The organism is Nonomuraea sp. NPDC050310, from assembly GCF_040655795.1.
Taxonomy (GTDB): domain Bacteria; phylum Actinomycetota; class Actinomycetes; order Streptosporangiales; family Streptosporangiaceae; genus Nonomuraea.
Genome location: NZ_JBFAKP010000006.1, coordinates 1 through 112425 on the forward strand (window position 1 = coordinate 1; position 112425 = coordinate 112425).

The window sequence follows — 112425 nt, forward strand, 5'->3', positions numbered from 1 at the left end:
CGCCCCGCCTACTCTTTGCCTTCCCCAACGTCCGCCCACACCGTCCCCCGCCCGCGGGCCCGCCGGTCCGGTCTCCGCCTCCGCGGCCTGCCTCGCCGTCCCTCCGCGTGTCCCCGGCCCAGGTCTCCACCCCCCCGGCCCATGCCTTCGTCTCCGGCCTCCGTCCCGGTCGCGGGCTTCCGGTCCCGGTCCCGCCCTCTGTCTCGGGCTGGCCCGCAGCCTTGGCCGTCGTCCCTGGTCGTGGGCTACCTAGCGACCTCCGCCCTACCGGACGTTCCCGTCCCGCCTACTCTTCGGCCTGCCGGCCCGACTCCGCTGCCCTCGACTTCCTCCGTCTCCTGAGTCAGCCCGGTATCGGCCTCAGCCCCGATTCCGGCCTCGGGTTCGTCTACGGCCCCAGCTTCGGTTTCGCTCTCAGCCCCGGCTCTGGGTCAGTCCAATTCCGGCCCAGCACGATCGCGGCCTGATCCCTAGCTTTCAGCTCCGCTGCTCTCGGCTGCCGACATCCCGCCCAGGCTGCGCTCCTCGCCTCCGCCCGTACTGCCCGCCGCTCCGGCTCCGCCTCCTGCGGCATCTCTAAGTGGCCGCCCGACCGATGAGGCGACTCATGAGACGCATACCTGCTCCACTCCTGCTGCCGGGAGGCGACCGAAGCCGGGCCGGCGAGGAGGCGATGGGAACCCGCGCAGAGAGCGGAACTGGGCGTTGACGGGATCGCGGATGGGATGTGACAGTAAAGCCAGTCAATCGATTGATTGGGAGTTGGAGTGTCGAATCTCGACCGAGTACGGCAGGCAGCGGTACGGCTGTTTGCGGAGCGGGGGTTCGCGGCGACGGGGATCCGAGACATCGGCAAGGCGGTGGGGCTGAACTCGGGGACGCTGTACCACTACGCGAGCGGCAAAGAGGAACTGCTGGTCGGCATCATGCGGGCCGGAATGGAGGAGCTGCTCAGGGTGGGACGGGAGGCGGTCGGCCTGAGTACAGAGCCGACGGTTCAGCTTGGGCGGCTGGTGGTGGCGCACGTGACGATGGAGGCGGTCAATCCGCTGACCTCGACGGTGAACGACCGGGAGATCCGGTCGCTGACCGCGGGCAATCTCGTCGCGATGGTCGAGATGCGGGACGAGTACGAGGCCCTGTTCCAGGGGGTGCTGGAGGAGGGCGTCAGGCGAGGGGATTTTCGCATCACCGATGTCGGGGTGACGCGGTTGGCGTTGGTCGAGATGTGCAACGGGGTGGCTCACTGGTTCCGGCCTGGTGGGCGGTTGTCGATCTCGCAGGTGCAGGATCTCTACCTTGAGCTGGCCTGTCGGTTGGTCGGGGCTCGGGCGGTGGTTCGGGCGGAGTGCGGGCCGGAGGTTCGGGTCTCGATGCTGGGGTCTGAGCCTCGAGACACAGCAGCGGAAGGGCCTGGGGAGGGCGCGGGAGCTCCGGCAGTTGTGGGAGGCGGTGGAGCTGAGAGGCCGTAGGGAGTAGGTGGTGGCGACGGTTGCGGTGGTGGCGGTGGTCGGGGCGGCAATCGGCGGATCACGGCGGCATCGGCGGGTCGCGGAGATGACGGATGGGGACCGCGGTTGTGGCGGCGCGTGGGGGCGACCTCTGCTGGAGCGCGGCTGCGGCGGTGGATGGCGGAGATCCCCGAGGGCCTGAGTGGTGACGGTGGATCGCGGTGAGATCCGGTTGGCCGCGGCGGTGACGGTGCATCGTGGCGAGATTCGGTTAGCCGGCTGGTGTGGCCGTGGCGGCCACCGGTGCACCGGGGGTGGTGGCGGTCGAGATCGCGGCTACGACGGCTGGATCACAGTAGCGGCGGTGATCGGTGGACAGGCGGTGACCGGTGGAGGGGCGATGACCGGTGGAGTGGGCGGTGAACGGTGGAGGAGCGGCAAACGGTGGAGTGGGCCGTGAACGGTGGAGGGGCGGCGAACGGTGGAGGGGCGGCGAACGGTGGACGGGGCGGTGAACGGTGGGGTGGGGCGGTGAGCGCTGGTCGGCAGCGGTGATTGCTGGACTGCGGCAGGTGGCCGGGGACCGCGGTGGTGTCGAGGGCGGTCTCTGGGGTGGGTGGGTGCGGGCTGGTGGGTGAGTGGTCGTTGTCGGTGGAGGGCTCGTAGTGGAGGTGGCGTGTGGTGGTGGGCATGGGTGGTTCGCGGGTGGGGCTGATGGGGGACGGGGTGGCTCCGCCGTACGGCTCGGTTTCGGAGTTGGTGCGGGCGGCGGCGGTGCGGTTCGGGGAGGCGGAGTTTCTGCGGTTTGCGGAGGGAGCGCTGAGTTTTCGGGAGGTTGATGCGCGGAGTGAGCGGCTGGCTCACGTGCTGGCGGTTCAGGGGGTGAGCTCGGGGGATCGCGTGGCGATCATGATGGGGAACACGCTCGGGTGGCCGCTGAGTTGGTTCGCGGTTCTGAAGGCCGGGGCGATTGCGGTGCCGGTGAATCCGCGGTTACGGGAGGCGGATCTCGGCTTTGTGTTGCGGGATTCGGGCGCCTGTTTCGTGTTGACGGAAGAGGAGCATCTCGCGGTCGTCGAGGGGGTGGTGGGGCGGCTGGAGCGGGCTCCGGTGGTTCAGACGTTGGCGGGGTTGGAGGCGGCGGTTCGGCGGGCGCCGGAGACTCCGCTGGTGGTTACGCCGGATTGTGGGGGGATGGGGGCAGGCACCACGGGCTACTGGGCGCAGGCTGGGGAGTCTCCGGGTGGAGCGGGGGTCTGGCCGTGGGGCGAGGGGTCAGAGGGTGGAGCGGGGGTCGGGCCGCGCGGCAAGGGGGCAGAGAGTGGGGTGGGTGTCCGGCCTGGTAGCTGGGTGAACGACTGGCCGGGGGGCTGGTCGGGGAGTGGGCTGGCTACGGGCGGGAGGTCGGCGGGCGGGGGGTCCTCGGCTGGGAGTGCGGCCGCGAAGGGTGGCATCGCCGCTTCGGAAAGAGCGCTCGGGGACGGCGGGGGGATTGCCAACTTTCAGTACACGTCCGGGACGACGGGGTTTCCCAAGGCGTGCATGCTCACGCACGACTACTGGTTGAGGACCGCCTGGCTGGTGGCGCGGCAGGTGGGGGTGCGGGAGGACGACGTGGTGCTGATGACGCAGCCGTTCTCGTACATGGATGACCAGTGGATGGCGGTGCTGTGCCTGTATGCGGGGATTCCGCTGGTGGTGCTGCCCAGGTTCTCGGCGTCGGGGTTCTGGCCGGCGGTGCGGGAGCATCGGGCGACGCTGACCTACGTGCTGGGGACGATGCCGCTGCTGATGCACAAGCAGCCGCCCAGCCCGCTGGATCGGGTGAACGACATGCGGGTGGTGCTGTGCTCGGGGATCGCGCCGCATCTGCACGAGGTCTTCGAGGAGCGGTGGGGGGTGCCGTGGCGGGAGATCTACGGGTCGACGGAGAGCGGGCTGGATCTGCTGGTCGCGCCCCAGGAGGACGAGACGGTGGGGACGGGGGCGATGGGGTACGCGCCGCCGGGCAAGGAGGTGCGCGTCGCGGGCCCGGACGGGCGGGAGGTGGCCGCGGGGGCGGTCGGGGAGATCGTGGTGCGGGGGCTGCCCATGATGCTGGGCTACTGGAACCAGCCGGAGGCCACCGCGGAGGTGTTCGCGGGGGGTTGGTATCACACGGGTGACCTGGGGTTCCGCGATCCGGAGGGGCGGATTCATCACGCGGGGCGGTTGACGGACAGCGTGCGGCGGGGTGGGGAGAACATCTCGTGCGCGGAGGTGGAGAGCGTGCTGGCGCAGCACCCGGCGGTGGCGGCGGTGGCGCTGGTGGCGATTCCGGATGAGTTGTTCGGGGAGTTGCCGAAGGCGTTCGTGCAGGTCAAGACGGGGTGCACGGTGGGGGCGCGGGAGTTGATCGAGTACGCGCGGGCGTCGCTGGCGCCCTTCAAGGTTCCGGCCTATCTGGAGTTCGTCGAGGGGTTCGAGATGACGCCGTCGGAGCGGATTCGGAAGCGGGCATTGCTGGAGCCGGAGCGGGATCAGCGGGCGGGTGCGTACGAGGCGGCGACGGATACGTGGCGAGGGTCGGGGGCTGCGGGCTCCTGGCAGGAGGAGGAAGGGGAACGATGATGGCTGGGAAGGACGCGGCGCCGTACACGGAGGAGAGCGGCCACTTAGCGGTTGCGGTGGTCAGGGACGTGGCGGTGGTGACGTTGCGGCGGCCGGAGAAGCTGAACGCGCTGACCGGCGTGATGCGGCGTGAGCTGGCCGCGGTGATCAGGCGGTTCGGGACCGGGGAGGCGGTCCGCGGGATCGTCGTGACCGGGGAAGGGCGGGCGTTCTCGGCGGGGGAGGACCTGCGGGAGGCGGCCGGGCTGCCGGAAGGGTCGTTGACCGCGGAGGCGGAGCTGTTCAACGACATCACCCGGGCGGTGCTGGAGACGCGGGTGCCGGTGGTCGCGGCGCTCAACGGCATCGCGGTCGGGGGCGCGGCGGAGATGACGTTCTGCTTCGACGCGCGGGTCGCGGCTCCTGAGGCTGAGATCTTTCTGCCGGAGAACACGATCGGGCTGGCCATCTCCAACGCCGCGAGTGTGCTGTTGCCGAGGCTGGTGGGTGGCCGGGCGATGCGGCTGGTGATGGGGTCGGCGCGGGTCGGTGCCGAGCGGGCGGTGGAGCTGGGGCTCGTGGATGAGGTGGTTCCGCGGGATCGGCTGGTGGAGCACTGCGTGGAGCTGGTTCATCGGTGGACGCCGGTGGGTGGGGCGGCTGAGGTGCATCTGCGGTTGTTGCGGCCGGATCCAGAGGTGGTGGCTGCGGCGATGGAGCGGGAGGCTTTGGCGGCTGCCGAGGTGGATGCCGCTGGAGTGGCTCGTACGGGGATCGTGCGGTTTGTCCAGCGGGGGAGGGCGTCGGCGGCTTCGGGTCAGCAGGAGCAGGAACGGGAGGAGAGGGAGGGCGAGCACGAGGTGGGGCCGTGAAGGGCGCAGCCACCGGCGCGAGCCGGCGTGGTGAGGGTCCGCAGCAGGTGGAGGAGGGGCCGCAGCGGGCCGGTGCCGGGGTGGAGCGGTGGGGAGCGTGAATGGGGACGAGGTGGCGTGGTGAGCAGCGAGCGCGGGATGGCGGGCGGGGGGTGGGCGGGTGAAGGCTGTCGTGTATCGCCGTTATGGGGGCTCGGAGGTCTTGGAGCTGGCTGAGGTGGCTGAGCCGAAGGTGGGGCCGGAGTCGGTGCTCATCGAGGTGAAGGCGGTCTCGGTGAACCCGGTCGACTGGCAGACGGCGGCCGGGCTGCTGGACAGCCGGTTCGACGTGCACTTCCCGGTGATCCCGGGCTGGGATGTGGCCGGGGTGGTGAGCCGGGTCGGGCCCACGGTGAGGGAGTTCGGGCCGGGGGACGAGGTGTTCGCCTACGTGCGGCGGGATGAGATCGGGGCGGGGACGTTCGCTGAGCGGGTGGCCGCGCCCGTGCGTACGGTGGCCCGCAAGCCCGCCGGGCTGAGCTGGGAGCAGGCGGCGGCGGTGCCGGTGGCGGGGCTGACCGCGTACCAGGCCCTGGACGGGGTGTCCGGAGGTGACACCGTGCTGGTCCAGGCGGCGGCCGGTGGGGTGGGGGGCTTCGCCGTACAGCTTGCGCGGTTGCGCGGGGCGCGGGTCATCGGGACGGCTTCGTCTCGGAACCATCCTTACCTGCGGGGGCTCGGGGCCGAGCCGGTGGTCTACGGGCCTGGGCTGGAGGGGCGGGTGCGGGAGCTCGCGCCTGAGGGGGTCAGCGTGGTGCTCGACATGTACGGCGGAGCCGACCTGCGGGAGGCGGTGCGGCTGCTGACGCCGCAGGGGTGGGCGGTCTCGCTGGCTGACGACGGCATCCGGGAGCTGGGCGGCAGGTTCGTCTTCGCCCGGCCCAGTGCGGACGACCTTGAGGAGCTGGGGCGGCTGCTCGGGGAGGGGCTGCTCGTTCCGGAGGTCGCCTGGGTGTTGCCGCTCGACCAGGCGGCTGAGGCGTTCGAGCTGAGCAGGGCGGGCCACGTCCGGGGCAAGATCGTTCTGACCACAGGCTGACAGGCCAACAGGGCGGCAGAACGAACAGGCGGGACAAAGAGGCGGGATAAGGGCGGGACAGAGAGGCGGGACAAAAGGCGACGAGCTGACGAGGCTAAGCCTGGCGGAGGGTGGTGGCGGCGGCGCGGAGGGAGGTGGTGATGGCCAGGGCGGCCCGCACCACGGTGAGGCCGAGGTCGGCCAGCCGCCCGTCCCCGGCGGGCAACGCCACCCCCACGGCCATGCACACCCGCCCGTCCGCCCCGAAAACGGGCGCCGCCGCACACGAGACGCCGCCGGTGAACTCCTCGACCGAGTAGGCCACCCGCCGCCGCTGCACCCCGGCAAGCTCCTGCTCCAGCGGGGAGAGCCGGGTGACGGTCCGGCGGGTGAAGCGGTCGAGCGCCCCGTGGGTGAAGAAGGCCCGCCGCAGCTCGGCGTCGAAGGCGAGCAGCACCTTGCCGGCCGCCGTGCAGTGCAGGGGCGCCCGGTCGAGCCCGTCGGAGAGGGACCGCACCCGGTCGCCCCCGTAGAGCCGTTCGACGTAGGCGAGTTCGAGCCCCCGCGTGATGGCGAGGTTGACCGTCTGCCGGGTGCTCTCGTACAGGTGGAGCAGGTGCGGCAGGACGAGCCGCCGGTCGCCGGGCAGCCGCCCGCCGCCGGTCAGTTCGGCCATGCGGCTGTCGAGGGCGTAGCCCGTGCCGACGCGACGGGCCAGCCGTTGCGTGCACAGCACGCCGAGCAGCCGGTGCACGGTCGACTTGGGCAGCCCGATCTGGCGGGAGAGCTGGGCGAGCCCGACCGGGTGGGGGTGGCCCGCCAGCGCGCGAAGGATCTCGACGCCCTTCTCCAGGCTGGTGGGGGTGTGCAGGGTGGTGTCCTCATGAGCGGAGAGGGCCCGCGCCATCGGTAGATCGAACCTCTCTGTGGCCCCGGGGGAATGATCGGTGGTTGACGAACCGATGACTACCCTGAGTGCCGAACCGTCACACCTGGTGCTCCAAGAGCTCGCGCCGGACGGAGCGGGAGATGCCGGGGCCGGTCAGTCCGGCGGCGGTGAGGAGCTCGTCGCGGGTGCCGTGCTCGACGAAGGCCCGGGGCAGCCCGAGCGTCCGGACCAGGGTTGCCGGCGAACAGGCCTGCGCGACGGCGGCGCCGACGCCGCCGGAGACCACGCCGTCCTCGACGGTGACGACCAGGCGGTGCCCGGCGGCGAGGTGGACCAGGTCGGGCGAGACGGGCATCGCCCAGCGGGGGTCGGCGACGGTGACGCCCAGGCCGCCGGCGTCCAGCCGGTCGGCGGCGTCCAGGCAGGCCTCGGCCATGGCGCCGACCGCGACCAGCAGGACGTCCGGCGAGCCGCTGCGGTAGAGAACGTCGACGGTTCCGGAACGTTCCAGAGCCGGCAGTTCCGGCCCGGCCGACCCCTTGGGGAAGCGCACGGCGGCCGGGCCGGGCAGCGCGACGGCCTCGCGCAGCAGCTCGCGAAGCCGGCGGGCGTCACGCGGCGCGGCGACGCCGAGCCCGGGGACGGCCGACAGCAGGGCGAGGTCCCACATCCCGTGGTGGCTCGGCCCGTCGGGCCCGGTGAGGCCGGCCCGGTCGAGGACGAGGGTGACCGGCAGCCGGTGCAGGGCCACGTCGAGCAGCACCTGGTCGAAGGCGCGGTTCAGGAAGCTGGCGTAGACCGCGACCACCGGCCGCAGCCCGCCCAGGGCGAGCCCGGCGGCGGAGGCGACCGCGTGCTGCTCGGCGATGCCGACGTCGAACATCCGCCCGGGGAAGCGCGCGCCGAAGGCGGACAGGCCGGTGGGCCCGGGCATGGCCGCGGTGACGCAGACCAGCTCGGGGTGGAGCTCGCCCAGCTCGCAGAGCTCGTCGGCGAAGACCCTCGTCAGGGTGCCCGCGCCGGGAGCGGGCACGGCGTGCAGGTGGTCTTCGAGGTCCTGCTCGGCCGGGCGGTAGCCGGCGCCCTTGCGGGTGACGCAGTGCACCACGACCGGGCCGGGCAGTTCGCGTGCCGTACGCAGGCAGCCTTCCAGGGCGGCGACGTCGTGGCCGTGCACCGGTCCGAGGTAGCGGAAGCCGAGGTTCTCGAAGAGCGTCATCGTGAGCCGGTTGCCGCGCAGCGTGGCCAGGTGGTCGGCGAGCGCGCCGTGGGTGGGGGCGTAGGAGCGGCCGTTGTCGTTGAGCACGACGATCACCGGCCGGTCCTTGGCCGTGCCCAGGTTGTTGAGCGCCTCCCAGGCCAGGCCGCCGGTCAGCGCGCCGTCGCCCACCACCGCGACGACCGCGCGGTCCCGCTCGCCGGCGAGGGCGCGGGCCTTGGCCAGGCCGTCGGCGTAGCTGAGCGCGGTCGAGGCGTGCGAGTTGGCGATCAGGTCGTGCTCGGACTCGGCGGGTTCGGGGTAGCCGCTGAGCCCGCCGCGTTTGCGCAGCCGGTCGAAGCCGGGCCGGCGGCCGGTGAGCAGCTTGTGCACGTAGGCCTGGTGGCCGGTGTCGAACAGGATCGTGTCGGCGGGGGAGCGGAAGACCCGGTGCAGCGCGATGGTCAGCTCGACGACGCCGAGATTCGACCCGAGATGCCCGCCGCCGGCGGTGACCTTCCGGACCAGGAAGGTGCGGATCTCGGCGGCCAGGGCGGGGAGCTCGTCCGGCGGCAGCGCGCGGAGCTCCTCCGGGGAGGAGACGCGGGCCAGCAGCCGGCTCAGAGTCGTCGACATGTGGTCGAGTGTGGGCGGATCGGGCGGCCTCGGGAACCAGTTGTTCCACTCTCCGGGATGCCGCATTTACTTCGCGTGACAGATAGATGACCTTGCGTATGCACGCACTGGGGGAACGAAGGGGCTGCAGTGGCTGCCGAGACCGTGGAGATGGTTGTGGCCGGACGGACGGGGTGGATCCGCGGACGGGTCGACCGGCGCCTGGCCGCCTTCTTCGACGAGCACCCCTCGCCGGTGCCCGATCCGGAGGTGAGCGCGGCCTACGAGCTGCTGCGCGAGTTCGTGCTCGACGGCGGCAAACGGATCCGGCCGGTGCTGTGCTACTGGGGCTGGCGCGGCGCGGGCGGCGCGGCCGAGGAGCCGCGCCCGATCGTGGACGCCGCCGCGGCTCTCGAACTGTGCCACGCCGGCCTGCTCATCCACGACGACATCATGGACGCCAGCGCGACCCGCCGCGGCCGCCCCACGCTGCACCGGGCGCTCGGCGAGTCGCCCGCGATCCTGCTCGGCGTGCTCGCCATGACCTGGGGCGACGAGCTGCTGGCCACCTGCGGCGCCGATCCGGTACGGCTGCGCGCCGCCCGGGTCCGCTACGACGCGATGCGCACCGAGGTGATCACCGGCCAGTACCTCGACCTGCTCGCGCCCACCCGAACCGGCGTCACCGTCGACCAGACGCTGACCACGATCCGCTACAAGACCGCCAAGTACACCGTAGAACGCCCGCTCCAGATCGGCGGCGAGCTGGCCGGCGCCGAACCCGCGCTGCTCGCCGCCTACTCCCGCCTCGGCCTGCCGCTCGGCGAGGCCTTCCAGCTCCGTGACGACATCCTGGGCATGTTCGGCGACCCCGCCCAGACCGGCAAGTCCTGCCTCGACGACCTGCGCGAGGGCAAGCACACCGTGATGATCGCGCACGCCCGGGCGCACGCCTCCGGGCCCGCCGCCGCCCACCTGCGCCAGTGGTACGGCAACGCCGTACTCGACGAGCGGCAGGCGGCCGGGATCCGCGAGATCGTCGCCGGCACCGGTTCCCTAGCCCACGTCGAGTCCATGATCACCCAGCGCGTCGGCGAGGCGCTGGAGACCCTCACCACCGCACCGATCGCCACCGAGGCCAGGGAGGCCCTCACCGCCCTGGCCGACCGAATCGCCCACCGCAAGCAGTGAGCGGTGAGCACAGCAGTGCGCAAGAGCAATGAGCAAAGCGATGAAGGGTTGTGCTGAATGACGGAAACTCCGGTGAACGGCCACGACGAGAGCCAGCTCAGCCTCGGTACCGCGGCTGCGCGAAATCTCGCGACGACCACCAAGACGGCCCCGCAGATGCAGGAGATCACCTCCCGCCATCTGCTCAAGGTGCTGCCCTGGATCGAGGTCGTCGGTGGCGCCTACCGGGTCAACAGGCGCCTGAGTTACGCCGTCGGCGACGGCCGGGTGACCTTCACCACCACCGGCGCCGCCGTCCGCGTCATCCCGGCGGAGCTGTGCGAGCTGGCGCCGCTGCGCGGGTTCGACGACACCGACGTGCTGACCGAGCTGGCCGGGCGCTTCGTGCAACGGGAGTACGAGGCCGGCCAGGTCATCGCCGAGTCGGGCGGCCCCTCCGACGAGGTGCTGCTGCTGGCGCACGGCAAGGTGCGCAAGCTGGGCGAGGGCGCCTACGGCAACCAGGCGCAGCTCGGCGTGCTGGCCGACGGCGACCATCTGGGCGAGCAGGTGCTGACCGGCGACCGGGAGCCGTGGGGGTTCACCGTCCAGGCGGTGACCGCCTGCACCGTGCTGGCGCTGCCGCGCCCGGCGCTGGAGGAGCTGCTGGAACGCGAGCCGAGCCTGCGCGAGCACCTGCGGGAACGCGCCGAGGGCGGTTCACGCGGCCAGAACGCCCACGGCGAGGCGGAGATCGCGCTCACCGCCGGCCACACCGGCGAGCCCCGGCTGCCCGGCACCTTCGTCGACTACGACCTGTCCCCCCGCGAGTACGAGCTGAGCGTCGCGCAGACGATCCTGCGGGTGCACACCCGCGTCGCCGACCTCTACAACGAGCCCATGAACCAGACGCAGCAGCAGTTGCGCCTCACCATCGAGGCGCTGCGCGAGCGTCAGGAGTCGGAGCTGGTCAACAACCGCGAGTTCGGCCTGCTGCACAACGCCGACCTCAAGCAGCGCATCCACACCCGCACCGGCCCGCCCACCCCCGACGACCTGGACGACCTGCTGGCCACGGTGTGGAAGGAGCCCAGCGTCATCCTGGCCCACCCACGCGGCATCGCCGCCTTCGCCCGCCAGTGCAACAGCCGTGGCCTCTACCCCGACGCCGTCGAGATCAACGGCCAGAAGGCGCCCGCCTGGCGTGGCGTGCCGATCCTGCCGTGCAACAAGATCCCGGTCACCGACAAGGGCATCAGCTCGATCATGGTGATGCGCACCGGCCAGCAGAACCAGGGCGTCGTCGGCCTGTGGCGCACCGGCCTGCCCGACGAGTACGAGCCCGGCCTGTCGGTGCGCTTCATGGGCATCAACGACCAGGCCGTCACCAGCTACCTGGTGACCACCTACTACTCGGCCGCCGTCCTGGTGCCCGACGCGCTGGGCCTCCTGGAGAGCGTCGAGGTCGGCTAGTGACCTACCGGCTGCCCGAGTTCTACCTTCCGTACCCGGCCCGCCTCAATCCGCACATGGAGCGGGCCCGGGCCCACACCAAGCAGTGGGCCTGCGCGATGGACATGATCGACGAGGTGGTCTGGACCGAGGCCGGGTTCGACGGGATGGACTACGGCCTGATGTGCGCCTACACCCACCCCGACTGCCCGGCCGAGGAGCTCGACCTGGTCACCGACTGGTACGTCTGGGTCTTCTACTTCGACGATCATTTCCTGGAGACCTTCAAGCGCACCCGCGACATCGCCGGCGGCCAGGCCTACCTCGACCGGCTGGAGGCCTTCATGGCCGACGAGCCCGGCCTGGAGCCGCAGAACCCGTGCGAGAAGGGCCTGGCCGACCTGTGGGCGCGCACCGTGCCGCACCGCAGCGAGGGCTGGCGCGAGCGCTTCGTCGAGGTCACCCGCGACCTGATGCAGGAGTCGATGTGGGAGCTGTTCCACATCGACACCGGCCAGGTCTCCAACCCCATCGAGTACATCGAGGAGCGCCGCAAGGTCGGCGGCGCCCCCTGGTCGGCGTGCCTGGTCGAGCACGTCTCCGGGGCGGAGCTGCCGACCCGGATCGCCCGCACCCGGCCGGTGCGCGTGCTGATGGAGACCTTCTCCGACGCCGTGCACCTGCGCAACGACCTGTTCTCCTACGAGCGCGAGGTGCAGCGGGAGGGCGAGCTGTCCAACTGCGTGCTGGTCTGCGAGCGCTTCTTCGGCTGCGACACCGGGCGCGCGGTCGAGATCACCAACGACCTGCTCACCTCGCGGCTGCACCAGTTCGAGAACACCGTGCTGACCGAGCTGCCGCAGTTGTTCGCCGACCACGCGTTGCTGCCGCACGAGCAGGCGGCGGTGCTGGCCTACGTCAAGGGCCTGCAGGACTGGCAGGCCGGCGGGCACGAGTGGCACATGCGGTCCAACCGCTACACCAAGGGGGAGTCGTCCGGCGGGCTGACCGTGCACCACCTGACCGGGCCCGGCGGGCTGCGCAACCTGGCGGCCGTGCCGTTCCGGCAGGTGGGGCCGCTGGAGTGCCGGGTCGTCCTGCCGTACCCGTGCGGGGAGAGCCCGCACCGGCAGGCCGCGCTCGCGGCCGAGCTGGAGTGGACCCACCGGATGGGCATGTGCGACAACGTGGTCTGGGACGAGCGCAAGATCGCCGGGCACGACTTCGCGCTGGCCTCCTCCGGCATGGATCCCGACGCCTCCGAGGCCGAGCTGATCCTGTCCGCGCACTGGCTGACCTGGGGGACCTACGGCGACGACTACTACCCGCTGATCTTCGGCCAGGCCCGGGACCTGGCCGGGGCCAAGGCGCAGAACGCGCGCTTCGCCCAGTTCATGCCGCTCGATCTGGTGCAGACCGTCGTGCCGGTCAACGCCCTGGAGCGCGGCCTCGCCGACCTCTGGGTCCGTACGGCGGAGCCGTTCGGCCCGGCCGAGCGCGCCGAGTTCCGCCGCTACGTGGAGGCCATGACCGACAGCTGGATCTGGGAGCTGGCCAACCACATCCAGCACCGCGTGCCCGACCCGATCGACTACCTGGAGATGCGCCGCAAGACCTTCGGCGCCGACATGACCATCGGCCTCGCTCGGCTGACCCCCGGCAAGAACCTGCCGCCGGAGCTGTACCGCGCGCGGCCGATCTGGTCGATGACCAACGCGGCCATGGACTTCATGGCCATGGCCAACGACGTCGTCTCCTACCAGAAGGAGATCCAGTTCGAGGGGGAGCTGCACAACGCCGTCCTGGTCATGGAGACCTTCTTCGGCGTCGGGACGCAGGAGGCGCTGGACATCGTGCACGCGCTGATGGAGTCGCGGGTGCGGCAGTTCGGCCACGTCGAGACCAACGACCTGCCGGTCTGGCTCGACGACATCGCGGCCGGCGAGGCGGTCCGCGAGCGGGTGGCGGGCTACGTCCAGGAGCTCAAGGACTGGATGGCCGGCGTGCTGCGCTGGCATCTCGAAACCGGGCGCTACCGCGCCTACGCGCAGTGGAAGCCCGGTCCGAGCGGCCTCGGGACCGCCTCGACCCGGATCGCGAACCTGATCGGGGGCCAGCGTTGACGTTTTCCGCACGGTTGGGGGCCGGGGGATGACCGAACAGCACCAGTTGAGTCTCAGCACGGCGGCGGCGCGCAAGCTCGCCTCCATCACCAAGACGCCGCCGCAGATGCGCGAGATCACCCCTCGCCACCTGCTGCGCGTCCTGCCCTGGGTGGAGGTGCCCGGCGGCGCCTTCCGGGTCAACCGGCGGCTCACCCTCACCGTGGGCGACGGCCGGCTGTCCTTCGTCAACGAGGGCACCCGGGTGTGGCTCGTCCCGGAGGAACTGCGCGAGCTGCCCGCCTTCCGTGACTTCGACGGCGACCAGGCGTGCCTGCACGCGCTGGCCGCCCGTTTCGTCCAGCACGACCTCGACCCCGGGCAGCCGGTGCCCGGTGGCGAGATCGTCCTCGTCGCGCACGGCAAGGTCGCCGTCTTCGGTCCCGGAGCGTACGGCAAGCGCACCCAGCTAGGCGTGCTGGCCGGCGGCGACCACCTGCCCTCCTCGGCCTCGGGCGAGGCGCTCACCGGCTGCACCGTCCTCGTCCTGTCGCGCGAGGCGCTCGACGAGACGCTCTCGCGCAACCCCGACCTGCGCGACCACCTGTCCCGCCCGCCCGGCGCCCCGCCCAGCAACCGGCACGGCGAGGCCGCCATCGACCTGGCGGCGGGCCACTCCGGCGAGCCCGTCCTGCCCGGCACCTACGTCGACTACGACCTCGCGCCCCGCGAGTACGAGCTGAGCGTCGCGCAGACCATGCTGCGGGTGCACAGCCGCGTGGCCGACCTCTACAACGAGCCCATGGACCAGACCGCGCAGCAGATCCGGCTGACCGTGGAGGCGCTGCGCGAGGCGCAGGAGTCGGAGCTGGTCAACAACCCCGACTTCGGCCTGCTGCACAACGCCGACCTGAAACAGCGCATCCACACCCGCACCGGGCCGCCGACCCCGGACGACCTCGACGAGCTGCTGTGCCGGCGGCGCAGCTCGCACTACTTCTTCGCCCACCCGCTGGCCATCGCCGCCTTCTCCCGCCAGTGCAACCGGCTCCGGGTCAATCCCGGGGTGTCCGACCTGCCCGGCGTGCTGTCCTGGCGGGGAGTGCCGATCCTGCCCTGCGACAAGATCCCGATCTCCGAGCGGGGGCTCACCTCGATCATCGTCATGCGGACCGGCGAGGAGAAACAGGGCGTGATCGGGCTGCGCCGGACCGGGCTGGCCGACGAGTGGGAGCCCGGCCTGTCGGTGCGGTTCATGGGGGTGAACGACCAGGCCGTGCTGCACTACCTGGTGACGACCTACCACTCCGTGGCCCCGCTGGTGCCGGACGCGCTGGGGGTGCTGGAGAACGTGGAGATCTGAGCGGCCGGAAAACCGGTTGAGGGCGTCTCCCGCGCTCGCGTACGTTGCGACTCCGGGAGACGCCCTTTCCGCGGCGTCGCCCGCCGTACCCCGTGAAGACAGAGGACTCCACCGCGTGACGCCGCCCGCTCGCCTGACCTGACACGTCCTACCGCTCATTCCCAGCCGGCCGCCCAGCCGCCGGCTCCGCCGGGCTGCCCTCGCGCACCCGGTCGTTCCGCGTTTGAGGTCGCGCGCAATCGGCCTCGTGTCAGGTCTTGAGAGATCATGTCTTCACAACCCCATATCGCGCTGCCCTGGATCGTCCGCCGGACCAGGCTGCCGCTGCTGTCGCTGCGCTGCGTGGACTGCCCGGCGGAGACGGCCACCACCGGCGAGGGCCGCTTCCGGGTCAACGCCAACGGCAAGCTGCTGGACGTGTGGCTGCTCGTGCACTGCGTGTCCTGCGACCGGACCCGCAAGCTCGCCGTGCACGAGCGCGTGCCGGTCCGGACGCTCGATCCGGCCGTCCTCGACGGCTACCACGCCAACGACCCGGCCCTGGTGGCCGCCCTGCTGCTCGACCCGCTGTTCGCCCGGCGCAACCGCTTCGCCCTCGACTGGACCGGCGCCTGGCGGCTCCTGGTCCCTGTGCCCTGGGTGGAGGCCGGCTGGCCGGTCCAGGTGGAGGTCGTGCTGGAGGACCCCGTGCCGATCCGCCCGGACCGGCTCATCGCCCAGACACTCGGCCTCAGCCGGAACGAGGTGGCTCGCCGGGTCAAGTCCGAGACCTCGCTCCGCCGGCCGGCCACCACCGGGTTCACCTTCACGGTGCTGCCCGCGGACTGAACAGCCGCAGGTCAGGGTGCGGGGGAGGCGTTCGATCGGCGGGTGGCGGGTAAGGCTTCCACTCGTGGCCGTTACACCGGGTAGCCGGGCCACCTCGATCGTTGAGGAGCTGTTCCATGCGGGCGCTGGTCCTGAACTGCACGTTGAAAGCCTCCCCTGCGCCGTCCAACACCGAACAGCTCGCCCAGGTCGTCGTCGACGCCCTGGGCGAGCGCGGGGTGGAGGTGGCCTCGGTACGGCTGGCCGACCTGGTCATCCCGCCCGGCGTCGTCACCGACCTCGGCGACGGCGCCGACCAGTGGCCTGCCGTGCACGAGAAGCTGCTGGCCTCGGAGATCCTCGTCGTGGCCACGCCCACCTGGGTCGGGCACCCGTCCTCGCTGGCGCAGCGGATGCTGGAGCGGATGGACGCGATGATCTCCGAGACCGACGACGCCGGCCGGCCGGTGGCCTACAACCGGGTCGCCGGCGTGGTGGTCACCGGCAACGAGGACGGCGCCCACCACGTCATCTCCGAGATCGCCGGCGGGCTCATGGACATCGGCTACACCATCCCCGGCCAGGCCTGGACGTACTGGAACCGCGGCCCGGGCCCGGGCCCCAGCTACAGCGAGACCGGCGAGGGGCACGAGTGGTCGGCCAAGACCGGCCGGGCCATGGCCGCCAACCTGCACGCCGCCGCCAAGGCCCTGGCCGCCAACCCGATCGGCCCGCCTCCGTCCTGAACCCCTGGGGGCCTAGGAGTAGAGGGCCTCGATCTGGGGGGCGAAGTCGCGCAGGACGAGGTTGCGCTTGATCTTGAGGGTGGGCGTGAGGTGCCCCGACTCCTCGGTGAGGTCGATGTCGAGGATGGTGAACTTCTTGATCTGCTCCGCCCGCGACACCGTCAGGTTGGCCGCGTCGATCGCCGACTGCACGGCGGCGTGGATCTCCACGTCGCTGAGCGGGGTCTGCGCCAGGGCGTCGGGGTCGAGGGTGACCAGGGCGCCGACGAAGGGCCGGTTCTCGCCCACGACCATGGCCTGGGAGATCAGCGGGTGCGCCCGGATGACGTCCTCCAGCGGCGCCGGCGCGACGTTCTTGCCGGCGGCGGTGACCAGGATCTCCTTCTTGCGCCCGGTGATCCGCAGGTAGCCGTCGGAGTCGAGCTCGCCGACGTCGCCGGTGTGGTACCAGCCCTCGGCGTCGACGGCCTCGGCGGTGGCGGCCGGGTTGTTCCAGTAGCCGTCGAAGATGTGCCGGCCCTTGGCCAGCACCTCGCCGTCCTCGGCGATGCGCAGCGTGACGCCGGGGAAGGGCTTGCCGACGGTGCCGACCTTGTTGCCGCCGGGCATGTTGACCGAGCAGGGCGCGGTGGTCTCGGTGAGGCCGTAGCCCTCGTAGACCTCGATGCCGACGCCGCGGAAGAAGTGCCCCAGGCGCTCGCCGAGCGCGGAGCCGCCGCACACGGCCGCGGTGAGCCGGCCGCCGGTGGCGGCGCGCAGCTTGCCGTACACCAGCTTGTCGAAGACCCAGTGCAGGAAGCGGTGGCTGCCGTCGCGGCTGTGCGCGATGGCCACCTCGGCGGCCTTGGCGAAGATCTTGCCCTTGCCGTCGGCGGTGGCCTTCTGCTCGGCGCCGTTGTAGACCTTCTCGAAGACGCGCGGCACGCCCAGCAGGAACGACGGCTGGAAGGAGGCCAGGTCGGGCGCGACGTTCTTCATGTTCGGGGTGTGCGCCAGCACGGCGCCGGTCTCGACGAAGACGACCTGGATGACGCGGGCGAAGATGTGCGCGAGCGGCAGGAAGAGCAGCGCGGAGGCGGAGCGGTCGTTGAAGAGCGGGTCGAGCGGGCCGAACGCGACGTTGCGCGCGGTGAAGAGCAGGTTGTCGTGCGTGATGCGGCAGCCCTTGGGCCGGCCGGTGGTCCCCGAGGTGTAGACGATGGTCGCCAGGTCCGCCCCGACCGGCGCGCTGCGGCGGGCCTCCAGCTCGCTGTCCGGGACGTCCGCCTCGGCGAGCGGCAGGTCGGTCACCTGCCACAGGTGCTTGAGCTCGGGCATGGCCTCGCGGATGGTCTCGACGTGCCCGTCGAGCTCGGCGAAGGCGGCCTTGGCCCCGCTGTCGGTGAGGATCCAGCGCACCTGCTCGACCGAGGAGGTCTCGTAGATCGGCACGGTGACCGCACCGGCCGCCCAGACCGCGTAGTCGATGAGCGTCCACTCGTAGCGGGTGCGCGACATCAGCGCCACGCGGTCGCCCGGCTCGACGCCGGCCGCGATGAGGCCCTTGGCGAGGGCGGCGACCTGGTCGCGGAAGTCACGGGCGGTCACGGGGGCCCACGAGTCACCGTCCTGGCGCCGGATGACCACGAGGTCGGGCTGCTGCTCGGCGCGGCTGAAGACGGTGTCGGCCAGATTCGCCGATTCGGGCACATCCACCAGCACAGGGATGCTGAACTCACGCACGGAAAGACTCCTCAGAAGGGACGATACTCACGCTAGCAGCAGCTCCGTAGGATGACGCCCATGCGGGTTCATGTCGTCAGCGACGTTCACGGTCACTCCGAGGCGCTGGCCAGGGCGGGTGACGGCGCGGACGCGCTGGTCTGCCTGGGCGACCTGATCCTGTTCATCGACTACGAGGACCCGGCGCAGGGCATCTTCGGCGACCTGTTCGGGGCCGAGCGGGCGGCGGAGTTCATCGCGCTGCGCACGGCCAAGCGGTTCGACGAGGCGCGGGCGATGTCGCAGCGGCTGTGGCGGACGCTGCCGGGGGATCCGCGCGAGCACATCGAGCGCAACGTCCGGCAGCAGTACGAGACGTTGTTCACGGCGATGCCCACGCCCGCCTACCTGACCTACGGCAACGTCGATCTGCCGAACCTGTGGGCCGACCACCTCAGGCCGGGACAGACCGTGCTCGACGGGCAGACGGTCGAGCTCGGCGGGCTGGTCTTCGGGTTCGTCGGCGGCGGGCTGAAGACGCCCTACCGCACGCCGTACGAGCTGGACGAGGAGAGCTTCGCCGCCAAGGTCGAGGCGCTCGGCGAGGTGGACGTGCTGTGCACGCACATCCCTCCGGCCGTGCCGCAACTGCTGTACGACACCGTCGCGCGGCGCTTCGAGCGCGGCAGCGAGGCGATCCTGCGGCTGATCGAGCGGGTCCAGCCGCGCTACGCGCTCTTCGGGCACGTGCACCAGCCGTTGTGCGCCCGCACGCGGATCGGGCGCACCGAGTGCGTCAATGTCGGTCACTTCCGCGGAAAGGGCGTTCCGTACATCCTCGAGTGGTGACCTGACCGGTACGGTGGTCGCATGGCCGATCGCACCACTTCGAGCATCACCGTCGACGCCGATCCCGCCAGTGTGATGGCGGTCATCTCGGACTTCCCCGCCTATCCCGACTGGGCCGGCCAGGTGAAGAAGGCCGAGGTGCTGAGCACCTACGACGACGGCCGGGCGGCCACCGTGCGCTTCGTGCTGGACGCCGGGGTCATCAGCGACGCCTACACGCTGCGCTACCACTGGAACGACACCGGCGTGAGCTGGGACACCGCCGAGTCCGGCACCATGGTCTCCAGCCTGACCGGGAGTTACCTGCTGACCGGGACGGGCAGTGGCACCCAGGTGACCTACGAACTCGCGGTGGACCTGAAGGTCCCGATGATCGGCATGATCAAGCGCAAGGCGGAGAAGGTGATCGTCGACACCGCGCTCAAGGGCCTGAAGAAGCGCGTTGAGGCCCGATGAGGATCCTGCTGTTCACCGGCAAGGGCGGCGTCGGCAAGACGACCGCCGCCGCCGCGACCGCCACGCTGGCCGCGGGCCGTGGCCTGAAGACGCTGGTGGTCTCGACCGACACCGCGCACTCGCTGGCCGACGCCCTCGGCGTCGAGCCAGGGCCCGAGCCGGTCGAGGTGATGCCCGGCCTGCACCTGCACCAGGTCGACACCCAGGCCTCCATGGAGGCGCACTGGGGCGAGCTGCAGGGCTACCTGCGCGACCTGCTCGGCGAGCTGGGCCTCGACGTGATGACCTCCGAGGAGATCACCGTCCTGCCCGGCGCCGAAGAGGTCATCGCCCTGCTGGAGCTGCGCCAGCAGGCCCAGGCCGGCCGCTGGGACCTCATCGTCGTGGACTGCGCGCCCACCGCCGAGACGCTGCGCCTGCTGGCCCTGCCCGAGGCGCTCGACTGGCACGTGACCAGGCTGCTGCCGGTCGGCCGCCGGATCATGAAGGTCGCCGGCCCGTTCGTGAAGAGCATGGCCCGGGTCAGCGCGCCCGGCGACGACGTGCTCAACGCCGGGGAGCGGCTGCACCGCGCGCTCAAGGAGGTGCGCGAGCTGCTGACCGGGCCCGGCGCCTCCGTCCGGCTGGTGTTCACCCCCGAGTCGGTCGTGCTGGCCGAGGCCCGCCGCACGCTCACCTCGCTCAACCTGTACGGCTACCGCGTCGACGCGGCCGTCGCCAACCGCGTCTTCCCGGCCGAGGGCGCCGACGACTGGCGGGCCCAGTGGGTGGCCGCGCAGACCAGGCTCCTGGCCGAGGCCGAGGAGTCCTTCGCCCCGCTGCCCATCCACGTCGTGCCCTACCTGCCCGCCGAGCCGGTCGGCCCGGAGACGCTGGCCGAGGTGGGCGAGGCGCTCTACGCCGGGGTGGCCGACCCGTTCGCGCCGCCCGGGGTCGAGCCGCCGCTCACCGTCGAGGGGCACATGCTGCGCCTCAGCCTGCCCGGCGCCAGCAAGGAGGACGTCGACCTGGCGCGCAAGGGCGAGGAACTGATCGTGACGGCCGGGCCGTACCGCAGGATTCTCGCCCTGCCCGCCGGGCTGGCCCGGCGGCGGATCGCCGCCGCCGCGCTCCAGGACGGCGTCCTGGAGGTACGGTTCGAGCATGAGTGAGAGCAGCAACGAGCGGGACCCCATCGGGACCGTCACCGACGAGGCGCGCAAGCTCTTCGAGGCCATCCAGGGGCGGGCCACCCGCCAGGTCGGCAAGACCGTCCTCAACTCCTTCAAGCCGGGGCGCCAGGAGCGCGACGTCTGGAGCGAGGCGGTCAGCGACCACGACGAGTACGTCTGCCGCGCCTGTCCCTTCTGCCGGGCGATCGCGGCCCAGCGCGAGTCCGGTTCCGACGTGGCCGGCCATCTGGCCGCGGCCGGCGGGGAGCTGTTCGCCGCCTTCCGGCAGGCCCTCGACAGCCTGAGCAGGCCCGCGCCGCGCACACGGCCCGCCGACGACACCGGGGCCGACGGGACCAGGCAGAATGTGGAGCACATTGACCTGGGGTGAAAGGGATCGCGGGATGCTCACGATCGGTGTGGACATCGGTGGCACGAAGGTGGCCGCCGGCGTGGTCGACGAGGAGGGCAAGGTCCTCGCGAGCGCGTTGCGGCCCACCCCGGCCGACCGGCCGGATCTGGTCGCCGAGACCGTCGCCGACGTGGTGAGCGAGCTCGCCGCGGGCCGTGAGATCGAGGCGGTCGGCGTCGGCGCGGCCGGTTTCGTCGACGAGACGCGCTCGATCGTGCGGTTCGCGCCCAACCTCGCCTGGCGCGAGGAGCCCCTGCAGAAGAAGATCGCCGGCCTGGTGGGCCTGCCGGTGGTCGTGGAGAACGACGCCAACGCCATGGCGTGGGCGGAGAGCCGCTTCGGCGCCGGCCGCGACGAGGCCTTCGTCGTGGCGATCACCGTCGGCACCGGCATCGGCGGCGGGCTGGTCCTCGACGGCCGGCTCTTCCGCGGCCGGTGGGGGATGGGCGCCGAGCTCGGCCACATGCAGGTCGTGCCCGAGGGCAGGCTCTGCGGCTGCGGCAACCTCGGCTGCTGGGAGCAGTACGCCAGCGGCAACGCCCTGGTCGCCACCGCCCGCGAGATCGCCGCGGCCCAGCCCGAGCGCGCCCGCGTGCTGCTGGAGCTGGCCGGCGGCACCATCGAGGGCGAGGAGGTCACCGAGGCGGCCCGCCGCGGCGACGACGCCTGCCTGGCCGCCTTCGCCGAGCTCGCCGACTGGCTGGGGCAGGGCATGGCCGACCTGGCCGCCATCCTCGACCCCGGCTGCTTCATCGTCGGCGGCGGCGTCTCCCGCGCCGCCGACCTCTTCCTCGACCGGGCGCGCGACACCTTCCACCGCACGCTGACCGGCCGCGGCCACCGCCCCTTCGCCGAGGTACGGCTGGCCGAGCTGGGCGCCTCGGCGGGCCTCGTCGGCGCGGCCGACCTGGCGCGGCGGCGGTAGCGGCGGCGCCGCCCCCAGGCCCCACAATGGGCGGGTGAGGATCGGCACCTACAACATCCGGGGGATGTCCGACGACGTCCCCGCGCTCGTGCGCGTCATCCACGCGATGGCGCCGGACATCCTCTGCGTGCAGGAGGCTCCCCGGTTCCTGTGGTGGCGCCGCCGCCGCGCCGAACTGGGCGAGCTGACCGGCCTGCGGATCGCGGCCGGGCGGCGCCTGGGCGGGCTGGCGGTCTACGTCCGCCCCGGCGTGCGCGTCCTGCACGAGGAGACGCACGTCCTGAAGATCTTCCTGCCGCGCGAGATCCGCGGCCTGGCGCTGGCCGTGGTCGAGCTCGACGGCGTACGGCTGGCCGTCGCCTCGATCCACCTCGACCTGGTCCCGGCCCAGCGGCTCTACCACGCCACCGAGATCGTCACGCTGGTGGAGCGGGCCGCGGCCCGGTTCGGCGCGATCCCGGTGGTGTGCGGCGACATCAACGAGAAGGAGCACGAGCCGACCTGGCGCTACCTGGCCGCCCGGTTCGCCGACTGCTACCCGCTGGCCCCCAGCGGCGACGGCCACACCTTCACCGCGCGCAACCCCGCCTCGCGCATCGACGCGATCTTCGCCGGGCCCGGCCTGACCGTGCGCTCGTGCGGCGGCGTCGCGGCCACGCGCGAGGACCTGGCCGCCGCCACCGACCACCTGCCGGTCGTGGCGGAGCTCACGGCCGCCGGTACTCCATGATCCAGTTGGTCTCCCAGGTCAGCCCGTCGTCCTCGCTGACCGCCTGTTCCCAGCGCACGGACCCCGGACCGGCGAGCTCCCAGCGGAAGCGCAGCCCCGGCGCGTGGAACTCGCCCCTGCCGCCCTCGAACCGGCCCACCACCGGGGTGAAGTCGGGCGAGACCCGGCTGTCCAGCCAGGCGTGGTGCCACAGGTCGGTGGCCGGGTCGTAGGCGATCACGGCCAGCCCCTTGACCAGGAGGCCGCCGGGGAAGACCGCCTCGAAGTCCTCCAGCATCACCCACCCGTCCAACCGGGGCTCGGCGCGCACGCGCGCGGTGAACTCGTGCCAGCTCCCGTCGGCCGACCTCTTGCGGTTGGCGACGGTCCAGGAGCCCTCCAGGAAGGCGAAATCGTTCATGGCCCCAGGGTCGGGCGGCGGTCCTTGACCGGGCCACCATTCGGCCGTGGCCTAATCGAGAGCGTCCGTCGCCTCGATCCGGGGGACGGGAGGTGTATGCGCCCGAGTACGATCTGGGTCATGACCCGTCGTCGATTCCGACGGCGTGCGACGGCAACCTGCGCGGCCGCTCTGGCCGCCGCCCTGTTCTCGGGGCCGGCCGCGCACGGCGATCCAAAACCGGGCACCGTGGAAGCGTGGGAGCGCTCGACCAGCGTCAGCCTCGACGCCGACGGTGCGCTCTCCGACGTCCAGGCGCTGCCGGACGGCCAGGTGTGGGCGGTCGGCCAGCAGCAGCTCTGGGACGTCTGGAACAACCGCGGCGCGGTGCGCCTGTGGAACGGCACCGCGTGGAGCGACGTGCCGGTGCGTGACACCATGGGCCCGAGCGTGCTGCGGGCGCTGTCGGTGGCCGCGGCCGGCGAGGTCTGGGCGGTCGGCGACGGCAACGACGGCCTGCCGTACCTCACCAGAGGCGGTCCCGGCGGTTTCGACCGGATCAAGGTGCCGGGCCTGGGCAACCAGGACCGGCTGGCCGGGATCGACGCGCGGCCGGGCAAGATGGTGGCGGTCGGCAGCCGCCGCGGCCACCCGCTGATCGTCAGCGGGCGCAGCGAGTGGCGGGTCGAGGAGAGCAAGATCCGCGGCTCGCTCTACTCGGTCTCCGGGGCGTTCGCGGTCGGCGACACCGGGCACTCGCCGCTGGTGATGCGCTACTCGGGCGGGTCGTGGAAGCCGATGGAGCTGCCGGAGGTCCCCGGCGGCTACCTGCGCGACGTGCGGGCCGACGGCACCAAGCGGGCGCTGGCCGTGGGCGGCGTCTACCACCCTTCCGGGCGGATCGACCCGCTGGTGCTCTCCTGGAACGGCAAGCGCTGGAAGCGGGAGAAGCTGCCGCACACCGCCGCGCGGCTGTACGGCGTGACCGGTGACGGGCACGGGCGTTTCTGGGTCTCCGGGTTCGACCCCGACCGGCCCGGCGAGCCGTTCCTGCTGCGGCACGCCAAGGGCGAGACCACGATCATCCGCGGCGGCACCGTCGCCGGGCGCTCCAGCGTGCGCCTGCAGTCGGTGGCCTACCTGCCGGGCAAGGGCCTGGTGTGGGCGGTCGGGCACGCCGTGGACACCGCCGACCGCTACTCCGGCGTGGTCGAGACCTTCGGGCCGAAGGACCCGAAGATCTCCTGACGCCTGTGATCCCGACCTGACCCCGGCTGATTCCGGCGGGGTCAGACGACCGCGCCGTCGTCCCAGCCGGAGTCGTTGGGCGGGCCGTCGCCCATGCGCACCACCAGCGTGACGAACCCGCCGATGAAGGCGGCCACCGCGGTGAACAGGACCAGGCCGTGCATCTCCCAGCCGAGCATGGCCGCCAGCAGCAGGTAGGCCGGCCCGCCGAACAGGGCCACCCACGCCACCTTGGTCACCACGTCCACCCGCGGCAGCGGGGGAGGCGGCGGCGGGGTGTAGTGGTCCTCGTCGGCCGGGTCGTGCGGCGGCTCGGGCTCCTCGTCGGGATCCGGTTCCGCCACCACCTCGGGGGCCTTGACGACCCGGCGTTCCGGCTCGGGCTCGGGCGGCACGTTCTCGCTGTCCGGCCACGGTTGGTCCGCCGAGTCGCGCTCGGCCGTGTCGTTGAAGGACGCGACGATCTGACGCCAGACCTCGTCCTCGTCACTCTGGGGCGTCACTACGCGCCTTCCCCCTTGACGCACGATGTGCGTTCAGTCCCTCTGCAAGGGTACCGAGGCATGTGTCCGGATGAAGTCGAGGCTCCCGGCAAAGATCTTGTCCGCATCGTGGTCCAGGGTCGCAACATGGTAGCTATCCGACAGTTCCTCTACGGTCGCGGTGGGCAGGGCCTTCTTGATGACCGCGACGCTCGTGGGCTTGACCACGTGGTCGTCGGTGCTGTGGTAGACGAGCAGGGGCTGGGTGACCTTGTGCAGATCGGCCTGGACCAGCGACCACAGGCGGGGCAGCGAGGCCGCCGCGCTCACCGGGGTGCGCGTGTACGCCAGCTCGGTCACCCCCTCCTTCTTGATGTCGTTGGCCACGCCGGGCACCGACCTGACGAAGAGTCTCAGCACCGGCGCCAGCTTGAGCAGAGGCACGTCGTTGGCTATCGAAGGATTGACCACGACCAGCCCTCTGACCGCCTCGCCGTGCACCTCCGCCAGCCGCAGCGCCATGCACCCGCCCAGCGACAGGCCCGCCACGAAGACCTCGGCGCAGCGCCCGCGCAGCACCTCGAAGGCCTTCTCCAGCTCGGCGTACCAGTCCTCCCAGCGGGTCCGGCTCATCTCCTGCCACGTCGTCCCGTGCCCGGGCTGGCGCGGCAGCGACACGGTCAGCCCCTGCGCGGCCAGGTACTCGCCCCACGGCCGGAGCGACTGCGGGGTGCCGGTGAAGCCGTGGCACAGCAGCACCCCCACCGGTCCGCCCTCGTGCCCGTACGGCTCAGCACCTGCCATGAGCGGCATAACAAGCTCCTCGATGGGAAATCATCCCGAATTTCCCGATCGTTGCACGCTTGGGGGCGGTTGTGCGAGAGCTGGTGTAGGAGCACACGCCAAGTGATGCGAAGATGACTCAGCACCCCGACAAGGTGCGCGCACAACATGGGAGGTGGCCCGGGTGTTCTACTGGGTGGCAAAGGCGATCCTCGCGCCGATTCTCCATCTGGTCTTCCGCCCCTGGTTCGAAGGGACGGAGAACGTCCCGCAGGAGGGTCCCGCCATCCTGGCCGGCAATCACCTGTCCTTCGCCGACCACTTCTTCGGGCCGCTCCAGCTCAAGCGCAAGGTCATCTCGCTCGGCAAGTCCGACTACTTCACCGGCAAGGGCATCAAGGGCTTCTTCACCCGGCTGTTCTTCAGCGGCGTCGGCACCGTCCCGATCGACCGCTCGGGCGGCAAGGCCAGCGAGGCCGCGCTCCGCACCGGGCTGCGCATCCTGCGCGAGGGCAACGTCCTGGGCATCTACCCCGAGGGCACCCGCTCGCCCGACGGCCGCCTGTACAAGGGCAAGACCGGCGTGGCCCGGCTGGCGCTGGAGTCGCGCGCCCCGGTCATCCCGTGGGCCATGGTCAACACCTTCGAGATGATGCCGCCCGGGCACCCGCTGCCCAAGCTCGGCATCCGGCCGGGGGTGCGCTTCGGCAAGCCGCTCGACTTCTCCCGCTACTACGGCATGGAGGACGACCGGCTGGTGCTGCGCGCGGTGACCGACGAGATCATGTACGCGCTGATGGAGCTGTCCGGGCAGGAGTACGTCGACAAGTACGCCGCCAGCGCCCGGGTGGAGATGGAGCGGGCCGCCCGCGCCGAGGCGGCCGCCGCCCGGAAGTGACTCAGTCCGCCAGGTGCTCGCGGATCTGGCGGATGTGCTCGGGGGTGGTGCGGCAGCAGCCGCCGATCAGCTCGGCCGGCCAGCTCGCGGCGGCCTCGCCGTACTCCACGGGGTCGGCCAGGCCCAGCCAGCGGCGGTCGGCCGCGTCCCACGTCTCGCCCGAGTTGGGGTAGACGACGACCGGCTTGCCGCCGCGCAGGCGTTCGACCAGGCCCGGGATGTGCCGCGGCGCGGTGCAGTTGACGCCGACCGCCATGACGTGCGGGATGTCGGCGAAGACCGCGGCGGCCTCCTCGATCGGGGTGCCGTCGTTGAGGTGGCCCTCGTCCCGGCAGGAGTAGGCGACCCACGCCTCGACGTCGGGCGTCTCGCGCAGCAGCCGGGCCAGCGCGCGGCCCTCGGCGACGGAGGGGATGGTCTCGATCGCCAGCAGGTCGGCGCCGGACGTGGCGAGGATCTCCCAGCGGGGGCGGTGCCACTCCAGCAGGCCGTCCTCGTCGAGGTCGTAGGCGCCGGTGTACTCCGCGCCGTTGGCCAGGTAGGCGCCGTAGGGGCCGACCGAGGCGGCGACCAGGCCGGCGCCGTGCTCGTCGCGGGCCTCGGCGGCCAGCCGGACCGAGGAGCGCATGAGCCGCTCGGCCTCGGCGGCGGACAGGCCGCGGGCGGCGAAACCGGGCAGCGAGGCCTGGTAGCTGGCGGTGGTGGCGACGCCGGCGCCGGCGGCGAAGTAGTCGGCGTGGACCCGGCGGATGAGCGCCGGGTCTTCGAGCAGCAGCCGGGCCGACCACAGCTCGTCGCTCAGGTCGGCGCCGAGCGCTTCGAGATGGGTGGCCAGGCCGCCGTCGAGGATGAGGGAACGCATCTCCCCAGGTTAGCCGGGCCGGTCAGGCGTAGCGCAGGCCGAGCTCCCTGACCAGCTCGACCCAGTTGGCCCCGGCGTCGGGCGCGTAGGCGCCCGGGGTGTAGCGCACCTCGCGCAGGCGGCCGGTGAAGCGGTTGGCGCCGTGCTCCCACGACACGGGGGAGCAGCGGTCGATGCCGACGTCGATGCCCTCCATCGGGCAGAAGCCGGCCAGCATCGGCAGGCCGGTCAAGGTGCCGCGCGGCTCGCCGTCCACGCTGAGCGTGACGTCCCAGCGCCAGCCGCCGGGCGCGTGCACCTCGGCGCGGACGTGCTCGCCGAGCGGGCCGGCCCGCAGGGTGCGCAGCTCGCCGAAGCCGTTGTGGGTGAAGCAGACCTCGCCGCGCTCCACGTGCAGGACGTAGCCGCCGCCCTGGCCGCCGTGCGCGACCAGCACGCCGTCACCGGGGGCCTCGATCGCGGCCTCGACGGTGAAGGAACGCCACTGGATCAGTTGCAGGGCGGTCCAGCGCTCCAGGGTGTGCAGGTCCGGCGTCAGCCGTACTGGGCCGGGTTCGCGGTGCCAGGGCGGGCGCAGCAGGTAGCGCAGGCGGGAGCCCTCGTCCAGGGGGTAGACGCGGTTGGCGCGGGCGGCCTGCTCCCAGGCGGCGGCCAGCTCGGCGACCAGGTCCGGGTGCTCGGCGGCCAGGTCGTGCGCCTGGGTGCGGTCGGCGCGGTGGTAGAGCTCCCACTCGTGCTCGCCGAACGGGGTCAGCGGCGCGTGCCGGGTGACGATCTCCCAGCCGTCGCGCACGTACCCGCGATGGCCCTGCAGCTCGGTGTACTGCTCGCGGTGGGCGTGCCCGGCCTGCGCGTCGCGCAGCACCGGCACCAGCGAGACGCCGGAGACCGGGGGCGCGTCGAGCCCCGCCAGCTCCAGCAGCGTCGGCAGCACGTCGGTGACGTAGGCCCACTGGTCGCGCCGCTCGCCCCGGGCCGCCAGCCCGGCCGGCCACGACAGCAGGAACGGCACGCTGTGCCCGCCGGCGTGGGCGTTGCACTTGTAGAGCCGGAACGGGGTGTTGGAGGCCATGGCCCAGCCGCGCGGGTAGTGCGCCAGCACCCGGGGCCCGCCGACCAGGTCGAGGCGGGCGAGGTCGGCCTCCGGGTCCTCGCGGTCGTGCCGGCTGTTCTTCGACAGCAGGGTCCGCAGGTACTGGGTGGTGCCGTGCTCCTCGCCCTCGCGCGAGGCGCCGTTGTCGGAGAGGAAGACGAAGACGGTGTCGTCCAGCGCGCCGAGGTCGGCCAGGGCGCGGCGCAGCTCGCCGACGCTGCGGTCGAGGCCGGCGACCATGGCGGCGTAGACCTCCATGTAGCGGGCGAACAGCCGTCGCCGCTCGGGGGAGAGGGAGTCCCAGGCCGCCACCTCGTCGCCCTCCTCGGCGTTGCGCGGCGGCAGGTCCAGGCCGGGCGGGAGCACGCCGGTGGCCTGCTGGCGGGCGAAGCGCTCGCGGCGGATCTCGTCCCAGCCGGCGTCGTAGCGGCCACGGAAGCGGGCGATGTCCGCCTCGGGGGCCTGGAGCGGGGCGTGGGCCGCGCCGTGGGCGAGGTAGAGCAGGAACGGGCGCTCGGGGGCGGCGGCCTTGGCCTGGCGGACCAGGCGCACGGCGGCGGCGGTGAGGTCGTCGGTCAGGTAGTAGCCCTCGGGGTGGGCGTCCACCTCGACCGGGGAGTTGTCGCTGATCAGGCGGTGCGGCTGGTGGGCGTTGGTGAAGGCGTCGAGGAAGCCGTAGAAGCGGTCGAAGCCGCGTTGCAGCGGCCAGGCGTGCCGGGGGCCGGCCTCCGACATGTCGGAGTCCTTGGTGAGGTGCCACTTGCCCACGGCCAGGGTGCTCCAGCCGGCCTCGCGCAGCAGCTCGGCCAGGGTCGGCACGTCCGGCGCGATCTCGCCCGCGTAGCCGGGGAAGCCGGGGTCGGAGTTGGCGATGTGCCCGACTCCGGCCAGGTGCGGGTTGAGCCCGGTGAGCAGGGCGGCGCGGGTCGGCGAGCACATCGGGGTGGTGTGGAAGTCGGTCCACTGCACGCCCTGGGCGGCCAGCTCGTCCAGGTGCGGGGTGGGGATCTCCGAGCCGTAGCAGCCCAGGTCGGCGAAGCCGACGTCGTCGGCGAGCACGATCACCACGTTCGGCGCGCCGGGCGGCGGGGCGGGGCGCGGCGGCCACCAGGACTCCGACCCGGCGAAGGTGCGTCCCACCCGGCCCTCGAAGCCGTCATAGGTGATCATTTCTGGAGTGTACGGCGGCGCGGACCGGCAGAACAGAACGAAGTTCCACCGATCCGCGCCCGCCCGCGGGTCAGCCGCGCTTCCAGAACGGGCGGCGGGGCTTGCCCGCCTCGGAGCCGCCGGGCTCGCCCGTAAGCGCGGTCAGGACGTCGATGGCCCGCTGCCGCAGCCCGGCGACGTCGGCCCCGGGCCGTTCGGCGCGCTCCAGCGCCTCGGCCAGCTCGGCCAGCTCGGTGACGAGCTCGTCGGCCAGGCCGTGCCCGCGCAGGTAGGTCGCCAGCGCGGCCAGCCTGCTGCCCAGGTCGGCCAGGTAGGCCGGATCGGCCGCCGGCACCGCCCGCAGCCGCGCCAGCTCGGCGGCGAGCTGCTCGCGGCCCTGCTCCCGGTCCTGGTCCACCCCGCGGCCGGGGGCGGGCGCGGGCATCCGCTTGGCGAACCCGCGCGGCGGTCCCGCCGCGGCCTGGAACTGCGGCTGCGCCGACTCCAGGAACGAGGCCCGCGGCGCGGCGGCCGGCGCGGCCATCATCATCATGGGCGCCGCCGCGACCGGCGGCTCCCAGCCGCTGGGCAGCTCGACCGGCTGGATGACGTGGTGCTCCGGCGCCCCGTCGGCGCTGACCCGGGTGTCCACCGCGACATAGGCCGTGAACCTGCACAGCACGCCGCCCGCCAGCGACAGCTCCACGATCCTGGCCTCCAGCGCGTGCTCGCCCATGGCGTAGCGGTCCTCCAGCTCGCGCAGCCGGGCGCGGGTCCACAGCGCCTTGAGGGCGCTGTGGCCGGTGACCATCGGCTCGACCACCTGCTCCCACGGCGCCCCGGCGGCCACTCCGCGCACGGTCACCGGCCCGGCCGCCCGGTAGCGGCCGAACACCTGCAGCGGCACGCCCGGGAAGAGCGAGCCGAGGTGGGTGACCTCCTCGGTGTCGAGCCCGTCGAGGGACAGGTCGGTGACCAGCGGCGCGCCGATCCGGCGGTGGATCTGCTCCATGGCCGCGTCGAGCCGGTCCTCCGACTCCACCAGCTCGCACCGGCCCGCGCCCAGCCCGGCCAGGCGGCCGAGGAAGCCCGCGTTCACCGCCCGGTCGATGCCGACGACGTGCACGCGCATGGCCGACAGGGCCCTGCCGACCTGCTCCAGGATCTGGTCCTCGTTGCCGACCTGGCCGTCGGTGACCAGGACGACCACGCGCTCGCGCCCGCTCTCGCCGAGCAGGCCGACCGCCTGGCGCAGCGGTTCGAGCAGCTCGGTGCCGCCCCTGGCCTCCAGCCGGGCCAGGTGCTCGACGGCGCGGAAGCGCTCGCGGTCGCTCGCCTCGCGCAGCCCGTCGAAGGCCGGCTCGACCACGCTGTCGAAGGCCAGGACGGCGAAGCGGTCGGCCGAGGTGAGGGTGTCGACGATGCGGGCCGCCGCCCGCCGGGCCGCGACCATCTTCCAGCCGCCCATGCTGCCCGAGCGGTCGAGCAGGAGCACGACGTCGCGGGGCAGCCGGGTCTCGGGCACGTCCGGGGGCATCACGGTGAGCGCGAAGGTGCCCTCGCCGTCGAGCTGGAGCGCGGTCGAGGCGTCGAAGGCCAGCCGGAGCACGAAGTCGCGGTCGAGCCGCTCGCCGGGGCGCAGGCTGACCGTGCCGCCCTCCTGCTCCACCACGTGCAGGCTGGAGGCGACCTCGCGCAGGTCGAGGCCGGCCGGGTCGACGGTGGCGGTCAGCGACAGCCGTACCGGGTTGGGGAAGCCGGGCAGCAGGACCGGCGGGGTGATCCGGGAGGCGTCGGGCGTGGCGTCGGTGTCGGGCACCGTGCCCGCGCCGGCCTGCGGGCCGTCGAGGGGAGCGCCCGGGATGTAGCGCGGCGCGACGACCAGGGGGAAGCGGAAGGTGGCCGCGCCGTCCTCGTAGGGCAGCGGCTGGCTCAGCGTCAGCCGGACGCTCACCCGCTCGCCGGGGGCGAGGTTGCCGACCCGGATGGTGAAGACGTCCGGGCGTTCCTCCTCGGCGATCGCCGCGCGGCGGCCCTCGGCCATGGCCTGGTCGTAGTCGGCGCGGGCCTGGCCGCGCTCCTTGAGCACGCCTTCGATGACCCGGTCGGCCGCTTCCATCCGGAAGGCGGTCACCGCGGCGCGGTCGGGCAGCGGGAAGACGTAGGTCGCCTCCAGCGTGACGTCGAACGGGTTGCGGAAGCCCTGGGCGACCTCGACCCCGGCCACCAGGCCGGACAGCCGCGCGTCCACGTCGAGGCTCTCCAGCGGGAGGTTGCCGCGCTCGGTCTCCAGCGCGCCGAACCCGGCCTCCTCGACCGGCCGGCTGCGGCTCGGGTCCAGCGAAGTGATCTTCATGCGAGTCTCCGTTCCTCGAGCACCTCGACCAGGGGTCCGGCCGCGGACATGACTGCTTGCAGGTCCTCTTCCGAGGGGGTACGGCTCGCGCCGTCGAGCACCAGCACCACGCCCGGCGCCAGCCGTACGCCGTGGACCGCGTGGCCGGAGGCCGCCTGAGCCGGGCCCGCGCCGTTGGGCGAGGCGGCGGGGGCGGGCGGCGCGGGGGCGGGCCGCGGGCTGGGACTGGGAGTGGCGGTGGGACGGGGGGCCGGGCGTTCGGCCCAGAAGCGCGGGCGGCTCACCGCGGCGACCCGTTCGAGGGTGGCGTCGGTGGCGCCGGCCAGGGCGACCTGGATCTCGGCGATCGAGCGGCCCTCGGCCTGCAGCCGCTTGACCGCGACGAGCTGGAGCAGGTGCCGCCGGCCGTACTGGGCGACCCGGCCGCGCCGGGTGAGCGGCGGGTCGACCAGGCCGATGGTGGTGTACCAGCGGATCAGGCGCTCGCCGGGCACGTCGCGCACCCGGCCGCTGCCGGTGGGCGAGGCGGCTTGCAACGCCTCGGCCGCCCGCTGCGCCAGTTCGCCGATGGTCCAGGTCTCGCTCATGCCCCCACAGTGACACTGTCATTGTTGCACTGTCAATGTGCGGAAGATCCGGACGGCCGAATGCGTTGGAAAAGGTGTAGTTGCAACGCCGAACGACGGAGGTACGAACTCATGGCTCAGATCACCGGTCCGCTGTCCGGCGCCGCGCGCGACACCGTCGCCGAAGCCCTCCAGGGCGCGCTCGTCGACCTCATCGACCTGTCGCTGGTGGCCAAGCAGGCCCACTGGAACGTCGTCGGACCGCACTTCCGCCCGCTGCACCTGCAGCTCGACGAGCTGACCGCGGTGGTCAGGGAGCACGCCGACACCATCGCCGAGCGCGCGGTGGCGCTGGGCGTCAACCCGGACGGGCGGTCGGCGACGGTGGCCGAGTCCACCCGCATCCGCCAGCCGGAGCACGGCTGGCTGGAGGACGGCAAGGTCGTGGTGACCATCACCGAGATCCTGGAAGGCGTCTCGCAGCGCATGCGCGAGCGCATCGAGGCCACCGACGAGCCGGACCCGGTCAGCCAGGACCTGCTCATCGCGGTCGCCCAGGAGATCGACAAGCAGCACTGGATGTTCCAGGCCCAGCGCTGACGCGCTGCGACGACGAGCCGGGGTCGTGAGCCCCGGCTTTCGCGCGTCTACAGCAGTTCGGCCGCCAGCCGGGCGATCAGCGGCCGGGTGGCCAGGAACTGCCGCAGCTCCTCCTCGCCCTGGAGCCCGGCCTCCAGCAGCGCGCGCACCCAGGTGTCGCCGTCGCCCCGCTGGGCCGCCGCCTCCAGCCGGTCGAGCAGCGTCGCGCCGGGATGGGACTCGCGGGTCAGCGTCGACAGCAGGTGCGGCCAGCGGATGGTGAGCGCCGCCAGCTTGGCGACCTCGGCGTCGCTCGCCCGGGGCCGCCCCGACTGCGCCCGGCGGTAGGTGACGAAGGAGTAGAACCGGAAGACGTTGAGGTAGCGCTTGACCTCGCGTGGATTGCGCAGGCCCAGCGCGGGCAGCGCCGCCTCGATCGCCCGGCAGGCGTTCTCGTCGCGGTAGAGGTCGGCGAAGACGCGGTCGGCGGCCACCCGGGCCGGCTCGGTCAGCCGCCCGTTGCGCCCGGCGAAGCCGAGCGAGGCCTGGGCGCGCTCGGCCGCCTCGTCCAGGCCGTCGACCGAGGGCCGCTGCTCGCGGATCAGCCGCTCCAGCTCCTCCACGATGCCCGGGTCGGCGACGGTCCGGCCCGCGGCGAGCTTGCCGCGCGCGACCTGCGCCGGCACGGCCGCCCGTGGCGGGGGCGCGAGCGCTGGGGCGTCCAGGGGCTCCTCCGGGACGCCGAGCAGGGCGCGCACGTACGCCGGCAGCCGCTCCTCGTCGTCCAGCAGGGGCACGCTCAGCGGAAGCTGGACGATCTTCTCCAGGAAGCGCCAGCCGATGCTCTCGGTCAGGAGCTGCCGGTAGGCCACCTGGACGTGCGCGGCGACCATCTCCGGCTCCATGGCCAGCACGAAGACGCAGTTGGGGAACTCGCCGGCCAGGAACAGGTTGATCGCCTCGATGACCTGGGCGACGGTGCTGGAGGAGCAGCGGTCCAGGTCGTCCACGAAGACCACCAGGGGCCGTTCCTCGGTCGCCACCAGCCCGAGCACCCGGCGCATGTCGGTCTGCACCAGGTGCAGGAAGCCGGCCTTGTCGCCGTAGGCGTGCTCGGGCAGCACGCCGCTCTGCAGGAAGGGGTCGGGCTGGTTGACCAGGGTGCCGAACGCCCCGCCCGCGCCCTCGGCGAAGAAGCGGCCCAGCCGTACGGTCCCCGCCGCGAGCGAGGCCAGGCAGCCCGCCGAGGCGATGGCCGCGGCGGCGTCCGACAGCCAGGGCAGCATCGAGGAGGCCGCCCAGGCGGCCCCGGCCAGCACGAGGGTGAAGACCAGGCCGAGCGCGACCGGCAGGAGCCGGGTGAAGGCCAGCCGGTACAGCCGCCGCCGCACCGCCTCCCGGTCGATGCGCGACAGGTTGAGCTCCAGCCAGAAGCGCTCGCGGTCGGTGCGCGACATCCGGCCGGTGATCTGGCTGATCAGCTCGTGCGCCAGCCCGGCCCAGACCTGCTCGCCGTTCTGGTACATCCAGGGGTTGAACCACACCGTCGGCCGCCAGCCCGAGCCGGCCACCGCCTCGGCCCGCTCGTACGGCACGCCGCCCTCGCGCAACCGCCCCAGCACCTCGGCGTTGGTCACCTCGGTGGCGGCCGCGGCCAGCTTGAGCGTGGCGGCCGAGCCGGGGTCGAGCAGCTCGCGCACCATCCGCATCAGCGAGGTCTTGCCCGCCCCCCACGGCCCCTTGATGCCGATGGTCAGCGGCGGCGCGGTGTCCGGGTGGCGGATGAAGGCGGCGATGGCCTCGGCGTAGACCCGGTGGCCGAGCCGGTCGTCGAGGGTCCACCGGTCGGGCGTGAGCCGGGTGCGCGGCGGGGCCGGCCGGGCGTGCGCCTTCTGCCGCCGCAGCAGGCCGGAGACCAGGGCGGCCTCGGCGGCGTCGAGCAGGGCGAGGCCCGCCTCGCGCACCGCCGGGTGCGCCGGGCCGGTCAGCCCCCACGCCTCCAGCTCGGCGTAGCCGCCCGGGCAGCCGAGCAGGGCGGCGGCCTCGCGGGTGAGCTCGCCCGGCAGCAGCCCGGCCCGGCGCAGCAGGCACTGCGCCTCCGAGCCGAGGTGCAGGTCGTAGAGCCGGGCCACGATCTCGCCAGCGGTGCCGGGCACCTCCTCGCCCGCCTCGGCCAGCTTCCGCGCCGCCGTGTCGAGGCTCGCGCCGGCGCGGCCGGGGTCGCTGCGGCCGTCGCGCACCTCGACCTCCTCGATGTCGCCGTGGCTGAACAACATCGGCGACAGGTCGGAGCCGAGCCGCTCGAAGTGCCGCCGGGCCAGGCCGTACAGCTCCTGGACGGTGAGCGGCCCGCCGGCGGCGAGCAGGCCGTCGGCGAGGACGCCGGTCAGCGAGGGGGCCGCGCCGGGCGGTTGCGGCCCGCCGGGCGCGGCCGACAGCGAGGCGGTCAGGGCCGCGGCGGCGACCGGCGGGTCGCCGGGCACGTTGAGCCGGGCCGCGCCGCCGGGGTCGGCGGGGTCGCTGCGCACGATCCACCCGAAGTCGACCACGAGCAGCAGCGCGGTGGCCCCGGAGGCGGCCACCTCCCGGCCGAAGTCCATGATCAGCTTGGTGAACGCGGTCGGTCCCCAGCCGGCCCCGGACGGCCAGCGGATCAGCAGCAGCTCGCCCGGTTCCGCGGCGGCCAGGAAGCGGTCGAGCACGGGCCGGGGGTCCTCGCCCGGGTCGATGGTCACCTCGAAACCGGACACGCGCAGGGCGTGGGCGAACCGGGCCGCCTCGCCGTCGAGGAACACCAGCGCCCGGCGCGAGGCGATCCGGGGGGCCAGCTTCACAGCCGCAGTCATGAGCGAGGAATGTGCCGAATCGCAGCGGGCAGCGGCGTAGCGTTTGCAGAGAGTTTGACGTCGCCCGGCAGCTTCATTCATCTCGTTCAGGTCGGATGGTCCCCATGTTGCGCAGAACTCTCCTCCGCAATGGTGCCCTCGCCGCGCTCACCGGCTCCCTCTGGCGGTGCGAGGCGGCCGGCCGGCCCCTGACGCCCGCCGAAGGACCGGGGCGGCCCCTGGTCTCCGCCGCCCCGGCCACCTACGGCCCGCTCCAGGCGCCGAACGCCGACGGGCTGGCGCTGCCGGCGGGCTTCACCGGCCGGGTGATCGCGCGCACCGGACGCCGGGTGGCGGGCCTGGCCTGGCACCCCGCGCCCGACGGCGGCGCGTGCTTCCCCGACGGCGAGGGCTGGATCTACGTCTCCAACTCCGAGGTGCCCCTCGTGGGCGGCGCCTCGGCGCTGCGCTTCGCCGCCGACGGCACCGTCCGCGACGCCTACCGGATCCTGTCCGGCTCCACGCTCAACTGCGCCGGCGGCGCGACGCCCTGGAACACCTGGCTGTCGTGCGAGGAGACGCCCCGCGGCCGGGTCTTCGAGTGCGACCCCTTCGGCGAGCGCTCGGCCCGTCCCCGGCTGGCGATGGGCCGCTTCCAGCACGAGGCCGCCGCCTGCGACCCGGAGAACGAGGTCGTCTACCTCACCGAGGACGAGCCGGACGGCTGCTTCTACCGGTTCCGCCCGACCGACTGGGGCGACCTGACCGAGGGCCGGCTGGAGGTGCTCTGCGGCACCGGCGACCGGGTGACCTGGAAGCGGGTGCCGCAACCGGCCGCCCTGATCAAGGCCACCCGCCACCAGGTCCCCGAGGCCACCCGCTTCGCCGGGGGAGAGGGCTGCCACTACGCCGCCGGGGTGTGCTACTTCACCACCAAGCACGACAACAAGGTGTGGGCCTACGACGCCCGCGCCGGCGCCCTGCGCGTGCTGTACGACGCCAAGGCCCCGCTCAGCGGCGTGGACAACCTCACCGGCGCGGCCACCGGCGACCTGTACGTCGCCGAGGACGGCGGCAACATGGAGATCAACCTGATCACCCCGCAGCGCACCGTCGAGCCGTTCCTGCGCCTGGACGGCCACGCGCGCTCCGAGATCACCGGGCCGGCCTTCTCGCCGGACGGGCGGCGGCTGTACTTCTCCTCCCAGCGGGGCCGCACCGGCGCGCGGGCCGGGACCGACGGCCACACCTTCGAGGTGACCGGCCCGTTCCGCTAGCGCTTCAGTTCCATGCTCCAGAACTGCTCGACCACCGGGACGCCGTTCTCCACGCCCTGGTTCTGCGACTCCAGCTCGAACCCGGCCGCCTGGTAGATGCGGCGGGCGCCGGCCAGGCAGTCGCGCGTCCACAGCATCACCCGCCGGTAGCCGCGCTCGCGGGTGTGCCGCAGGCACTCCTCGACCAGCCGCCCGCCCAGGCCCAGCCCGCGCGCCGACGGCTCCACCAGCAGCATGCGCAGTTGCGCGGTGTCGGGGTCGCGGTGGTAGCAGAACACGCAGCCGACCCGCCGCCCGCCGGCCTCGGCGATCCACCCGGCGTCCTCGTCCGGGTCGAACTCCGCGCAGATGCCCGCCACGGTCTTCTCGAAGGCCATGCCCCAGCCCTGCTCGGCCGCGTACAGCTCGCCGTGCCGCTGCACCACCCAGCCCAGGTCGCCCGTCCTCGGCGCCCTGATCACGTACGGCTCGCGCCGCCCGCCGGGCTCCAGCGCCCCGCGGATCGCCGCCATGCCCTCGACCAGGCGGTCCTGGCCGTCCGGCGGCAGGCTCGCGAGCATCTCGGCGACCTGCTGCGCCGAGCGGCGGTCGAGCTCGCCGAAGTAGTCGGACCCGGCGGGGGTCAGCCGCAGCACGTGCTTGCGCGCGTCGGCGGCCGAACGTTCCTTGGTCACCAGGCCGGCCGTCTCGAACCGGGTCAGGATGCGGCTGAGGTAGCCCGCGTCCAGCCCGAGCAGCCGGCGCAGCTCACCGGTCTCCAGCTCGCCCGCCGCGGCCACCTCGAACAGCACCCTGACCTCGGTCAGCGAGTAGGGCGAGTCGAGCAGGCCGCTCTGCAGCAGCCCGCTGATCCGGGTGTAGAAGCGGTTGAACGCCCGGACCTCGCCAACCCTTGCTTCTGTCAACGAATCCATTGCCATAGTCAAGCATGAGAGGATGCGGTTTGTGAAGCACCTCTACCTAGGCGGGTACGGCCCCGCGATCCGCACGCTGAGCGAGACGCCGGCCCCGCTGGCCGAGGCCGCCGCCCCCGCCTCCTCGTTCCTGGCCCTCCACCCCGGCCTCGGCGTGCTCTACGCCGTCGGCGAGCAGGAGCAGGGGGTGCTGCGCGCCTTCACCCGCGACGGCGCCCGGCTCAGCCCCCTGGACGAGCGGCCCACCGAGGGCTCCCACCCCTGCCACCTCGCCGTCCACCCCGGCGGGCGGGTGCTGGCCGTGGCCAACTACGGCGACGGCACGGTCAGCCTGCACCACCTCGCCGCCGACGGCCGCTTCACCGGCGACCCGATCGTGCTCACCCACCGGGGCCGCGGGCCGGTCGCCGACCGGCAGGAGGGCTCGCACGCGCACCAGACCGTCTTCCACGACGACGTGCTGTACGTCAGCGACCTGGGCACCGACGAGATCCGCCGCTACACCCCGGCCGGGGAGAGCCTCGACCCGGTACGGCTCGCGCCCGGGACCGGCCCGCGGCACCTGTTCTTCGCCGGCGGCGTGTGCTTCCTCGCCGGTGAGCTCGACGCCCGCGTGCACGCCTACGACGCGGCCACCTGGGAGCTGCTCGGCTCCGTGCCGGCCAGCGGGCACGACGGGGTCAACTACCCCTCCCACCTGGAGGTCGCCGGGGACCTGGTGTACGTGGCCAACCGGGGGCCCAACACCGTGTCGGTCTTCACGCGCTCGCTCGAACCGGTCGCCGAGGTGCCGGCCGAAGGGGACTGGCCGCGGCACTTCGCCCTCGACGGGGACCGGATCTTCGTCGCCAACCAGAACTCCGGGACGCTGGCCGTACTGACGCTCAAGGACGGGATCCCCGCGTCGGCCGGGCAGTCGCTCGCGGCCGAGGGCGTGGCCTGCGTCCTGATCGGCTGACCGGCTGACCGGCTGATTGGCTGATTGGCTCGGCCGCGTGCGCCGGCACAGGTAAGGCCATGGCCCGGGCAGGGTCGTGCCAAGGCGGCGGCCCGCGGCCAGGACGCGCGTGAGGATGCGGGCGTGCGTCCCGCCCTGCTACTGTCCCTGGTGTTGCTCGCCGCCCTGCCCGCCGCGGGCTGCTCGGCCGTCGTCCCCACCGCCCCGGTCGCGCCGGACCGGCCCCGCCCGCCGGTGCGCGAGGCGGCGCCGCCGGAGGTCGTCGCCGAGTCCGCCTGGCGGCTGACCCGGCCGGGCGGCATCGAAGGCTACGCCGACCACGTCAGCGTCCTGCCCGGCGAGCGCTTCGCCCTGCGGGTCTCCACCCGCGCGCCGAGCTTCACCGCGACCGCCTTCCGCATGGGCGGCCGGGTGACCCGGGTCTGGCGCTCCGGCCCGGTGCCCGCGGTACGGCAGGCGCCCGCCCGGCTGAGCGGCGGCATGGTGAGCGCGGCCCACTGGAAGCCGTCGCTCACCGTGGACACCACCGGCTGGCCCGAGGGCGCCTACCTGGTCCGGCTGGAGTCGGCCAAGGGCCAGTCGTTCGTGCCGATCACCGTGCGCTCGGCCGTCACGCGCGGCCGGGTCGTGATGATCAACGCGGTGACCACCTGGCAGGCCTACAACCTGTGGGGCGGCCGGAGCCTGTACAAGGGGCCCGGCGGGTTCGGGGACCGCTCCCCGGCCGTCACCTTCGACCGGCCCTACGACCGCTCCGGCGCCCGGCTCTTCCTCGACTTCGAGCGGGACGCCATCGCCCTGGCCGAGGCCGAAGGCGTGCCCGTGGCCTACCTGACCGACCTCGACCTGGTCCCCGGCAGTCTGGACGGCGCCACCGCGGTCGTCTCGCTCGGCCACGACGAGTACTGGTCGCCGGTCATGCGCTCCACCGTCACCAAGGCCCGTGACCGCGGCACCCACCTGGCCTTCCTCGGCGCCAACGCGGTCTACTGGCGGATCGCGGTGCGGGGGCGGGTGGTGGAGTGCGACAAGGCCGTCCGGTGCCGGCTGTGGCGCTCGGTCAAGCCGGAGAGCTCGCTGGTGGGGCAGATGTACGACTGCTTCCCGGCCGAGGCGGCCTACGTCGTCAAGCGGCCCCGGCACTGGCTCTTCGAGGGCACCAAGGGCACCCGTTTCCCCGGCCTGGCCGGGGTCGAGACCGACAAGGTGTCCCCCGGCTCGCCGCCGGGGGTGGAGATCCTCGCCGAGTCGCCGGTCAACTGCGGCGGCCGTAGGACGGTCGCGCACTCCACCCTCTACACCGCGCCCAGCGGGGCCATGGTCTTCGCCTCGGGGACGATGCGCTGGGTCTGCGGGCTGCGCGGCGCGGCCTGCGGCCACGGGGTGACCGCCGCCGCGGCCGCCTTCACCCGCCGCGCCACCGTCAACCTGCTGCGCCGCTTCACCGATCCCGCGTGAGAGCGGGAACGGGGATCAGGAGGGGTCGCTGAGCCGGCGGATGACCTCGGCCAGCTCCCGCTGGATCTCCTTCTCCGCGGCCGCTCGGGTCACGCCGAGCTCCTCCAGCGCCACGACGCCGGGCACCCCGTCACCGAGGTGCAGCACCCCGAGCAGCAGGTGCTCGGTCCCGATGTAGTTGTGCCCGAGGCGCAGCGCGTGCCGCATGGACAGCTCCAGCGCCTTCTTGCTCTGCGCCGCGAACGGCAGCTGCGCCGACAGCCCCTCGGCCGTCCCCGGCCGCAGGCAGTTGGTGACGACCTGCCGTACCAGCTCGTCCGGCGCGCCCAGCGTGGCCATCACCCGGGCGGCGATCCCCTCCGGCTCGGCCAGCAGGCCCAGGATGAGGTGCTCGGGCTCGATGTGCCCGTGCCCCGAGGCCCGCGCCTCCTCCTGGGCCTGCACGACCACGTGCCGGGCCCGGTCGGTGAAGCGCGAGTAGGTCTGCAGCTCGTCGGCGAGCGAGGCGCCCTCCTTGGGCACGAACCGCTTCTGCGCCGCCTGCTTGGTCACGCCCATGCTGCGCCCGATGTCGGTCCAGGACGCGCCCGCGTGCCGGGCCTGGTCGACGAAGTGCCCGATCAGGTGATCGGCCACCTCGCCGAGGTGTTCCCCGAGGGACACGGCGTCGGACAACTGGCTGAGGGGGTCGGTTCCACGCCTTTTGATCGCCTGGATGAGGTCGTCCAGTTTCACGTTGGCTTCCATGCGTCAACCATAGGTTGACGATCGCTGGATCGTCAACCGCGAGTTGACGCTGGACGGCGGCGCGGACGGCCAGGATGATGCGGGGGTGGATGGACGACGGGTGGCGATCCTGGCGACCGCAGGAGTGGTGGCCGTGCTCGCGGTCGTGCTCACCGTGCTGCGCTGGGACGACGCGGACAAGATCGCGACCGGGCTGTCCGCGCTGGCCGGCGTGGCGGCGGTGGGGGTCGCGGTGTGGGCGGGGCTGCCCCGGCGCGACCAGGCCGCGACGCGCGGCAAGGCCGTGCACGTTCGCAAGACGGGCAACGCGACCGCCACCGGCCCCGGGGCCTTGGCGAACACCGGGCTGACCGCGTCCGGGACCGCGCTGCCGGACGATATCCGGGTGACGGACACCGGAGACGCCGAGGCCTCCGACGGCGGGGAAGCCGGCACCGGCGCCCGGCTGGACTGAGTGAGGACGCACCCGAGGAGGGGAACGCGTGACCGCTGAACCTCCTCCGCAGAAGGTGACGGTCAAGAACACCGGCGACGCGTACGCCGATCGCGGTGGCATAGCCGTATCCGGGGCGGCGCACATCTACCAGTCCCCGCCGCCCAGACCCGCCCGCTCGGCCTACCCCTTCCAGGTCAAGCAGCTCTTCCCCGGCGAGCTCATCGGACGTGAGGCCGAACTGGCCGAGCTGGCCCGGTTCTGCACCGCGCCGGAAGGCCCGTCCTACGCCTGGTGGCAGGGCCCGGCCTGGGCGGGCAAGTCGGCGCTGATGGCCTGGTTCGTGCAGCACCCTCCGGCCGGGGTCAAGATCGTGTCCTTCTTCGTCACCGCCCGCCTGCCCGGCAACAGCGACCGGGCCGGCTTCCTGCCGGTGGTGGTCGAGCAGCTCGCCGAGCTCGCCGGGGAGCCGATGCCTGCCCCGCTGTCGGAGGCGATGTGGGTGGGGCAGCTCAACCAGGCCCTGGACGAGGCCGCGGCGGCCTGCTCGCAGTCGGGACACCGGCTCGTCCTCGTGGTCGACGGCCTGGACGAGGACCGGGGCGTGACCGCCGGCGCCGACGCCTACAGCATCGCCGCCCTGCTCCCGGCGAGCCTGCCGCCCGGCGTGCGGGTGGTGGTGGCCGGACGGCCGAGCCCGCCCGTGCCGCAGGACGTGCCCGCCTGGCATCCGCTGCGCGATCCAGGGATCGTCCGGCCGCTGAGCACCTCGGCCGAGGCGAGGGCCGTCCGGGACGACGCCGAGCGCGAGCTGTGGCGGCTGCTCGACACCGACGGGCCCGAGCACGACCTCGTCGGCCTGGTCGCGACCGCGGGCGGCGGCCTGAGCAGCCGCGATCTGGCGGAGCTGGCCGACCTGTCGGAGCCGGTCGTCCGCCGGCGCCTGCGCGCGGTGGCGGGCCGTACCTTCCAGAGCCGGACCGGCCGCTGGGTGCCCGCCGAGGTCTACACCCTCGCCCACGAGGAACTGCAGCAGGCCGCCCTCGCCAACCTCAGCGCGGCCGAACAGGCCCGCTACCGCGAGCTCCTGCACGCCTGGGCCGACCGGCACCGCGAGCTTGGCTGGCCGGAAGGCACCCCGGAGTACCTGCTGCGCGGCTACTTCCGGCTCCTGCACAGCCAGGGCGATCTGCCGCGCATGGTGACCTACGCGACCGACGGCGCCAGGCTCGACCGGATGCTCGACGTCAGCGGCGGTGACGCCGTCGCCTACGCCGACCTCGCCCTGGCCCAGAGCTTCGTGTGCGCCCAGGAGGACCCGGACGTCGCGGCGGCGCTCGACCTGGCCGCCGCCCGGCGCCGCCTCTACGGGCGCAGCGCCGGCCTGCCGCCTCGCCTCCCGCTGATCTGGGCCGCCGCCGGCCACCTGACCCGCGCGGAGACCCTCGCCCGCTCGCTCATCCCGATGCACCAGTACGACGACCCCGTCAGGCAGGCGTACGGCGAGCTGTCGGAGGCGCTGGCGGAGAGCGGCGACCTCGGCACCGCCGAGGAGTTCGCCTGGCGGGAGCGGAGAGCAGGACCGGAACTGATCAAGGCGCTCGTCGCGGCCGGAGCGTACGAACGCGCCGAGGCGCTGGTCGCCACCCCCTTCGGCGCGCTACGGCACCTCCGCCTGGCCCTGGGCGAGGCGTTCCTGGCCGCCGGCGAGCTGGACCGCGCGGGCGCGGCCCTGCGCTCGATCGCCGACCGGGACCCGGACGCGCCCGCTTCGGCGCTGCTGGTCGACGAGGGCGGGTTGGCGATGCCGGCGCTGACCGGCCTGGCCCGCGCGCTGCGGGCCGCCGGGCGGGCGGAGGAGGCCCGCGAACTGGCCCGCTGGGCGGCCGCCTACCTCACCACGCGGCCGGAGGACCAGATCCGCGAGGAGGAGAGCGCCGAGCGGATCGGCCTGCTGGCCGACCTCGCCGAAGCGCTGCTGGCCGGGGGAGAGCCGGAACAGGCGCGGCGGCTCGCCGGCCGGATCGAGGCGCTCGGCCGCGGGGCCTACCTGCGGATCTCCGCGCTGGCGCGGCTCCTGCCGCTCCAGCACGCGCTCGGCGACGCCGAGGAGGTCGCGCGGATCAGGTTCGAGGCCGCCGAGACCTATGCCGACGGCTTCCTGTACGCCTGGGTGGCGCCCGCGCTCAACCAGCTGATGCGCGCCCTGATCGGCCTGGGCGACCCGGCGGGCGCCCGGCGGCTCATCGCACCCGCCCTGGAGGGCGCGCTGGCCAACCTGCGGGAGGGCGACCCGATGCGCGGGCCCGGCCCGCTGCTCGACCTGATGCGGGTCCTGGCCGACCTGGGCGAGAACGAGCGGCTGCGCGATCTGCCCGCCCTGGTCGAGGAACCGGCCCATCTCGACGAGGTCCGGATCGTCCTGGCCGAGATCCACCTCGCGAACGGCGAGTACGCGGAGGCGTGCGCCGCCGGACGGGCCGTCGCCGGCGCGCGGCGACGGGACGACGCGCTGCACTGGCTCACCTACCGGCTGATCGACGAGGCGGAGCCCGGCCTGGCGGAATCGGTCTTCCGCGAGCTCGCCGACCCCGCCCGGCGCGGCGACGCACTCCTCCCGCTCGCCAAGGCGCTCGTTTCGGCGGGCGCCGCCGACCGCGCCGCCGCGCTGCTCGAGCCGGAACCGCCGGGTGTGCGGGTCGCGCTGCTCCTGGACCTGGCGAAGCAGATTCCGGAGGAACACCGCCGGGCTTGGGCGGAACGGGCGCTGGCCGTGCTGGAGGAGTCGGCCGAGCAGTGGGACGAGGCCGCCCTGCTGGCCGCCCGCGCCGAGGCGCTCGTGCACGCCGGTGACACCGAGGCCGCCCGCCGTACCGCCGAACAGGCAGAGGACCTGCTGGCGGCCTCCGAGGGAAGCCCATGGGCGCGCGGTGTCGACACGGCCACGCTGATGCCCGTCTGGCACGCGCTCGGCGAACCCGACCGGGCCGCCGCCTGCGGGCGGCTCGCCGGGGAGCTCGGCGACGCGCTCGACCACCCGGCCGAGCGCGGCGACCTGTTCGAGACGCTGGCCGGGGTGCTCGATCAACTGGGGCTGGCGGAGGAGGCCGCGGCGGTCGCGGCGAAGATCCCCGACCCCGGCACGCGCAGCGCGACGTTGAGCCGGCTGTACGGCGAGGCCGTCCTGTCGGGGATCGACGAGCGGGTCATCGCCGTCACCCAGCCGGCCTTCGACGCGGCCTACGACATCCCCGACCCCCGCGAGCAGACCGCGGCGCTGGCCGGACTGGCCGCGCGGATGCGGGACGCCGGGTGGCTGGGGGACGCGGCCGTCGTGGCCAACGCCATCGGCGGCGCCGCCGACCGGGCGAGGGCGCTGATCGGGATCATGGGGCCGATGGCGGAGGCCGACGACCCGGAGGCCTTCCAGGCGCTGGCCGAGGCGGCCGAGAGCGCCGCCGGCTCGATCCTCGACCCGGAGGTGCTGGCGCGGGCCGAGATCCGGACGGCGCTGCTCTGGGCGGCGGCCGGTGACCGGGACGAGGCGCTCGCGCACGCCGGGCCCGCCTTCTGGACCACCGGCCTGGTCGCCGGCCTCTGGGACCGCCTCTGGTTGACCACCGACCTTGCGCGGGTTCATCACGAGCTCGGTGACCCGGAGGCCGCTCGCGCCTGTGCCGAGGAGGTCGAGGGCTTCGCCCTGGCCTACCTGCGGGCCGACCTCCTGCTGGGCCTCCAGTCGAGCGTCGCCCAGGCCTGGCTGGCCGCCGGCCTGCCCGACCGCGCCGAGGCGTCCTTGAGGATCTTGGCCGAAGCCGTCAGCGCGGCTGCCGGGGAACCTGGAGGGGAGGGCACCCAGGACACGGCCGGGGAGGCCGCTGGGCACGCCGCTGATCCGGTCGCTACAGACGTGGCAGCCGACGTGGACGGCGGCATGGACGGCGGCATGGACGGCGACGCGGATACCGATGCGGATGAGGGCGTGGACGCCGACGTGGTCGACGACCTGGTGGGGGCCTTCGTGGCCGCGGGGGAGTGGGCGCGGGCCGAACGGATCGCGTCACTGTTCCCAGAGTCGGAAGGCAGGTCGGCTGCTCGGGAGGACCTGGCGCTGGGGTGGCTGTCGGCGGGCGAACCGGACCGTGCGGCAGAGATCGTCCCACCACACAGCCTCGCGGCCGTCAAGATCGCCCGCGCCCTTGCCGCAGCGGAGAAGCCGCCACCCCGCATCGAGCCCACCCCAACCCCTCACACCGCGATCCCGGGTTCCGCGATCCCGGGTTCCGCGATCCCGGGTTCCGCGGTGCCGAGCGGTGCGGTGCCGGGCGGTGCGCTGACGGTCGGTGCGGTGGCGGGTGGGGCGGTGGCGGGTTCCCCGGTGCCGGGTGGTGGGGTGCCGGGTGGGGCGAGGGTAGGTGGGGCGCGGGCCTTGGCCGAGCGGGCGGAAGCGGCCGCACAACGTATGTCGAACGACGCGCCGTACAGTGGTCTGCAGCCCCGGGCCGAGGCGCTCATCTGGTCGGTCCGGGTCTGGGCGGCGGCGGGGGACCTCGACCACGCTGCCCGGCTGGCCCGGACCGTGGAGTCGGCGCTGCTGGCCCGGCTGACCACCGGCGGGGGAGACCCGGCCGCCATCCACACCTTCTACGCGCTGATCCGGGTCGGCGCGCTGGAGCGGGCGGAACGGCTGGCCGAGACCGGCATCGTGGGCGACACCGACCGTATCCAGGCCCTGACCATGCTGGCGCAGGCCCACGCCGCCGCCGGGGACTTCGCCCGGGCCCGTACCTTCGCCGAGGCCGCCGAGACCACCTTCGAGCAGCTGAGGACGGAACCAGGCGGACACTGGTCCGCCATGCCGCCACCCGTCCGCGCCTCGATCGAACAGATGGTCCGAGGATGGCTCGCCCTCGCCTCCGCCGCGGCCACCACCTCCACCCCTTCCAGCGCGACCACCGCCTCCATCCCTTCCAGCGCGGCCACCGCCTCCATCCCTTCCAGCGCGGCCACCGCCTCCATCCCTTCCAGCGCGGCCACCGCCTCCATCCCTTCCAGCGCGGCCACCGCCTCCGCCGCCACCCCCGCCACAGCCTCCGCCAATCCCCCGGCCTCCGCTACCCCCGCCACCGGCCCCGCCATCCCCACCACCGCCCCCGCCATCCCCACCACCGGCCCCGCCATCCCCACCACCGGCCCCGCCATCCCCGCCACCGGCCCCGCCATCCCCACCACCGACCCCGCCACCCCCACCACCGCAGACGGAGACCGCCTTCCCGAGCTCGCCCCGGCCGAGGATCGCCGTGGAGACCGGGCTTGCGGTGATAAGGACCTTGCCGGCGGAGTCGGGGCTGGCGGTGATCGTGACGGCAGCGGTGAGGGTGGCGAGGAGTCCGGGCCCGGGCCGCTTGGGGCGGGGCTGGAGGCGGTGGTGGGTGAGCTTGCCCCCGCGGTTGCGGTGGCTGCGGCGGTGCTGGACGAGGGGCGTCGGGTTCGAGCTCGCGCGCGGAGTGTCGAAGAATTGCTGGACGACGGGGACCTGGTGGGGGCGGAGGCGCTGGTGCTGGGGATGGCGGCCGATGAGCAGGCCGTCCATCTGGTTCGTCTGCTGGAGGGGTGGGCGGGCGCGGGTGAGCGGGAGCGGGCCCGGGCGGTCGGGGAGGCGGCCTTCGACTCCGGCACGGAGGTTCGCAGGTGGCTGGTGAACGAGGCCATGGACGCGGGCGACCAGGCACGGGCGCGTGCGCTGGCCGAACGGGTGGCGGGTGGTACCGGGGAGACTGCCTGGGAGAGTGCCCCCGACGCGTTGCAGGAGTTGTTCGAGACGTGGCTGCGGGTCGGGGACCTGGAGCGGGCGGAGGCGGTCGCGCGGGGGCGGTACGGACGCGACGCGGTGGTGCCGGCGTTGTGCGAGCTGGCCGTTGCCCGGCGCCAGAGGGGTGAGGCGGCGGCGGCTCTCGGCCTGCTCGCCGAGGTGGCGGCGCTGGTGGATGCGCTGCCGTACGGTCGGAGCCGAGACGAGGCCCGGCGGTCGTTGGCCGGGGCGTGGGCCTCGGTCGGGGACTTCGGCAAGGCCCAGGCCGTCGCCGAGGCGATGGACGGGCCTCCCGAGCGGGCCTCCGCCCTGGCGGAGCTGGCGAGGAAGGCCCCTGCTCCGCTCTCGGCCCGCCTGCTGTGCCTGGCCCTGGCTCAGCACGCCGACCACACGGGTCTCCTGCACGTCGTCACCGACCTCGCCCCCGAAGCCCTGCACGCTGCCCGCCACCTCTGACCGGAGGAAGGCCCAGAACCCGGGCCTACCCAGCCCGCCCCCGCTCGCCCGCCGCCCAAGTGCGCCCGCCCAACCGTGGCCCGTCCTGGCCTGGCCTGGCCCGCGCTGGCCTGGCTCGCCCGAGCCCGGACGGCGGGCCCCGGACGGGGGGCGCCGGACGGGGGGCGCCGGACGGGGGGCGCCGGACGGGGGCGCCGGACGGGGGCGCCGGACGGGGGGCGCCGGACGGGGGCGCCGGAGGGGGCGCCGGACTGCCGGGCCCCAGCCTGGCTGGCCCCAGCCTGGCCGGCCCCAGCCTGGCCGGCCCCAGCCTGGCCGGCCCCACCCCGGCTCACCCCAGCCTTGCCGCCCCCGCACCCCTAACGACTGGACGGCCCGAGGGTCCGGTCCGGCGGGAAGGACGGCGGGTGCCGGGCGGAAGGGTGCGGGGCGGGCGGGTGGCGGGACGAGAGGACGAGAGGACGGGAAGTCGGGAGGGTGGCTGGGCAGGTGGGTGGCGGGGTGGGAGGGCGGCCGGTCGGGCCGAGGGGTGGGCGGGTGGCTGGGCAGATGGGTTGGGAGGGCGGCTGGGCACGTGGGTGGCGGAGTGGGAGGGCGGCCGGTCGGGCCGAGGGGTGGACGGGGCGAGGGGTGGGTGGGGTCGGTTGCGCGTAGGGGTCAGTTGCGGGTGGTGGCGAGGCGGACGGCGTGGCGCCAGCGGTCGTAGCCCGACTCGTCCCGCGCGCCGGGTTCGAAGCGGCGGTCCAGGCGCCACGTCTTGCGCAGTTCGTCCGGGGACGACCACACCCCGGCCCCCAACCCGGCCAGGAAGGCGGCGCCCAGGGCGGTGGTCTCCTGGATCTCGGGCCGCTCGACCGGCACGCCGAGCTCGTCGGCCTGGATCTGCATGAGCAGGTCGTTGGCGCTGGCCCCGCCGTCGGCCTTGAGGGTGGAGATGGCCGGCATGGCCGACACCACGTCTCGCACCTCGTAGGCGATGGCCTCCAGGGTGGCCCGGACGAGGTGGGCGCGGGTGGCGCCCCGGGTGAGGCCGGTGATCAGCCCGCGCGCCTCGGGGTCCCAGTGCGGCGCGCCCAGGCCGGTGAGGGCGGGCACGAAGACGACGCCGCCGCTGTCGGGGACGGTCCGGGCGATCGCCTCGGACTCGCGGGCGCTGCCGAGCAGGCCGAGCCCGTCGCGCAGCCACTGGATGGCCGCGCCGGTGACGAAGATCGAGCCCTCCAGGGCGAAGGTGCGCTCGCCGGAGGGGGTCTGCCAGGCGACCGTGGTGAGCAGCCCGCCCTCGGGCCGGACGATCTCCTGGCCGGTGTTGACCAGCAGGAAGGAGCCGGTGCCGTAGGTGCACTTGACGTCGCCGGGTGAGAAGCAGGTCTGGCCGAACAACGCCGCCTGCTGGTCGCCGGCCAGGCCGGTGATGGGCAGGTCGAGGCCCAGGAAGGCCTCGGGCGCGGTGCGGCCGACCGGGCCGTGGTTCGGGACGATCTCCGGCAGGGCCGACGCCGGCACGCCGAACAGCTCGCACATCCGCTCGTCCCAGGTGCCGGAGGCCAGGCCGTACAGCAGGGTGCGCGAGGCGTTGGACGGGTCGGTCACGTGCCGCGCGCCCGCGGTGAGCCGGGCGATGAGGTAGGAGTCGACCGTGCCGATCGCGGTGCGACCGGCGCGCACGCCCGCCCAGACCTCCGGCTCGTGCTCGGCCAGCCAGGCCAGCTTGGTGCCGGTGAAATAGGGGTCGAGCCGCAGCCCGGTCACTTCGGAGACGAGCGGCTCGTGCTCGCGCAGGCGGTCGCAGACCTCGGCGGTGCGCCGGTCCTGCCACACGATGGCGCGGCGCGGCGCGGCCAGGCTGCGCCGGTCCCACAACACGGCCGTCTCACGCTGGTTGGTCAGCCCCAGGCACTCGGGCCGCTCGCCGTACGCCTCCAGAGCGGTACGGCAGGCGGCGAGGGTGGCCTGCCAGATCTCCTCAGGAGCGTGCTCGACCCATCCCGGACGGGGGAAATGCTGGGCGAACTCCTCATAACCCCGGGCGGCCACCCGGCCCTCGCCGGTCACGATGAGTGCGGTCACCCCGGTGGTCCCCGCGTCCACGGCCAAAACGCTCACGGAAACGCCCTCCTTATGACACCTTTGGTCTAGACCAATGCCCGGACCCGCGGGCACAATGCGATTCTGGTTCGTGAACCCCATCGGGAGGAACCCCGCGATGCGTATCGGAGTGCTCACCGGAGGCGGCGACTGCCCCGGTCTCAATGCTGTGATCAGGGCTGTCGTGCGCAAGGGGGTGAGCGTTTACGGCCACGAGTTCGTCGGATTCCGTGACGGCTGGCGCGGGCCGCTCGAAGGCGACACCATGCCGCTGGACATCCAGGCGGTCCGCGGCATCCTGCCGCGCGGCGGGACCATCCTGGGCTCGTCCCGCACCAACCCGATCAAGATCGGGGGCGGGGTCGACCGGATCAAGGACAACCTGGCGGCCACGGGCGTCGACGCGCTGATCGCGATCGGCGGCGAGGACACCCTGGGTGTCGCCCGCCAGTTGTCGGAGCGCGGTGTCAACGTCGTCGGCGTGCCCAAGACGATCGACAACGACCTGTCCGGCACCGACTACACCTTCGGCTTCGACACCGCGGTCAACATCGCCACCGAGGCGATCGACCGCCTGCACACCACCGCGGAGTCGCACCACCGGGCGCTGATCTGCGAGGTCATGGGCCGGCACGCGGGCTGGATCGCGCTGCACGCGGGCCTGGCCGGCGGCGCCAACGTCATCCTGATCCCGGAGAAGCCGTTCGACATCGACCTGGTCTGCGAGTACGTCGAGTCGCGCTTCCGCACCCGCTACTCGCCGATCATCGTGGTCGCCGAGGGCGCGCACCCGATCGAGGGCACGATGGCGGTGCAGACCGGCGAGCTCGACGCCTTCGGCCACGTCCGGCTCGGCGGCATCGGCGAGGTGCTGGCCAAGGAGATCGAGAAGCGCACCGGCAAGGAGGCCCGCACCACCGTGCTCGGCCACATCCAGCGCGGTGGCACCCCGACCGCCTTCGACCGGGTCCTGGCCACCCGCTTCGGGCTCCAGGCCATCGACGCCGCGCACGACGGCGACTTCGGCAAGATGGTCGCGCTCCGCGGCACCGACATCGTGCGGGTCGGCCTGGACGAGGCGACCGCCGAGCTCAAGACCGTGCCGCCGGCGCGGTACGCCGAAGCCGAGGTCTTCTTCGGATAGAGGCTTGCAGGCGGGCTGCAAGCGGCCCGCCGTAGTTTTTCGCACGTAGCGGGGTTCGCCTCGCGCAACCCCTCCAAGTACGGCTTGCGCCACCATCGGCGGCCCACCACCGGCGCAAGCCGTACTGCTATTTCCGCGCCTTTTCCGGCTAGGCCTGGAAAAGGTTGCCGCTTTCGCGGCCGTCGTCGCGCCGGGCGAGCCGCGCGCGAAACTCCTCGTCGCCGCGGAGCTCTTTTTCCGACGGCGACAGCAGTACGGTCAGCAGCAATCCGACGGTGATCATGCTGATGCCCACGATGAGCGGGAGCAGGAAGTCGATCGCCCGGGCGCCGTGCAGGACGGCCGGTTCCGACAAGAGGTGCACCGACATGGCGAACATGCCGGTGTAGTGCATCCCGCAGACCGCGACGCCCATGATCAGCGCGGCTCCGCCGATGGCGAGCGCGCCGCGCACCCGCACGGTGAACCAGAGCGCGACCGTGGCCGCGACCACCGCGATGGCCACCGAAAGCCCGACGACGAGCGGGTCGTAGCTGACGTGCGCGGACATGTTCATGGCGTGCATGCCCAGGTAGTGCATGCCGGCCACGCCCAGGCCGGCCAGGGCACCGCCGGGCAGCAGGTAGGCCGCGCGGGTGCCGCCGTGGCCGACCAGGAACAGCCCCGCGCCGACCACCAGCACCGCCAGGACGGCGGAGCCGATGGTCAGCGGGACGTCGTAGCGGATGGCGGTCCCCGCGACGTCGAAGCCCATCATGGCGATGAAGTGCATGACCCAGATGCCGGTGCCGCCGATGGAGACGGCGGCGCCCACGAGCCACCAGCGGGCCTCGCGCACGCTCATCAGCCGGGCGCGCGAGGTGAGCAGAAGGCCGAGCATCGAGCCGGCGCTGGACATGAGATAGGCGAGGGCGGGCGTGAGCCAGCCATAGGAGAAATGATCAATGGCGGACATGCGGGGATTCCCTTGAAGGTTGAATTCAAGGGAGTATTCCCGACCAATGGCAAAAGTGGCAACTTACCAGCGGGGGAGCGTCCCCACGCGGCGGGCCTGAAGCCTTCGCAACAGTTCCTCGTCTTCGCGTTGTTCCCGTTCTGACGGGGAAAGGATGGCCATCAGCAACATTGTCAGGGTGGCAAGGCTGACCAAGGTCATCAAAGGCACGAGGAAGTCGAGCGCGTCGGCGCCGGCGACGTGGCCGGGCATCGCGTGCGGGGTCACGATCATCGCGAACATGCCGGTGTAGTGCATGCCGCAGACCGCGACGCCCATGATCAGCGCGGCCACGGTGATCCAGACCGGGCGCTTGACCCGCAGGGTGAACCAGAGCGCGACCGTCGCGGCGACCACCGCGATGCCGACCGACAGCCCGACGACCAGGGGGTCGTAGCTGACGTGGGCGGACATGTTCATGGCGTACATGCCCAGGTAGTGCATGCCGGCCACGCCCAGGCCGGTGAGCAGGCCGCCGCCGAGCAGGGCCAGGACCCGGCCGCCGCCCAGGGTGACCAGGAACAGCCCCGCGCTGACCACGGTGATCGCCACCACCGCGGACAGGATGGTCAGCGGCACGTCGTAGCGGATGACCGTCCCGGCGACGTCGAAGCCCATCATGGCGATGAAGTGCATGACCCAGATGCCGGTGCCGCCGATGGAGACCGCGGCGCCGGCCAGCCACCGCCCGCGTGAGGCGCCGCTGCTCCGGTGGGCCTGGGCGGTCAGGCGAAGGCCGAGCATCGAGCCGACACAGGACATGACGTAGGCGAGGACCGGGGTGGTCGCGCCGTGGATGAAATGATTAACCATGTCACCTCTTGCTATGTGGCACTGACTAGTGATCTTTCCGGATTTTGGCAGAAATGAGGGACGGGTCGCATGGATACCTCGACTATCTGTCAAGGGCTCTGTCGGAAACGCGAGAAAGTTTCATGGGTATAGAAGGGCCCTTCTGGCGGGCGATCGCCGTCTTCCGCGTGGCCTCGCTCGCCTACGCCGTGGTCCTGCTGATCCAGCACGACGGGTACGCCGCCCCGCTGACCGGCTGGGCGATCATCGCCGTCATGGCGCTGTGGACGGCGGCCTCGATCTGGGCCTACTCCGTCCGCTCGCTGCACCGCTGGCCGTTGCTGGGCCTCGACCTGCTCGTCACGGTCGGCTGCCTGCTGGCCACGCCGTACGCGCAGGGGGACCAGCAGGCCGGGCCCGGCACCATGCCGATCCCGGCCACCTGGGTGGCCGCCCCGGTCCTGGCCTGGGCGGTGTACGGCGGGCGCCGCGCCGGCGCGGTGGCGGCGGCCGTCGTGGGCGCGGTCGACGTGTGGCTGCGCTGGCGGGTGCCCGGCGTGCCGCTCCTGGTCAACGGCGTGGTGCTGCTCTTCCTCGCCGGCGTCGTCGTCGGCCACGTCGCGCGGCTGGCCAAGGAGGCTGAGGCGCGGATGCAGCGCGCCGCCGAGATGGAGGCCGCCCAGCGCGAGCGCGACCGGCTGGCGCGCGGCATCCACGACTCGGTCCTCCAGGTGCTCGCCCTGGTGCAGCGGCGCGGGCTCGAACTTGGCGGCGAGGCGGCCGAGCTGGGCCGGCTGGCCGGTGAGCAGGAACGGGCGCTGCGCCGGCTCGTCGCGGTCCGCCCGCAGCCCACCGGCTCGGCCGACCTGCGCGACCTGCTGCTGCCCTACGCCTCGCCCGAGGTCACCGTCTCGACGCCGGCCACCCCGCTCGTGCTCGCGACCGGGGTGGCCGAGGAGGTCGCGGCGGCGGTGGGCGCGGCCCTGGACAACGTGCGCGACCACTGTGGCCCCGGGGCCAGGGCGTGGGTGTTCGCCGAGGAGGCCGAGGACGGCGTCGCGGTCACCGTCCGGGACGAGGGGCCCGGTATCGCCGCCGGCCGCCTGCCCGAGGCCCGCGCCCAGGGCCGGCTCGGCGTGGCCCAGTCGATCGTGGGCCGGGTGCGCGATCTCGGCGGCCGGGTGGACATCGTCTCCACGCCCGGCCAGGGCACCGAGATCGAGATCACCGTCCCGCGCTGACCCGCGTTCGACGGGGCTTCGTACCAGGAAGTCTTCAGGAAGTAGAGTTCGGCGCATGGTGCGCGTGATGGTGGTCGACGACCACCCGATGTGGCGCGACGGCGTGGCCCGTGACCTGTCCGAAGCCGGGTACGAGGTGGTCGCGGCGGTCGGCGAGGGCCGCCAGGCGGTGCGAGTGGCCGAGGCGGTCCGTCCCCAGGTGGTCGTGCTCGACCTGCAGTTGCCGGACCTGTCCGGCGCCGAGGTGGCCACCGCGCTGGCGGCGCTCGCCGACCCGCCCCGCATCCTGGTGCTGTCGGCCAGCGCCGAGCAGGAGGACGTCCTGCAGGTGGTCAAGGCGGGCGCGTCAGGCTATCTGGTCAAGTCCGCCGACCGCGGCGAGTTCCTGGAGGCGGTGCGCAGGACCGCCGAGGGCGACGCGGTCTTCACCCCCGGCCTGGCCGGGCTGGTGCTGGGGGAGTACCGCCGGCTGGCCGCCCAGCCCGCGCCCGCCGAGGGCCCGCGGCTGACCGACCGGGAGACCGAGGTGCTGCGCCTGGTCGCCAAGGGCCTGTCCTACAAGCAGATCGCCGACCGCCTCGTGCTGTCGCATCGCACGGTGCAGAACCACGTCCAGAACACCCTCAACAAGCTCCAACTGCACAACCGGGTCGAGCTGGTCAGATACGCGATCGAGCAAGGTCTGGACGAGGACTAGACTGGAGGGCTGTCTCCCGAGGAAAGGTCCTGCCATGACGATGTCCGCCCTGGGTGAGCCATGCGTTCTGCTCAAGCTGGGCGAGCTCGTCCTGAAAGGCAAGAACCGTGAGCTCTTCGAACGCCGGCTGGCCGCCAACATCCGCCACGCCCTGAAGGAGTTCGAGCTCAGGATCGAGGTCCGGGTCCGGCACGGCGTGATCGCCATCTTCCTGCCGGACGGCACCCCGGTCGAGACCGCCGACGCGATCGCCGCCCGGGTGGCCGACGTGCCCGGCACGATCTGGATCCACCGCGCCTGGCGGGTGGCGAAGGACCCGGACTCGGTGGTCAAGGCCGCGCTGGAGCTGGTGCGCGACCGCGAGGAGACCAAGCGGGGCGCCACCTTCCGGGTGCGTTCGCGCCGCCGCGACAAGCGCTTCCCGCTGACCTCGGCCGAGCTCGACCGCCTGGTCGGCGGCACCATCAACGACGAGTTCGGGCTTCCGGTCGACCTGCGCAACGCCGAGCTGACCGTCTCGGTGGAGGTCGATCGCGACGAGGTCTTCGTCTACACCGACGGCCTTCCCGGCCAGGGCGGCCTGCCGGTGGGCAGCAGCGGCCGGGCGCTGATCCTGATGTCCGGCGGCATCGACTCGCCGGTGGCGGCCTACCGGATGATGCGGCGCGGCCTGCACGTCGACTTCCTGCACTTCTCCGGCATCCCGTTCACCACCTCCGAGTCGATCTACAAGGCGTTCGCGCTGGTCAAGAAGCTCGACCGGTTCCAGGGCAAGTCGCGGCTGTGGGTCGTGCCGTTCGGCAAGGCCCAGCAGTCCATCCGCAACAGCGGCCAGGACCGGCTGGCCGTCATCGCCCAGCGGCGGCTCATGCTCAAGACCGCCGAGGAGGTGGCGCACCGGATCAAGGCCGAGGCGCTGATCACCGGCGACGCGCTCGGCCAGGTCTCCAGCCAGACGCTGGCCAACATCGCCGCCCAGGACCAGGCCGTGGACCTGCCGATCCTGCGCCCGCTGGTGGGCTGGGACAAGACCGAGATCATGGCCGAGGCCCGGCGCATCGGCACCCTGGAGATCTCCGAGCTGCCGGACGAGGACTGCTGCTCGCTGCTGGCGCCCAAGCGGGCCGAGACCCGGGCCAAGATCGAGGACCTCAAGGTGATCGAGAAGCGCCTCGACGCCGAGGAGCTCGCCGTGCAGCTCGCCGACTCCATCCAGGAGTACACGATCTGACTTTGGGCCTTGCAGACTCCACCCGGCCGCGCTAACTATTAGGAAACTTTCCTAAAGGAGTGGTCGGGTGAAGAGCATCCACGCGTTACTCACCGCCGCACTGCTGGCCGCCGCCGTCCTGACAGTGCTGCCGATGGCGGCGGCCAACGCCGCCGCCTGCGCCGCCGCCTGGAGCTCGTCCGCGGTCTACACCGGCGGCATGCAGGCCTCGCACAACGGGCGCAACTACAGCGCCAAGTGGTGGACCCAGGGCGAGACCCCGGGCTCCGCCGCCGTCTGGGCCGACCAGGGCGCCTGCTCAGGTGGCGGCGGAGGCGGCGGCACGACCTGCGATTACCCCGACTGGGCGGCGGGCACCACCTACGCCGTCGGCGCCATCGTGCGCTACACCGACGGCAACCACTACATCGCCGTCCACGAGAACCCGGGCTACGACCCGGTGATCAGCCACTGGTACTGGGACCCGTACACCTGCACCGGCAGCACCCCCTCGCCGACGCCCACCACCTCGAACCCGCCCAACCCCTCCGGATTCGTGGTCTCCGAGGCCCAGTTCCACCAGATGTTCCCGAGCCGGAACTCCTTCTACACCTACAGCGGCCTGGTCGCCGCCCTGTCGGCCTACCCGGCCTTCGCCAAGACCGGCAGCGACGTCGTGCGCAAGCAGGAGGCCGCCGCCTTCCTGGCCAACGTCAACCACGAGACCGGCGGGCTGGTCCACATCGTGGAGCAGAACACCGCCAACTACCCGCACTACTGCGACGCCACGCAGCCCTACGGCTGCCCGGCCGGCCAGGCCGCCTACTACGGCCGGGGCCCGATCCAGCTCAGCTGGAACTTCAACTACAAGGCCGCCGGCGACGCCCTCGGGCTGCCGCTGCTGACCAACCCGTGGCTGGTCCAGCAGGACGCCTCCGTGGCCTGGAAGACCGCCATCTGGTACTGGATGACCCAGAACGGTCCCGGCACCATGACCGCGCACGACGCCATGGTCAACGGCCGCGGCTTCGGCGAGACCATCCGCAGCATCAACGGCGCCCTGGAGTGCAACGGCGGCAACCCCGCCCAGGTGCAGTCCCGGGTCAACGCCTACCAGCGCTTCACCCAGATCCTCGGGGTCGCGCCGGGCGGCAACCTGACCTGCTGAGCCGCGATCGGGGCTCAGGCCTCGACCTTGAACGGGTCGTGCTCGGCCAGCAGCTTGTCGAGCCTGGCCTGGTCCACCCGGGTGGTGACCGCGGCCAGCTCCTGCTTGTCGCGCACCACCTTGGCCAGCATGAAGCTGGAGGTCACCAGGTAGAGCACCCCGACGGCCAGGAAGCCGCGGACCCAGGCGTCGGCCGGCAGGTAGGCGATGCCGAGCACGACCGCGCCGAAGGCCAGCGCGAAGGAGATGACGGCCTGCAGGTAGAAGGCCCCGGTGTGGGTGGGCTGGATGGGCTTCGTCGTCATGCCTCCAGTCCACCCCCTCCGGACAGCTCGCCACATGGGGCGAAATACTCAAGTTACCCATGAGTACGGCAAGCCGTACCCGCTCCTAGACGGCGAGCACGTCCCCCACCAGCGTGCGCCCGAGCGCCTGCGGCAGGGTGCGCAGCACCTGGGCCAGCTCCTCCAGGTCACCGTCCACCAGCGCCTGCGGCCCGTCGCACAACGCCTGGGCCGGGTTGGGGTGCACGTCGATGATCACCCCGTCCGCGCCGACCGCGATGGCAGCCCGGGTGAGCGGCAGCACGAGGTCGCGCCGGCCGCCGGAGTGCGAGGGGTCGACGATGACCGGCAGGTGAGACAGGCGCTGCGCGACCGGCACGGCCGAGACGTCCAGGGTGTTGCGGGTGGCGGTCTCGAAGGTGCGGATGCCCCGCTCGCACAGCACGATGTCCAGGTTGCCGCGCTGGGCGATGTACTCGGCGGCCATCAGCCACTCCTCGATGGTCGCGCTCATCCCGCGCTTGAGCATGACCGGCTTGCCCGCCTCGCCGACCGCCTGGAGCAGCGCGAAGTTCTGGGCGTTGCGGGTGCCGACCTGGAGCATGTCGGCGTAGGAGGCGACCAGCGCCACGTCGTGCGCGTCCACGACCTCGGTGACCACCGGCAGTCCGGTCTCCTCCCGCACCTCGGCGAGGATCTTCAGGCCCGCCTCGCCCAGCCCCTGGAAGGCGTAGGGAGAGGTGCGCGGCTTGAACGCCCCGCCGCGCAGCAGGGTCGCGCCGGCCGTCTGCGCCATCCGGGCGGCGTCGAGCGTCTGCTGGTGCGTCTCGACCGCGCACGGGCCGGCGATCAGCGTCACGCTGCCGGGCCCGATCGGCACCCCGCCGACGTGCACGGTGGAGCGGTCGGGGTGGTTGTCCCGGCTGACCAGCTTGTGCGGGGTGGTGATCCGCACGGCGTCGGCCACGCCGCGCATGCCGCGCAGGTTGACCGCGCCGAGCTGGGAGACGTCCCCCACCAGCCCGACGATGGTGCGCTGCACGCCCCGGCTGACGAACGCCTCCACGCCCGCCGCCTCCACGACCGCGACGACCGCTTCGACGTCGCCGCTCGTGGCGTCCTGCCCCATGACGATGACCATCTGAACTCCCTGGAAAAACGAGAAGGCCCCGGGTCCTGTACGGACCCGGGGCCTCTCGACGCCTGTGTGTGCTAGTGCACCACCACGTGGCGAGCGGTCCTCAAGGGTCCGTCGCCATACCAAAACAGGAAAGTGGTGTGCATAGGGCAGTCACTATAACGCAGCCCCGATGATGATCGCGAACCCCTCCGGTGGCAGGATGGCGAGGGTGAGTGAGTCCCGCCTGCCCCCGGGGCAGTACATCCCTCGTGGCCGCCCAGTGATCCACTACGGGCGGGTTCCGGAGTTCAGGGCGGAGCGGTGGGACTTCCGGGTCTTCGGCGCCACCGCCTCCGGACAGGAGCACTGCCTGACCTGGCCCGAGTTCGAGCGCCTGCCCCGCACCAGCGTGCTGGCCGACTTCCATTGCGTCACCAAGTTCTCGCTCATGGGCAACGAGTGGGGCGGGGTCAGCCCGGCCCAGATCATGGAGATGGCGCCGCCCGCGCCCGAGGTGCGGCACGTGATGATCTGGGCGGAGTACGGCTACAGCGCCAATCTGCGGCTGGCCGACTTCACCGGGGAGGGCACCCTGTTCGCCACCGAGTTCGAGGGCAAGCCGCTCTCGCCCGATCGGGGGTATCCGCTGCGCATCGTGGTGCCGCACCTGTACGCGTGGAAGAGCGTGAAATGGGTGCGGGCCGTGGAGTACCTGGCCGAGGATCGGCGGGGGTTCTGGGAGGAGCGCGGGTACCACAACATCGCCGACCCCTGGCGGGAGCAGCGTTACTCCTACCAGGAGGAACCAGGAGAAGGGCCGCCGGTGTAGGGAGCCGGGATGAACCTGGAGAAGGGCCGCCGGTGTAGGGAGTGGGGAGGAACCCGGGCGAAGCGGCCGGTGTAGAGACTCGGTGTTTTCGGGCGAACACGGTGGGTGATTGGTTACCGTGGCCCGCATGGCGACCATGGTGTGGGTGGCGCTGCCGGCGCTCACCTTCCTGGCCGGCCTGCTCGCCGCCCGGCGCAGGCCCTCCCCGCCGCCCGCCGGGTCCTGGCCGGGGGAGGCCGCCTTCGCGGTGCTGCACACCGCCGCGCTGGCCGGGCCGTACCTGCGGGGCGGGCTCACCCGCGACGGCGCGCGCAGGTCCGTGCGGCACGTGCGCCGGCTGCTCGGCGCCGACGCGGTCGCGCTGGTCTCGACCGAGGCGGTGCTGGCCACCGACGGCCCCTGCGGCGAGGACCTGCTGGAACGCGCCCGCCCGGCCATGCTCTCCGGCCGCCCGCACGTGAGCGGCGCCACGGTCGCCGTCCCGCTGAGCGTGGAGGGCACCGTGGTCGGCGCCCTGGCCGTCAGCGACGCCGAGGCCGGCGGGGCGCTGGTCCGCGCCGCGGTCGAGGTGGCCGGCTGGATCGGCGGCCAGCTCGAACTGGCCGAGCTCGACGCCTCCCGCCGCCGCGCCACCGAGGCCGAGATGCGGGCGCTGCGCGCGGAGATCTCCCCGCACTTCATCTACAACGCGCTGACCACGATCGCGTCCTTCGTCAGGACCGACCCGGTGCGCGCCCGCGACCTGCTGCTCGACTTCGCCGACTTCGCCCGCTACGCCCTGCGCCGCACCCGCGACTTCACCACCCTGGCCGACGAGCTGACCTGCGTCGACCGCTACCTGCTGCTGGAGCGCGCCCGCTTCGGCGACCGGCTGCGCTTCAGCGTGCAGGTCGCCCCCGAGGCGCTGCCGGTGCCGGTGCCCTTCCTGTGCCTGCAGCCCCTGGTGGAGAACGCCATCAAGCACGGCCTCGGCGAGAGCCTGGGCACCACTCGCGGCGGCTCGGTCCGGGTGGTCGTGCGCGACGCCGGTCCCGAGGCGCACATCAGCGTCGAGGACGACGGCGTGGGCATGGAGCCCGAGCGGGCCCGCCGCCTGCTCGACGGCCTGGCCGCCCAGGAGGGCGCCGACGGCCGAACCGGCATCGGGCTGGCCAACGTGGACGTACGTCTGCGCCAGATCTACGGCCCCGCCTACGGCCTCGCGGTCGAGACCGCGCCAGGTGCCGGAACCAAGATCAAGCTGCGCGTGCCCAAGACCCGGCATAGCTCTTTGTAGTCAATTCTTTACCCAGAGCAGGCGTGTCGCTTGTGACCTGGGTCTTCTTGCGGCAGGTTGGTAGCCATGCTGCGCGTGCTCGCCGTCGACGACGAGGTGCCGGCCCTCGAGGAACTCGCCTACCTCCTGCGCCGTGACCCGCGGGTGGAGCAGGTCGTCACCGCCTCCGACGGGGTCAGCGCCCTCCAGGACATGGTCCAGATGATCGGTGCGGGGGAGCGCCTCGACGCCGTCTTCCTCGACATCCGGATGCCCGGCATCGACGGGCTCGACCTGGCCCGGCTGGTCGGCGGCTTCCCCGACCCGCCCCGCCTGGTCTTCGTCACCGCGCACGACGACTGCGCGGTCCAGGCCTTCGAGTTGCGCGCGGTGGACTACCTGCTGAAACCGGTGCGCGCCGAGCGCCTGGCCGAGGCGGTCCGGCGGCTGGAGGAGGCCACCGTCCAGCACCAGGAGCAGGGGCCCGACGACGTCATCCCGGTCGAGCTCGGCGGGCGCATCCGCTTCGTCCCCCAGCAGGCCGTGCACTTCGCCGAGGCCAAGGGCGACTACGTGCGCCTGCACACCGTCGACGGCAGCTACCTGGTCCGCATGTCGCTGGCCGCGCTGGAGCGGCGCTGGGCCGACGCCGGCTTCATCCGCGTGCACCGCAGCACGCTGGTCTCGGCCCGGCACGTCAGCGAGCTCCGCTTCGAGCAGGGCCGGGTCCTGCTCCTGGTCGGCACCGAGACGCTCCCGGTCAGCCGCCGGCACACCCGCCAGGTGCGCGAGCAACTCGTGCACCAGTTCCGCGCCGGGCTGGCCACGTGAGCGGCCGCCGGGTCGCGGTCGAGCGCCGGCCGCCGGCCCTGACCTGCTGCTTCGCCGTACCCGATCCCGATCCGGTACGGCAGGCCGCGGCCACCGCCTTACGCCGCCGCCAGCTTCGCACCGGGCTGGCGACGACCGCCCTGGTCGCCGCGACGCTGGCCGCACTGCCTGCCCTGACGGCGGGCGCCACCGGCCCCTGGACCTGGCTGCTGGTGTCGGCCGGCGCCCACCTGGCCTGGATCGTGCTGGCCGTCGCCCAGGTGAGGCGGGCGGAACGCCTCGAACGATGACGGTCGCCACCTGGGCCGGGATCGGCTCCGTCCTCGTGCTCGCCCTGCTGCTCGGGGTGGTCAGGCCGCGGCGGCCCACCGGCGTCGAGCAGTTCTACCTCGCCGCCCGCGCCGTGCCCACCTGGCGCAACGGGGCCGCGATCAGCTCGGAGTCCACCTCGGCGGCGACCTGCCTGGGCGTGGCGGGACTGATCGCCACGCACGGGCCGCAGATGTTCTGGTACCCGATCGGCGCGGCGGCCGGTTTCGTGGTGCTGCTGGCCCTGGTGGTGGCTCCGTTGCGCCGCTCGGGCACCTTCACCGTGCCGGACTTCGCCCAGTGGCGGCTGGGCTCGCCCGCGCTCCGGCGGGTGACCACCTGCCTGGTGCTGGCGGTGGGCGTGGTTTACCTGGTCGCGCAGTTCCACGCCGCCGCGGTCATGGTGGGGCTGCTCATGGGGCTGCCGGCGTGGGGCGGGTGGGCGCTGGTGGCCGGGCCGGCTGTGGTGGTCGCGCTGGCCGGGGGCATGGGGAGCGTGACCCGGGTGCAGTCCGGGCAGTTCTGGCTCAAGTTCGTGCTGTTCGCCGGCTGTGCCGTGGTGTTGTGGTGCACCTGGTGGATCGCGCCGCGGCCGAGGCCGTACCGGTTCACCGGGTTCGTGGCGCCGGACGATCCCGCGCTGCCCGGGATCGTGACCATCCTGCTGGCCTGCGCGCTCGGCACGATGGGGCTGCCGCAGGTGGTGGCCCGCGTGTACACGGCCCCGCACGGGCGGGCGGCGCGGCGCTCCATCGTGGCGGCCCAGGTGCTGCTCGGCGGGTTCCTGCTGCTGCCGCCGCTCTACGGCATCCTCGGCCGGGCGCATGTGCCGCCCGAGGCGGCCGGAGCCGACGGGATCGTGTTGCTGCTGCCGTCCGTCATGGCGCCGGGGCCGGTCGGTGACGTCCTGACCGGACTGCTGGCCGCCGCGGCGTTCGCGGCCTTCCTGGCCACCTCCTGCGGCGTGCTGGCCGCGGTCGCCGGAGCGGTCTCCTCCTGCGTGGCCGCGCCCGGCGTGGGCTCCTTCCGCGCCGCGGTGGGCGGGGTGACGGTGCTGGCCCTGCTGGTCACCGCGGCCACCAGCCCGGGCAGTTCGGTGGTGCTCGTGCTGGTGGGCTTCAGCCTGTCGGCGGCCACCTTCTGCCCGCTGCTGGTGCTCGGGATCTGGTGGCGGCGGCTCACCGACGTGGGCGTCGCGGCGGGGTTCGTGGCCGGCGGCGGAGCCACCGTCCTGCTGGTCGGGGCCGGGGCGGTGGGCTTGAACGCGGGGCTCGCGACCGCCTGTCCCGTGGCCGTCGCGGTGCCGCTCTCGTTCGCGGTCATGGTCGTGATTTCCCTGGTCACGCCGGGTCGGGTGCCGGGCGACGCGGAGGTGTCGCTGGTTCGCATGCACCAGCCGGATGACCGCTCGTCGCTGCGGGGAGGCCGCTCGTCGCTTGGACACTCTCCGTATGTCGATGACTACAGACCGTTGGTCGAGCTGTGGGGAAAGCGGGTTTCGAGACCAAGATCGCGCCCGTAGGGTCTACGCATCGGTGAGAGCCACACCGTCGCAGCAGGGGGGGTACGGAGCCGCAAGGCTCTTCTTTCGAGGCCCTGTGCGTCGGATTCACGGTGACCGGCAGGTCACCACGGCTGTCGGACCCGCGACCGGGGGGTGGGGTCCGCCGGCCGCGCCGAGGGAGGGATGCCCGCCGGGCCGCGGAAGGAACCACGATCCGGCCAGACGGGGGCGGCCGGATCGTGTGCGCGGGCATCCCTCCCCAGCGGCGGACTCACCGGTGCTCGATCAGGCGGCGGGGGTCCCGTCGCGCAGCGACTTCAGCAGCGCGATGTCGTTGCGGTAGTCCTCGGCCTTGCCCGGCACCTCGATGCACAGCGAGACCCCGGCGGCCAGCGGGTGGCGCAGGAGCTCGGCGAACGGCTCCACCCCGATGTGCCCCTGGCCGATCTTCTCGTGCCGGTCCTTCTTGGAGCCGCAGACGTCCTTGGAGTCGTTGGCGTGGATCAGCTTGAGCCGCCCGGGAGCCACCTGGTGCAGGGCCTCCAGCGTCTCGCCGACCCCGCCGGGCGCGGCCAGGTCGTGCCCGGCGGCGAAGGCGTGGCAGGTGTCGAAGCAGACCCCGGCCTTCGGGTGCCAGTCGAGCGCCGCCAGGTAGGGCTCCAGGTCCTGGACGGTCGCGCAGAGCATCGCGCCCTGCCCGGCCATCGGCTCCAGCAGCAGGTCGGGCCCGTCCTCGGGGATCTCCTCCAGCAGCGGCAGCAGGTGCTCGTGCAACTGGCGCATCGCCTCCTCCCGCGTCTGGGTGACGGCCGAGCCGGTGTGCACGACCACCCCCTTCGCGCCGGTCTCGACGCCGCGCTGCAGCGTGTAGCGGGTCAGGGCGATGGAGCTGGCCAGCGTCTCGGGATTGGGCGAGCCGAAGTTGACCAGGTAGGGGATGTGGATGAAGCTCTCCACGCCCGACTCGGCGAGCTTGGCGTCCTCCTCCGGCTTGCCGGCGGTGAGCGCCCAGGCGCGCGGGTTGGTGACGAAGACCTGCATCATCTCGGCGCCGATGTCGGCCATGTAGGTCAGGCCGCCCGTCGCCAGGCCGCCGGCGACGGAGACATGCCCGCCGATCAGGGATTTCGAAGTCATGATGGCCTCAGTTTAGGCGGGCCGGGACCTGCTCAGCCGCCGGACTTGAACTCCGCGTAGTACTCCTTGAGCGGCTTGAGACCCGCCTCGGCGCGGCGCTTGTCCACCTCGGCCTCGTTCTCCAGGCCGATCTGGGGGCGGGGCGCGCCGTCGGGGCCCAGCTCGATCTGCGTGCCGTACACCTGGGGCTTGCGTTCGGCGACGCGCACGCGGTCGGTCAGGTAGGCCAGGTCGCCCTTGCTGGCGTCGCCCTGCTCGACGGCGGTCTTGAGCAGGGCCAGGGCCCGCTTCTGCACGTCGAGGCGCTGGTCGGCGTGCTGAGCGAGGGCCCAGGCGGCGCTGGAGCCGTCCTTGCCGACCAGCTTCCAGCCGGGCCAGCCGTACTGGTCGAGGATCTGCTCCAGGCGGGCGGTGTTCTCCTTCTCCACCCGGTCGAACTGCTCGGGCGAGGCGGTGTCGGTGCGTTGCTTCTGGTCCTTGTCCAGCAGCCTCAACAGCTCGGCGCGAAGCTGCGGGTTGCTGGGCGGGGGAAGTTCTTCCTCGCCGCCGCAGGCGGTCAGCGCCAGCAGCAGCGCGAGGAGGCAGAGGGGCAGAATGCGCATGCCTCATCCCACCCGGCGGACCGGGGCGAAGTCCACCCTTCGGCAATCTTGGAGCATGCCACGAAAGGCTCTGGTCAAGGGGCACGGCGTTTCGGAGTTCTCGATGCTGGACCGGGCAGGTCACCCCTGTGTGTACTGCTGGCATGCCGATCGAGCCGACCGACGCGGAGCTGCTGAGCTGCTGTTTCGCGCCGTCCTTCGCCCGGGCCGTGGCCGCCGGGAGCCCCTACCGCGACGCCGCGGAGCTGGGCGACGCCGCCGAGAAGGCCGCGCTCGCCCTGGAGTGGGACGAGGTGCTCCAGGCCCTGTCGGCCCACCCGCGCATCGGTGAGCGGCCGCAGGGGGAGGGCCGCGAGGCCGCCTGGTCGCGGGACGAGCAGTCCGGCGTGCAGGAGAGCACGCGCGCGGCGCTGGCCGAGGGCAACCGGGCCTACGAGGAGCGCTTCGGCCACGTCTACCTGGTCTGCGCCAGCGGGCTGAGCGGCGAGGAACTGCTGGCCCGGCTGCGCACGCGGCTGGCCAACGACGAGGAGCGCGAGCACGAGGTGGTCCGGGCGGAACTCGCCAGGATCGCCCGGCTGCGGGCGGAACGGCTGGCCGGATGAGCTTCTCCTCGCACGTGCTCAACGCGGCCACCGGCCGGCCCGCCGCCGGGGTGGCGGTCCGGCTCGAACACGAGGGCGCGGTGGTCGGCGAGGGCCGCACCGACGCCGACGGGCGGGTCTCGGGCTGGCAGCCGGGCGCGGGCGTGCACCGCGTGGTCTTCACCGACCTGCCGTTCACCTTCTACCCCGAGGTCGCGATCACCTTCGTCATCGACGACCCGGCCGGGCACTACCACATCCCCCTGCTGCTGAGCCCGTTCGCCTACTCGACCTACAGAGGGAGCTAGCGTGAGGTTAATCCTCGGTCCCAACCGGTACGGCAAGGCCGAGACCCGGCTGGTGCGGGTGACCAGGGACGGCTCCCTGCATCACCTGAAGGACCTCAACGTCAGCACCTCCCTCGCCGGGGAGATGACCGAGGTCCACCTGACCGGCGACAACGCCGCCGTGCTGCCGACCGACACGCAGAAGAACACCGTCTACGCCTTCGCCAAACGGCACGGCGTGGGGCAGATCGAGGAGTTCGCGCTCCTGCTGGCCCGGCACTTCACCGAAGGCCGGCCGACGATCCACCACGCCCGCGTCGCCGTCGAGGAGTACGCCTGGCAACGCCGCGGCGAGCACTCCTTCGTGCGCGCCGGCACGGAGGTACGCACCTGCGTGGTTCACCACGACCGCGACGGCCGCACCAGCGTGGTCTCCGGGCTGAAGGACCTGGTGGTGCTCAACTCCACCGGCTCGGAGTTCCACGGCTACCTGGTCGACGAGTACACCACGCTCGCGCCGACCACCGACCGGATCCTGGCCACGGCGGTCACCGCGCAGTGGCGGCACGCCTCCGCCGAGCCGGCCGACTACGCCAAGTCCTACGAGGCGGTCCGCGAGTGCCTGCTGGAGGCCTTCGCCGGGACGCACAGCCGCTCGCTGCAGCAGACGCTCTACGCCATGGGCGCGCGGGTGCTGGAGAGCCGGCCGGAGGTCTGCGAGATCAGGTTCCAGATGCCGAACAAGCACCACTTCGCCGTCGATCTCGCCCCGTTCGGCCTCGACAACGACAACGAGGTGTTCTACGCCGCGGACCGGCCCTACGGGCTGATCGAGGGCGCGGTGCTGCGCGAGGACGCCCCTGACGCCGCTTTCGCCTGGGAGTGAACCCTATGGACTTCCTTCGCCCCACCACCTGGGCCGAGGCCCTGACCGCCAAGGCCGAGCGGCCTGACGCGCTGCCGCTGCAGGGCGGCACGGACGTGATGGTGGAGCTCAACTTCGACGTGCGCCGGCCGGCGGCGCTGCTCGACCTGACCGGGGTGGCCGAGCTGGCCGCCTGGGAGCTGGTCGAGGGCGCCTACCGGATCGGGGCCGGCGTGCCGTACGCGCGGATCATCGACGAGCTCGGCGGCGAGCTGCCGGGCCTGGCCCAGGCGGCACGGACGGTCGGCTCCCCGCAGATCCGCAACCGCGGGACGGTCGGCGGCAACCTGGGGGCGGCCTCGCCCGCCGGGGACAGCCACCCGCCGCTGCTGGCGGCCGGCGCGACGGTCGAGGTGGCCTCCGCCGCCGGGACCCGGATGATCCCGGCGAGCGAGTTCTACCTCGGGGTCAAACGCAGCGCGCTGCGGCCCGACGAGCTCATCCGCGCGGTGTGGATCCGCCCGGCGGCCGGCCCGCAGTACTTCTCCAAGGTCGGCACCCGCAACGCGATGGTCATCGCGGTCTGCTCCTTCGCCCTGGCCCTGCACCCGGCGGAGCGCCGGGTGGGCACCGGGATCGGCTCGGCGGCGCCGACGCCGCGGCGGGCGCTGGAGGCGGAGGAGTTCCTGGCCGCCGAGCTCGACTGGGAGGCCAGGCTCGACCCCGGCGTGCTGCGCCGCTTCGGCGAGCTGGCCGCCGCGGCCGCCTCGCCGATCGACGACGTGCGCGGCACCGCCGGCTACCGCACGCACGCGCTGGCGGTGCTGGCCAGGCGGACGCTGACCTGGGCCTGGAACGACTACCGGAAGGCACGAGCGGCATGAGAGTGAACTTCACGGTCAACGGCCGTCCCGAGGCGGTCGACGACGTCTGGGCGGGGGAGAGCCTGCTGTTCGTGCTGCGCGAGCGGGTCGGGCTGCCCGGCTCCAAGAACGCCTGCGAGCAGGGCGAGTGCGGCTCGTGCACGGTCTACCTGGACGGCACGCCGGTGTGCGCCTGCCTGGTCGCCGCGGGGCAGGTCGAGGGCCGCGAGGTCCGCACGGTCGAGGGCCTGGCCGGGCCCGAGCGGCTCGACCCGGTGCAGGAGGCGTTCGTGGAGTGCGGGGCCGTCCAGTGCGGCTTCTGCACGCCCGGCCTGGTGGTGCAGGCGCACGACCTGCTGGCCCGGGTGCCCGAGCCGTCCGACGCGGAGATCCGCGAGGCGCTGGCGGGCAACCTGTGCCGGTGCACCGGCTACGAGAAGATCCTCGACGCGGTACGGCTGGCCGCCCGGCGGAAGGCCGCTCTGTGACCACGCAGGTGATCATCGAGAACGTCCACATCGCGCCGGTCGCCGGCCCCGAGATCGAGCGCGGCTACCTCCGCATCGAGGGCGACCGGATCGCCGCGCTCGGCCCCATGTCCGAGCTGGCCGCGGACGGGAGCGCCACCCGGATCGACGGGCGGATCGACGGGCGCGGCTGCCTGGCCACGCCCGGCCTGGTCAACACCCACCACCACCTCTACCAGTGGGCCACCCAGGGCCTGGCCCAGGACGCCACCCTCTTCGAGTGGCTGAGCGCGCTCTACCAGGTGTGGGCGGCCATGGACGCGGAGGTCGTGCACGGCGCGGCCCGGGCCGCGCTCGGCTGGCTGGCGTTGTCCGGCTGCACGCTGACCAGCGACCACCACTACCTGTTCCCCAAGGGCCGGGGCGAGCTGTTCGCCGCCGAGGTCGAGGCGGCCCGCGAGCTCGGCCTGCGCTTCCACCCGGCCCGCGGCTCCATGGACCGCGGCCGGTCCAAGGGCGGCCTGCCGCCGGACATCGTGGTCGAGACCATGGACGAGGCCCTCGCCGCCACCCAGGAGGCGATCGACGCCTACCACGACCCGTCCTTCTCCTCGATGCTGCGCGTGGCGGTCGGGCCCTGCTCGCCGTTCACCGTCAGCCGCGAGTTGATGACCGAGGCCGCCGCCCTGGCCAGGGCCGCCGGGGTGCGGCTGCACACCCACCTGGCCGAGACGGTGGACGAGGACGAGCACTGCCTGAAGCAGTTCGGGCTGCGGCCGGTGGACTACATGGCCGAGCTCGGCTGGCTCGGCCCGGACGTGTGGTTCGCGCACAGCGTGCACCTCAGCGACGAGGACATCGCCCGCTTCGCCGCCACCGGCACCGGCTCGGCGCACTGCCCCTCCTCCAACGGCCGGCTCGGCGCGGGCATCGCCCGGGTGGCGGAGATGCTGCGGCAGGGCGCGAACGTCGGCCTGGGCGTGGACGGCAGCGCCTCCTCCGAGCTGACCCCGCTGGCCGGGGAGATGCGCCAGGCGCTGCTGATGCAGCGGGCGCGGTACGGGCCCGCCGCGCTGAGCGCGCGCCAGGCGCTCGAACTCGGCACCCTGGGCGGGGCGCGCAACCTCGGCCGCCAGGACGAGCTCGGCACCCTGGAGCCCGGCAAGCTGGCCGACATCGCGCTGTGGCGGGTGGACGGGCCGTTCACCTCGGCGGTGGCCGACCCGGTCTGCGCCCTGGTCTTCGGCCCGCAGCCACCGCTGGCCCGCCTGCTGGTCGGCGGGCGCACGGTGGTCGAGGACGGCGAGCTGCGCACCGCGTCCCAGGACGAGGTGGGGCGCGCCGGGGTGGCCGCCCGCGACCGGCTGCTCGCCCGGGCCCGGGAGCAGGGCTTCACCGTGCGCACGGAGGTCCATGGCTGAGCCGCCGCGGACTCAGCGGGCGGCGGCGTGGGCCAGCGCCGACGGCGTCCGGCAGCCGACGATGGCCGGCGCCTCCCGCACCAGCGAGTCGTCGGTGGCCGCGGCCACCATGAACAGCGCGAAGTCCACCCGGCGGGTCAGGTTGCTGGCCAGGACCGGGTCGCCGATGTGCCGGCTCCACACCGGCAGCCCCTGGCTCTCGCCCTCCTCCAGGTCGCTGCCGCGCACCACGGTCCAGCGGCGGTCGCTGGCGAAGATCCGCCGGCAGGCCTCCACCTGGTCGTCGATCTCGGCCAGCCGGATGCCGCGCGCCAGCCAGGTGAACAGCTTGACGAAGGCGCGGAAGCGCCGGGTGTAGACGTCGAGGCCGTCGCGGGTGATGTGCCAGCCGCAGGAGAAGATCAGCCGGGCGTCCGGCTCGGCGTGGTCGAGCACGGCCTGGGCGGTGCCGCTGGAGTACCGCTTGACGCCCCACGGCACGAGCACGGTGAGGACGGCGTCGCAGCCGGCCACCGCCCGGGCGATGACCTCGCGCGAGTCGGTCGGCCCCGGCACGACGGTGATGCGCCCGGCGAAGCGGTCGAGCTTGGGCACGCTCTTCTCCCGGCAGACCCCGACCACCTCGTAGCCCCGCGCCAGGCAGTGCTCGATCATGTAGCGCCCCAGCTTGCCCGAGGCTCCGACGATGCAGACCTTCATGCGATTCCCCCGATGACGACTTTGCCGCGGGCCCGGCGGCTCTCCACGTGCCGCAGTGCTTCCCGGACCTCGGCGAACGGATAGGTGCGGTCGAGCACGGGCCGGACGCGGCCCGCCTCGACGAGGGCGGCCAGCCGGCGCAGGCTCTCGCCGGACGGCTGCCAGGAGACGCTGGTGAGCCGCTGGCCGACCAGGCGGTCGAGCACGGCGGCGCGGGCGAACTGGCCGAGCGGTCCGAGCACCCGACCGCCGCCGGCCATCCCGCCGACCAGGGCGAGCGTGCCGCGCGGGGCGAGCACGCGGCGCATCCGCCGCAGCGGCTGGTTGCCGATCAGGTCGATCAGCAGGTCGTAGCGCTCACCCAGGCGGGTGAAGTCCTCGCGGGTGTAGTCCACGACCTGCTCGGCGCCGAGCGAGCGGACCAGCGCGGCGTTGCGCGTGCTGCACACCGCGGTGACCTGCGCGCCGAAGGCCCGGGCGAGCTGCACCGCGAAGGTGCCGATGCCGCCCGCCGCGCCGTTGACCAGGACCCGCTGCCCGGCGCGCAGCCCCTGCAGCGCGGCCAGCGCGGTCAGGCCGGCCATCGGCATGGCCGCGGCCTCCTCGAAGGAGAGCGCGGCGGGCTTGTGCGCCAGCACGCTGTCCGGGACGCGGGCGTACTCGGCGAAGGCCCCAAGCTTCACCACGCCGAAGACCTCGTCGCCCGGCTGGAAGGCGGTGACCCCGGCGCCGGTCCGCTCGACCACGCCGGCCAGGTCGGCGCCGAGGATCGAGCCCGGCTTGGGCCGCCGCAGGCCGGCGACGCCGCGGACGATCATCGGGTCGGCGCGGACGTGCCGCCAGTCGTAGGGGTTGACCGAGGCGGCGTGCACCCGCACGAGCACCTCGCCGGGGCCGGGCTCGGGCGCCGGGACGTCCTGGAGCTCCACCACGTCGGGCGAGCCGTAGCGATCCCAGACCCAGCCCTTCATACGCGTCGTACTCTGTAAGGTTCCCATACCTCGTAAGGCTGCCATACGCCGTAAGGAAGTCAAGGGGTGGTGCTGAGAGAGTTCTCAGGCGAGCCGGCGCCGCTCCAGCCCGTCGAGCAGCAGATCGAGCCCGAACTCGAACTCCGCCTGGTCGTCGCACCAGCTCAGCGTGGTGTCCGGGTCGTCGTGCGCGATAGCCGCGAGCATGCCCGCCAGGTTCTGGTAGCGCTGTCCCATCTGCGCCATCAGTTCCTCGTCGGTGTCGCCCGGCTCGTCCGGCTCGAACAGCTCCTGGGCGAAACCCATCGCCCGGCTGCCCAGCGCGTGCAGCGCGTGGTGCGCCAGATCCCAGGAGAACCCGCCCGCTCGCAGGATGCCGAGCACGCCGTCGAAGTAGGCGATGGTCGGCTCGGCGATCGCGGTACGGGTCTGGATCACCGCGGGCGCCCAGCGGTGCTTCAGCAGCACCTGGCGCGCGGCCAGGATCCGCTCCCGCAGCGCCCCCCGCCAGTCGGCCGCCGGATCGGGCCCCTCGACGGCGCCGGCCGCCTCCAGGATCTCGCCGACGACCACCTCGACGATGCCGTCGAGGATCGCCTCCTTGTTGGCCACGTGGTGGTAGAGCGACATCGGCTCGACGCCGAGCTCCTGCGCCAGCCGCCGCATGGTCAGCGACTCGACCCCCGCCGCGTCGGCCAGCGCGACCGCCGTCCGCAGCACGCGCCGCCTGCTCAGTGGGATGCGCGGCCGCTCGTCAGTCTCGTCCTCGATCCACATCTACCGCGCCAACTCCTTCTCCAGCGGGGTGCGGAAGCGCGGGGTGACCTTCGCGCCGCCGAGCCACTCGCCCAGGGCCGCCGCCTCGCGCCCGATCGCCGCCTCCGCCTCGCCGCCCACGTCCTCCAGCAGCCGCCAGCCGATCTCGCCGTCCGGCCGGCTCGCCCAGCCACCGACGATACGCCCGTTCCACCAGACCGTCGGGCCGATGTTCCCGCTGCGGTCGAACAGCGGGGCCCTGTGCTCCTCCGGCAGGTAGAAGCCGCGCTGCCGCCAGCCCATCGGCGCCGGGTCGAGCGCCGGCAACAGCGCCGCCCACGGCTCGGGCTCGGCGACCGGCTCCACGTCCTCGGGCAGCACGTACCCCGTGCCCTCCGCCAGCTCCACCGCCACCGCGCCGGCCGCGGCCAGCGCCTTGCGGGTGTCGCCGGCCGTCCAGCCGGTCCACCACTTCACGTCCGCCTCGGTGCCCGGGCCGAAGGCGGCCAGCCACCGGCGCACCAGCTCGGCCTGCGCGGCCCTCGGGTCCAGCTCGGGGACGGCGGGCGCGGGCGCCCAGTTGTGCTGCCCGCTGATCCAGGTGCCCGAGGTACGGCTCCGCCGTACGATCCGGTGCTCCATGCCCAGCAGCGTGATCAGCCGCGAGGCGATGGCCTGGCGGGCTTCGTACGGCTTGCCGGGGAAGAAGACGAGCTGCTCGCGCAGCCGCGGCTCCAGCACCCCCAGCCGGTTGACGCTGATCTCGCCGTGCTCCTCGACCAGCTTCACCACCGACGCCTCGACGTCGGCGAGCTCGGCCTCGCTCCACGTCAGCCCGCCCTCGGCCAGGTGCTTGAGCAACTGCTTGCGCTCGCGCGCCGCGATCGCCGCGGTCGAGGAGACGTGCACGACCGGCGCCAGCTCGGCCGGCACGACGAACACCGTGCGCCGCATGCCGTGCAGCCGCACCAGCGACCCGTCGTAGAGCTCGCGCTCCAGCCGCTCCAGGGCCGGCGCGGTGACGCGCGCCCCCGCCGACAGGTAGACGGTCGCCGGATCGGTGGCGTGCAACGCCACGACCGCCTCGGCCGCCGCGGCCACGGAGTCCACCCGGGCGGCCAGCGCGTGCCGGACCCCGAGCCGGGCGCGGCGCTCGGCCGCGTTGATGGTGCGTGCCTGGTTCACAAGCCCGATTGGACCATGGCACAACTCCCGGCGGCGAACCGGCGGCGCGCTTCGGAGCTCCCGCCGCTGGCCCCGGCGGGGCCGGTCCGGGTCTACTGGGGCCCGGGTGTGATGATGGGCACGCCTTCCCGCCCGCTCGCACCGGGCGGGAAGGCGCGTCCGTCCATTCTTCATCATCGCCCTTTCATCATCGTCACGGGAGTTCGCAGTGGGTGAGCACGTCCTGGTCGCGCCGGACAAGTTCAAGGGGTCGCTGACCGCCGCCGAGGTGGCCGGGCACGTCGCCGCCGGGCTGGGGGTGCGGGCCGTCGAGCTGCCGGTCGCCGACGGCGGCGACGGCACCGTGGACGCGGTGGTCGCCTGCGGCTTCGAGCGGATCGGCGTCGAGGTGGCCGGGCCGCTGGGCGAGCCGGTCCCGGCCGCCTACGCCAGACGCGGCGACACCGCGGTCATCGAGCTGGCCGAGGCCTCCGGGCTGCGCCGGCTGACCGGCGAGCTCGCGCCGCTGACCGCGAGCAGCCACGGCACGGGCGAGCTGATCGCGCACGCGCTGCGCTCCGGCGCCCGGCGGATCGTCCTCGGCCTGGGCGGCAGCGCCTCCACCGACGGCGGGGCCGGGATGGTCACCGCGCTCGGCGCCCGCCTGCTCGACGCCGACGGCCGGGAGCTGGCGCCGGGCGGCGCGGCCCTGCGCGAGCTGGCCCGCATCGACCTGTCGGGCTTCGCCGACCTGTCCGGCGTCGAGGTGGTCGTCGCCAGCGACGTGGACAACCCGCTGCTCGGCCCGCACGGCGCCGCGGCGGTCTACGGCCCGCAGAAGGGCGCCGGGCCCGGCGAGGTCCGGCTCCTCGACGCCGCGCTCGCCCGCCTGGCCGCCGTCGCCACTCACACCCACGGCCTGGTCGGCGCGGTCGAGCACGACGGCACCCCGCGCCCGATGGGCGTCGCGGGCGCACCGGGCGCGGGCGCGGCCGGGGGAGTGGGCTTCGCCGCCCTGGCCTTCCTCGGCGCGGAGATCCGGCCCGGCATCGACTTCCTGCTCGACCTGCTCGGCTTCGGCGAGCACCTGCGGGACGCCCGGCTGGTGATCACCGGCGAGGGCTCGCTGGACGAGCAGTCGCTGCGCGGCAAGGCCCCGGTGGGCGTCGCCCAGGCCGCCACCAAGGCCGGCGTGCCGGTGGTCGCGGTCTGCGGCCGGCGCTCGCTCGACGACGCCGACCTGCGCGCGGCCGGCTTCGAGGCCGCCTACGCGCTCACCGACCTGGAGCCCGACCCCGCCCGCTGCATGGCCGGGGCGGGACCCCTGCTGGAGCGGCTCGCCGCCCGGATCGCGGAGGCGCATCTGGCATGAACGACCTGGTCATCCGCTCGACGCGGGTCATCACCCCGTCAGGGGAGCGGGCGGCGGCGGTAGCCGTACGGGACGGGAAGATCGTGACCGTCGCCGCGCACGACGCCGCCCTGGAGGCGGCCGAGCAGCTCGACCTGGGCGCCGTGGCGCTGCTGCCCGGCCTGGTCGACACGCACGTGCACGTCAACGAGCCGGGCCGCACCCACTGGGAGGGCTTCGCCTCGGCCACCCGCGCGGCCGCCGCGGGCGGCGTCACCACGATCGTCGACATGCCGCTCAACTCCGTCCCGCCGACCGTCACCGCCGCCGCCCTGGCGGTCAAGCGCGCCGCCGCCGACGGGCAGTGCGCGGTGGACGTGGGCTTCTGGGGCGGCGTCGTGCCCGGCAACCTCGACGACCTGGAGGACCTGCACCGGGCCGGCGTCTTCGGCTTCAAGTGCTTCCTGTCGCCCTCCGGCGTCGAGGAGTTCCCCCACCTGACCCTCCCCGAGGTACGGCAGGCGATGGCCCGGCTGGCGGGCTTCGGCGCCCTGCTGGTCGTGCACGCCGAGGACCCCGAGCTGCTCACCGAGCCCGCCGGCCCCGGCTACCGGGACTTCCTCGCCTCCCGCCCGGCCTCGGCCGAACGCCGGGCCGTCGAGCGGGTGATCGAGCTGGCCCGCGAGAGCGGCGTCCGCGCGCACATCCTGCACGTGTCGAGCGCCGACTGCCTCGAACCCCTGGCCCGCGCCCGCGCCGAGGGGCTGGCGGTCACCGCCGAGACCTGCCCGCACTACCTCACCCTGGAGGCCGAGACGGTGCCCGAGGGCGGCACCGCCTTCAAGTGCTGCCCGCCGATCCGCGAGCGCGGCAACCGCGACCGGCTCTGGGCGGGCCTGGCCGACGGCACGCTGAGCTGCGTGGTGTCCGACCACTCGCCGTCCACCGCCGACCTCAAGGTGCCCGACTTCGCCCGCGCCTGGGGCGGCATCTCCTCCCTGCAACTCGGCCTGGCCGCGATCTGGACCGAGGCCGCCGCCCGCGGCCACGGCCTGGCCGACGTGACCCGCTGGATGGCCGCCGGGCCCGCCGCGCTGGCCGGGCTGAGCGCCAAGGGCGCCATCGAGCCCGGCAAGGACGCCGACCTGGTCGCCTTCGACCCCGACGCCGCCCAGCCGGTCGACCAGCACCGCCTCCACCACAAGAACCCGGTCACCGCCTACCACGGCCGCACCCTGCGCGGCGTGGTCACCGCGACCTGGCTCCGGGGCCGCCGCCTCCGCCCCGACGGCCCCCCGCTCGGCACCCTCCTGCAGAAAGGCAGCTCCTGACGTGTCCTTCACCTCCCTGCCCGACCTGGCGCTGCGCAGCCTCGGCGGCGCCGTCGTCGCCGCCAACGACGAGTCCTTCGCCGAGAAGGAGAGCCTCATCCGGCCCGGCCGGCCCGGCTTCCGCGCCGAGACCTTCGGCAACAAGGGCCAGGTGTACGACGGCTGGGAGACCCGCCGCCGCCGCGAGCCCGGCCACGACTGGGCCGTCGTCCGGCTCGGCCTGCCCGGCGTGATCCGCGGCGTGGTCATCGACACCGCGTGGTTCAAGGGCAACTACCCGCCGCACGCCTCCGTCGAGGCCAGCGCCGACCTGGAGACCTGGGTCGAGATCGTGCCCAGGAGCGAGCTCAAGGGCGACGCGGAGCACCTGTTCGAGGTCGACGACGAGCGCCGCTACACGCACGTGCGGCTGAACATCTACCCCGACGGCGGCGTGGCCCGGCTGCGGGTGCACGGCGAGGTGCGGGCCGACCTGTCGGTGTACGACGGGCTGAGCCTCGACCTGGCCGCGCTGGCCAACGGGGGGCTGGTCACCTCGTGCTCGAACCAGTTCTACTCCTCGCCCAACAACGTCATCGCGCCCGGCCTGTCCCGGCACCAGGCCGAGGGCTGGGAGACCGCCCGCCGGCGGACCGAGGGCAACGACTGGCTGGTCATCCGGCTGGCCGGGCGCGGCGTGATCCGGCTGGCCGAGATCGACACCACCAACCTGATCCACAACGCGCCCGGCTGGGTCTCGCTCACCGGCCTCGACGGGCCGCGGGAGATCGAACTGCTGCCCAGGACGCCGCTCCAGCCCGACGCGCCGCACCGCTTCCGCCTCACCGACGCCCCGCCGGTCACCCACGTGCGGGTCGACATCTACCCCGACGGCGGCCTGGCCCGCGTCCGCCTGCACGGCCACGTCACCCCAGAAACGTGACCGCCACGCGATGGTCTTGATCGCCGCCGGGTGCCAGTCGAAGTCGTGGACCCGGCGGTGTGCACGCGCATGCCTCCACTACCCCGGTGCGGGCCGCGCGGGGTTCGCGGAGGTCAGTGCCAGAGGGTGACGGTGGCGCCGACCGGGCGCTCGGCGTCCGGCGGGATCGGGCGCTGCAGGCGGACCACGCCGGTGCCGAGCAGCCGCCGGATCTTCACCTTGAACCCCGCCGCCTCCAGCTCCTGCCGGGCCTCGCCGAGGTTCTTGCCGACCACGGTCGGGACCAGCCGCATCTCGCGGCCGTCGTCCCCGGCCTCGGAGTCCTCGCCGCCGCGCATCCACCAGTCCGGCAGGCTGAACCCGCAGTTGACCACGGTGATCTCGGCCGGCATGCCCTTGTCCACCGGCGACTTGGCCTTCGGCACCTGGGCGATGACGGTGCACGGCTCGGCCTCGTCGTCCACCTCGCGCACCTGCACGGGCAGGCCGAGCGACTCCAGGTGCGCCTTGGCGTCGTCGCGGGACATGCCGTTCACGTCCGGCATGAGCAGGCCGTCGCTGATCCGGATCTCGACCTGGGTGCCGGTCTTGACCCGCTCGCCGGCCGGCGGCCGGGACTCCAGCACCTTGCCCCGCGCGACCTGCGGGTTCTCCACCCGGCGCACCTTGCCGACCTTGAGCCCGGCCTCGGCCAGCATGACCCGCGCCTGCTCCTCGGTCATGTCGCGCAGGCCCGGCACGGTCACCAGCTTGGGCCCGAGCGAGGGCACCAGGGTGATCGTGGACGCCTCCTCCACGGAGGTGCCGGCGACCGGGTCGGTGGACAGGACCAGACCCGCGCCGACCTTCCCGTCGTGCCGGCCCTCGGCCAGCTTGACCTTGAAACCGCGCGAGACGATCGCCCGCTGCGCCGCCTCGACCGGCCGCCCGAGCAGGTCGGGCACCTGGACGTAGGTGGGCTGCGCGAAGAACCACGCGCTCACCCCGACCGCGCCCACCATGATCACGGCCAGCGCGATCAGGAACCAGCCCGCGCCCTTGCGCTTGGCCGGGCGGGGCTCGGCGGGCACCTCGGCCCGCGGCTGGATGAGCGTGTGCGACGGGCTCAGCTGCGGCGTCGTGCCCGGCCCGCCGGGCTGCAGGTGCTGCCCGGTCGCCGGCGGTGCCGACAGCCCCACGCCGCTGCCGGGCATCGAGGCGTGGCCCATCGACCCGTTCGGCAGCGAGGCGTGCGGCATCATCCGGTGCGCCTCGACCGCCGCCACCAGCATCGCCGAGGCGTCGGCGTAGCGGGAGGCGGGCTCGTGCCCGGTGGCCTGGCCGATCAGCGCGTCGATCAGCGGCGTGCCGGTGGGCGGCACCGTCTCGTGCACGTGCTTGTAGGCGACCGCCATCGGGGTCTGCCCCTCGTACGGCTGCCGCCCCGTGATCAGCTCGAAGAGCATGATCCCCGACGCGTAGACGTCGCTGCGCACGTCCGCCCCGCCGGTCGTCACCTGCTCCGGCGACATGTAGCCGATGGTGCCGATCATCATCCCGGTGCGCGTCTGGTTGGTCGCCTCGATCGCGCGGGCCAGCCCGAAGTCCACCACCTTGACCCGGCCGTCGTCGGTCAGGAGCACGTTCTCCGGCTTGACGTCACGGTGCACCATGCCCGCCTGATGCGCCGAGCCGAGCGCGGCCAGCACCGGGATCATCAGCTCCAGCGCCTCGCGCGGCGCCAGCCGGCCCCGCTCGCGCAGGATGTCGCGCAACGTCTTGCCCGGCACGTACTCCATCGACAGGTACACCACGTCGCCGTCGGTGCCCTGGTCGAAGACGTGCACGATGTTCGGGTGCGACAGGCTCGCCACCGACTTGGCCTCGCCGATGAACCGGCGCACGAAGGCCGGGTCCTCGGCCAGCGAGCGGTGCATCACCTTGAGCGCGACCGTGCGGTCGAGCCGGACGTCCAGCGCCAGGTAGACGCTGGCCATGCCGCCACGGGCGATCCGGGACTCGACGCGGTAGCGCCCGTCGAGTAGCCGCCCGACGAGGGGGTCCGCAGTCGTCGTGTCCACACGCCGAGTTTACGGGCGATTTGCCACCGCGAGGGTTTGACCGCCCGAAACCGATGCTGGATTGACTCTCACGGGGTTAGCGGGGACGAGGCGTGGGCATGGTGCCGCCTCGGGATGCGCCCGGCCAGCCGCGCCTGCCGCCCGGCCTGGACCGCCGCGCGCATGGCCGAGGCCATCAGCTCCGGCCGCTGCGCCCGGGTGACCGCGGTGGCCAGCAGGACGGCGTCGCAGCCCAGTTCCATCGCCAGCGCCGCGTCGCTCGCCGTACCGATGCCCGCGTCGAGGATCACCGGCACCCCGGCCGCCTCGACGATCAGCTCGATGTTGTGCGGGTTGCGGATGCCGAGCCCGGAGCCGATCGGCGCGCCCAGCGGCATCACCGCCGCGCAGCCCGCCTGCTCCAGCCGCCGGGCCAGCGCCGGGTCGTCCCCGATGTACGGCAGGACCACGAAGCCGTCGGCGACCAGCCGCTCGGCGGCGTCGAAGGTCTCGATCGGGTCGGGCAGCAGCGTGCGCTCGTCGGCGATGACCTCCAGCTTGACCCAGTCGGTGCCCAGCGCCTCGCGCGCCAGCCGCGCGGTCAGCACGGCCTCGCCGGCGGTGAAGCAGCCCGCGGTGTTGGGCAGCACCTTGATGTCGCGCTTGCGCAGCACGTCCAGCACCGAGCCGCGGGCGGCCGGGTCGAGCCGCCGCATCGCGACCGTGGTCAGCTCCGTGCCCGAGGCGGCCAGCGCCTGGTCGAGCACCTCCAGCGACGGCGCCCCGCCGGTGCCCATGATCAGCCGGGAGCCGAACCGCTCGCCGGCGATGACCAGCTCGTCCGCCGTGAGGTCCGGCGTGCCCTCAGCCACCCTGCACCGCCGTCAGCACCTCGAGGCGGTCGCCGTCGCCGAGCGCCGTGGACTCCCACGCGCCCCGCCGTACGACCTCGTCGTTGACCGCCGCGGCGACGCCGCTGGTCTGCTCCGTCAGCGTGCGTACGGCTTGCGCCACGGTCGTGCCCTCCGGCACCTCACGCGCGGCGCCGTTGATCGTCACCTTCATCAGAACCTTCCCGGCGAGCACAACGCGGCCAGCTCGCTCTCCTCGCCCTGGATGATCGCGGCGGTGAGCGGGGCGAGCAGCACCCCGCCGCGGTGGTGCCCGGTGGCCAGGGCCAGGCCCGGCTCCGGCGCCGGGCCGATCAGGGGCAGGTTGTCGGGCGTCCCGGGCCGCAGCCCGGCCACGCACTCGACCAGCTCCAGCTCGGTGACGCCCGGCACCAGCTCGCGGGCGTCGCGCAGCAGCTCGTAGACGCCGCCCGCGGTGACGCGGGTGTCGAAGCCCAGCTCCTCCTGCGTCGCGCCGACCACCAGCTCGCCGTCGCCGCGCGGGACGAGGTAGACGGGGTTGCCGTGGACCAGGCCGCGCACGCAGCGGGTGAGCAGCGGCTCGGGGGAGCGCAGGCGCAGGATCTGGCCCTTGACCGGCCGGACCGGGACGTCGTGCAGCGCGCCGCTCCAGGACCCGGCGGCCAGCACGACCCGCTCGGCCTCCAGAACCTCGAGCCCGCCGTCGAGCCCGCCGTCGAGCCCGCCGTCGAGCCCGCCGTCGAGCCCGCCGTCGAGCCCGCCGCCGAATCCGCCGTCGAATCCGCTGCCGGGCCCGCCGTCGGATCGCGCCAGCCGTACGCCGTGGACGCGGTCGCCGGAGCGGAGGAGAGCCTCCGCGCGGGCGGCCACGAGCGGCACGGAGAGCCGGGTCAACGCGGCCAGCAGGGCGCGGGTGAGCCGGCGGGGATCGACCCAGGCGTCGCCGCCGGCCAGCAGGCCGCCGCGCACCGAGGGGGCCAGCATGGGCTCCAGCCGCCGGCACTCGCGCCCGGTCAGCCGCTCGACCGGCAGCCCTAGCCCGGCCATGAAGGCGGCCAGCTCGTCGAGCGCGGCCAGGTCGTCGGCGTTGAAGGCGACGTCGAGCGTGCCGTCGGTGCGGTAGTCGAGCAGCGCCGCCCAGTCGGGTTCGCCGAGGTCGGCGGCCAGGTCGGCGGCGAACTCCGGCCAGCGGCGCAGCGAGGCCGAGCCCAGGCGCAGCAGCGCGGTCTCGGTGTAGGCGGTCTCGCTGACCGGGGCCAGCATGCCGGCCGCGGCGTGGGAGGCCCCGGCGCCCGGAGCGGGATCGACGACGGTGACGGGACGCCCGGTGCGGGCCAGCCGCCAGGCGACGGCGAGGCCGGCGACGCCCCCGCCCACGATCACATCCATGTCCGCTCCCTTCGCCGGCATGATCCGGATCAGGTGTCTGCGGTCGAAGGCCGCCAGCCTTCCTCTCAGCCCGGTGCAGCCGGACTCCCGCGCGTCTTGCGGCTCCAGCCTACTAGGGTCGGAGCCGTGAATCATGTCGTGGTGGTCGGCGCGGGCCTGGCCGGGGTACGCAGCGTGGAGGCCCTGAGGGGCCGTGGGTACGAAGGCGGGATCACCTTGCTGGGGCAGGAGCGCCACCGGCCCTACGACCGGCCACCGCTGTCGAAGGCGGTGCTGCTCGGCGAGACGGACCGCACCTACGTGGACGTCGACCTGGAGGCGATGGAGGTGGACTTCCGCCCCGGCGTGGCCGCCAAGGGCCTGCGCGAGGGGGTGGTGGAGACCACCGAGGGCGAGCTGCCCTTCGACGGCCTGGTGATCGCCACCGGCGCCGACCCGATCCGGCTGCCCGGCGACGGGCCGCAGCACGTGCTGCGCACCATCGACGACGCCCTGCTGCTGCGGGCCACCTTCGTGGCCGGGGCGCGGGTGGTCGTCGTCGGCGCCGGCTGGATCGGCGCCGAGGTCGCGACCGCGGCCCGCCGCGCCGGATGCGCGGTGACCGTCGTCGAGGCCGGCCGGGCCCCGCTGGCGCACGCCGTCGCGCCCGAGGTGGGGGAGCGGATCATCCCCTGGTACGACGGCATCGACCTGCGGCTCGGGGCCATGGTGAGCGAGGTGGACGAGGGCGGCGTCCGGCTGACCTGCGGCGAGTTCCTGGACGCCGACGTGGTCGTGGCGGGCATCGGCGTACGGCCGGCCGTCGAATGGCTCGCCGACGCCGACATCGACCTGCACAACGGCGTGGTGACCGACGAGCACCTGCGCACCTCGATGCCCGGCGTGGTCGCGGTCGGCGACTGCGCCGCGTGGTGGTCGCGCCGCTACGGCCGCCGGCTGCGCGTGGAGCACTGGGACACCGCCCTGGGCGCCCCCGAGGTGGCCGCCGCGGCGCTGCTCGGCCAGGACGAGGTCTACGACCCGGTCCCGTACTTCTGGTCGGAGCAGTTCGGGCACATGGTCCAGTTCGCCGGCGACCCGCAGGAGGCGCGGCTGCTCTACCGCGGCGAAGGCGAGCCGAAATGGACCGCGTGCTGGCTGACCAGCGATGATCGCCTCGCCGCGATTCTCACCGTCGACCGGCCGCGCGACCTCGTCCAGGGCCGCCGGATCATCGAAGCGGGACAGCATCTTGACGCGGCGCTGCTGGCGGATTCACAGGTCCCCCTACGAGACTGTGTAGTTTGAGCAAGGACGGCGTGTGGTAGTTGTGGTGTCGTGACGCTCTCTGTTGCACAGATCGACCGGGACACCGAGCAGCTCGTTGACGAGTGGCTCACGCTCCCCGAAGTGGCCAAGCGGCTCGACCTTTCGATCGGCCGCGCCAAGCAGCTCCTCAAGGACCACAAGCTCCTCGGCGTGCGCCGGGGCAGCGGCGGTCCGCAGGTGCCCGCCGTCTTCCTCGACGGCGGCGAAGTGATGAAGGGACTGCCCGGCACGCTCACCGTGCTCCTCGACTCGGGATACGACGACGTCGAGGCTCTGCGCTGGTTGTTCACCCCCGACGACTCGCTCCCCGGCTCGCCCATCGAGGCGATCAGGGCCGGTCGTCACACCGAGGTCAAGCGACGTGCCCAGGCCCTCGCTTTCTGACGCTCGGCTCTACCTCTGCACCGACGGCCGCCGCGACCGCGGTGACCTCGCCGACTTCCTCGACGCCGTGCTCGCCGGCGGCGTCGACATCGTGCAACTCCGGGAAAAAGGCCTGGAAGCACGCGAGGAGCTCGCGCTCCTGGAGGTCTTCCGCGAGGCCTGCGACCGGCACGGCAGGCTCCTGGCGGTGAACGACCGGGCGGACATCGCGTACGCGGCCCGTCCCGACGTGCTCCACCTGGGCCAGGACGACCTGCCCGTGCCCGTCGCGCGCGAGCTGCTCGGCGACGACATCCTCATCGGCCGCTCCACGCACTCCACCGCGGAGGCGTCGGCGGCGGCCGCCGAGGAGGGGGTCGACTACTACTGCTGCGGGCCGATCTGGCCCACACCCACCAAACCCGGACGCCACGCGCCCGGCCCGGAGCTGCTGAGACACGCCGCCGGGCTCGGCGCCGCCCGCCCGTGGTTCGGCATCGGCGGCATCGACCTGGACAACCTCGACGAGGTCCTCTCGTACGGCGTGCGCCGCGTGGTGGTGGTCCGGGCGATCACCGAGGCGGAGGACCCGGGCGCGGCCGCGGCGGAGTTCGCCAAGCGGCTGGCCGCTGCCACCTGACCGACCATCCCTCGTGCCCGGGCCGCAAAGCCCGGGCACGGCTCTTTCCCGCCCGCTTGCCCCGCCCTCGGGCTCAGGTCTTGCGGGAGGCGGCGCGACTTGTCCTGCCCGCGGGCTCAGGTCTTGCGGGAGGTGGCCGCGACCGCCAGTTCGGCCAGCGCCGCCTTGGCCTCGCCGGTGACCGGCGCCTTGTCCAGCACCGCCAGCGACTCCTCCAGGTAGGACCCGATGAGGTCCTCGCACTCCTGCAACGCTCCAGTGTCCTCGATGATCGAGCGGAGCGCCGCGACCCCCGCGGCGTCGAGCTCCGGGTCGCCGAGCAGCCGCCGGATCGTCGCCGCCTCCGCGGCAGAAGCCGCCGCCAGCGCCTTGGCCACCAGCATCGTCCGCTTGCCCTCCCGCAGGTCGTCACCGGCCGGCTTGCCGGTCTCGGCCGGGTCGCCGAAGACGCCGAGGATGTCGTCGCGGAGCTGGAAGGCGATGCCAACCCGGGTGCCGTAGCCGACGCACAGCTCGTCGATCCAGGGCGCGCCGCCGGCGTTGCCCAGCGTCAGGCCGAGCCGCAGCGGCTGCTCCACCGAGTACTTGCCGCTCTTGTAGAGCGCGACGCGCAGCGCGGAGTCGAAGGTGTTCTCGCCGTGCGCCTGCTCCAGCAGGTCGAGGTACTGGCCGCACATCAGCTCGGTGCGCATGTGGTCGTGCACCGGCTGCGCGGCGGCCAGCGCCTCGGGCGGCAGGCCGCTGGTGCGCCACATCTCGCCCGACCAGATGAGCAGCAGGTTGCCCAGCAGGATCGCCGCGCCCTCGCCGAACTGCGCGGCTGAGCCGTACCAGCCGGACCGCTCGTGCAGGGCCTGGAAGCGGCGGTGCGCCGAGGGCATGCCCCGGCGCAGGTCGCTGGAGTCCATCACGTCGTCGTGGACGAGCGCGCTGGCCTGCAGCAGCTCCAGCGAGGCGGCGGCGGCGACGATGGCCGGCGTCTCCGGCCGGCCGGTCGCGCGCCAGCCCCAGTAGCAGAAGGCCGGGCGCAGGCGCTTGCCACCGGCCAGCAGCTCACGCGCCGCCGCGAGCAGCGGAGCGAGCTCGGGGCCACTGACGATCGCCCGCTGCCGGTCGGCGAACTCGGTCAGCGAGCTCTCGACCGCGCTGCGGAGGAAGTCCATGGTCATGCCCTTGAGCGTAATGGCTGCCCGGCGTGCCACCCGCTGTCCATCGGGTGTCGGTACCCTTGTCCCATGGCACTGGGTCGCCCCTCCACTCTCCCCGACCGCGTCCCGACCGTGCGCGAGCTCCTCGCCACCGGCCGGCAGACGTTCTCCTTCGAGTTCTTCCCGCCGAAGAACGCCGAGGGGGAGCGGCAGCTCTGGCGGGCCATCCGGGAGCTGGAGGCGCTGCGGCCGACCTTCGTCTCGGTGACGTACGGCGCGGGCGGCTCCACCCGTGACCGCACGGTCGACATCGTCGAGCGGGTGGCCCACGAGACCACGCTGACCCCGGTAGCGCACTTCACCGCGGTCAACCACTCCATCCGCGAGCTGCGCCATCTTGTCGGGCGCTTCGCCGACGCGGGGGTGCGCAACATCCTCGCGGTGCGGGGCGACCCTCCCGGCGACCCGGGCGCGGAGTGGGTCCAGCACCCCGAGGGGGTGCTGTACGCCGAGGAGCTCGTACGGCTCATCCGGCAGTCGGGCGACTTCTGCGTGGGCGTGGCGGCCTTCCCGTACAAGCATCCGCGCTCGCCGTCCATCGAGGCCGACACCGAGTACTTCGTGCGCAAGTGCCGGGCGGGCGCCGACTACGCGATCACGCAGATGTTCTTCCGCGCCGACGACTACCTCCGGCTGCGCGACCGCGTCGCCGCCCAGGGCTGCGAGACGCCGATCATCCCGTGCATCATGCCGGTGACCCAGTTCAGCACCATCGCCCGCTCCGAGCAGCTGTCGGGCGCGCCGTTCCCCGCCGAGGTGGCCGAGCGCTTCGAGCGGGTCAAGGACGACCCGGCGGCGGTGCGCGCGCTCGGCATCGACCACGGCGCCGAGCTGTGTGAGCGGCTGCTGGCCGAGGGGGCGCCGGGCATCCACTTCATCACCTTCAACCGCTCCAGCGCGACCGCCGAGGTCTTCCAGCGGATCCAGCCCGCCGTCGCCGCGGCCCCGGCCTGACCGGCCTGCTTCAGCCTTCGTTCAGGGTGCTGATCAGGGGGAGCCGTGCGCCCGCGATGGCGTACAACTCCCAGCCGCCCGGGAAGACGAAGCCGGACAGCAGGTCGTCGAAGCCGAGATCGCGGTAGAGGCGGCGGGCGATCGTGGGCTGGTCGTGGGTGGACAGCACGACCGAGCGCTCGCGCCGCCCCTCGCACAGCCGGGTGAGCAGCGCCCGGCCCACGCCCTTGCCCTGCCAGTCGGGATGCACGTGGATCTCGGCGAGCTCGAAGGCGTCGCCCAGCCAGGCGTCCGCCACGAGCTCGCCACGGTCGTCGCTGAGCGCCCGGTAGACCACGTCGTGCCACCACTGCCCGGACGCGCCGTGGAAGCCGTAGGCGAAGCCCACGCACGTGCCGTGCAGCTCGGCCAGGAGCCCGCGGAAGGCCGGGTAGGCGGTGTGGCTGCGCATGATCGCCGTGCGCCCCGGGAGCTGCTCGCCGGGCGGGCGCATCGCCGCGGCGTAGACGCCCACCACCTCGTCGAGGCGGCGGGCGAACTCCGCCGGGCCGGCGTCGCGCAGCTCGATCATTCGACGTCCGCGGCGGTCCCGCCGGTGATGCGCAGCAGTTCCTCGTAGGTGGTCGGGAAGACCGTGTGCGGGTGGCCGCCCGCGGCCCACACCTGCTCGTGCTTGGCCAGCCAGGTGTCCACCAGCGTGCGCACCGGGGCGGGGTGACCGACCGGGGCCACGCCGCCGATGGGCTGGCCGGTCGCCGCCCGCACGAACTCGGGGGTGGCCCGCCGTACCTTCGCCGCCCCCGCCGTGCGCGCGATCAGCTCCACGTCCACGCGATGCGCCCCGCTGGTCAGGACCAGCAGCGGGGCGCCGTCGGCGTCGAAGATCAGGCTGTTGGCGATCGCGCCGACCTCGCACCCGAGCTGGGCGGCGGCGGCCGCCGCGGTGGGCGCGGACTCGGGCAGGACGACGATCTCGCCGCCCGCGCCGAGCTCACGGAGCGCCTCGGCCACGCGGACGGTGGTGGGATGCAACTTTTCCGGCATGCGGCCACTCTAAACAGCTTGACTGGCGAATTACTCCGACATGGTGGTGCGCTAGTGTCACTTGATTCGATTGTTAATGACATATGGGGGTGATGGGAGTGGGCCAACGGCAGCGGGGTTTGGCTGTCGCACTCCTGGCGGCAGGAGCCGTTCTTCTCGCGGGCGGCGGCCAGGCCGCGTCCGCCGCGGTCCAGCAGGTCCCCACGACCGTCGCGGGGGCGACGGCGGGCCCTGTGACGGCTGCGGGCTCCGTGGTGGATCCGGTGGTGGCGCCGCGCAAGACGCTCAAGCTGGGCGCGAAGGGCACGGCGGTGAAGTGGCTGCAGAGCCGCCTGGCCGGGCTCGGTTACAAGCCGGGCAAGGCCGACGGCCGCTACGGCGGGACGACCCTGACGGCCGTCTGGGCCTTCCAGAAGGTCAACGGGATCAAGCCGACCAGCACCATCGGCGCCCGCACCTGGAAGGCGCTGGAGAACCCGAGGACGCCCAAGGTGCTCGTCCCCCGCGGCAAGCCGACCAGGGTCGAGGTCGACCTGACCAAGCAGATCATGGTCTTCTACGTGGACGGGCAGCAGAAGCTGATCTCGCACATCTCCTCCGGGAGCGGCGTGCCGTACTGCGAGACCGCGGTCTGGCAGGGCAAGTCGCAGCGGTTCTGCGGCTCGGCGCGCACGCCCACGGGTGACTACAAGACCACCTGGCGGGCCAGCGGCTGGCACCGGTCCTACCTGGGCCAGCTCTACAACCCGATCTTCTTCAACGGCGGCATCGCCTTCCACGGCGCGCTGTCGGTCCCTCTCCAGCCGGCCTCGCACGGGTGCGTGCGGCTGCCGATGAACGTCGCCGAGGTACTGCCCGGCATGCTCGGCAAGGGCGTGCCCGTGCACGTCCGGGGCCGATTCTCCCGCTAGCCCCCGTCGCCGTGAAAGGCCGTGTCCCGCACCGGGGACGCGGCCTTTTCGCTGCGCCTTCCCGGGATCCGGCGCGCTGGGCCCTGTCGCGAACTCGACCGATTGATCGAACCCGTGTTCGGCGATCCGGTTGACACCAGCAGTGATCGAAATTATGTTCGATGTAGCGATGTGAGGCTCGCGGCTCGCATCGAAGAGCCTGGTCGTGGTCGTCGTCCTCCCGGACGGCGGCCACGGCCGGGCTCGCCCGGGCGAAGGGCACGTCCTCGTCGTCGGCGGAGACGAGCTGGGCGTGTCCCGGCCGGACGGGGAGAGGGGAAGCTCCTCGTCCGGCCGCCCGGCGGAAATGTCGGTGGGGTCTGGCAGTGTTGACCTCACCGGTGGGAACGCCGGGAGCCGCCATGACCCCAAGGAGGCTGGCAGAGATGACCCCGCGACGAAACGACGCGCACGGGCCCCGGCTGTCGACCGCGGTCCGGGCTCACCTCAACGACTCACGTTCCTGCCTGGCGGAGGCGGCCACCGCCCGCACCCCGGCAGCCCGCTACGTGGCGGCGCACATGGCCGCCCTCCGGGCCGCCGCCGCCATCCTGGCCGCGCACCCCCGTCCCACCGAGGGCCGCCGTCGCCGGCTGCGCAGTGCCTGGGAACTCCTTCCCGAGGCCGAACCGCAGCTCGCCGACTGGGCCCCCTTCTTCACCGCCAGCGCCGCCAAGCGCGCCTCGGCGGAGGCCGGCGTGGTGCGCAACATCACCACCGCCGACGCCGACGAACTGCTCGCCGAGGCCGAGACCTTCGTCTCCAGAGTGGAGGCGATCCTGGGCGTCCCCGCCCAGCCCCTTCTACCCCTCGACGTGCCCTTGGCCGGCTGAAGAGCAGCGTCCCCGGACGGCCACTGACGACCTTTGACGACCCCTTGGCCCCCTGACGACCTGTAGCGGGCTCCGGCGTGCAGGCCGAGCCTGGAGCGGGCTCCGGCGTCCAGCCTGAGCCTGGAGCGGGCTCCCGCGTCCAGCCTGAGTCTGGAGCGGGCTCCGGCGTCCAGCCCGGGCCCTCAGCCCACCCCGGTGCCGCCGTGCGCCCACGCCCCGCTCTGGCCTCCGCCCAGGTGGTACGGTCCGACCCTGGTCTCGCGTTCCCCGGCGAGGCGGCCTGGGTGTCGGTGGTGTTCACCTTGCGTGATGGGTCCCCACGGCCTGCCCGACTGTGCGCTCCGCCGGAAGGTGTCCACGCGGACGTTTGCGCCGGAGGGGGTGGCTGGCCGAGCGATGCCGGTACGCCGGCACCTTCGCCCGGTGTCAGGGGGTGACGAGGAGGAGCAGGCCGCCGTAGCCGGGGCGGTTCCAGGGGAGGTCGCCGAGGTCGGGCGGACCCCACAGCATCACGCCGAAGATGGGCAGGGCGGCCAGGGCCAGGGTGGCGCACAGGAGGGTGGCGGGTTTTCGCATGGTCCCAGGGTCACCTGGTGATCTTGGGAACCGGTTGCGGGCAGCTTGGGGGCCGGAGAGGCGGGACTGCGGCGCGGCCTGGAGCCGGCGAGGCGAGGCGAGGCGACAAGAGGGCAAGGAGGGCGGGGCGGGGCGACAAAGAGGGCGGGGATGGCGGCAAGAGGGGGGATGGCGGCAAGGAGGGCGGGCGGGGCGTCAAGGGTACGGGGCGGGGCGTCCAAGAGGGCGAAGTTGGGCGACAAAAGAGGCCGTGTCCGGAAAAATGGGACACGGCCTCGGTCAAGCGAAGTGGGGTCAGAAGGACTCGACCGCGCGGCGGGCCTCGGCGTCCAGGACGCCCCAGCTGATGAGCTCCTCGGTCAGCTCACTGGGCGACTTGTCGTAGATGACCGCCAGGGACCGAAGGTCCTCCTGCCGGATGCTGAGCACCTTGCCGTTGTAGTCACCCCGCTGCGACTGGATGGTGGCCGCGTAGCGGGCAAGGGCGCCGGCCTTCTCCTTGGGGAGCTGGGCCAGGCGCTCAAGGTCGATCACAAGCTTCGGCGTCGGGCCGAGCGGGCTGGGCGCGGCACCGCCGGGCAGCAACTCGGAGACGGGCACCCCGTAGAAGTCGGCAAGCTCGGCCAGCTTCTGGACGGTGACGGCTCGGTCACCGCGCTCGTAAGAGCCGACGACCACGGCCTTCCAGCGGCCACGCGACTTCTCTTCGACTCCGTGCAGGGACAGGCCCTGCTGGGTGCGGATGGCGCGGAGTCGAGCACCCAGCATCTTTGCGTACTCAGACGGCATCGTGTGGCCCCCCGGCTTCTCTTATGACGTGCTCTCAGTAAATTGTCCTCCCTCGCGGCATATGCCCGAGCCACCGGGGGGTGGTGCCCCTAGGGGCACCATCGGTAGCCATGAGCCTGGTTGACCCAGATCGGCCGCGAGGTGTGGTTACGCACAGTGACGGTAAAGGTCCCGTCGCCGAAGGTCAAGCTGATTGGAAAAAAGATGCCGAATCCGGTCCGGCGGGATGTGCCACAAATGTCACATGAGCACCTTCAGCACCACTACGTCGTCATTGTTTGCCAGGTTGCCTAGTGAGGATCATCACAGGACGCTGAGCCGCCTTGATGATCTTGAGTGAGGTGTCCCCGAGGAAGACCCGGCGCAGCGGCCCGCTGTCGCTGGACGCGCAGATGATCATCTCGCCGTCGACCCAGGCGACCGAGTCGATGGCCTCCTTCACCGTGCGTCCCTCGGCCATCTCCACCTCGACCTCGATCCGCCGGCGCTGCCCGCGGGCGGCGGAGCGCAGGTCGCTGTCGGCCTGGTCGCGCAGCCGCTCGACCATGGCGGTCTCCAGCTCCGCGTTGCCGCCGCGGATCAGCCCGCCCTGGATGAGCAGCGTGACCAGCCGCATCGAGACGCCGAGCTGGGCGGCGGCCTTGGCGGCCAGCCGGGTGGCCTCGTCACAGCCTGGCCCGCGCCGGTAGGCGACGGTGAGCCGCTCGAAGGCGGCCGGCGCCGTCTCGCCCCAGCCCCTGGGCGCCAGGAGCACGGGCACCGAGGAGGCGTGCAGGAGCTGGTCGGCGGTGCTGCCGAGGGCGATGCGGCCCTTGGTGCCGTGCGGCGCGGACCCGATGACGACCAGGTCTGCGCCCTGCCGCCGGGCCAGGTCCACCAGGCCGCGCCCGCTGCCCTTGTTGTGGTGGACCACGTAGGAGGCGTCCGGCCCGGCGATCTCCCGTGCCTCGGAGAGGGAGTCCTCGGCCTGCTCGCGCAGGTAGGCGCGCCACGCCCCCTCGTCGGCCCGCCCGGGCCCCGGCGTCGGCCAGGGCGGCGGCTGGATGGTGGCCACCGTCAGCTCGGCCCCGGACTGCCTGGCCAGCAGTACGGCCAGCAGCAGCCCGTCCCGCCCGCGCGCCTCCGGAATGAACCCGGTCAGAATCTTCTTGATCTTCATGAGGCCAACCTCGAGTGGCGATAGCCGTACGCGGCATAGGCGATGAGGCCCACGATCATCCAGATCAGGAAGGCCACCCACGTGACACCGGCCAGCCCGGCCATGACCAGCACGCAGAAGAGCACGCCCAGGATCGGGGTGATCGGGAACAACGGCGTCCGGAAGGAGCGGGGCAGGTCCGGGCGGGTGTAGCGGAGCACGAGCACGCCCACGTTGACGATGGCGAAGGCGAACAGGGTGCCGATGCTGGTGGCCTCGGCGAGCTGGCCGAGCGGGATGAGCCCGGCCAGGACGGCGATGAAGGCCGTCACGATGAGCGTGTTGGCCACCGGCACCTGGCGGCGCGGGTTGACCTTCTGGAAGACGCGCGGGATGAGCCCGTCGCGCGACATCGCGAACAGGATGCGGGTCTGGCCGTACATGACGGTCAGGACGACGCTGGCGATGGCGATGACCGCGCCGAAGGAGACGATCAGGCCGGGCCAGGTGGCGCCGGTGGCCAGGTCCACGATGAGCGCGAGGCTGGCCTCGGTGGTGTCGGGGTCGAAGTCCTGCCACGGCATGGCGCCGATGGCGGCGATGGCGACCAGGACGTAGATGACCGTGACCACCAGCAGCGACAGGATGATCGCCAGCGGCAGGTCGCGCTTGGGGTTCTTGGCCTCCTCGCCGGCGGTCGAGGCGGCGTCGAAGCCGATGTAGGAGAAGAACACCTGGGAGGCGGCGGCGGTGATGCCGGCGATGCCCATGGGCGCGAAGGGCGCGAAGTTCTTCGTCTGGAAGGCGGTGAAGGCGACGATGACGAAGAACGCCAGCACCGCGACCTTGATGAGCACGAAGACCGCGTTGGCGGTGGCCGACTCCGAGGAGCCGCCGAGCAGCAGCCAGCAGGCCAGCACCACGATCAGGATGGCGGTCACGTTGACCACGCCGCCCTGGTCGCCGGGGGAGTGGGTGACGGCGGCCGGCAGCTCCCAGCCGAACAGTCCCTTGAGGAAGGTGTTGAGGTACTCGCCCCAGCCGACGGCGACCGCCGCGACCGAGACGGCGTACTCCAGCATGAGGCACCACCCGCAGATCCAGGCGACCAGCTCGCCCAGGGTGGCGTAGGCGTAGGAGTAGGAGGAGCCGGAGACCGGGATGGTCCCAGCCAGCTCGGCGTAGCTGAGCGCCGAGAACAGGGCGGTCACCGCGGCCAGGACGAAGGCGAGCACCACGGCGGGTCCCGCCTTCGGCACGGCCTGGCCGAGGATGACGAAGATGCCGGTCCCGAGGGTGGCGCCGACGCTGAAGAGCGTGAGCTGCCAGAGCCCCATGGTCCGGCGCAGCTCGCCGCCCTCGCCCCGGCCGGCCTCGGCCACGATCTCGTCGGTGGGTTTGGTGCGGAGCAACCGCTGCACCACGGTCATCCGGTCCCCCTCGGGCTACAGGGTGCTGGCCAGCGGCCAGGTGGCGTTGGGCGTGACGATCGTGCCTGCGGTGCCGGCGAGGATCTCCACGGCCTGGTCGAGCTTCCCGATGGCGGCCATGTCGCCGGTCGTCTCCACGAACCGGCACACAGCATCCACTTTGGGCCCCATGGACCCGGCTGGGAAGTCGATGGACCGCAGCTCGTGCGGCGTGGTGTGGGCGATCTCGGTCTGCTGCGGGGTGCCGAAGTCCTTCATCACCCGGGGCACGTCGGTCAGGATGAGGAAGGCGTCGCATTCGAGCGCCTCGGCCAGCAGGGCGGCGGTGAGGTCCTTGTCGATGACCGCCTCGACGCCGCGCAGCCGGCCGTCCTCGTCGCGGATGACCGGGATGCCGCCGCCGCCGGCGGCCACGACGGTGACGCCGTCGCGCATCGCCTTGCGGATCAGCCGGGTCTCCACCACGCGTTGCGGCATGGGGGAGGGCACCACCCGGCGCCAGTACTGGCCGTCCGGCCGTACCGTCCAGCCGTTCTCCCTGGCCAGCTTCTCGGCCTCGGCCTGGCTGTAGACCTGGCCGACGAACTTGGTCGGGTTCTCGAAGGCCGGGTCGGTGACCGAGACCAGCGTCTGGGTGACCATGGACAGCACCTGGCGGCCGGGCAGGGCGTTCTGCAGGGCCTGCAGCAGCCAGTAGCCGATCATGCCCTGCGTCTCGGCGCCGAGCGTGTCGAACGGGTAGGACTTGGTCAGGTTCGGGTCGCCGGCGCTCTCCACGGCCAGGACGCCGACCTGCGGGCCGTTCCCGTGGGTGATGATCAGCTCGTGCTGGGCGGCCACCCGGGCGAGCGTCTTGACCGCGGTGCGCACGTTCTCGATCTGGTTCTCTGCGTCCGGCCTCTCGCCGCGTTGCAGCAGGGCGTTGCCCCCGAGGGCGACGATGACGCGCATCAGTCCCCCAGGGTGGCGACCATGATCGCCTTGATGGTGTGCATGCGGTTCTCGGCCTCGGCGAAGACGATCGAGCGCGGCGACTCGAAGACGCTCTCGGTGACTTCGAGGGCGTCCATGCCGGTCTTCTCGAAGATGTCCTCGCCGACCTTGGTCTCGCGGTTGTGGAAGGCCGGCAGGCAGTGCATGAACAGCACGTCCGGGTTGCCGGTGGCCTTCACCACCTTGTCGTTGACCTGGTACGGCTTGAGCAGCTTGATGCGCTCGTCCCAGACCTCCTTGGGCTCGCCCATGGAGACCCAGACGTCGGTGTAGAGGTAGTCGACGCCCTTGACGCCCTTGGCCACGTCGTCGGTGACGGTGATGCGGGCGCCGGTCCGCTTGGCCAGGTCCTTGGCGGGCTTGACGACCATCTTGGCGTCCGGCTGCAGCGTCTTGGGCGCCACCAGCCGCACGTCCATGCCGAACATGGCGCCGGTGACCAGCAGCGAGTTGCCCATGTTGTTTCGGGCGTCGCCGAGGTAGGCGAAGGAGATCTCGTGCAGCGGCTTGTCGCTGTGCTCCTCCATGGTCAGCATGTCGGCGAGCATCTGGGTCGGGTGCCACTCGTCGGTCAGGCCGTTCCAGACCGGGACGCCGGCGTAGCGGGCCAGCTCCTCGACGTTGGACTGGGCGCTGCCGCGGTACTCGATGGCGTCGAACATCCGGCCCAGCACGCGGGCGGTGTCCTTGACCGACTCCTTGTGGTTCATCTGGGAGCCGGACGGGTCGAGGTAGGTGACGTGCGCGCCCTGGTCGTGCGCGGCGACCTCGAAGGCGCAGCGGGTGCGGGTGGAGGTCTTCTCGAAGATGAGCGCGATGTTCTTGCCCTTGAGCCGCGGCTGCTCGGTGCCGGCGTACTTGGCCGCCTTGAGGTCGGCCGAGAGCCGGAGCAGGTAGCGGAACTCCTCGGGCGTGAAGTCGAGCTCCTTGAGGAAGCTGCGGTTGCGCAGGTTGAATGCCATGGACGGTCCCCCGGGTCCTCTGGAAGTCAGATGCCGTCACGCTCGAGCGGGCAGCTCATGCAGCGGGGTCCGCCGCGGCCGCGGCCGAGCTCGCTGCCGCGGATCTCGATGACCTCGACGCCGTTCTTGCGCAGGAAGTTGTTGGTGGTGGTGTTGCGCTCGTAGGCGACCACCACGCCCGGCTCCAGGGCCAGCACGTTGCAGCCGTCGTCCCACTGCTCGCGCTCGGCGGCGAAGACGTCCTGGGTGGCGGTGAGGATCTTGATGTCGTCCAGGTCGAGCGCCCGGGCGATGGCCTTGTTCATGTCCTCGGCCGGATGGTCGGTGATCTTGAGTTCCTTGTCGTTGTCACCGGGCTCGATGGTGAAGGACGGGAGCTGGTCCAGGCCGGCGTACTTGGTGAAGACGCCGACGTCGACCATGGTCATCACGGTGTCGAGGTGCATGAAGGCGCGCTTCTTCGGCATGTTCAGCGCCACGATCTTCTTGGCGGCGCCCTTGGCGAAGAGGTTCTTGGCGAGCATCTCGACCGCCTGCGGCTGGGTGCGCTCGCTCATCCCGATCAGTACGGCGCCGCGGCCGATGACCAGCACGTCGCCGCCCTCGATGGTGGCCGGCGCGGCGGCCTGGCCGGGCATCCAGACGTTGAAGCCGCCCGACTCCGGCTTGCCGTACCCCTCGGCGAACAGCGGGTGCCAGCGGTAGATGGCCTCCAGGTTCACCGTCTCCCGCATGCGGGCCTTCTTCTTCATGGCGTTGATGGAGACGCCGTTGTAGACCCAGCACGAGGTGTCGCGGGTGAACAGGTGGTTGGGCAGCGGCGGGAGGATGAAGTCCTCCTCGTCCAGGGTGTGGAAGGCGACCGACTTGGGGTCGACGCCGCGTTCCTGCAACTCCAGCTTGGTGATGCCGCCGGTCAGGAAGGGCTGCAGGTCGGCGGCGGGCATCGCGTCGAGCAGGTTGCGGATGGCGTCGGTGGCCAGCGGCCCGAGCCAGCGCTCGTCGATGATGCCCTCGAGGATGTGCTTGCGGGCCTCGGGCAGGTCGATGACCTCGCGCAGCAGGTCGGCCAGGAGGTAGACGGTGACGCCGCGGTCGCGCAGCACCTGCTGCCACTCCTCGTGCTCCTCCAGGGCCCGCTGGACCCACAGCACGTCGTCGAAGAGCAGGTCGGCGGCGTTGGTCGGGGTCAGGCGCTTGAGGGCCAGCTCCGGCTTGTGCACCAGGACCTGGTAGAGCTTGCCAACCTCGGAATCGACATGAAAGGTCATCTTCTATCCCTGTGCAGGAGTGGTTTCGCGCGGGCCGTACTCGCCCCGCTTGGACTTGACCCAGATGTAGACCGGGATGCCGACGAGCAGCATGAGGAAGCCGATGAAGATCGCTTCCTGGCCGGCGCCGTAGGTCATCCAGAAGGCGAACAGGATGGCCACCAGCGAGACGGCGAGGTCGCGGGTCAGGCGCGCGCCCTCGACCCGCCGGCCGCGGGTGACGAGCCAGAACAGCTGGGCGCAGGCCGAGAAGAAGTACGGGATGACGGTGGTGAAGGTGGCGATCAGCAGGATGAAGTTGAAGCCGTCCTCGGTGCCGAAGTAGTTGTACAGCGCCACCAGCGAGGTCAGGGCGGTGCCGAGCACGATGCCGAACCAGGGGGCGCCGCGCCGGTTCTCCTTGGCGAAGACGCGGGGGAACATGCCGTCCTTGGCCGCGGCCAGCGGCATCTCGGCGACCAGCATGGTCCAGCCGTTGATGGCGCCGATGCCGGAGATGATCGCGCAGACCGCCATGATGCCGCCGCCGATGCTGCCGCCGAACATGTTGTTGATGGCGTCGGCGAAGGGCGCGCTGGACTCGGTCAGGTCGCCGTGCGGGACGGTGCCCATGATGGCGACGGTGGAGAGCATGTACATCGCGGCGCAGATGAGCACCCCGTAGACGCTGGCCCGGCCGATGTTGCGGGTCGGGTTCCTCACCTTCTCCGCCACGATGGTGACGCTCTCGACGCCGGAGTAGATGAACAGCGCGAGCGCGCCCGCGGTGGACAGCGCGGCGATCCAGCTACCGCCGGTGGCGTTGAACGGGCCGAAGTTGGCCGACTGGACGAAGAACAGGCCGACGACGCCGACGAAGAGCAGCGGGATGAACTTCAGGATCGTGGTGACCAGCGCGAAGGCGCCGATGTTCTTGACGCCGGTGAGGTTGATCAGCGCCGGGATCCACAGGGCCACCATCGCCAGGGCGAGCTGCCCGCCGAGGGAGTTCCAGTTCAGGAAGTAGTTGACGTAGTTGACCCAGACGACGGCCATGGCGGCGTTGCCGAGCCAGGCGGTCAACCAGAAGGACCAGGCGTTCCAGAAGCCGGTGAACTCGCCGAAGGCGTCGCGGGCGTAGGCGTACGGCCCGCCGCCGGCCGGGATGCGGGCGCCGAGCTTGCCGAAGACCACGGCCAGCGCGATCGCGCCGAGCGTGACGATGGCCATCGAGACGATGCTGACGGTGCCGAAGGCGGCCAGGGAGGCGGGGAGCAGGAAGACGCCGGTGCCCACGATGTTGCCGACGACGAGGGAGATCGCCTGGGGCAGGCTCAGCTTGCCGCGTTCGGCGGCCACCTCGGCCGCTTCGTCGTCCCTGAGCCGAGCTTCCTCGGCCGCGAGACCGCCTTGCGGCGGTCGATCCCCCGTCGGTGCCGCCATGTCCGCCCCCTTGCCCGGAAACAACCGGAAATCACCGGAATCACGGGATCCCGGGAGTCCCGGAGCTCACCGGAATCCCGGAAATCACGAAAGTCGCACGCGTTTATGCATGCGACGCTCCGTGACGTGCCCGGCACTGAGGGTGCTACACGATGGTTGGTGGGGAAATTACCTGGTCACGACGTGCGGGAGGGACTCGGGGGAGCCGGCCACGATCATGGCGGCGGCGAAGACGGCGAGGCAGACCACGATCAGCGCCACCGGCCAGAGCTCGCGGCTGCTGACGATCCGCTCGGAGGTGACCTCGCCGTCGCCGTGCTCGCTGAACCGGCGGGCGAAGGCGGGGTCGTCGGCGCGGAGCTGGCCTGCGATGGCCTCGAGAACCGACTGGTCGCGCGCGGACAGCGCCATAGGAACCTCCCCCGGAATGACTTGAAGGAGGTTTTATAGGAGTTTGTCCGGTTTTAGCAAATCATGGGCCGTGCTTGAGGGCTTCGGCACCGCCGACGATCTCCGTCAGTTCCGTGGTGATCTCGGCCTGCCGGGCGGAGTTGGCCTCCCTGGTCAGCGAGGCGATGAGCTCCCGGGCGTTGTCGGTCGCCGACATCATCGCCGTGCGCCGCGCGCCCCACTCCGAGGCGGCGGCCGAGAGCATCATGAACCAGATCCGCGAGCGCACGTACTTGCGCAGCATCTCGTCCAGCACGTCCTGCGCCGACGGCTCGAAGTCGTAGGGCGCCACCGCGACCGGCGGACCGTCCCCGGTGACCTCCTCGACCTCCTCGACCTCCATCGGCAGGATCCGGTGCACCGTCGTGCGCTGTGTCAGCATGCTCACGAACTCGGTGTAGATCACGTGCACCTCGCCCACGCCGCCCTCGCGGGTCGGCCGGTCGAAGGCCTCGATGAGCAACTGCCCGATCTCGGCGGCCGTGGCGTACCCGGGCTCGCCGGACATCCCCGTCCACTGCCCGGCCAGCTCCCGGCCGCGGAAGCTGAACCACTCCACGCCCTTGCGGCCGACGACGTAGTACTCCGGCTGCTTGCCCTGCGCCAGCAGCAGCTCGGTCAGCGCCTGGCCCTGGCGGATCACCGAGTGGTTGTAGCCGCCGCAGAACCCCCGGTCGCTGGTGAGCAGCAGCACCGCCACCCGGGAGGTGTCCGGCCGCAGGTTCAGCAGCGCGTGGTCGATCGCCAGATGGTGGCTGACCAGCACCGAGACCGCCTTGGAGATCTCCCTGGAGTACGGCGCCGCGGCCTCCGCCCGGTCGCGCGCCTTGCCCACCCGGGCGGAGGCGATCAGCTCCTGGGCCCGGGTGATCTTCGCGGTCGAGCGCACGGACCTGATTCGCTGGCGGATCCGGCGTAGCTGAGCACCCACTGCGTCTCCCCGATGACGTTAGGTGATCAACGACCCTACCCCCGGCACGTCGCAGCAGGTGGCGCCTGGTACTGTGTTTTCCGTCCAACACCCTTTTAATGACCCGTCCCGTGAGGCGGGAAAGGTGGTGAGTGTTTCCCATGTCCGAAACAGGCATGACGTCGCGGGCCGTTCTCGAAGGCCCCGACATCCACCGCGCACTGACGCGAATCGCCCATGAGATCCTCGAGCGCACCAAAGGCGCTCAGGATGTGATCCTGCTGGGCATCCCCACCCGCGGCGCCACCCTCGCCAAGCGCATCGGCGAGCGCCTGCGCCAGGTCGAAGAGGTCAAGGTGCCGGTCGGCGCCCTCGACATCACGATGTACCGCGACGACCTGCGCACCAAGCCCGCCCGCGCGCTGGGCCACACCGAGCTTCCCGCCGACGGCATCGACGACAAGGTCATCGTGCTCGTCGACGACGTGCTCTTCTCCGGCCGCACCATCCGCGCCGCCCTCGACGCCCTCAACGACCTCGGGCGCCCGCGCGCCGTCCAGCTCGCCGTCCTGGTCGACCGCGGCCACCGCGAGCTGCCCATCAGGGCCGACTACGTCGGCAAGAACCTGCCCACCGCCAAGAGCGAGAAGGTCAAGGTCTACCTGGAGGAGAAGGACGGACGCGACGCCGTGGAGCTGATCAAGTGAACAAGCATCTCATTTCCGCGGCCGACCTCACCAAGGACGACGCGCTGCTGATCCTCGACACCGCCGAGGAACTGGCCAGGGTCTCGGAACGCTCCATCAAGAAGCTGCCGACCCTGCGCGGCCGTACGGTGGTCAACCTCTTCTTCGAGGACTCCACCCGCACCCGCATCTCCTTCGAGGCCGCCGCCAAGCGGCTGTCGGCCGACGTCATCAACTTCTCCGCCAAGGGCTCCAGCGTCTCCAAGGGCGAGTCGCTCAAGGACACCGCGCTGACCCTGGAGGCCATGGGCGCCGACGCGGTGGTCATCCGGCACGGCGCCTCCGGCGCCCCGCACCGGCTGGCCAACTGGGTGCGCGGCAGCGTGGTCAACGCCGGCGACGGCACCCACGAGCACCCCACCCAGGCCCTGCTCGACGCCTTCTCCATGCGCCGCCGCCTCGGCTCGCTGGAGGGCCGCAAGGTCACCATCGTCGGCGACGTCCTGCACAGCCGGGTCGCGCGCTCCAACGTGCTCCTGCTCTCGACGCTCGGCGCCGACGTCACCCTGGTCGCCCCGCCGACCCTGCTGCCGGTGTCGGTCGACACCTGGCCCTGCGCGGTCTCCTACGACCTCGACGCCGTGCTGCCCAAGTCCGACGTCGTGATGATGCTGCGCGTGCAGAAGGAGCGGATGAACGCCGCCTACTTCCCCAGCGAGCGGGAGTACTCCCGCCGCTACGGCCTCGACCGCGAGCGCTTCGCCAAGCTGCCGGAGGAGGCGATCGTCATGCACCCCGGGCCGATGAACCGGGGCATGGAGATCGCCGCCGAGGTGGCCGACTCGCCGCGCTCCACCATCGTCGAGCAGGTCGCCAACGGCGTGACCACTCGCATGGCCGTCCTGTACCTGCTGCTCGGGGGAGAGATCTGATGCTCATCCGCAACGTCCGCGTCCTGGGCGGCGAGCCCACCGACATCCTGATCGAGGACGGCGTCATCACCGCCCTCGGGCCCGGCCTGGAGACCACCGGCGAGGTGGTCGACGGCCAGGGCGCCATCGCGCTGCCCGGCCTGGTCGACCTGCACACCCACCTGCGCGAGCCCGGCCGCGAGGACGCCGAGACCGTCCGCACCGGCACCCAGTCGGCCGCCCGCGGCGGCTACACCGCCGTGCACGCCATGGCCAACACCATGCCGGTCGCCGACACCGCCGGCGTCGTCGAGCAGGTCTGGCGGCTCGGCCAGGAGTCCGGCTACTGCGACGTGCAGCCGGTCGGCGCGGTCACCGTCGGCCTGGAGGGCCGCCAGCTCGCCGAGCTCGGCGCGATGGCCGACTCGGCCGCCCGCGTCCGGGTCTTCTCCGACGACGGCAAGTGCGTGGACGACGCGGTGCTGATGCGCCGCGCGCTGGAGTACGTCAAGGCCTTCGACGGCGTCGTCGCCCAGCACGCCCAGGAGCCCAAGCTCACCGCCGGCGCCCAGATGAACGAGGGCGTCGTCTCCGGCCGCCTGGGCCTGGCCGGCTGGCCCGCGGTCGCCGAGGAGGCGATCATCGCCCGCGACTGTCTCCTGGCCGCGCACGTCGGCTCGCGCCTGCACGTCTGCCACGTCTCCACCGCCGGCTCGGTCGAGATCATCCGCTGGGCCAAGTCCAAGGGCTGGAACGTCACCGCCGAGGTCACCCCGCACCACCTGCTGCTCACCGACGAGCTGGTGGAGGAGTCGCCCAACGGCCCCTACAACCCCATCTACAAGGTCAACCCGCCGCTGCGCACCCACGAGGACGTCGCCGCGCTGCGGGAGGCCCTGGCCGACGGCACGATCGACGTCGTCGCCACCGACCACGCGCCGCACCCGGTCGAGGACAAGGAGACCGAGTGGGCCGCGGCGGCCATGGGCATGATCGGCCTGGAGACCGCGCTCAGCGTGGTGCAGGAGGCCATGGTCGACACCGGGCTGCTCGACTGGGCCGGCGTCGCCGAGCGCATGTCGGCCGCCCCGGCGCGCATCGGCCGGCTGTCCGGCCACGGCCGGCCGCTGGAGGTGGGCGCCCCGGCGAACATCGTGCTCTACGACCCCACCGCCCGCACCGAGATCCACCCGGCGCAGTTCGCCTCCAAGAGCCGCAACACCCCCTATGAGGGCCTGTCGCTGCCCGGCAAGGTCGTGGCGACCTTCCTGCGCGGCAAGCCCACCGTCCTCGAAGGGAAGCTTGCGTGACGCACGCCCTCCTCGTCCTGGAAGACGGTCGCGTCTTCCAGGGCGCTCCCTACGGCGCCGAGGGTGAGACCTTCGGCGAGATGGTCTTCAACACCGGCATGACCGGCTACCAGGAGACCCTCACCGACCCGTCCTACCACCGCCAGATCGTCGCGATGACCGCGCCGCACATCGGCAACACCGGCGTCAACGACGAGGACCCCGAGTCGTCGAAGGTCTGGGTCGCCGGCTACGTCGTGCGCGAGCCCTCCCGCGTCGTCTCCAACTGGCGGGCCAACCGTTCCCTCGACGACTACCTCAAGGAGCAGGGCGTCGTCGGCATCGCCATCCAGGGCACCCGCGCCCTCACCCGGCACCTGCGCGAGCGGGGCGCCATGCGCGCGGGCATCTTCTCCCACCCGGCCGAGCCGGTCGAGGCCCTGGTGGAGAAGGTACGGCAGGCGCCCGAGATGACCGGTTCGGCGCTCGCCGAAGAGGTCTCGGCGGCCGAGCCGTACGTCGTGCCCGCGATCGGCGCCAAGCGCTTCACCGTGGCCGCGATCGACCTCGGCATCAAGGGCATGACCCCGCACCGGATGGCCGAGCGCGGCTGCGAGGTGCACGTGCTGCCCGCCACCGCGACCTTCGAGCAGATCCAGGCGCTCGCGCCGGACGGCGTCTTCTTCTCCAACGGCCCCGGCGACCCGGCCACCGCCGACGTGAGCGTGCTCCAGAGCGTGCTCGCCGCCAAGATCCCGTTCTTCGGCATCTGCTTCGGCAACCAGATCTTCGGCCGCGCGCTCGGCCTCGGCACCTACAAGCTCCGCTACGGCCACCGCGGGGTCAACCAGCCGGTCCAGGACCGCCGCACCGGCAAGGTCGAGATCTCCGCGCACAACCACGGCTTCGCCGTCCAGGCCCCGCTGGACGCGCCGTTCGACACCCCCTTCGGCCAGGCCGAGGTGTCGCACGTCAACCTCAACGACGGCTGCGTCGAGGGCCTGCGGCTGCTCGACGGCACCGCCTTCAGCGTCCAGTACCACCCCGAGGCGGCGGCCGGCCCGCACGACGCGGCTTATCTCTTCGACGAGTTCTGTGAGGTCATGGCCCGTGCCCAAGCGTGAGGACATCAAGTCGATCCTGGTCATCGGCTCCGGGCCGATCGTCATCGGGCAGGCGTGCGAGTTCGACTACTCCGGCACCCAGGCCTGCCGGGTGCTGCGGGCGGAGGGCTTCCGGGTCATCCTGGTCAACTCCAACCCCGCGACGATCATGACCGACCCGGAGTTCGCCGACGCCACCTACGTCGAGCCGATCACCCCCGAGTTCGTCGAGAAGATCATCGCCAAGGAGCGCCCTGACGCGCTCCTGCCCACCCTGGGCGGCCAGACCGCGCTGAACACCGCGGTCGCGCTGCACGAGGCGGGCGTGCTGGAGCGCTACGAGGTCGAGCTGATCGGCGCCGACTTCGACGCCATCCAGGCCGGCGAGAACCGCGAGCGGTTCAAGGAGATCGTCGCCAAGGTCGCCCGCGAGCAGGGGCTCAACGCCTCCAGCGCCGAGTCGGTCATCTGCCACACCATGGACGACTGCCTGCGGGCGGCCGGCCAGCTCGGCTACCCGCTGGTGGTGCGGCCGAGCTTCACCATGGGCGGCGTCGGTTCCGGCTTCGCCTACAACGAGGAGGACCTGCGCCGCATCGCCGGCGCCGGCCTCGACGCCAGCCCGACCACCGAGGTGCTCCTGGAGGAGTCCATCCTCGGCTGGAAGGAGTACGAGCTGGAGGTCATGCGCGACAAGGCGGACAACGTCGTCATCGTCTGCTCCATCGAGAACATCGACCCGATGGGCGTGCACACCGGCGACAGCGTCACCGTGGCACCCGCGCTGACCCTGACCGACCGCGAGTACCAGAACATGCGCGACGTGGCCATCGCGGTCATCCGCGAGGTCGGCGTCGACACCGGCGGCTGCAACATCCAGTTCGCGGTCGACCCGCGGTCCGGGCGCATGATCGTCATCGAGATGAACCCGCGGGTGTCCCGCTCCAGCGCGCTGGCCTCCAAGGCGACCGGCTTCCCGATCGCCAAGATCGCCGCCAAGCTGGCGATCGGCTACACGCTCGACGAGATCCCCAACGACATCACCAAGGAGACCCCGGCCTCCTTCGAGCCGACCCTCGACTACATCGTGGTCAAGGTCCCGCGCTTCGCCTTCGAGAAGTTCCGCGGCGCCGACCAGACCCTCACCACCCACATGAAGTCCGTGGGCGAGGCCATGGCGATCGGCCGCTCCTTCCCCGAGGCGCTGCAGAAGGCGCTGCGCAGCCTGGAGAAGAAGGGCTCGTCCTTCTCCTGGGCGGACGAGGTCGCCGGCAAGGACGAGCTGCTCGACGCCTGCCGTACCCCGCACGACGGGCGGCTGCGCACGATGCAGCAGGCCATCCGCGCGGGCGCGAGCGCCGCGGAGCTGTTCGAGTCGACCAAGGTCGACCCGTGGTTCATCGACCAGCTCTTCCTCCTCGACGAGGAGGCCCGCGCGCTGGCCGAGGCGCCGCAGCTCTCCGCGGAGGAACTGGCCCGCGCCAAGCACCTCGGCTTCTCCGACGCGCAGATCGGCGAGATCCGCGGCATGGACGAGTCGCGGGTGCGCGACCTGCGCCACGCCCTGGGCCTGCGGCCGGTCTACAACACCGTCGACACCTGCGCCGCCGAGTTCGCCGCCCGCACGCCCTACCTCTACTCGACCTACGACGAGGAGAGCGAGGTCCCGTACGGCGAGCGGCCCAAGGTGCTGATCCTGGGCAGCGGACCCAACCGCATCGGCCAGGGCATCGAGTTCGACTACGCCTGCGTGCACGCCAGCTTCGAGCTGTCGCGCGCCGGCTTCGAGACGGTCATGGTCAACTGCAACCCCGAGACCGTCTCCACCGACTACGACACCTCCGACCGGCTCTACTTCGAGCCGCTCACCCTGGAGGACGTCCTGGAGGTGGTCCACGCCGAGCAGCAGACCGGCCCGGTCGCCGGCGTGATCGTGCAGCTCGGCGGCCAGACGCCGCTCGGCCTCGCGCAGGCGCTCAAGGACGCGGGCGTGCCCGTCGTCGGCACCTCGCCCGAGTCGATCCACCTGGCCGAGGAGCGCGGCGCGTTCGGCCGCGTGCTGGCCGAGGCCGGGCTGCCCGCGCCCAAGCACGGCACCGCGCTGACCGTCCGCGAGGCGCTCGACATCGCCGCCGAGATCGGCTACCCGGTGCTGGTCCGTCCCTCGTACGTGCTGGGCGGCGCGGGCATGGCGATCGTCTACGACGACGAGACGCTCACCACCTACATGGCCGCCCAGGAGGGCGGGCACCCGGTGCTGGTCGACAAGTTCCTCGACGAGGCCATCGAGATCGACGTCGACGCCCTGTTCGACGGCGAGGAGCTCTACCTCGGCGGCGTCATGGAGCACATCGAGGAGGCCGGCATCCACTCCGGCGACTCGGCCTGCACCCTGCCGCCGATCACCCTGGGCGGCGCCGACATCAAGCGCATCCGCGAGGCCACGCTCGGCATCGCGCGCGGGGTGGGGGTGCGCGGGCTGCTGAACGTGCAGTACGCCATGTCCGCCGGCGTGCTGTACGTGCTGGAGGCCAACCCGCGGGCCAGCCGTACCGTGCCGTTCGTGTCCAAGGCGACGGCGGTGCCGCTGGCCAAGGCGGCGGCCCGGATCATGATGGGCGCCACCGTCGCCGAGCTGCGCGCCGAGGGCATGCTCCCGGCCACCGGCGACGGCGGCGAGCTGCCGCTGGACGCCTCGATCGCGGTCAAGGAGGCGGTGCTGCCGTTCAACCGCTTCCGCGGCGTCGACACCGTCCTCGGGCCGGAGATGCGCTCGACCGGCGAGGTCATGGGCATCGACGCGCACTTCGGCATCGCCTACGCCAAGTCGCAGGCGGGCGCCTACGGCGAGCTGCCGACCAAGGGCCGCGCCTTCGTCTCGGTGGCCAACCGCGACAAGCGATCGATGATCTTCCCGGTGCGCGCGCTGGCCGATCTCGGCTTCGAGATCCTGGCCACCGAGGGCACCGCGGAGGTGCTGCGCCGCAACGGAGTCCATGCCAAGATCGTGCGCAAGCAGAGCGATGGGACCGGTCCCGCCGGGGAGCCGACCATCGTCCAGCGCATCCTCGACGGAGAGGTGGACCTGATCGTGAACACGCCGTTCGGCAGCCCGGGCCAGTCCGGGCCGCGCCTGGACGGCTACGACATCCGCACCGCCGCCGTGCTGCGCGGGATCCCGTGCATCACCACGGTCCAGGGGCTGGCCGCCGCCGCGGCCGGCATCCAGGCCATCGTGCGCGGCGATGTGGGCGTACGGTCACTGCAGGAGCACGCCCGGGCCCTCCGATAGGCAGGTGATGGATCTCTGGCCGCGACACCGGTGCAGGTGACCGGCACGGTGCTGACCACGCGCCGTGTCGACGCCTACCATGCCCTGACGGTCGTGGCCCCGGCGGTCGCCGACCGCTTCCGCCCCGGGCACTTCGTCTCGGTCGCGGTCGGCGGCGCGCGCAGCTCCATGCTGACCCGGCGGGCCTTCTCGGTGCACGACGTCAAGCCCGACTACGGCGGCACGGTGGAGCTGGTCTTCACCGTGCGCGGCCCGGGCACCGAGTGGCTGGCCGAGCGGCGGGCGCGCGACACCCTCGACCTGGTCGGGCCGCTGGGGCGGCCCTTCCCGGTGCCGCGCGACCCGGTCAGCGTCGTCCTGGTCGGCTTCGAGTACGGCTCGGCCGTGCTCTTCCCGCTGGCCGACAAGCTGCTGGAGCGCGGCTGCCGGGTCGACTTCGTGCTCGGCGGCGCCTCGGCCGACCGGGTGTTCGGCGCGATGCGCGCCCGCCGGATGGCCGAGACGGTCACGCTGGCCACCCTCGACGGCTCGCTCGGGCTGCGCGGCGAGGTGGCCGACACCCTCGCGGCCGTGGTGGGCGACACGCACGCCGACGTCATCTACGCCTGCGGGCCGATGGACACGATGCGCGCGGTCACCGCGGTGGCGATCAAGTACGGGATCCCGGTGCAGATCGTCGCCGAGGAGGCGATGGCCTGCGGCATCGGCATCTGCATGACCTGCGTGCTGCCGGTCATCGGCGACGACGGCGTCACCAGGATGGTGCGCGCCTGCGCCGAGGGACCGGTCTTCCGCGGCGAGCGGGTGCGCTTCGAGGACGTCGGCACGATCCCCTTCGACGCGCACGGCGCGCCCGGGGGAGGGGCCCGCAATGTCAGTTGACATGCGGACCTTCCTGGCGCACATCGAGCTGGCCAACCCGCTCATGACCGCCGCCGGGTGCGCGGGCAACGGCCGGGAGCTGGCGCAGTTCTTCGACCTGCACCGGCTCGGCGCGCTGGTCACCCCGTCGATCACCATGGCGCCCCGGGCCGGGCGGCCCACGCCGCGGATGGCCGAGACGCCCTCCGGGCTGCTCAACGCCGTGGGGCTGCAGGGGCCGGGCATCGACGCCTTCCTGGAGCGCGACCTGCCCTGGCTGGCCCAGCGCGGCATCAAGACGGTCGTCTCGGTCGGCGGCGGCACGGTCAACGAGTACGCCGCGCTGGCCCGGCGGCTGGCCGACGCGCCCGGCGTGACCGCGGTCGAGGTCAACCTGGCCTGCCCGAACATGGAGGACCGCGGCCGGGTCTTCGCCCGCGAGGGCGGCTCGGCCGCCGAGGTGGTCGGCACGGTCCGCTCCATCCTGGCCGGCGACGTGCCGGTCGTCGCCAAGCTCTCGCCGGACGTGGCCGACATCGTCTCGGTCGCCCGCGCCTGCGTCGACGCCGGCGCGGACGCGCTGTCGATGATCAACAACCCGATCGGCATGGCCATCGACACCCGCACCCTGCGCCCGGCCCTGGCCGCCGGCACCGGCGGGCTGTCCGGGCCTGCCGTGCTGCCGCTGGCCGTGCGCTGCGTCTGGCAGGTCTACGCCGCCCTGCCCGGCGTCCCGGTCATCGGCGTGGGCGGCGTCGCCAGCGGGGCCGACGCCCTCCAGCTAGTCCTGGCCGGGGCCTGCGCCGTCGGCGTGGGCACCGCCCTGTTCCACGACCCCTACGCGTGCCTGCGCATCGAGCGCGAGCTGGCCGACCTGCTGCAGGCGCGCGGCTTCCACCGCCTGGCCGACGCCGTCGGCCTGGCCCACCGACCACCAGGCGCCGCCACGCGGCACCTGCACGAGGAGAGTTCCCTGTGACGCCCGCCGTGACCCCAGCGCCCATCGCCGTCGCCCTCGACGCGCCCGACCTCGAGACCGCCGCCCGCTGGGCCTCCCTGGTGACGCCGCACGTGAGCACGGTCAAGGTCGGCCTGGAGCTGTACCTGCGCTACGGGCCCGACGTGATCGCCTCGGTGCGGGGGGCCAGCGGCGTGCAGGTCTTCCTCGACCTCAAGCTGCACGACATCCCCAACACCGTCGCCGGGGCCACCCGCTCGGTCGCCCGGCTGCGGCCCGCCTACCTGACCGTGCACGCGGCCGGGGGACCGGCCATGATCCGCGCCGCGGTCGAGGCCGCGCCGCACACCAAGATCGCCGCGGTGACCGTGCTCACCTCGCTGACCGCCGCCGACCTGGCCGCGATCGGGCTGGACGGGCCGACGCCCGACGCGGTCCGCCGGCTCGCCGCGTTGTCGGTGGCGGCCGGGGCCACCGCCCTGGTCTGCTCGCCGCACGAGGTGGCCGCGGTCCGCGCCGAGGTGGGGGCGGGCATCGACCTGATCACCCCGGGTGTACGGCCGGCCGGGGCGGACACCCAGGACCAGGCCCGGGTGGCGACGCCCGAGCAGGCGCTGGCCGACGGGGCCGACCTGCTGGTCATCGGGCGGCCCATCACCGGCTCGGCCGACCCGGGGGCGACCGCCGCGGCCATCGCGGCCTCGTTGCGCCGTACGGCGTCTTCCTGAGGCGGGGCGGGTCGCTGGGACGGGCCGGGGAAGGCCGGCCATCTGACCTCCTTGCGGGGCCCTCACCCGGGTCTTCCCGCGGGAGCGTCAGGCGGTGGCCGAGCCCGCCACGGCGGCCAGGGCGCGGCGGCGGATGGCGGCCAGCCACACCCGCCTGATCAGCCCGCTGGGCAGCCGGATGACCATCCAGTACGGCCGGAACCACCGCCGCGCCCGCGCGTCGGTGCCGCGCACCCGCGTCTCGGTCACCAGGACCCCGTCCGCCAGCCGGAAGTTGAAGGCGATCTTCACGAACCCGGGCGTCGCGAAGGCCCGCAACGCCGGCCCTGGAGCCACCTCGGGCAACCGCGCGTCCGCCCCGAAGCCCACCCGGTTGAGCGAGCCGATCACCACCTCGCCCGAGTCGCGATCCAGCAGGGTGAAGCCGCCGCCGAGCATGTCGGCCAGGATCGGGCGGCCGGCGGCATGGCCGTCCTTGGGGAAGCGCAGGGCCATCAGGAGACGGAAGACCGGCACCTCGGCCCAGGTGGTCTCCTCGATCGCCCGGAACACCACGTCGGGCGCGGCGCCGAGCGGGATCCGGTGGATCTCACGATGGTCCCATTCGGGCATGATCTGGTCGAGTCGCATGCTTCGATGCTTTCGCCCCGACGGGCCGGGCGGATCAGCCTCTGGACGGGTCGCCGGGCTGCTTCCCCGGCAGTACGAGACCTGACTCGTACGCCGCCACGACCAGTTGCGCGCGGTCGCGCAGGCCCAGCTTGACCATCGCCCGGCTGACGTGCGTCTTGGCGGTCAGCGGGGCCATGCCCAGCCGGGCGGCGATCTCGTCGTTGGACAGCCCGCCGGCCACCAGGGCGACCACCTCGCGTTCGCGGCCGGTGAGCACGTCGAGGTCGCCCGGGACGGCCCGCGCCTCGGGGTGGGCGTGCAACTGGGCGAAGCGGGCGATCACCCGGCGGGTGACGCCGGGGGAGAGCAGCGCCTCGCCGCGGGCGACCACCCGGATCGCCTGGAGCAGTTCCTCGGGCTCGGCGTCCTTGGCCAGGAAGCCGCTGGCGCCCGCGCCGAGCGCCTCGAAGACGTTGGCGTCCTCCACGTAGGTGGTGAGGACGACCACGCGCACCTCGTCGAGGGCGGGGTCGCCGGCGATCAGCCGGGTCGCGGTGAGGCCGTCCACGTGCGGCATGCGGATGTCCATCAGGACCACGTCGGGGCGCAGGTCGCGGGCGAGGGCGACCGCCTGGCCGCCGTCGCCCGCCTCGCCCACCACCTCGATGCCGGGCTCCGTGCCCAGCAACGCGCGGAATCCGGTGCGGACCAGCACCTGGTCGTCGGCGATCACGACCCTGATCGGACGCTCGTGAGTCATGGGCGGGCCGTCCTGCGGTGAAGGGTCGGGCGGTGGGTCATGGGCGGGCCACCGTGCGGAAGGGGAGGCGCGCGTGGACACGGAAGCCGCCCTCGGGGCCCGCGCCGGTCACCACCGAGCCGCCCAGGGCCGCGAACCGCTCCCGCATCCCCGCCAGCCCATAGCCCCCGCCCCCAGCGCCACCCGTGGCGCCGGGGCCGCCGGTCGGGGTGGCCGGCACGGGCGGCGGAGGCCCGGCGCCGTCGTCGGTCACCTCGATCACCAGTTCCGCCTCCCCGTACGCCAGCACCACCTCGGCGCTCGCCCCCGCCCCCGCGTGCCGCAGCACGTTCGTGAGCGACTCCTGGACGCACCGGTACACGGCGACCCCGGCCTCGTCCGCCAGGGGCCGCGGCAGGCCCTCCACGCGCGCCTGGACGCTCATCCCGGCGTCCCGCACGGCCGCGAGCAGGGTGTCGAGCCCCTCGGCCCCCTCACCGGCCCGCGTGACGCCGCCCCGGAGGTCGCCCACGGTGGCCCGCAGCTCGGCCAGCGCCTCCTTGGCCGCCGTCCGTATCGCGGTGAGCGAGGCGGCCACCTGGGGCGCCGGCTCGCCCAGAACCCGCAACGTGGCGGCGGCCTGGACGGCGATGCCCGCCATGCTGTGCGCCACCACGTCGTGCAGGTCGCGGGCGATGCGCAGCCGCTCCTCGACCACCCGCTGCTCGGCCTCGCGCCGCGCCTCGGCGATCTTGGCCTCGGCGGCCTCGCGGCGGCTGCTGACCATCTCGCCGAGCAGCACCGGCCCGCCGAAGATCGCGGTCACCACGCCGAAGAAGGCGATCACCGTGCCGGCCGCCGCGCCCGCGTCGCCGTACAGCTCGACGATGCGCGGCACCCAGCGCCCGGCGGCCAGCACCGAGACCGCCAAGCCGATCGCCACCGCGGCGCGGTGGCGGCCGGTCAGGGCGGCGGTGAGCAGGCAGATCATCACCGGCAGCACCACCGGGCCGACCGTGTAGCCGCCGAGCATGTAGGCGGTGAACAGGCCCACGGTCAGCCCCAGGGCCAGCCGCGGGCGGCGCGAGCGGACCAGCAGTGCCAGCGCCGAGGCGACCAGCAGCGTGTGGCCGAGCCAGTCGAGCGGGCTGTTGACCAGGCGCACCGGCGGGTTGCCGCCGGTGTCGTAGACGTAGATCGGCACCGAGACGATGAGCACGCCCGCGAGCTGGACCGGCACCATCGCCAGCGCCAGCAGCCAGTCTCGGGTCGGGGGCACGGATCAGATCGTACGGTGCACGACGTGCTCGCACAGCGCCAGGAGCACCTCGCGGGCCGGCCGCGGGGGCAGCGCCCGCGCGATGGCCGCCGCCTCGCCGGCGTAGCGCTCGACCTCGGCACGGGCGCTGCCGATCGCCGGGGAGCGGCGCAGCAGCTCCAGCGCCTCGGCATGCCGGGCGGGATCGGTGAGCGGGCCGGAGGCCAGCAGCTCGGCCAGCCGCCCGCCGTCCAGGGCCAGCGCGTGCAGCACGGGCAGCGTCAGCACGCCCTCGCGCAGATCCGTGCCGGCCCCCTTGCCCGACTCCGACGGCTCCGACAGCACGTCGATGAGGTCGTCGGAGAGCTGGAAGGCCATGCCCAGCAGCTCGCCGTACTCGGCCAGCATGCCCGACACCCGCCGTCCCGCGCCAGAGCACAGGCCGCCGAGCCGCGCCGACAGCCGGATCAGCGAGGCGGACTTGTCGTGCAGGACGCCCAGGTGGTGGTCGAGCGGGTCCACCCCCGCCGCCGGGCCCGCGGTCTCCGCGATCTGCCCGGCGACCAGGCGCGCGACACACTGCGCCTGCTCGGACTTGGCCTTCTGCGGCAGGTCGAGGCTCGCCGCCTTGGTGAACAGGTAGTCACCGGCCAGGATAGCGATCTTGGTGTTCCAGCGCACGTGCGCGCTCGGGACGCCGTGCCGCAGGGGAGCCCCGTCCATCACGTCGTCGTGGTACAGCGTGGCCGCGTGGATCAGCTCGACGCTCGCCGCGGCCTGCCGTACGGCGGGGCGGGCCGGGTCGCCGAACTCCGCGCCGAGGAGCACCAGCAGCGGGCGCATCCGCTTGCCGCCGGCGGCCAGCAGGTATCCGGCCGCCTCGGCCATGAGCCCGGGCCCGTCCGAAATCGTCCGCCGCAGAAGCTCCTCGACCGCCGACAGCTCCCCGTGCAGCCGGGCGGCGAGCGCGGGATCGGTGGCTGTCAGGAGCTTCGCGACGGTGTCCGGGCGTTGCTGGGTGACTGTCATGAATCCCAGTGTTTCCCGGCGTTTCCGGGGTTTCGTCGATCTTCGGTATGGTCTGCCTACTGCTCCCTCGGCAGGAGGCTGCTCCCTCGGAAGTAGCTCGAATGATCGACGGAGCGTGGTTTTATCATCACTGAAAGTGATGAAGTTGATTTTGTCGTGAGAGAAACGGCTCCTGACATTGCCTAGGAGCCGTTGACCAGCTACTTTCCCTTTTCGACCGAGTACATCGACAGAAATTCGAGGTGACCCGGCGTGGCTCTTCCTCCCCTGACCCCCGAGCAGCGCGCCGCAGCCCTGGAGAAGGCTGCCAAGGCCCGCAAAGAGCGTGCCGAGGTCAAGAACGATCTCAAGCACGGGCGGATCGCGCTCTCCGAGGTGCTCAAGAACGGGCAGACCGACGACGTCATCGGCAAGATGAAGGTTTCGGCCCTTCTGGAGTCGCTCCCCGGCGTGGGCAAGGTCCGCGCCAAGCAGCTCATGGAGCGGCTGCAGATCGCCGAGTCCCGCCGCGTGCGCGGCCTCGGAGCGAACCAGAGGGCTGCCCTCGAGCGCGAGTTCGGTGGCGCCGAGAGCTAATCTCGGTAGCACCACAAGCGCAAGGTTCGACCCAGGGGGTAGCAGCAAGTGACCGACAGCTCCATCGATGGTGACTTCTCTGCCTCCAGGCGCCTGACGGTCCTGTCCGGTCCGTCGGGCGTCGGCAAGTCCACGGTCGTCGCCGA

General features: G+C 72.8%; 104 protein-coding genes and 1 riboswitch (1 of these 105 only partly in view). Of the genes, 59 read left to right on the top strand and 45 right to left on the bottom strand.

Annotation, left to right across the window (positions count from 1 at the left end; all coding sequences use genetic code 11):
- The first annotated feature begins 767 nt into the window (after window positions 1-767).
- The 4 genes from AB0I67_RS17170 to AB0I67_RS17185 all read left to right on the top strand — a co-directional run bounded on the left by AB0I67_RS17170 (window position 768) and on the right by AB0I67_RS17185 (window position 5990).
- Window positions 768-1472, top strand: a complete 705-nt coding sequence (locus AB0I67_RS17170) for a TetR/AcrR family transcriptional regulator (RefSeq protein WP_357924091.1) — start codon at window positions 768-770, stop codon at window positions 1470-1472.
- A 693-nt stretch (window positions 1473-2165) separates the two neighbouring features.
- Window positions 2166-4061 carry an AMP-binding protein gene (locus AB0I67_RS17175; protein WP_357924844.1) on the top strand — a complete coding sequence of 632 codons (1896 nt, stop codon included), beginning with the start codon at window positions 2166-2168 and terminating at the stop codon, window positions 4059-4061.
- Window positions 4058-4912: an enoyl-CoA hydratase/isomerase family protein gene (locus AB0I67_RS17180; protein WP_357924093.1), complete on the top strand. Its 855-nt coding sequence runs from the start codon at window positions 4058-4060 to the stop codon at window positions 4910-4912. The genes AB0I67_RS17175 and AB0I67_RS17180 overlap by 4 nt, the downstream gene beginning before the upstream one ends.
- A gap of 217 nt (window positions 4913-5129) precedes the next feature.
- A complete protein-coding gene (locus tag AB0I67_RS17185) occupies window positions 5130-5990 on the top strand; it encodes an NADP-dependent oxidoreductase (RefSeq protein WP_357924095.1) in 861 nt (286 codons plus the stop codon).
- Window positions 5991-6084: 94 nt separating this feature from the next.
- Here AB0I67_RS17185 and AB0I67_RS17190 read toward each other — a convergent pair whose 3' ends face one another.
- Together AB0I67_RS17190 and AB0I67_RS17195 are read right to left on the bottom strand one after the other, a co-directional pair.
- Window positions 6085-6876 (bottom strand): IclR family transcriptional regulator, encoded by a 792-nt coding sequence (locus tag AB0I67_RS17190; protein ID WP_357924097.1) that lies wholly within the window; start codon window positions 6874-6876, stop codon window positions 6085-6087.
- A 79-nt stretch (window positions 6877-6955) separates the two neighbouring features.
- Window positions 6956-8692, bottom strand: a complete 1737-nt coding sequence (locus AB0I67_RS17195; protein WP_357924099.1) for a 1-deoxy-D-xylulose-5-phosphate synthase — start codon at window positions 8690-8692, stop codon at window positions 6956-6958.
- A 129-nt stretch (window positions 8693-8821) separates the two neighbouring features.
- Here AB0I67_RS17195 and AB0I67_RS17200 point away from each other — a divergent pair, with 129 nt between their 5' ends.
- The 6 genes from AB0I67_RS17200 to AB0I67_RS17225 all read left to right on the top strand — a co-directional run bounded on the left by AB0I67_RS17200 (window position 8822) and on the right by AB0I67_RS17225 (window position 16311).
- Window positions 8822-9862 carry a polyprenyl synthetase family protein gene (locus AB0I67_RS17200; protein ID WP_357924101.1) on the top strand — a complete coding sequence of 347 codons (1041 nt, stop codon included), beginning with the start codon at window positions 8822-8824 and terminating at the stop codon, window positions 9860-9862.
- A gap of 57 nt (window positions 9863-9919) precedes the next feature.
- Window positions 9920-11314, top strand: a complete 1395-nt coding sequence (locus AB0I67_RS17205; RefSeq protein ID WP_357924103.1) for a family 2B encapsulin nanocompartment shell protein — start codon at window positions 9920-9922, stop codon at window positions 11312-11314.
- The gene (locus AB0I67_RS17210; protein WP_357924105.1) at window positions 11314-13416 is read left to right on the top strand and encodes a germacradienol/geosmin synthase; all 2103 of its coding nucleotides are present in this window, start codon (window positions 11314-11316) and stop codon (window positions 13414-13416) included. The genes AB0I67_RS17205 and AB0I67_RS17210 overlap by 1 nt, the downstream gene beginning before the upstream one ends.
- Window positions 13417-13444: 28 nt before the next feature.
- Entirely contained in the window at window positions 13445-14758 is a 1314-nt protein-coding gene (locus AB0I67_RS17215; protein WP_357924107.1) for a family 2B encapsulin nanocompartment shell protein, read from the top strand.
- 267 nt (window positions 14759-15025) lie between these two features.
- Window positions 15026-15586 carry a DUF1062 domain-containing protein gene (locus AB0I67_RS17220; protein ID WP_357924109.1) on the top strand — a complete coding sequence of 187 codons (561 nt, stop codon included), beginning with the start codon at window positions 15026-15028 and terminating at the stop codon, window positions 15584-15586.
- Between the two features lie 116 nt (window positions 15587-15702).
- Complete coding sequence (locus AB0I67_RS17225; RefSeq protein ID WP_357924111.1) at window positions 15703-16311, top strand: NAD(P)H-dependent oxidoreductase; 609 nt, start codon at window positions 15703-15705, stop codon at window positions 16309-16311.
- A gap of 12 nt (window positions 16312-16323) precedes the next feature.
- Here AB0I67_RS17225 and AB0I67_RS17230 read toward each other — a convergent pair whose 3' ends face one another.
- The gene (locus AB0I67_RS17230) at window positions 16324-18033 is read right to left on the bottom strand and encodes an AMP-dependent synthetase/ligase (protein WP_357924113.1); all 1710 of its coding nucleotides are present in this window, start codon (window positions 18031-18033) and stop codon (window positions 16324-16326) included.
- Window positions 18034-18093: 60 nt separating this feature from the next.
- On the opposite strand from AB0I67_RS17230, the gene AB0I67_RS17235 reads away from it, so the two are divergent.
- Genes AB0I67_RS17235 through AB0I67_RS17260 form a run of 6 tightly spaced genes read left to right on the top strand, consistent with a single transcriptional unit; the run spans window position 18094 to window position 22535 of the window.
- Window positions 18094-18861 (top strand): metallophosphoesterase, encoded by a 768-nt coding sequence (locus AB0I67_RS17235; RefSeq protein ID WP_357924115.1) that lies wholly within the window; start codon window positions 18094-18096, stop codon window positions 18859-18861.
- Window positions 18862-18882: 21 nt separating this feature from the next.
- The gene (locus tag AB0I67_RS17240; RefSeq protein WP_357924117.1) at window positions 18883-19317 is read left to right on the top strand and encodes an SRPBCC family protein; all 435 of its coding nucleotides are present in this window, start codon (window positions 18883-18885) and stop codon (window positions 19315-19317) included.
- Window positions 19314-20468 carry an ArsA family ATPase gene (locus tag AB0I67_RS17245; RefSeq protein ID WP_357924119.1) on the top strand — a complete coding sequence of 385 codons (1155 nt, stop codon included), beginning with the start codon at window positions 19314-19316 and terminating at the stop codon, window positions 20466-20468. The genes AB0I67_RS17240 and AB0I67_RS17245 overlap by 4 nt, the downstream gene beginning before the upstream one ends.
- Complete coding sequence (locus tag AB0I67_RS17250; RefSeq protein WP_357924121.1) at window positions 20461-20859, top strand: DUF5304 family protein; 399 nt, start codon at window positions 20461-20463, stop codon at window positions 20857-20859. The genes AB0I67_RS17245 and AB0I67_RS17250 overlap by 8 nt, the downstream gene beginning before the upstream one ends.
- 13 nt (window positions 20860-20872) lie before the next feature.
- Window positions 20873-21805, top strand: a complete 933-nt coding sequence (locus AB0I67_RS17255; RefSeq protein ID WP_357924123.1) for an ROK family glucokinase — start codon at window positions 20873-20875, stop codon at window positions 21803-21805.
- Window positions 21806-21839: 34 nt separating this feature from the next.
- A complete protein-coding gene (locus AB0I67_RS17260; protein WP_357924125.1) occupies window positions 21840-22535 on the top strand; it encodes an endonuclease/exonuclease/phosphatase family protein in 696 nt (231 codons plus the stop codon).
- On the opposite strand, the gene AB0I67_RS17265 is transcribed toward AB0I67_RS17260, so the two are convergent.
- Window positions 22513-22935: a hypothetical protein gene (locus AB0I67_RS17265; protein ID WP_357924127.1), complete on the bottom strand. Its 423-nt coding sequence runs from the start codon at window positions 22933-22935 to the stop codon at window positions 22513-22515. The two genes, AB0I67_RS17260 and AB0I67_RS17265, sit on opposite strands and share 23 nt — an antisense overlap.
- A 120-nt stretch (window positions 22936-23055) precedes the next feature.
- On the opposite strand from AB0I67_RS17265, the gene AB0I67_RS17270 reads away from it, so the two are divergent.
- On the top strand, window positions 23056-24162 hold the full coding sequence (locus tag AB0I67_RS17270; RefSeq protein WP_357924129.1) for a hypothetical protein: 1107 nt from the start codon (window positions 23056-23058) through the stop codon (window positions 24160-24162).
- 41 nt (window positions 24163-24203) lie between these two features.
- Here AB0I67_RS17270 and AB0I67_RS17275 read toward each other — a convergent pair whose 3' ends face one another.
- Together AB0I67_RS17275 and AB0I67_RS17280 are read right to left on the bottom strand one after the other, a co-directional pair.
- On the bottom strand, window positions 24204-24665 hold the full coding sequence (locus tag AB0I67_RS17275; RefSeq protein ID WP_357924131.1) for a hypothetical protein: 462 nt from the start codon (window positions 24663-24665) through the stop codon (window positions 24204-24206).
- Between the two features lie 33 nt (window positions 24666-24698).
- A complete protein-coding gene (locus AB0I67_RS17280; RefSeq protein WP_357924134.1) occupies window positions 24699-25457 on the bottom strand; it encodes an alpha/beta fold hydrolase in 759 nt (252 codons plus the stop codon).
- Between the two features lie 154 nt (window positions 25458-25611).
- On the opposite strand from AB0I67_RS17280, the gene AB0I67_RS17285 reads away from it, so the two are divergent.
- Window positions 25612-26325 carry a lysophospholipid acyltransferase family protein gene (locus AB0I67_RS17285; protein WP_357924136.1) on the top strand — a complete coding sequence of 238 codons (714 nt, stop codon included), beginning with the start codon at window positions 25612-25614 and terminating at the stop codon, window positions 26323-26325.
- A 1-nt stretch (window position 26326) separates the two neighbouring features.
- Here the strand turns inward: AB0I67_RS17285 and mmuM are convergent, their stop codons facing one another.
- From mmuM to AB0I67_RS17305, 4 genes are all read right to left on the bottom strand, one after another.
- Window positions 26327-27187, bottom strand: a complete 861-nt coding sequence (mmuM, locus tag AB0I67_RS17290; RefSeq protein ID WP_357924138.1) for a homocysteine S-methyltransferase — start codon at window positions 27185-27187, stop codon at window positions 26327-26329.
- A gap of 22 nt (window positions 27188-27209) precedes the next feature.
- Complete coding sequence (locus tag AB0I67_RS17295) at window positions 27210-29450, bottom strand: arylsulfatase (RefSeq protein ID WP_357924140.1); 2241 nt, start codon at window positions 29448-29450, stop codon at window positions 27210-27212.
- A 70-nt stretch (window positions 29451-29520) separates the two neighbouring features.
- Window positions 29521-31785, bottom strand: coding sequence for a VIT domain-containing protein (locus tag AB0I67_RS17300; RefSeq protein ID WP_357924142.1), 2265 nt, complete (start codon window positions 31783-31785; stop codon window positions 29521-29523).
- A complete protein-coding gene (locus AB0I67_RS17305) occupies window positions 31782-32372 on the bottom strand; it encodes a MerR family transcriptional regulator (protein WP_357924144.1) in 591 nt (196 codons plus the stop codon). Before AB0I67_RS17305 ends, AB0I67_RS17300 begins: the two co-directional genes overlap by 4 nt.
- A 111-nt stretch (window positions 32373-32483) precedes the next feature.
- Between AB0I67_RS17305 and AB0I67_RS17310 the strand changes: the two genes are divergently transcribed.
- The gene (locus AB0I67_RS17310; protein ID WP_357924146.1) at window positions 32484-32951 is read left to right on the top strand and encodes a DNA starvation/stationary phase protection protein; all 468 of its coding nucleotides are present in this window, start codon (window positions 32484-32486) and stop codon (window positions 32949-32951) included.
- Window positions 32952-32998: 47 nt separating this feature from the next.
- On the opposite strand, the gene AB0I67_RS17315 is transcribed toward AB0I67_RS17310, so the two are convergent.
- Entirely contained in the window at window positions 32999-35776 is a 2778-nt protein-coding gene (locus AB0I67_RS17315; RefSeq protein ID WP_357924147.1) for a P-loop NTPase fold protein, read from the bottom strand.
- A gap of 104 nt (window positions 35777-35880) precedes the next feature.
- On the opposite strand from AB0I67_RS17315, the gene AB0I67_RS17320 reads away from it, so the two are divergent.
- Complete coding sequence (locus AB0I67_RS17320) at window positions 35881-37032, top strand: alkaline phosphatase PhoX (RefSeq protein WP_357924149.1); 1152 nt, start codon at window positions 35881-35883, stop codon at window positions 37030-37032.
- On the opposite strand, the gene AB0I67_RS17325 is transcribed toward AB0I67_RS17320, so the two are convergent.
- Window positions 37029-37946, bottom strand: a complete 918-nt coding sequence (locus AB0I67_RS17325; protein WP_357924151.1) for a helix-turn-helix domain-containing GNAT family N-acetyltransferase — start codon at window positions 37944-37946, stop codon at window positions 37029-37031. The genes AB0I67_RS17320 and AB0I67_RS17325 overlap by 4 nt on opposite strands.
- Before the next feature lie 22 nt (window positions 37947-37968).
- Between AB0I67_RS17325 and AB0I67_RS17330 the strand changes: the two genes are divergently transcribed.
- A complete protein-coding gene (locus AB0I67_RS17330) occupies window positions 37969-38904 on the top strand; it encodes a beta-propeller fold lactonase family protein (protein WP_357924153.1) in 936 nt (311 codons plus the stop codon).
- Between the two features lie 123 nt (window positions 38905-39027).
- The gene (locus AB0I67_RS17335; RefSeq protein ID WP_357924155.1) at window positions 39028-40362 is read left to right on the top strand and encodes a N,N-dimethylformamidase beta subunit family domain-containing protein; all 1335 of its coding nucleotides are present in this window, start codon (window positions 39028-39030) and stop codon (window positions 40360-40362) included.
- A gap of 15 nt (window positions 40363-40377) precedes the next feature.
- Here the strand turns inward: AB0I67_RS17335 and AB0I67_RS17340 are convergent, their stop codons facing one another.
- Window positions 40378-41109, bottom strand: a complete 732-nt coding sequence (locus AB0I67_RS17340) for a Clp protease N-terminal domain-containing protein (protein ID WP_357924157.1) — start codon at window positions 41107-41109, stop codon at window positions 40378-40380.
- A gap of 85 nt (window positions 41110-41194) precedes the next feature.
- On the opposite strand from AB0I67_RS17340, the gene AB0I67_RS17345 reads away from it, so the two are divergent.
- Both AB0I67_RS17345 and AB0I67_RS17350 read left to right on the top strand, forming a co-directional pair.
- Window positions 41195-41563 (top strand): hypothetical protein, encoded by a 369-nt coding sequence (locus AB0I67_RS17345; RefSeq protein ID WP_357924158.1) that lies wholly within the window; start codon window positions 41195-41197, stop codon window positions 41561-41563.
- 28 nt (window positions 41564-41591) lie between these two features.
- Complete coding sequence (locus AB0I67_RS17350) at window positions 41592-47810, top strand: hypothetical protein (RefSeq protein ID WP_357924160.1); 6219 nt, start codon at window positions 41592-41594, stop codon at window positions 47808-47810.
- A gap of 657 nt (window positions 47811-48467) precedes the next feature.
- On the opposite strand, the gene AB0I67_RS17355 is transcribed toward AB0I67_RS17350, so the two are convergent.
- Window positions 48468-49916 (bottom strand): glycerol kinase, encoded by a 1449-nt coding sequence (locus AB0I67_RS17355; protein ID WP_357924162.1) that lies wholly within the window; start codon window positions 49914-49916, stop codon window positions 48468-48470.
- A 100-nt stretch (window positions 49917-50016) separates the two neighbouring features.
- Here AB0I67_RS17355 and AB0I67_RS17360 point away from each other — a divergent pair, with 100 nt between their 5' ends.
- Window positions 50017-51042, top strand: coding sequence for a 6-phosphofructokinase (locus AB0I67_RS17360; RefSeq protein ID WP_357924164.1), 1026 nt, complete (start codon window positions 50017-50019; stop codon window positions 51040-51042).
- 148 nt (window positions 51043-51190) lie between these two features.
- On the opposite strand, the gene AB0I67_RS17365 is transcribed toward AB0I67_RS17360, so the two are convergent.
- Both AB0I67_RS17365 and AB0I67_RS17370 read right to left on the bottom strand, forming a co-directional pair.
- Window positions 51191-51997, bottom strand: coding sequence for an MHYT domain-containing protein (locus AB0I67_RS17365; RefSeq protein WP_357924166.1), 807 nt, complete (start codon window positions 51995-51997; stop codon window positions 51191-51193).
- Between the two features lie 63 nt (window positions 51998-52060).
- Window positions 52061-52849, bottom strand: coding sequence for an MHYT domain-containing protein (locus tag AB0I67_RS17370; protein ID WP_357924167.1), 789 nt, complete (start codon window positions 52847-52849; stop codon window positions 52061-52063).
- Between the two features lie 122 nt (window positions 52850-52971).
- On the opposite strand from AB0I67_RS17370, the gene AB0I67_RS17375 reads away from it, so the two are divergent.
- The 4 genes from AB0I67_RS17375 (at window position 52972) to AB0I67_RS17390 (ending at window position 57144) form a co-directional block, all read left to right on the top strand.
- Window positions 52972-54069 (top strand): DUF5931 domain-containing protein, encoded by a 1098-nt coding sequence (locus AB0I67_RS17375; RefSeq protein ID WP_357924169.1) that lies wholly within the window; start codon window positions 52972-52974, stop codon window positions 54067-54069.
- 55 nt (window positions 54070-54124) lie between these two features.
- Window positions 54125-54766 carry a response regulator transcription factor gene (locus tag AB0I67_RS17380; RefSeq protein ID WP_357924171.1) on the top strand — a complete coding sequence of 214 codons (642 nt, stop codon included), beginning with the start codon at window positions 54125-54127 and terminating at the stop codon, window positions 54764-54766.
- Window positions 54767-54800: 34 nt separating this feature from the next.
- A complete protein-coding gene (gene thiI, locus AB0I67_RS17385; protein ID WP_357924173.1) occupies window positions 54801-55997 on the top strand; it encodes a tRNA uracil 4-sulfurtransferase ThiI in 1197 nt (398 codons plus the stop codon).
- A gap of 67 nt (window positions 55998-56064) precedes the next feature.
- Window positions 56065-57144 carry a glycoside hydrolase family 19 protein gene (locus tag AB0I67_RS17390; protein ID WP_357924175.1) on the top strand — a complete coding sequence of 360 codons (1080 nt, stop codon included), beginning with the start codon at window positions 56065-56067 and terminating at the stop codon, window positions 57142-57144.
- 14 nt (window positions 57145-57158) lie between these two features.
- Here the strand turns inward: AB0I67_RS17390 and AB0I67_RS17395 are convergent, their stop codons facing one another.
- Together AB0I67_RS17395 and aroF are read right to left on the bottom strand one after the other, a co-directional pair.
- On the bottom strand, window positions 57159-57449 hold the full coding sequence (locus AB0I67_RS17395; RefSeq protein WP_357924177.1) for a YiaA/YiaB family inner membrane protein: 291 nt from the start codon (window positions 57447-57449) through the stop codon (window positions 57159-57161).
- Between the two features lie 85 nt (window positions 57450-57534).
- Entirely contained in the window at window positions 57535-58569 is a 1035-nt protein-coding gene (aroF, locus tag AB0I67_RS17400) for a 3-deoxy-7-phosphoheptulonate synthase (protein ID WP_357924179.1), read from the bottom strand.
- Window positions 58570-58768: 199 nt separating this feature from the next.
- Here aroF and AB0I67_RS17405 point away from each other — a divergent pair, with 199 nt between their 5' ends.
- The 5 genes from AB0I67_RS17405 (at window position 58769) to AB0I67_RS17425 (ending at window position 63294) form a co-directional block, all read left to right on the top strand.
- Entirely contained in the window at window positions 58769-59377 is a 609-nt protein-coding gene (locus tag AB0I67_RS17405) for a sulfite oxidase-like oxidoreductase (protein ID WP_357924181.1), read from the top strand.
- 127 nt (window positions 59378-59504) lie between these two features.
- Window positions 59505-60653, top strand: a complete 1149-nt coding sequence (locus AB0I67_RS17410; protein ID WP_357924183.1) for a histidine kinase — start codon at window positions 59505-59507, stop codon at window positions 60651-60653.
- A gap of 66 nt (window positions 60654-60719) precedes the next feature.
- Window positions 60720-61463, top strand: coding sequence for a LytTR family DNA-binding domain-containing protein (locus AB0I67_RS17415; protein WP_357924184.1), 744 nt, complete (start codon window positions 60720-60722; stop codon window positions 61461-61463).
- Window positions 61460-61753: a hypothetical protein gene (locus AB0I67_RS17420; protein WP_357924186.1), complete on the top strand. Its 294-nt coding sequence runs from the start codon at window positions 61460-61462 to the stop codon at window positions 61751-61753. Before AB0I67_RS17415 ends, AB0I67_RS17420 begins: the two co-directional genes overlap by 4 nt.
- Window positions 61750-63294, top strand: coding sequence for a cation acetate symporter (locus AB0I67_RS17425; protein ID WP_357924188.1), 1545 nt, complete (start codon window positions 61750-61752; stop codon window positions 63292-63294). The genes AB0I67_RS17420 and AB0I67_RS17425 overlap by 4 nt, the downstream gene beginning before the upstream one ends.
- A gap of 267 nt (window positions 63295-63561) precedes the next feature.
- On the opposite strand, the gene AB0I67_RS17430 is transcribed toward AB0I67_RS17425, so the two are convergent.
- Both AB0I67_RS17430 and AB0I67_RS17435 read right to left on the bottom strand, forming a co-directional pair.
- Window positions 63562-64413, bottom strand: a complete 852-nt coding sequence (locus AB0I67_RS17430; RefSeq protein ID WP_357924189.1) for a deoxyribonuclease IV — start codon at window positions 64411-64413, stop codon at window positions 63562-63564.
- Window positions 64414-64445: 32 nt separating this feature from the next.
- Window positions 64446-65015, bottom strand: a complete 570-nt coding sequence (locus AB0I67_RS17435) for a DUF6624 domain-containing protein (RefSeq protein WP_357924191.1) — start codon at window positions 65013-65015, stop codon at window positions 64446-64448.
- A 143-nt stretch (window positions 65016-65158) separates the two neighbouring features.
- Here AB0I67_RS17435 and uraD point away from each other — a divergent pair, with 143 nt between their 5' ends.
- Genes uraD through AB0I67_RS17465 form a run of 6 tightly spaced genes read left to right on the top strand, consistent with a single transcriptional unit; the run spans window position 65159 to window position 69502 of the window.
- A complete protein-coding gene (gene uraD / locus AB0I67_RS17440; RefSeq protein WP_357924193.1) occupies window positions 65159-65620 on the top strand; it encodes a 2-oxo-4-hydroxy-4-carboxy-5-ureidoimidazoline decarboxylase in 462 nt (153 codons plus the stop codon).
- A complete protein-coding gene (locus tag AB0I67_RS17445) occupies window positions 65617-65907 on the top strand; it encodes a hydroxyisourate hydrolase (protein ID WP_357924195.1) in 291 nt (96 codons plus the stop codon). The genes uraD and AB0I67_RS17445 overlap by 4 nt, the downstream gene beginning before the upstream one ends.
- Before the next feature lies 1 nt (window position 65908).
- On the top strand, window positions 65909-66772 hold the full coding sequence (pucL, locus tag AB0I67_RS17450) for a factor-independent urate hydroxylase (RefSeq protein ID WP_357924197.1): 864 nt from the start codon (window positions 65909-65911) through the stop codon (window positions 66770-66772).
- A gap of 5 nt (window positions 66773-66777) precedes the next feature.
- A complete protein-coding gene (locus AB0I67_RS17455) occupies window positions 66778-67635 on the top strand; it encodes an FAD binding domain-containing protein (RefSeq protein ID WP_357924199.1) in 858 nt (285 codons plus the stop codon).
- Window positions 67632-68102 (top strand): (2Fe-2S)-binding protein, encoded by a 471-nt coding sequence (locus AB0I67_RS17460; RefSeq protein WP_357924201.1) that lies wholly within the window; start codon window positions 67632-67634, stop codon window positions 68100-68102. Before AB0I67_RS17455 ends, AB0I67_RS17460 begins: the two co-directional genes overlap by 4 nt.
- Window positions 68099-69502, top strand: a complete 1404-nt coding sequence (locus tag AB0I67_RS17465; RefSeq protein ID WP_357924203.1) for an 8-oxoguanine deaminase — start codon at window positions 68099-68101, stop codon at window positions 69500-69502. The genes AB0I67_RS17460 and AB0I67_RS17465 overlap by 4 nt, the downstream gene beginning before the upstream one ends.
- A 12-nt stretch (window positions 69503-69514) precedes the next feature.
- Here the strand turns inward: AB0I67_RS17465 and AB0I67_RS17470 are convergent, their stop codons facing one another.
- From AB0I67_RS17470 to AB0I67_RS17485, 4 genes are all read right to left on the bottom strand, one after another.
- Complete coding sequence (locus tag AB0I67_RS17470; RefSeq protein ID WP_357924205.1) at window positions 69515-70201, bottom strand: NAD(P)H-binding protein; 687 nt, start codon at window positions 70199-70201, stop codon at window positions 69515-69517.
- Entirely contained in the window at window positions 70198-71172 is a 975-nt protein-coding gene (locus tag AB0I67_RS17475; RefSeq protein WP_357924206.1) for an NAD(P)-dependent alcohol dehydrogenase, read from the bottom strand. The genes AB0I67_RS17470 and AB0I67_RS17475 overlap by 4 nt, the downstream gene beginning before the upstream one ends.
- A gap of 84 nt (window positions 71173-71256) precedes the next feature.
- A complete protein-coding gene (locus AB0I67_RS17480) occupies window positions 71257-71949 on the bottom strand; it encodes a TetR/AcrR family transcriptional regulator C-terminal domain-containing protein (RefSeq protein ID WP_357924208.1) in 693 nt (230 codons plus the stop codon).
- Window positions 71950-73113 (bottom strand): winged helix DNA-binding domain-containing protein, encoded by a 1164-nt coding sequence (locus AB0I67_RS17485; RefSeq protein ID WP_357924210.1) that lies wholly within the window; start codon window positions 73111-73113, stop codon window positions 71950-71952.
- 208 nt (window positions 73114-73321) lie between these two features.
- On the opposite strand from AB0I67_RS17485, the gene AB0I67_RS17490 reads away from it, so the two are divergent.
- From AB0I67_RS17490 to alc, 3 genes are read left to right on the top strand one after another with little or no spacing between them, the layout of a single operon-like run.
- Window positions 73322-74464 carry a glycerate kinase gene (locus tag AB0I67_RS17490; protein ID WP_357924212.1) on the top strand — a complete coding sequence of 381 codons (1143 nt, stop codon included), beginning with the start codon at window positions 73322-73324 and terminating at the stop codon, window positions 74462-74464.
- Entirely contained in the window at window positions 74461-75774 is a 1314-nt protein-coding gene (allB, locus tag AB0I67_RS17495) for an allantoinase AllB (protein ID WP_357924214.1), read from the top strand. Before AB0I67_RS17490 ends, allB begins: the two co-directional genes overlap by 4 nt.
- A gap of 1 nt (window position 75775) precedes the next feature.
- Window positions 75776-76696, top strand: a complete 921-nt coding sequence (gene alc / locus AB0I67_RS17500) for an allantoicase (protein ID WP_357924216.1) — start codon at window positions 75776-75778, stop codon at window positions 76694-76696.
- 113 nt (window positions 76697-76809) lie between these two features.
- Here alc and pknB read toward each other — a convergent pair whose 3' ends face one another.
- The 4 genes from pknB to AB0I67_RS17520 all read right to left on the bottom strand — a co-directional run bounded on the left by pknB (window position 76810) and on the right by AB0I67_RS17520 (window position 80996).
- Window positions 76810-78756: a Stk1 family PASTA domain-containing Ser/Thr kinase gene (gene pknB / locus AB0I67_RS17505; RefSeq protein WP_357924218.1), complete on the bottom strand. Its 1947-nt coding sequence runs from the start codon at window positions 78754-78756 to the stop codon at window positions 76810-76812.
- 68 nt (window positions 78757-78824) lie between these two features.
- Entirely contained in the window at window positions 78825-79532 is a 708-nt protein-coding gene (locus tag AB0I67_RS17510) for a thiazole synthase (RefSeq protein ID WP_357924846.1), read from the bottom strand.
- Window positions 79533-79599: 67 nt separating this feature from the next.
- A complete protein-coding gene (thiS, locus tag AB0I67_RS17515) occupies window positions 79600-79800 on the bottom strand; it encodes a sulfur carrier protein ThiS (RefSeq protein ID WP_357924220.1) in 201 nt (66 codons plus the stop codon).
- Window positions 79800-80996: an FAD-dependent oxidoreductase gene (locus AB0I67_RS17520; RefSeq protein WP_357924222.1), complete on the bottom strand. Its 1197-nt coding sequence runs from the start codon at window positions 80994-80996 to the stop codon at window positions 79800-79802. The genes thiS and AB0I67_RS17520 overlap by 1 nt, the downstream gene beginning before the upstream one ends.
- Window positions 80986-81097: riboswitch (TPP riboswitch) on the bottom strand. Its footprint overlaps the gene before it by 11 nt.
- 25 nt (window positions 81098-81122) lie before the next feature.
- Here AB0I67_RS17520 and AB0I67_RS17525 point away from each other — a divergent pair.
- From AB0I67_RS17525 to thiE, 3 genes are read left to right on the top strand one after another with little or no spacing between them, the layout of a single operon-like run.
- Entirely contained in the window at window positions 81123-82283 is a 1161-nt protein-coding gene (locus AB0I67_RS17525) for an FAD-dependent oxidoreductase (RefSeq protein WP_357924224.1), read from the top strand.
- Between the two features lie 30 nt (window positions 82284-82313).
- On the top strand, window positions 82314-82688 hold the full coding sequence (locus tag AB0I67_RS17530) for an Rv2175c family DNA-binding protein (RefSeq protein WP_357924226.1): 375 nt from the start codon (window positions 82314-82316) through the stop codon (window positions 82686-82688).
- The gene (gene thiE / locus AB0I67_RS17535; RefSeq protein ID WP_357924228.1) at window positions 82666-83307 is read left to right on the top strand and encodes a thiamine phosphate synthase; all 642 of its coding nucleotides are present in this window, start codon (window positions 82666-82668) and stop codon (window positions 83305-83307) included. The genes AB0I67_RS17530 and thiE overlap by 23 nt, the downstream gene beginning before the upstream one ends.
- A 116-nt stretch (window positions 83308-83423) precedes the next feature.
- Here the strand turns inward: thiE and AB0I67_RS17540 are convergent, their stop codons facing one another.
- The gene (locus AB0I67_RS17540; protein ID WP_357924230.1) at window positions 83424-84476 is read right to left on the bottom strand and encodes a polyprenyl synthetase family protein; all 1053 of its coding nucleotides are present in this window, start codon (window positions 84474-84476) and stop codon (window positions 83424-83426) included.
- Window positions 84477-84542: 66 nt separating this feature from the next.
- Here AB0I67_RS17540 and metF point away from each other — a divergent pair, with 66 nt between their 5' ends.
- Window positions 84543-85469 carry a methylenetetrahydrofolate reductase [NAD(P)H] gene (gene metF, locus AB0I67_RS17545; RefSeq protein ID WP_357924232.1) on the top strand — a complete coding sequence of 309 codons (927 nt, stop codon included), beginning with the start codon at window positions 84543-84545 and terminating at the stop codon, window positions 85467-85469.
- 10 nt (window positions 85470-85479) lie between these two features.
- Here the strand turns inward: metF and AB0I67_RS17550 are convergent, their stop codons facing one another.
- Window positions 85480-86040, bottom strand: coding sequence for a GNAT family N-acetyltransferase (locus AB0I67_RS17550; protein ID WP_357924234.1), 561 nt, complete (start codon window positions 86038-86040; stop codon window positions 85480-85482).
- Complete coding sequence (locus tag AB0I67_RS17555; protein WP_357924236.1) at window positions 86037-86513, bottom strand: YbaK/EbsC family protein; 477 nt, start codon at window positions 86511-86513, stop codon at window positions 86037-86039. The genes AB0I67_RS17550 and AB0I67_RS17555 overlap by 4 nt, the downstream gene beginning before the upstream one ends.
- A gap of 119 nt (window positions 86514-86632) precedes the next feature.
- Here AB0I67_RS17555 and AB0I67_RS17560 point away from each other — a divergent pair, with 119 nt between their 5' ends.
- Together AB0I67_RS17560 and AB0I67_RS17565 are read left to right on the top strand one after the other, a co-directional pair.
- Window positions 86633-87424 (top strand): L,D-transpeptidase family protein, encoded by a 792-nt coding sequence (locus AB0I67_RS17560; protein ID WP_357924238.1) that lies wholly within the window; start codon window positions 86633-86635, stop codon window positions 87422-87424.
- 425 nt (window positions 87425-87849) lie between these two features.
- On the top strand, window positions 87850-88296 hold the full coding sequence (locus AB0I67_RS17565; protein ID WP_357924240.1) for an SAV_6107 family HEPN domain-containing protein: 447 nt from the start codon (window positions 87850-87852) through the stop codon (window positions 88294-88296).
- A gap of 426 nt (window positions 88297-88722) precedes the next feature.
- Here the strand turns inward: AB0I67_RS17565 and AB0I67_RS17570 are convergent, their stop codons facing one another.
- The 10 genes from AB0I67_RS17570 to AB0I67_RS17615 all read right to left on the bottom strand — a co-directional run bounded on the left by AB0I67_RS17570 (window position 88723) and on the right by AB0I67_RS17615 (window position 98258).
- Window positions 88723-88872, bottom strand: coding sequence for a hypothetical protein (locus tag AB0I67_RS17570; protein WP_357924242.1), 150 nt, complete (start codon window positions 88870-88872; stop codon window positions 88723-88725).
- A 294-nt stretch (window positions 88873-89166) separates the two neighbouring features.
- The gene (locus tag AB0I67_RS17575) at window positions 89167-89661 is read right to left on the bottom strand and encodes a transcriptional regulator (protein ID WP_357924244.1); all 495 of its coding nucleotides are present in this window, start codon (window positions 89659-89661) and stop codon (window positions 89167-89169) included.
- Window positions 89662-89932: 271 nt separating this feature from the next.
- Window positions 89933-90820 carry a universal stress protein gene (locus AB0I67_RS17580; RefSeq protein WP_357924246.1) on the bottom strand — a complete coding sequence of 296 codons (888 nt, stop codon included), beginning with the start codon at window positions 90818-90820 and terminating at the stop codon, window positions 89933-89935.
- Window positions 90817-92229, bottom strand: coding sequence for an amino acid permease (locus AB0I67_RS17585; protein WP_357924248.1), 1413 nt, complete (start codon window positions 92227-92229; stop codon window positions 90817-90819). Before AB0I67_RS17585 ends, AB0I67_RS17580 begins: the two co-directional genes overlap by 4 nt.
- A gap of 15 nt (window positions 92230-92244) precedes the next feature.
- Window positions 92245-93180 (bottom strand): carbamate kinase, encoded by a 936-nt coding sequence (gene arcC / locus AB0I67_RS17590; protein WP_357924249.1) that lies wholly within the window; start codon window positions 93178-93180, stop codon window positions 92245-92247.
- Window positions 93180-94184 carry an ornithine carbamoyltransferase gene (argF, locus tag AB0I67_RS17595; protein WP_357924251.1) on the bottom strand — a complete coding sequence of 335 codons (1005 nt, stop codon included), beginning with the start codon at window positions 94182-94184 and terminating at the stop codon, window positions 93180-93182. The genes arcC and argF overlap by 1 nt, the downstream gene beginning before the upstream one ends.
- Before the next feature lie 26 nt (window positions 94185-94210).
- The gene (locus tag AB0I67_RS17600) at window positions 94211-95455 is read right to left on the bottom strand and encodes an arginine deiminase (RefSeq protein WP_357924253.1); all 1245 of its coding nucleotides are present in this window, start codon (window positions 95453-95455) and stop codon (window positions 94211-94213) included.
- Between the two features lie 3 nt (window positions 95456-95458).
- On the bottom strand, window positions 95459-96877 hold the full coding sequence (locus AB0I67_RS17605) for an amino acid permease (RefSeq protein ID WP_357924255.1): 1419 nt from the start codon (window positions 96875-96877) through the stop codon (window positions 95459-95461).
- A 168-nt stretch (window positions 96878-97045) separates the two neighbouring features.
- Window positions 97046-97288: a DUF3040 domain-containing protein gene (locus AB0I67_RS17610; RefSeq protein WP_357924256.1), complete on the bottom strand. Its 243-nt coding sequence runs from the start codon at window positions 97286-97288 to the stop codon at window positions 97046-97048.
- A 61-nt stretch (window positions 97289-97349) separates the two neighbouring features.
- Entirely contained in the window at window positions 97350-98258 is a 909-nt protein-coding gene (locus AB0I67_RS17615; RefSeq protein ID WP_357924257.1) for a F0F1 ATP synthase subunit gamma, read from the bottom strand.
- A 140-nt stretch (window positions 98259-98398) separates the two neighbouring features.
- On the opposite strand from AB0I67_RS17615, the gene pyrR reads away from it, so the two are divergent.
- From pyrR to pyrF, 8 genes are read left to right on the top strand one after another with little or no spacing between them, the layout of a single operon-like run.
- Window positions 98399-98944 (top strand): bifunctional pyr operon transcriptional regulator/uracil phosphoribosyltransferase PyrR, encoded by a 546-nt coding sequence (pyrR, locus tag AB0I67_RS17620; protein ID WP_357924258.1) that lies wholly within the window; start codon window positions 98399-98401, stop codon window positions 98942-98944.
- The gene (locus AB0I67_RS17625) at window positions 98941-99855 is read left to right on the top strand and encodes an aspartate carbamoyltransferase catalytic subunit (protein WP_357924260.1); all 915 of its coding nucleotides are present in this window, start codon (window positions 98941-98943) and stop codon (window positions 99853-99855) included. Before pyrR ends, AB0I67_RS17625 begins: the two co-directional genes overlap by 4 nt.
- Complete coding sequence (locus tag AB0I67_RS17630; protein WP_357924262.1) at window positions 99855-101144, top strand: dihydroorotase; 1290 nt, start codon at window positions 99855-99857, stop codon at window positions 101142-101144. Before AB0I67_RS17625 ends, AB0I67_RS17630 begins: the two co-directional genes overlap by 1 nt.
- Window positions 101141-102247 carry a glutamine-hydrolyzing carbamoyl-phosphate synthase small subunit gene (gene carA / locus AB0I67_RS17635; RefSeq protein ID WP_357924264.1) on the top strand — a complete coding sequence of 369 codons (1107 nt, stop codon included), beginning with the start codon at window positions 101141-101143 and terminating at the stop codon, window positions 102245-102247. The genes AB0I67_RS17630 and carA overlap by 4 nt, the downstream gene beginning before the upstream one ends.
- Window positions 102234-105518: a carbamoyl-phosphate synthase large subunit gene (gene carB, locus AB0I67_RS17640; protein ID WP_357924266.1), complete on the top strand. Its 3285-nt coding sequence runs from the start codon at window positions 102234-102236 to the stop codon at window positions 105516-105518. The genes carA and carB overlap by 14 nt, the downstream gene beginning before the upstream one ends.
- 30 nt (window positions 105519-105548) lie before the next feature.
- Window positions 105549-106400 carry a dihydroorotate dehydrogenase electron transfer subunit gene (locus AB0I67_RS17645; protein WP_357924267.1) on the top strand — a complete coding sequence of 284 codons (852 nt, stop codon included), beginning with the start codon at window positions 105549-105551 and terminating at the stop codon, window positions 106398-106400.
- On the top strand, window positions 106390-107358 hold the full coding sequence (locus AB0I67_RS17650; RefSeq protein ID WP_357924269.1) for a dihydroorotate dehydrogenase: 969 nt from the start codon (window positions 106390-106392) through the stop codon (window positions 107356-107358). The genes AB0I67_RS17645 and AB0I67_RS17650 overlap by 11 nt, the downstream gene beginning before the upstream one ends.
- Before the next feature lie 8 nt (window positions 107359-107366).
- Entirely contained in the window at window positions 107367-108065 is a 699-nt protein-coding gene (gene pyrF / locus AB0I67_RS17655; RefSeq protein ID WP_357924849.1) for an orotidine-5'-phosphate decarboxylase, read from the top strand.
- A gap of 87 nt (window positions 108066-108152) precedes the next feature.
- Here the strand turns inward: pyrF and AB0I67_RS17660 are convergent, their stop codons facing one another.
- Genes AB0I67_RS17660 through AB0I67_RS17675 form a run of 4 tightly spaced genes read right to left on the bottom strand, consistent with a single transcriptional unit; the run spans window position 108153 to window position 111703 of the window.
- Window positions 108153-108695: a hypothetical protein gene (locus AB0I67_RS17660; protein ID WP_357924270.1), complete on the bottom strand. Its 543-nt coding sequence runs from the start codon at window positions 108693-108695 to the stop codon at window positions 108153-108155.
- Between the two features lie 34 nt (window positions 108696-108729).
- The gene (locus AB0I67_RS17665) at window positions 108730-109437 is read right to left on the bottom strand and encodes a response regulator transcription factor (protein ID WP_357924272.1); all 708 of its coding nucleotides are present in this window, start codon (window positions 109435-109437) and stop codon (window positions 108730-108732) included.
- Between the two features lie 37 nt (window positions 109438-109474).
- Window positions 109475-110695: a sensor histidine kinase gene (locus AB0I67_RS17670; RefSeq protein WP_357924274.1), complete on the bottom strand. Its 1221-nt coding sequence runs from the start codon at window positions 110693-110695 to the stop codon at window positions 109475-109477.
- A gap of 3 nt (window positions 110696-110698) precedes the next feature.
- Window positions 110699-111703: a polyprenyl synthetase family protein gene (locus AB0I67_RS17675; RefSeq protein WP_357924276.1), complete on the bottom strand. Its 1005-nt coding sequence runs from the start codon at window positions 111701-111703 to the stop codon at window positions 110699-110701.
- A 252-nt stretch (window positions 111704-111955) separates the two neighbouring features.
- Here AB0I67_RS17675 and mihF point away from each other — a divergent pair, with 252 nt between their 5' ends.
- Entirely contained in the window at window positions 111956-112279 is a 324-nt protein-coding gene (mihF, locus tag AB0I67_RS17680; protein WP_357924277.1) for an integration host factor, actinobacterial type, read from the top strand.
- Window positions 112280-112342: 63 nt separating this feature from the next.
- On the top strand, window positions 112343-112425 hold the beginning of the coding sequence (gene gmk / locus AB0I67_RS17685; protein ID WP_357924852.1) for a guanylate kinase. The gene runs 520 nt beyond the window's last position; only the first 83 of its 603 coding nucleotides appear in the window; it begins with the start codon at window positions 112343-112345; its stop codon lies beyond the right edge, outside the window.

Coding starts and splice junctions, on each gene's coding strand:
- AB0I67_RS17570 (WP_357924242.1), bottom strand. CDS start 88,872: ATGCGAAAACCCGCCACCCTCCTGTGCGCCACCCTGGCCCTGGCCGCC.
- AB0I67_RS17245 (WP_357924119.1), top strand. CDS start 19,314: ATGAGGATCCTGCTGTTCACCGGCAAGGGCGGCGTCGGCAAGACGACC.
- AB0I67_RS17365 (WP_357924166.1), bottom strand. CDS start 51,997: ATGTCCGCCATTGATCATTTCTCCTATGGCTGGCTCACGCCCGCCCTC.
- AB0I67_RS17580 (WP_357924246.1), bottom strand. CDS start 90,820: ATGAAGATCAAGAAGATTCTGACCGGGTTCATTCCGGAGGCGCGCGGG.
- AB0I67_RS17250 (WP_357924121.1), top strand. CDS start 20,461: ATGAGTGAGAGCAGCAACGAGCGGGACCCCATCGGGACCGTCACCGAC.
- AB0I67_RS17175 (WP_357924844.1), top strand. CDS start 2,166: ATGGGGGACGGGGTGGCTCCGCCGTACGGCTCGGTTTCGGAGTTGGTG.
- AB0I67_RS17340 (WP_357924157.1), bottom strand. CDS start 41,109: ATGGAAGCCAACGTGAAACTGGACGACCTCATCCAGGCGATCAAAAGG.
- AB0I67_RS17650 (WP_357924269.1), top strand. CDS start 106,390: ATGTCAGTTGACATGCGGACCTTCCTGGCGCACATCGAGCTGGCCAAC.
- pyrR (WP_357924258.1), top strand. CDS start 98,399: ATGTCCGAAACAGGCATGACGTCGCGGGCCGTTCTCGAAGGCCCCGAC.
- argF (WP_357924251.1), bottom strand. CDS start 94,184: ATGGCATTCAACCTGCGCAACCGCAGCTTCCTCAAGGAGCTCGACTTC.
- AB0I67_RS17235 (WP_357924115.1), top strand. CDS start 18,094: ATGCGGGTTCATGTCGTCAGCGACGTTCACGGTCACTCCGAGGCGCTG.
- mmuM (WP_357924138.1), bottom strand. CDS start 27,187: ATGCGTTCCCTCATCCTCGACGGCGGCCTGGCCACCCATCTCGAAGCG.
- AB0I67_RS17315 (WP_357924147.1), bottom strand. CDS start 35,776: ATGACTGCGGCTGTGAAGCTGGCCCCCCGGATCGCCTCGCGCCGGGCG.
- AB0I67_RS17215 (WP_357924107.1), top strand. CDS start 13,445: ATGACCGAACAGCACCAGTTGAGTCTCAGCACGGCGGCGGCGCGCAAG.
- AB0I67_RS17320 (WP_357924149.1), top strand. CDS start 35,881: ATGTTGCGCAGAACTCTCCTCCGCAATGGTGCCCTCGCCGCGCTCACC.
- aroF (WP_357924179.1), bottom strand. CDS start 58,569: ATGGTCATCGTCATGGGGCAGGACGCCACGAGCGGCGACGTCGAAGCG.
- AB0I67_RS17380 (WP_357924171.1), top strand. CDS start 54,125: ATGGTGCGCGTGATGGTGGTCGACGACCACCCGATGTGGCGCGACGGC.
- thiI (WP_357924173.1), top strand. CDS start 54,801: ATGACGATGTCCGCCCTGGGTGAGCCATGCGTTCTGCTCAAGCTGGGC.
- AB0I67_RS17665 (WP_357924272.1), bottom strand. CDS start 109,437: ATGACTCACGAGCGTCCGATCAGGGTCGTGATCGCCGACGACCAGGTG.
- AB0I67_RS17240 (WP_357924117.1), top strand. CDS start 18,883: ATGGCCGATCGCACCACTTCGAGCATCACCGTCGACGCCGATCCCGCC.
- thiS (WP_357924220.1), bottom strand. CDS start 79,800: ATGAAGGTGACGATCAACGGCGCCGCGCGTGAGGTGCCGGAGGGCACG.
- AB0I67_RS17360 (WP_357924164.1), top strand. CDS start 50,017: ATGCGTATCGGAGTGCTCACCGGAGGCGGCGACTGCCCCGGTCTCAAT.
- AB0I67_RS17520 (WP_357924222.1), bottom strand. CDS start 80,996: ATGGATGTGATCGTGGGCGGGGGCGTCGCCGGCCTCGCCGTCGCCTGG.
- AB0I67_RS17190 (WP_357924097.1), bottom strand. CDS start 6,876: ATGGCGCGGGCCCTCTCCGCTCATGAGGACACCACCCTGCACACCCCC.
- AB0I67_RS17460 (WP_357924201.1), top strand. CDS start 67,632: ATGAGAGTGAACTTCACGGTCAACGGCCGTCCCGAGGCGGTCGACGAC.
- AB0I67_RS17475 (WP_357924206.1), bottom strand. CDS start 71,172: ATGAAGGGCTGGGTCTGGGATCGCTACGGCTCGCCCGACGTGGTGGAG.
- AB0I67_RS17325 (WP_357924151.1), bottom strand. CDS start 37,946: ATGGATTCGTTGACAGAAGCAAGGGTTGGCGAGGTCCGGGCGTTCAAC.
- AB0I67_RS17540 (WP_357924230.1), bottom strand. CDS start 84,476: ATGACCATGGACTTCCTCCGCAGCGCGGTCGAGAGCTCGCTGACCGAG.
- AB0I67_RS17555 (WP_357924236.1), bottom strand. CDS start 86,513: ATGCCGGAAAAGTTGCATCCCACCACCGTCCGCGTGGCCGAGGCGCTC.
- AB0I67_RS17180 (WP_357924093.1), top strand. CDS start 4,058: ATGATGGCTGGGAAGGACGCGGCGCCGTACACGGAGGAGAGCGGCCAC.
- AB0I67_RS17310 (WP_357924146.1), top strand. CDS start 32,484: ATGGCTCAGATCACCGGTCCGCTGTCCGGCGCCGCGCGCGACACCGTC.
- AB0I67_RS17375 (WP_357924169.1), top strand. CDS start 52,972: ATGGGTATAGAAGGGCCCTTCTGGCGGGCGATCGCCGTCTTCCGCGTG.
- AB0I67_RS17675 (WP_357924276.1), bottom strand. CDS start 111,703: ATGACAGTCACCCAGCAACGCCCGGACACCGTCGCGAAGCTCCTGACA.
- AB0I67_RS17330 (WP_357924153.1), top strand. CDS start 37,969: ATGCGGTTTGTGAAGCACCTCTACCTAGGCGGGTACGGCCCCGCGATC.
- AB0I67_RS17600 (WP_357924253.1), bottom strand. CDS start 95,455: ATGACCTTTCATGTCGATTCCGAGGTTGGCAAGCTCTACCAGGTCCTG.
- AB0I67_RS17305 (WP_357924144.1), bottom strand. CDS start 32,372: ATGAGCGAGACCTGGACCATCGGCGAACTGGCGCAGCGGGCGGCCGAG.
- AB0I67_RS17565 (WP_357924240.1), top strand. CDS start 87,850: ATGACCCCGCGACGAAACGACGCGCACGGGCCCCGGCTGTCGACCGCG.
- AB0I67_RS17430 (WP_357924189.1), bottom strand. CDS start 64,413: ATGACTTCGAAATCCCTGATCGGCGGGCATGTCTCCGTCGCCGGCGGC.
- AB0I67_RS17480 (WP_357924208.1), bottom strand. CDS start 71,949: ATGTGGATCGAGGACGAGACTGACGAGCGGCCGCGCATCCCACTGAGC.
- AB0I67_RS17455 (WP_357924199.1), top strand. CDS start 66,778: ATGGACTTCCTTCGCCCCACCACCTGGGCCGAGGCCCTGACCGCCAAG.
- AB0I67_RS17510 (WP_357924846.1), bottom strand. CDS start 79,532: ATGGGCACCGGCGGGGCGCCGTCGCTGGAGGTGCTCGACCAGGCGCTG.
- AB0I67_RS17265 (WP_357924127.1), bottom strand. CDS start 22,935: ATGAACGATTTCGCCTTCCTGGAGGGCTCCTGGACCGTCGCCAACCGC.
- AB0I67_RS17660 (WP_357924270.1), bottom strand. CDS start 108,695: ATGCGACTCGACCAGATCATGCCCGAATGGGACCATCGTGAGATCCAC.
- AB0I67_RS17195 (WP_357924099.1), bottom strand. CDS start 8,692: ATGTCGACGACTCTGAGCCGGCTGCTGGCCCGCGTCTCCTCCCCGGAG.
- AB0I67_RS17575 (WP_357924244.1), bottom strand. CDS start 89,661: ATGCCGTCTGAGTACGCAAAGATGCTGGGTGCTCGACTCCGCGCCATC.
- AB0I67_RS17205 (WP_357924103.1), top strand. CDS start 9,920: ATGACGGAAACTCCGGTGAACGGCCACGACGAGAGCCAGCTCAGCCTC.
- AB0I67_RS17445 (WP_357924195.1), top strand. CDS start 65,617: ATGAGCTTCTCCTCGCACGTGCTCAACGCGGCCACCGGCCGGCCCGCC.
- AB0I67_RS17410 (WP_357924183.1), top strand. CDS start 59,505: ATGGCGACCATGGTGTGGGTGGCGCTGCCGGCGCTCACCTTCCTGGCC.
- AB0I67_RS17270 (WP_357924129.1), top strand. CDS start 23,056: ATGACCCGTCGTCGATTCCGACGGCGTGCGACGGCAACCTGCGCGGCC.
- AB0I67_RS17435 (WP_357924191.1), bottom strand. CDS start 65,015: ATGCGCATTCTGCCCCTCTGCCTCCTCGCGCTGCTGCTGGCGCTGACC.
- AB0I67_RS17605 (WP_357924255.1), bottom strand. CDS start 96,877: ATGGCGGCACCGACGGGGGATCGACCGCCGCAAGGCGGTCTCGCGGCC.
- AB0I67_RS17225 (WP_357924111.1), top strand. CDS start 15,703: ATGCGGGCGCTGGTCCTGAACTGCACGTTGAAAGCCTCCCCTGCGCCG.
- AB0I67_RS17300 (WP_357924142.1), bottom strand. CDS start 31,785: ATGAAGATCACTTCGCTGGACCCGAGCCGCAGCCGGCCGGTCGAGGAG.
- metF (WP_357924232.1), top strand. CDS start 84,543: ATGGCACTGGGTCGCCCCTCCACTCTCCCCGACCGCGTCCCGACCGTG.
- uraD (WP_357924193.1), top strand. CDS start 65,159: ATGCCGATCGAGCCGACCGACGCGGAGCTGCTGAGCTGCTGTTTCGCG.
- allB (WP_357924214.1), top strand. CDS start 74,461: ATGAACGACCTGGTCATCCGCTCGACGCGGGTCATCACCCCGTCAGGG.
- AB0I67_RS17370 (WP_357924167.1), bottom strand. CDS start 52,849: ATGGTTAATCATTTCATCCACGGCGCGACCACCCCGGTCCTCGCCTAC.
- AB0I67_RS17585 (WP_357924248.1), bottom strand. CDS start 92,229: ATGACCGTGGTGCAGCGGTTGCTCCGCACCAAACCCACCGACGAGATC.
- AB0I67_RS17295 (WP_357924140.1), bottom strand. CDS start 29,450: ATGATCACCTATGACGGCTTCGAGGGCCGGGTGGGACGCACCTTCGCC.
- AB0I67_RS17405 (WP_357924181.1), top strand. CDS start 58,769: ATGGCGAGGGTGAGTGAGTCCCGCCTGCCCCCGGGGCAGTACATCCCT.
- AB0I67_RS17610 (WP_357924256.1), bottom strand. CDS start 97,288: ATGGCGCTGTCCGCGCGCGACCAGTCGGTTCTCGAGGCCATCGCAGGC.
- AB0I67_RS17425 (WP_357924188.1), top strand. CDS start 61,750: ATGACGGTCGCCACCTGGGCCGGGATCGGCTCCGTCCTCGTGCTCGCC.
- AB0I67_RS17630 (WP_357924262.1), top strand. CDS start 99,855: ATGCTCATCCGCAACGTCCGCGTCCTGGGCGGCGAGCCCACCGACATC.
- AB0I67_RS17470 (WP_357924205.1), bottom strand. CDS start 70,201: ATGAAGGTCTGCATCGTCGGAGCCTCGGGCAAGCTGGGGCGCTACATG.
- AB0I67_RS17280 (WP_357924134.1), bottom strand. CDS start 25,457: ATGCCGCTCATGGCAGGTGCTGAGCCGTACGGGCACGAGGGCGGACCG.
- arcC (WP_357924249.1), bottom strand. CDS start 93,180: ATGCGCGTCATCGTCGCCCTCGGGGGCAACGCCCTGCTGCAACGCGGC.
- AB0I67_RS17415 (WP_357924184.1), top strand. CDS start 60,720: ATGCTGCGCGTGCTCGCCGTCGACGACGAGGTGCCGGCCCTCGAGGAA.
- AB0I67_RS17395 (WP_357924177.1), bottom strand. CDS start 57,449: ATGACGACGAAGCCCATCCAGCCCACCCACACCGGGGCCTTCTACCTG.
- AB0I67_RS17550 (WP_357924234.1), bottom strand. CDS start 86,040: ATGATCGAGCTGCGCGACGCCGGCCCGGCGGAGTTCGCCCGCCGCCTC.
- AB0I67_RS17255 (WP_357924123.1), top strand. CDS start 20,873: ATGCTCACGATCGGTGTGGACATCGGTGGCACGAAGGTGGCCGCCGGC.
- AB0I67_RS17220 (WP_357924109.1), top strand. CDS start 15,026: ATGTCTTCACAACCCCATATCGCGCTGCCCTGGATCGTCCGCCGGACC.